The 115,343-nt window shown below is 38.9% G+C and carries 101 protein-coding genes, 2 tRNA genes, 4 pseudogenes and 1 other annotated feature (1 of these 108 running past the window's edge); of the genes and pseudogenes, 51 read left to right on the top strand and 56 right to left on the bottom strand.

Annotated features, from left to right (window positions below; all coding sequences use genetic code 11):
• Positions 1 to 129: 129 nt before the first annotated feature.
• Positions 130 to 690, top strand: a pseudogene (locus FTU64_RS03150) (Fic family protein); the annotation flags it as partial.
• 79 nt (positions 691 to 769) lie between these two features.
• Here FTU64_RS03150 and FTU64_RS03155 read toward each other — a convergent pair.
• From FTU64_RS03155 to FTU64_RS16295, 15 genes and pseudogenes are all read right to left on the bottom strand, one after another.
• A complete protein-coding gene (locus FTU64_RS03155) occupies positions 770 to 3,988 on the bottom strand; it encodes a DEAD/DEAH box helicase (RefSeq protein WP_180059200.1) in 3,219 nt (1,072 codons plus the stop codon).
• Between the two features lie 23 nt (positions 3,989 to 4,011).
• Positions 4,012 to 5,403: an EH signature domain-containing protein gene (locus FTU64_RS03160; protein ID WP_180059201.1), complete on the bottom strand. Its 1,392-nt coding sequence runs from the start codon at positions 5,401 to 5,403 to the stop codon at positions 4,012 to 4,014.
• A 4-nt stretch (positions 5,404 to 5,407) separates the two neighbouring features.
• The gene (gene zorB1, locus FTU64_RS03165) at positions 5,408 to 6,139 is read right to left on the bottom strand and encodes a type I Zorya anti-phage system protein ZorB1 (protein WP_000467885.1); all 732 of its coding nucleotides are present in this window, start codon (positions 6,137 to 6,139) and stop codon (positions 5,408 to 5,410) included.
• An 18-nt stretch (positions 6,140 to 6,157) separates the two neighbouring features.
• Positions 6,158 to 8,221 carry an anti-phage ZorAB system protein ZorA gene (gene zorA, locus FTU64_RS03170; protein WP_373886565.1) on the bottom strand — a complete coding sequence of 688 codons (2,064 nt, stop codon included), beginning with the start codon at positions 8,219 to 8,221 and terminating at the stop codon, positions 6,158 to 6,160.
• A gap of 151 nt (positions 8,222 to 8,372) precedes the next feature.
• Positions 8,373 to 9,620: pseudogene (locus tag FTU64_RS03175) on the bottom strand (IS3 family transposase).
• Positions 9,229 to 9,345, bottom strand: a sequence feature (AL1L pseudoknot). It overlaps the preceding pseudogene by 117 nt.
• Before the next feature lie 163 nt (positions 9,621 to 9,783).
• On the bottom strand, positions 9,784 to 11,904 hold the full coding sequence (locus FTU64_RS03180) for a glycine zipper family protein (protein WP_180059203.1): 2,121 nt from the start codon (positions 11,902 to 11,904) through the stop codon (positions 9,784 to 9,786).
• A 34-nt stretch (positions 11,905 to 11,938) separates the two neighbouring features.
• Positions 11,939 to 12,865, bottom strand: a complete 927-nt coding sequence (locus tag FTU64_RS03185) for a DUF1566 domain-containing protein (protein WP_180059204.1) — start codon at positions 12,863 to 12,865, stop codon at positions 11,939 to 11,941.
• On the bottom strand, positions 12,855 to 13,589 hold the full coding sequence (locus tag FTU64_RS03190; protein WP_180059205.1) for a DUF1566 domain-containing protein: 735 nt from the start codon (positions 13,587 to 13,589) through the stop codon (positions 12,855 to 12,857). Before FTU64_RS03190 ends, FTU64_RS03185 begins: the two co-directional genes overlap by 11 nt.
• Positions 13,590 to 13,597: 8 nt before the next feature.
• Positions 13,598 to 14,251, bottom strand: a complete 654-nt coding sequence (locus FTU64_RS03195; protein ID WP_180059206.1) for a DUF1566 domain-containing protein — start codon at positions 14,249 to 14,251, stop codon at positions 13,598 to 13,600.
• 3 nt (positions 14,252 to 14,254) lie between these two features.
• The gene (locus tag FTU64_RS03200) at positions 14,255 to 15,220 is read right to left on the bottom strand and encodes a DUF1566 domain-containing protein (RefSeq protein ID WP_180059207.1); all 966 of its coding nucleotides are present in this window, start codon (positions 15,218 to 15,220) and stop codon (positions 14,255 to 14,257) included.
• A gap of 4 nt (positions 15,221 to 15,224) precedes the next feature.
• Positions 15,225 to 16,730, bottom strand: coding sequence for a dynamin family protein (locus FTU64_RS03205; protein ID WP_180059208.1), 1,506 nt, complete (start codon positions 16,728 to 16,730; stop codon positions 15,225 to 15,227).
• The gene (locus FTU64_RS03210) at positions 16,730 to 18,937 is read right to left on the bottom strand and encodes a dynamin family protein (protein ID WP_180059209.1); all 2,208 of its coding nucleotides are present in this window, start codon (positions 18,935 to 18,937) and stop codon (positions 16,730 to 16,732) included. Before FTU64_RS03210 ends, FTU64_RS03205 begins: the two co-directional genes overlap by 1 nt.
• A gap of 21 nt (positions 18,938 to 18,958) precedes the next feature.
• The gene (locus FTU64_RS03215) at positions 18,959 to 21,292 is read right to left on the bottom strand and encodes a dynamin family protein (protein ID WP_180059210.1); all 2,334 of its coding nucleotides are present in this window, start codon (positions 21,290 to 21,292) and stop codon (positions 18,959 to 18,961) included.
• A gap of 248 nt (positions 21,293 to 21,540) precedes the next feature.
• Positions 21,541 to 22,854, bottom strand: a complete 1,314-nt coding sequence (locus tag FTU64_RS03220) for an McrC family protein (RefSeq protein WP_180059211.1) — start codon at positions 22,852 to 22,854, stop codon at positions 21,541 to 21,543.
• On the bottom strand, positions 22,854 to 26,051 hold the full coding sequence (locus FTU64_RS16295; protein WP_373886566.1) for an AAA family ATPase: 3,198 nt from the start codon (positions 26,049 to 26,051) through the stop codon (positions 22,854 to 22,856). The genes FTU64_RS03220 and FTU64_RS16295 overlap by 1 nt, the downstream gene beginning before the upstream one ends.
• A 255-nt stretch (positions 26,052 to 26,306) precedes the next feature.
• Here FTU64_RS16295 and FTU64_RS03230 point away from each other — a divergent pair, with 255 nt between their 5' ends.
• From FTU64_RS03230 to FTU64_RS03245, 4 genes are read left to right on the top strand one after another with little or no spacing between them, the layout of a single operon-like run.
• Entirely contained in the window at positions 26,307 to 29,051 is a 2,745-nt protein-coding gene (locus FTU64_RS03230; RefSeq protein ID WP_180059212.1) for a class I SAM-dependent DNA methyltransferase, read from the top strand.
• Entirely contained in the window at positions 29,048 to 30,343 is a 1,296-nt protein-coding gene (locus FTU64_RS03235) for a restriction endonuclease subunit S (protein ID WP_180059213.1), read from the top strand. The genes FTU64_RS03230 and FTU64_RS03235 overlap by 4 nt, the downstream gene beginning before the upstream one ends.
• Positions 30,344 to 30,378: 35 nt before the next feature.
• Positions 30,379 to 33,459, top strand: coding sequence for a type I restriction endonuclease subunit R (locus FTU64_RS03240; protein ID WP_180059214.1), 3,081 nt, complete (start codon positions 30,379 to 30,381; stop codon positions 33,457 to 33,459).
• Positions 33,456 to 34,151, top strand: a complete 696-nt coding sequence (locus tag FTU64_RS03245; protein WP_180059215.1) for a M48 family metallopeptidase — start codon at positions 33,456 to 33,458, stop codon at positions 34,149 to 34,151. Before FTU64_RS03240 ends, FTU64_RS03245 begins: the two co-directional genes overlap by 4 nt.
• Before the next feature lie 26 nt (positions 34,152 to 34,177).
• On the opposite strand, the gene FTU64_RS03250 is transcribed toward FTU64_RS03245, so the two are convergent.
• The 9 genes and pseudogenes from FTU64_RS03250 to FTU64_RS03290 all read right to left on the bottom strand — a co-directional run.
• The gene (locus FTU64_RS03250) at positions 34,178 to 35,185 is read right to left on the bottom strand and encodes an HNH endonuclease domain-containing protein (RefSeq protein WP_180059216.1); all 1,008 of its coding nucleotides are present in this window, start codon (positions 35,183 to 35,185) and stop codon (positions 34,178 to 34,180) included.
• Positions 35,178 to 35,762 carry a bifunctional 2-polyprenyl-6-hydroxyphenol methylase/3-demethylubiquinol 3-O-methyltransferase UbiG gene (locus FTU64_RS03255; RefSeq protein ID WP_180059217.1) on the bottom strand — a complete coding sequence of 195 codons (585 nt, stop codon included), beginning with the start codon at positions 35,760 to 35,762 and terminating at the stop codon, positions 35,178 to 35,180. The genes FTU64_RS03250 and FTU64_RS03255 overlap by 8 nt, the downstream gene beginning before the upstream one ends.
• Before the next feature lie 72 nt (positions 35,763 to 35,834).
• Positions 35,835 to 36,065 (bottom strand): AlpA family transcriptional regulator, encoded by a 231-nt coding sequence (locus FTU64_RS03260; protein WP_045796130.1) that lies wholly within the window; start codon positions 36,063 to 36,065, stop codon positions 35,835 to 35,837.
• Positions 36,066 to 36,160: 95 nt separating this feature from the next.
• Positions 36,161 to 37,060 (bottom strand): hydrolase or metal-binding protein, encoded by a 900-nt coding sequence (locus tag FTU64_RS03265; RefSeq protein WP_180059218.1) that lies wholly within the window; start codon positions 37,058 to 37,060, stop codon positions 36,161 to 36,163.
• A gap of 175 nt (positions 37,061 to 37,235) precedes the next feature.
• Complete coding sequence (locus tag FTU64_RS03270; protein WP_180059219.1) at positions 37,236 to 38,300, bottom strand: YqaJ viral recombinase family protein; 1,065 nt, start codon at positions 38,298 to 38,300, stop codon at positions 37,236 to 37,238.
• A gap of 149 nt (positions 38,301 to 38,449) precedes the next feature.
• Entirely contained in the window at positions 38,450 to 39,484 is a 1,035-nt protein-coding gene (locus tag FTU64_RS03275; RefSeq protein ID WP_180059220.1) for a DUF932 domain-containing protein, read from the bottom strand.
• Between the two features lie 13 nt (positions 39,485 to 39,497).
• Positions 39,498 to 39,806, bottom strand: coding sequence for a hypothetical protein (locus FTU64_RS03280; RefSeq protein WP_125276360.1), 309 nt, complete (start codon positions 39,804 to 39,806; stop codon positions 39,498 to 39,500).
• A gap of 127 nt (positions 39,807 to 39,933) precedes the next feature.
• Complete coding sequence (locus FTU64_RS03285; RefSeq protein WP_180059221.1) at positions 39,934 to 40,821, bottom strand: inovirus-type Gp2 protein; 888 nt, start codon at positions 40,819 to 40,821, stop codon at positions 39,934 to 39,936.
• A gap of 390 nt (positions 40,822 to 41,211) precedes the next feature.
• Positions 41,212 to 42,059 (bottom strand): annotated as a pseudogene (locus FTU64_RS03290) (IS66 family transposase); the annotation flags it as partial.
• 419 nt (positions 42,060 to 42,478) lie between these two features.
• On the opposite strand from FTU64_RS03290, the gene FTU64_RS03295 reads away from it, so the two are divergent.
• Entirely contained in the window at positions 42,479 to 43,279 is an 801-nt protein-coding gene (locus FTU64_RS03295) for a hypothetical protein (protein ID WP_180059222.1), read from the top strand.
• On the opposite strand, the pseudogene FTU64_RS03300 reads toward FTU64_RS03295, so the two are convergent.
• The 3 genes and pseudogenes from FTU64_RS03300 to FTU64_RS03310 all read right to left on the bottom strand — a co-directional run bounded on the left by FTU64_RS03300 (position 43,273) and on the right by FTU64_RS03310 (position 46,118).
• Positions 43,273 to 44,413, bottom strand: a pseudogene (locus FTU64_RS03300) (tyrosine-type recombinase/integrase). The gene FTU64_RS03295 and the pseudogene FTU64_RS03300 overlap by 7 nt on opposite strands.
• A 240-nt stretch (positions 44,414 to 44,653) precedes the next feature.
• Positions 44,654 to 45,880 carry an integrase arm-type DNA-binding domain-containing protein gene (locus FTU64_RS03305; protein ID WP_120401118.1) on the bottom strand — a complete coding sequence of 409 codons (1,227 nt, stop codon included), beginning with the start codon at positions 45,878 to 45,880 and terminating at the stop codon, positions 44,654 to 44,656.
• A gap of 162 nt (positions 45,881 to 46,042) precedes the next feature.
• Positions 46,043 to 46,118 (bottom strand) — tRNA-Arg (locus tag FTU64_RS03310).
• Positions 46,119 to 46,306: 188 nt separating this feature from the next.
• On the opposite strand from FTU64_RS03310, the gene FTU64_RS03315 reads away from it, so the two are divergent.
• The 7 genes from FTU64_RS03315 (at position 46,307) to FTU64_RS03345 (ending at position 52,794) form a co-directional block, all read left to right on the top strand.
• The gene (locus FTU64_RS03315) at positions 46,307 to 47,242 is read left to right on the top strand and encodes an ABC transporter ATP-binding protein (RefSeq protein ID WP_180054998.1); all 936 of its coding nucleotides are present in this window, start codon (positions 46,307 to 46,309) and stop codon (positions 47,240 to 47,242) included.
• The gene (locus FTU64_RS03320) at positions 47,239 to 48,012 is read left to right on the top strand and encodes an ABC transporter permease (protein ID WP_180054995.1); all 774 of its coding nucleotides are present in this window, start codon (positions 47,239 to 47,241) and stop codon (positions 48,010 to 48,012) included. Before FTU64_RS03315 ends, FTU64_RS03320 begins: the two co-directional genes overlap by 4 nt.
• On the top strand, positions 48,012 to 48,830 hold the full coding sequence (gene queF / locus FTU64_RS03325) for an NADPH-dependent 7-cyano-7-deazaguanine reductase QueF (RefSeq protein ID WP_180054993.1): 819 nt from the start codon (positions 48,012 to 48,014) through the stop codon (positions 48,828 to 48,830). Before FTU64_RS03320 ends, queF begins: the two co-directional genes overlap by 1 nt.
• A gap of 17 nt (positions 48,831 to 48,847) precedes the next feature.
• A complete protein-coding gene (locus FTU64_RS03330) occupies positions 48,848 to 49,498 on the top strand; it encodes a hypothetical protein (protein ID WP_180054991.1) in 651 nt (216 codons plus the stop codon).
• A 786-nt stretch (positions 49,499 to 50,284) separates the two neighbouring features.
• Positions 50,285 to 51,286: a lytic murein transglycosylase B gene (gene mltB, locus FTU64_RS03335; protein ID WP_078191987.1), complete on the top strand. Its 1,002-nt coding sequence runs from the start codon at positions 50,285 to 50,287 to the stop codon at positions 51,284 to 51,286.
• Positions 51,287 to 51,571: 285 nt separating this feature from the next.
• A complete protein-coding gene (locus FTU64_RS03340) occupies positions 51,572 to 52,186 on the top strand; it encodes a septal ring lytic transglycosylase RlpA family protein (protein WP_078190310.1) in 615 nt (204 codons plus the stop codon).
• A 152-nt stretch (positions 52,187 to 52,338) separates the two neighbouring features.
• Positions 52,339 to 52,794, top strand: coding sequence for a DUF962 domain-containing protein (locus tag FTU64_RS03345; protein ID WP_180054989.1), 456 nt, complete (start codon positions 52,339 to 52,341; stop codon positions 52,792 to 52,794).
• Between the two features lie 253 nt (positions 52,795 to 53,047).
• Here the strand turns inward: FTU64_RS03345 and FTU64_RS03350 are convergent, their stop codons facing one another.
• The 3 genes from FTU64_RS03350 to rpsB all read right to left on the bottom strand — a co-directional run bounded on the left by FTU64_RS03350 (position 53,048) and on the right by rpsB (position 55,495).
• The gene (locus tag FTU64_RS03350) at positions 53,048 to 53,557 is read right to left on the bottom strand and encodes a DUF3465 domain-containing protein (RefSeq protein ID WP_168378020.1); all 510 of its coding nucleotides are present in this window, start codon (positions 53,555 to 53,557) and stop codon (positions 53,048 to 53,050) included.
• A 174-nt stretch (positions 53,558 to 53,731) separates the two neighbouring features.
• A complete protein-coding gene (tsf, locus tag FTU64_RS03355; protein WP_078190313.1) occupies positions 53,732 to 54,607 on the bottom strand; it encodes a translation elongation factor Ts in 876 nt (291 codons plus the stop codon).
• A gap of 141 nt (positions 54,608 to 54,748) precedes the next feature.
• Positions 54,749 to 55,495: a 30S ribosomal protein S2 gene (gene rpsB, locus FTU64_RS03360; RefSeq protein WP_078190314.1), complete on the bottom strand. Its 747-nt coding sequence runs from the start codon at positions 55,493 to 55,495 to the stop codon at positions 54,749 to 54,751.
• Positions 55,496 to 55,702: 207 nt separating this feature from the next.
• Here rpsB and map point away from each other — a divergent pair, with 207 nt between their 5' ends.
• The 3 genes from map to FTU64_RS03375 all read left to right on the top strand — a co-directional run bounded on the left by map (position 55,703) and on the right by FTU64_RS03375 (position 58,789).
• Entirely contained in the window at positions 55,703 to 56,530 is an 828-nt protein-coding gene (map, locus tag FTU64_RS03365; RefSeq protein ID WP_168378021.1) for a type I methionyl aminopeptidase, read from the top strand.
• A gap of 270 nt (positions 56,531 to 56,800) precedes the next feature.
• Positions 56,801 to 58,027 carry a pyridoxal phosphate-dependent aminotransferase gene (locus FTU64_RS03370; RefSeq protein WP_111883988.1) on the top strand — a complete coding sequence of 409 codons (1,227 nt, stop codon included), beginning with the start codon at positions 56,801 to 56,803 and terminating at the stop codon, positions 58,025 to 58,027.
• A gap of 327 nt (positions 58,028 to 58,354) precedes the next feature.
• Positions 58,355 to 58,789: a PaaI family thioesterase gene (locus FTU64_RS03375; protein ID WP_180059223.1), complete on the top strand. Its 435-nt coding sequence runs from the start codon at positions 58,355 to 58,357 to the stop codon at positions 58,787 to 58,789.
• A gap of 51 nt (positions 58,790 to 58,840) precedes the next feature.
• Here FTU64_RS03375 and FTU64_RS03380 read toward each other — a convergent pair whose 3' ends face one another.
• Entirely contained in the window at positions 58,841 to 59,299 is a 459-nt protein-coding gene (locus FTU64_RS03380) for a hypothetical protein (protein ID WP_180059224.1), read from the bottom strand.
• Positions 59,300 to 59,550: 251 nt separating this feature from the next.
• On the opposite strand from FTU64_RS03380, the gene FTU64_RS03385 reads away from it, so the two are divergent.
• The 3 genes from FTU64_RS03385 to FTU64_RS03395 all read left to right on the top strand — a co-directional run bounded on the left by FTU64_RS03385 (position 59,551) and on the right by FTU64_RS03395 (position 62,107).
• A tRNA-Asn gene (locus tag FTU64_RS03385) sits at positions 59,551 to 59,626 on the top strand.
• Between the two features lie 87 nt (positions 59,627 to 59,713).
• Positions 59,714 to 60,787 (top strand): hypothetical protein, encoded by a 1,074-nt coding sequence (locus tag FTU64_RS03390; protein WP_180009941.1) that lies wholly within the window; start codon positions 59,714 to 59,716, stop codon positions 60,785 to 60,787.
• A gap of 97 nt (positions 60,788 to 60,884) precedes the next feature.
• A protein-coding gene (locus FTU64_RS03395) for an IS3 family transposase (protein WP_180054983.1) occupies positions 60,885 to 62,107 on the top strand; the annotation gives its coding sequence in 2 pieces (ribosomal slippage) (positions 60,885 to 61,221 and positions 61,221 to 62,107; 1,224 coding nt in all).
• 27 nt (positions 62,108 to 62,134) lie between these two features.
• Here the strand turns inward: FTU64_RS03395 and FTU64_RS03400 are convergent.
• The 12 genes from FTU64_RS03400 to FTU64_RS03455 form a co-directional block, all read right to left on the bottom strand.
• Complete coding sequence (locus tag FTU64_RS03400; protein WP_180054980.1) at positions 62,135 to 62,971, bottom strand: DUF4198 domain-containing protein; 837 nt, start codon at positions 62,969 to 62,971, stop codon at positions 62,135 to 62,137.
• A 136-nt stretch (positions 62,972 to 63,107) separates the two neighbouring features.
• Positions 63,108 to 63,761 carry a tRNA-(ms[2]io[6]A)-hydroxylase gene (locus FTU64_RS03405; protein WP_180059225.1) on the bottom strand — a complete coding sequence of 218 codons (654 nt, stop codon included), beginning with the start codon at positions 63,759 to 63,761 and terminating at the stop codon, positions 63,108 to 63,110.
• Positions 63,762 to 63,777: 16 nt separating this feature from the next.
• Complete coding sequence (gene pdxJ / locus FTU64_RS03410; RefSeq protein WP_180059226.1) at positions 63,778 to 64,503, bottom strand: pyridoxine 5'-phosphate synthase; 726 nt, start codon at positions 64,501 to 64,503, stop codon at positions 63,778 to 63,780.
• Positions 64,504 to 64,512: 9 nt separating this feature from the next.
• Positions 64,513 to 65,229: a DNA repair protein RecO gene (gene recO, locus FTU64_RS03415; RefSeq protein WP_180059271.1), complete on the bottom strand. Its 717-nt coding sequence runs from the start codon at positions 65,227 to 65,229 to the stop codon at positions 64,513 to 64,515.
• Positions 65,230 to 65,237: 8 nt separating this feature from the next.
• Positions 65,238 to 65,432, bottom strand: a complete 195-nt coding sequence (locus FTU64_RS03420; RefSeq protein ID WP_078192000.1) for an NF038104 family lipoprotein — start codon at positions 65,430 to 65,432, stop codon at positions 65,238 to 65,240.
• Positions 65,433 to 65,463: 31 nt separating this feature from the next.
• The gene (gene era, locus FTU64_RS03425) at positions 65,464 to 66,492 is read right to left on the bottom strand and encodes a GTPase Era (protein WP_067765139.1); all 1,029 of its coding nucleotides are present in this window, start codon (positions 66,490 to 66,492) and stop codon (positions 65,464 to 65,466) included.
• Positions 66,492 to 67,190, bottom strand: a complete 699-nt coding sequence (rnc, locus tag FTU64_RS03430; RefSeq protein ID WP_111883979.1) for a ribonuclease III — start codon at positions 67,188 to 67,190, stop codon at positions 66,492 to 66,494. The genes era and rnc overlap by 1 nt, the downstream gene beginning before the upstream one ends.
• The gene (locus FTU64_RS03435; RefSeq protein WP_168378031.1) at positions 67,162 to 67,533 is read right to left on the bottom strand and encodes a DUF4845 domain-containing protein; all 372 of its coding nucleotides are present in this window, start codon (positions 67,531 to 67,533) and stop codon (positions 67,162 to 67,164) included. Before FTU64_RS03435 ends, rnc begins: the two co-directional genes overlap by 29 nt.
• Positions 67,534 to 67,553: 20 nt before the next feature.
• Positions 67,554 to 68,381, bottom strand: coding sequence for a signal peptidase I (lepB, locus tag FTU64_RS03440; RefSeq protein WP_168378032.1), 828 nt, complete (start codon positions 68,379 to 68,381; stop codon positions 67,554 to 67,556).
• A gap of 21 nt (positions 68,382 to 68,402) precedes the next feature.
• Positions 68,403 to 70,220 carry a translation elongation factor 4 gene (lepA, locus tag FTU64_RS03445; protein WP_168378033.1) on the bottom strand — a complete coding sequence of 606 codons (1,818 nt, stop codon included), beginning with the start codon at positions 70,218 to 70,220 and terminating at the stop codon, positions 68,403 to 68,405.
• 195 nt (positions 70,221 to 70,415) lie between these two features.
• Positions 70,416 to 70,865 (bottom strand): thioesterase family protein, encoded by a 450-nt coding sequence (locus tag FTU64_RS03450; protein ID WP_078190331.1) that lies wholly within the window; start codon positions 70,863 to 70,865, stop codon positions 70,416 to 70,418.
• Positions 70,866 to 70,984: 119 nt separating this feature from the next.
• The gene (locus FTU64_RS03455) at positions 70,985 to 72,367 is read right to left on the bottom strand and encodes a Do family serine endopeptidase (protein ID WP_180054972.1); all 1,383 of its coding nucleotides are present in this window, start codon (positions 72,365 to 72,367) and stop codon (positions 70,985 to 70,987) included.
• Between the two features lie 228 nt (positions 72,368 to 72,595).
• On the opposite strand from FTU64_RS03455, the gene nadB reads away from it, so the two are divergent.
• Positions 72,596 to 74,242, top strand: coding sequence for an L-aspartate oxidase (nadB, locus tag FTU64_RS03460; protein WP_180054970.1), 1,647 nt, complete (start codon positions 72,596 to 72,598; stop codon positions 74,240 to 74,242).
• Positions 74,243 to 74,322: 80 nt separating this feature from the next.
• Here the strand turns inward: nadB and FTU64_RS03465 are convergent, their stop codons facing one another.
• From FTU64_RS03465 to pabC, 4 genes are all read right to left on the bottom strand, one after another.
• Positions 74,323 to 74,742: a PaaI family thioesterase gene (locus FTU64_RS03465; protein ID WP_180003387.1), complete on the bottom strand. Its 420-nt coding sequence runs from the start codon at positions 74,740 to 74,742 to the stop codon at positions 74,323 to 74,325.
• A 68-nt stretch (positions 74,743 to 74,810) separates the two neighbouring features.
• Entirely contained in the window at positions 74,811 to 75,416 is a 606-nt protein-coding gene (gene tmk / locus FTU64_RS03470; RefSeq protein WP_180040130.1) for a dTMP kinase, read from the bottom strand.
• Positions 75,417 to 75,425: 9 nt separating this feature from the next.
• Positions 75,426 to 76,478: an endolytic transglycosylase MltG gene (mltG, locus tag FTU64_RS03475; RefSeq protein WP_180059227.1), complete on the bottom strand. Its 1,053-nt coding sequence runs from the start codon at positions 76,476 to 76,478 to the stop codon at positions 75,426 to 75,428.
• Position 76,479: 1 nt separating this feature from the next.
• A complete protein-coding gene (gene pabC / locus FTU64_RS03480) occupies positions 76,480 to 77,289 on the bottom strand; it encodes an aminodeoxychorismate lyase (RefSeq protein WP_180040132.1) in 810 nt (269 codons plus the stop codon).
• Between the two features lie 161 nt (positions 77,290 to 77,450).
• Here pabC and FTU64_RS03485 point away from each other — a divergent pair, with 161 nt between their 5' ends.
• From FTU64_RS03485 to FTU64_RS03520, 8 genes are all read left to right on the top strand, one after another.
• Positions 77,451 to 78,458: a sulfate ABC transporter substrate-binding protein gene (locus FTU64_RS03485; protein ID WP_180048714.1), complete on the top strand. Its 1,008-nt coding sequence runs from the start codon at positions 77,451 to 77,453 to the stop codon at positions 78,456 to 78,458.
• A gap of 176 nt (positions 78,459 to 78,634) precedes the next feature.
• Positions 78,635 to 79,648: a sulfate ABC transporter substrate-binding protein gene (locus FTU64_RS03490; RefSeq protein WP_180059228.1), complete on the top strand. Its 1,014-nt coding sequence runs from the start codon at positions 78,635 to 78,637 to the stop codon at positions 79,646 to 79,648.
• A 33-nt stretch (positions 79,649 to 79,681) separates the two neighbouring features.
• Positions 79,682 to 80,287, top strand: coding sequence for an alpha/beta hydrolase (locus FTU64_RS03495; RefSeq protein ID WP_180059229.1), 606 nt, complete (start codon positions 79,682 to 79,684; stop codon positions 80,285 to 80,287).
• An 85-nt stretch (positions 80,288 to 80,372) separates the two neighbouring features.
• On the top strand, positions 80,373 to 81,206 hold the full coding sequence (gene cysT, locus FTU64_RS03500) for a sulfate ABC transporter permease subunit CysT (RefSeq protein ID WP_078190342.1): 834 nt from the start codon (positions 80,373 to 80,375) through the stop codon (positions 81,204 to 81,206).
• Complete coding sequence (gene cysW / locus FTU64_RS03505; RefSeq protein WP_168378041.1) at positions 81,203 to 82,090, top strand: sulfate ABC transporter permease subunit CysW; 888 nt, start codon at positions 81,203 to 81,205, stop codon at positions 82,088 to 82,090. Before cysT ends, cysW begins: the two co-directional genes overlap by 4 nt.
• An 11-nt stretch (positions 82,091 to 82,101) precedes the next feature.
• Entirely contained in the window at positions 82,102 to 83,163 is a 1,062-nt protein-coding gene (locus tag FTU64_RS03510; RefSeq protein WP_078190344.1) for a sulfate/molybdate ABC transporter ATP-binding protein, read from the top strand.
• Between the two features lie 55 nt (positions 83,164 to 83,218).
• Positions 83,219 to 84,142 (top strand): CysB family HTH-type transcriptional regulator, encoded by a 924-nt coding sequence (locus FTU64_RS03515; protein WP_180059230.1) that lies wholly within the window; start codon positions 83,219 to 83,221, stop codon positions 84,140 to 84,142.
• Between the two features lie 153 nt (positions 84,143 to 84,295).
• A complete protein-coding gene (locus FTU64_RS03520; RefSeq protein WP_180059231.1) occupies positions 84,296 to 85,510 on the top strand; it encodes an OmpP1/FadL family transporter in 1,215 nt (404 codons plus the stop codon).
• Between the two features lie 56 nt (positions 85,511 to 85,566).
• Here FTU64_RS03520 and carO read toward each other — a convergent pair whose 3' ends face one another.
• Positions 85,567 to 86,271: an ornithine uptake porin CarO gene (carO, locus tag FTU64_RS03525; RefSeq protein ID WP_180026882.1), complete on the bottom strand. Its 705-nt coding sequence runs from the start codon at positions 86,269 to 86,271 to the stop codon at positions 85,567 to 85,569.
• 374 nt (positions 86,272 to 86,645) lie between these two features.
• Here carO and dapD point away from each other — a divergent pair, with 374 nt between their 5' ends.
• From dapD to FTU64_RS03550, 5 genes are all read left to right on the top strand, one after another.
• On the top strand, positions 86,646 to 87,467 hold the full coding sequence (gene dapD / locus FTU64_RS03530; RefSeq protein WP_078190347.1) for a 2,3,4,5-tetrahydropyridine-2,6-dicarboxylate N-succinyltransferase: 822 nt from the start codon (positions 86,646 to 86,648) through the stop codon (positions 87,465 to 87,467).
• Between the two features lie 113 nt (positions 87,468 to 87,580).
• On the top strand, positions 87,581 to 88,291 hold the full coding sequence (gene queE, locus FTU64_RS03535) for a 7-carboxy-7-deazaguanine synthase QueE (protein WP_180003270.1): 711 nt from the start codon (positions 87,581 to 87,583) through the stop codon (positions 88,289 to 88,291).
• 29 nt (positions 88,292 to 88,320) lie between these two features.
• The gene (gene queC, locus FTU64_RS03540) at positions 88,321 to 88,992 is read left to right on the top strand and encodes a 7-cyano-7-deazaguanine synthase QueC (RefSeq protein WP_078190349.1); all 672 of its coding nucleotides are present in this window, start codon (positions 88,321 to 88,323) and stop codon (positions 88,990 to 88,992) included.
• A gap of 13 nt (positions 88,993 to 89,005) precedes the next feature.
• A complete protein-coding gene (locus FTU64_RS03545; RefSeq protein WP_078192024.1) occupies positions 89,006 to 89,413 on the top strand; it encodes a hypothetical protein in 408 nt (135 codons plus the stop codon).
• 134 nt (positions 89,414 to 89,547) lie between these two features.
• Positions 89,548 to 90,006, top strand: a complete 459-nt coding sequence (locus FTU64_RS03550) for a peroxiredoxin (RefSeq protein WP_111883962.1) — start codon at positions 89,548 to 89,550, stop codon at positions 90,004 to 90,006.
• Positions 90,007 to 90,065: 59 nt separating this feature from the next.
• Here FTU64_RS03550 and FTU64_RS03555 read toward each other — a convergent pair whose 3' ends face one another.
• Entirely contained in the window at positions 90,066 to 90,665 is a 600-nt protein-coding gene (locus FTU64_RS03555; protein WP_180059232.1) for a LysE/ArgO family amino acid transporter, read from the bottom strand.
• A gap of 138 nt (positions 90,666 to 90,803) precedes the next feature.
• Between FTU64_RS03555 and FTU64_RS03560 the strand changes: the two genes are divergently transcribed.
• Positions 90,804 to 91,691, top strand: a complete 888-nt coding sequence (locus FTU64_RS03560; protein WP_180059233.1) for a LysR family transcriptional regulator ArgP — start codon at positions 90,804 to 90,806, stop codon at positions 91,689 to 91,691.
• A 17-nt stretch (positions 91,692 to 91,708) separates the two neighbouring features.
• Here the strand turns inward: FTU64_RS03560 and FTU64_RS03565 are convergent, their stop codons facing one another.
• Both FTU64_RS03565 and FTU64_RS03570 read right to left on the bottom strand, forming a co-directional pair.
• The gene (locus FTU64_RS03565; protein WP_180003275.1) at positions 91,709 to 92,275 is read right to left on the bottom strand and encodes a YceI family protein; all 567 of its coding nucleotides are present in this window, start codon (positions 92,273 to 92,275) and stop codon (positions 91,709 to 91,711) included.
• A gap of 86 nt (positions 92,276 to 92,361) precedes the next feature.
• Complete coding sequence (locus tag FTU64_RS03570) at positions 92,362 to 92,931, bottom strand: nicotinate-nicotinamide nucleotide adenylyltransferase (RefSeq protein WP_180059234.1); 570 nt, start codon at positions 92,929 to 92,931, stop codon at positions 92,362 to 92,364.
• A gap of 106 nt (positions 92,932 to 93,037) precedes the next feature.
• Between FTU64_RS03570 and FTU64_RS03575 the strand changes: the two genes are divergently transcribed.
• Both FTU64_RS03575 and FTU64_RS03580 read left to right on the top strand, forming a co-directional pair.
• Positions 93,038 to 93,838 carry an enoyl-CoA hydratase-related protein gene (locus FTU64_RS03575; protein ID WP_078190356.1) on the top strand — a complete coding sequence of 267 codons (801 nt, stop codon included), beginning with the start codon at positions 93,038 to 93,040 and terminating at the stop codon, positions 93,836 to 93,838.
• Between the two features lie 94 nt (positions 93,839 to 93,932).
• On the top strand, positions 93,933 to 94,706 hold the full coding sequence (locus tag FTU64_RS03580) for a nitroreductase family protein (protein ID WP_180009959.1): 774 nt from the start codon (positions 93,933 to 93,935) through the stop codon (positions 94,704 to 94,706).
• A 174-nt stretch (positions 94,707 to 94,880) separates the two neighbouring features.
• On the opposite strand, the gene FTU64_RS03585 is transcribed toward FTU64_RS03580, so the two are convergent.
• Both FTU64_RS03585 and FTU64_RS03590 read right to left on the bottom strand, forming a co-directional pair.
• Complete coding sequence (locus FTU64_RS03585) at positions 94,881 to 95,198, bottom strand: YqfO family protein (protein ID WP_180059235.1); 318 nt, start codon at positions 95,196 to 95,198, stop codon at positions 94,881 to 94,883.
• 15 nt (positions 95,199 to 95,213) lie between these two features.
• On the bottom strand, positions 95,214 to 96,095 hold the full coding sequence (locus FTU64_RS03590) for a LysR family transcriptional regulator (protein ID WP_180054948.1): 882 nt from the start codon (positions 96,093 to 96,095) through the stop codon (positions 95,214 to 95,216).
• A gap of 156 nt (positions 96,096 to 96,251) precedes the next feature.
• Between FTU64_RS03590 and FTU64_RS03595 the strand changes: the two genes are divergently transcribed.
• Together FTU64_RS03595 and FTU64_RS03600 are read left to right on the top strand one after the other, a co-directional pair.
• Complete coding sequence (locus FTU64_RS03595) at positions 96,252 to 97,994, top strand: FAD-dependent monooxygenase (protein WP_180059236.1); 1,743 nt, start codon at positions 96,252 to 96,254, stop codon at positions 97,992 to 97,994.
• 302 nt (positions 97,995 to 98,296) lie between these two features.
• Positions 98,297 to 98,914, top strand: coding sequence for a hypothetical protein (locus tag FTU64_RS03600; protein WP_180040158.1), 618 nt, complete (start codon positions 98,297 to 98,299; stop codon positions 98,912 to 98,914).
• Between the two features lie 34 nt (positions 98,915 to 98,948).
• Here the strand turns inward: FTU64_RS03600 and FTU64_RS16300 are convergent, their stop codons facing one another.
• Positions 98,949 to 99,077 carry a KGW motif small protein gene (locus FTU64_RS16300; protein WP_257220672.1) on the bottom strand — a complete coding sequence of 43 codons (129 nt, stop codon included), beginning with the start codon at positions 99,075 to 99,077 and terminating at the stop codon, positions 98,949 to 98,951.
• Between the two features lie 327 nt (positions 99,078 to 99,404).
• Positions 99,405 to 103,241, bottom strand: a complete 3,837-nt coding sequence (gene purL, locus FTU64_RS03605; RefSeq protein WP_180059237.1) for a phosphoribosylformylglycinamidine synthase — start codon at positions 103,239 to 103,241, stop codon at positions 99,405 to 99,407.
• A gap of 460 nt (positions 103,242 to 103,701) precedes the next feature.
• Here purL and FTU64_RS03610 point away from each other — a divergent pair, with 460 nt between their 5' ends.
• The 12 genes from FTU64_RS03610 to pal all read left to right on the top strand — a co-directional run bounded on the left by FTU64_RS03610 (position 103,702) and on the right by pal (position 114,186).
• Positions 103,702 to 105,042 carry a deoxyguanosinetriphosphate triphosphohydrolase gene (locus FTU64_RS03610; protein ID WP_180059238.1) on the top strand — a complete coding sequence of 447 codons (1,341 nt, stop codon included), beginning with the start codon at positions 103,702 to 103,704 and terminating at the stop codon, positions 105,040 to 105,042.
• Between the two features lie 110 nt (positions 105,043 to 105,152).
• The gene (gene ruvA, locus FTU64_RS03615) at positions 105,153 to 105,755 is read left to right on the top strand and encodes a Holliday junction branch migration protein RuvA (protein ID WP_180059239.1); all 603 of its coding nucleotides are present in this window, start codon (positions 105,153 to 105,155) and stop codon (positions 105,753 to 105,755) included.
• Positions 105,756 to 105,974: 219 nt separating this feature from the next.
• Positions 105,975 to 106,982 (top strand): Holliday junction branch migration DNA helicase RuvB, encoded by a 1,008-nt coding sequence (ruvB, locus tag FTU64_RS03620; protein ID WP_168378058.1) that lies wholly within the window; start codon positions 105,975 to 105,977, stop codon positions 106,980 to 106,982.
• Between the two features lie 97 nt (positions 106,983 to 107,079).
• A complete protein-coding gene (locus FTU64_RS03625) occupies positions 107,080 to 107,727 on the top strand; it encodes a hypothetical protein (RefSeq protein ID WP_180059240.1) in 648 nt (215 codons plus the stop codon).
• A gap of 216 nt (positions 107,728 to 107,943) precedes the next feature.
• Positions 107,944 to 108,351 carry a tol-pal system-associated acyl-CoA thioesterase gene (gene ybgC / locus FTU64_RS03630; RefSeq protein WP_078190367.1) on the top strand — a complete coding sequence of 136 codons (408 nt, stop codon included), beginning with the start codon at positions 107,944 to 107,946 and terminating at the stop codon, positions 108,349 to 108,351.
• 27 nt (positions 108,352 to 108,378) lie between these two features.
• Entirely contained in the window at positions 108,379 to 109,077 is a 699-nt protein-coding gene (gene tolQ / locus FTU64_RS03635; RefSeq protein WP_078192037.1) for a protein TolQ, read from the top strand.
• Positions 109,077 to 109,526, top strand: coding sequence for a protein TolR (gene tolR, locus FTU64_RS03640; protein WP_180059241.1), 450 nt, complete (start codon positions 109,077 to 109,079; stop codon positions 109,524 to 109,526). Before tolQ ends, tolR begins: the two co-directional genes overlap by 1 nt.
• Positions 109,527 to 109,529: 3 nt before the next feature.
• Positions 109,530 to 110,924 carry a cell envelope integrity protein TolA gene (gene tolA, locus FTU64_RS03645; RefSeq protein ID WP_180059242.1) on the top strand — a complete coding sequence of 465 codons (1,395 nt, stop codon included), beginning with the start codon at positions 109,530 to 109,532 and terminating at the stop codon, positions 110,922 to 110,924.
• A 62-nt stretch (positions 110,925 to 110,986) separates the two neighbouring features.
• A complete protein-coding gene (locus FTU64_RS16470) occupies positions 110,987 to 111,505 on the top strand; it encodes a cell envelope integrity protein TolA (protein WP_180054933.1) in 519 nt (172 codons plus the stop codon).
• Between the two features lie 48 nt (positions 111,506 to 111,553).
• Positions 111,554 to 112,072, top strand: a complete 519-nt coding sequence (locus FTU64_RS03655; protein ID WP_257222184.1) for a TonB C-terminal domain-containing protein — start codon at positions 111,554 to 111,556, stop codon at positions 112,070 to 112,072.
• Positions 112,073 to 112,264: 192 nt separating this feature from the next.
• Positions 112,265 to 113,548, top strand: coding sequence for a Tol-Pal system beta propeller repeat protein TolB (tolB, locus tag FTU64_RS03660; protein ID WP_180055186.1), 1,284 nt, complete (start codon positions 112,265 to 112,267; stop codon positions 113,546 to 113,548).
• Between the two features lie 68 nt (positions 113,549 to 113,616).
• Entirely contained in the window at positions 113,617 to 114,186 is a 570-nt protein-coding gene (gene pal / locus FTU64_RS03665) for a peptidoglycan-associated lipoprotein Pal (protein WP_168378062.1), read from the top strand.
• Positions 114,187 to 114,449: 263 nt separating this feature from the next.
• On the opposite strand, the gene FTU64_RS03670 is transcribed toward pal, so the two are convergent.
• Positions 114,450 to 114,647 (bottom strand): NF038105 family protein, encoded by a 198-nt coding sequence (locus tag FTU64_RS03670; RefSeq protein WP_078190373.1) that lies wholly within the window; start codon positions 114,645 to 114,647, stop codon positions 114,450 to 114,452.
• 184 nt (positions 114,648 to 114,831) lie between these two features.
• Between FTU64_RS03670 and FTU64_RS03675 the strand changes: the two genes are divergently transcribed.
• Positions 114,832 to 115,343, top strand: partial view of a class 1 fructose-bisphosphatase gene (locus FTU64_RS03675; RefSeq protein ID WP_078192041.1) — the 5' portion only. Its footprint extends 463 nt past the window's final position; the window shows 512 of its 975 coding nt (coding positions 1–512); it begins with the start codon at positions 114,832 to 114,834; the stop codon falls past the right edge of the window.

The following is a 115,343-nucleotide window of genomic DNA, read 5'->3' on the forward strand; positions in this document are numbered from 1 at the left end:
AAAGTCGTTTGAATGATTTCTTCTTGGTCTACGTGCCATAAAATACTCCATATATTGATGTTTATAACATCATTTGAGGAGCAGAGTATCACTTATAGGAGTTGTTCAAATTTCCGGATCCATCTCTGCATAACTGTTGGCGGAAAAGCATTACGAGAACATTTCGAGGCAATCAACCATAGAAATGCTATCTACTATGTTGAAGACATTATTCGCAAAGAAGAGCCTTTTTCTGAATGGCAGATTCGAAATATCCACCAACTCATTCTAAAAAATATTGATGAAGAGAAAGCGGGACGCTATCGCCAGCAAAATGTATTGATTTCAGGTGCAACGACTACTCCACCCGACTATACATTATTGAATGACAAGATGGCTCAGCTCGTGGATTGGTATAATTCGGAAGCACATACGCTACATCCTATTGAACGTGCTGCTAAAGTACATGCGGATTTTGTAGGTATTCATCCATTTATTGATGGCAATGGGCGTACATCGCGTCTTTTGATGAACCTTGAGTTACTCAAAGCTGGATATCCGCCTTGCGTTATTACAGTCGAAAATCGCCTAGCCTACTATGAAGCTCTAGATCAGTGGATGGCTTATGGAAAAACCGAGCCTTTCATTCAGTTGGTTGCTGAAGCTGTGCTAGAGGGGTTTAAACCATATCAATTAATTTTAGGAATCTAAAAATTCCCTATTATTTTTTCAGAATGATGATAGGGAAAATATTAGGTTATTAGCAACTCTGATATTTTAAACAATCATACTAGTCTATTAATTGCATTAACTCTTTACTCACATCCGTTTTCGGTTGAAGCATATCTGTTGCAAGTACGCGTTTACTCCCTAAAAGTCTATCCAATTTCACTTCAAAAGTTTCTAATTCCTCCCAATCAGGTGCAGAGATCGTTGGATAATACACATAAACTTCTTTCTGCTGACCGATACGATAAGCGCGGTCAGTTGCTTGATCTTCTTTAGCAGGATTCCAGCTACGTGTATAATGAATAACATGATTTGCCGCTTGGATATTTACCCCGAACCCTACTGCTGTAGTAGAAAGAAGAATTACATTAAATCCTGGCTTTTCTTGAAACTTATCAATTAAATTTTGTCTAGTTAACCCACTTTTACTGCTTGTATTAGTATCCCCATTTACAGTCGTTACATTTAAGCCAAAACGTTCCATTAAAACGCGCTTCAGAAATACTTGGATTTCTCTAAACTCCGTAAAAATAATGGCCTTTTCATTCCTTTGCTGAATCATCTGCAGGGTATTGAACAACCAATCTACTTTTGGTGAATCTTTGAGTGTTGCCATTGGATCTTCTGCTAAAGGATGTGCACAAATCATTCTCAATTTGTGTAAGCTACTTAGCATGGCACCACGATTTCCCTCGGCCGACAACTTATGAAAATGTTGAGCCACATCGGCATATAATTTTCTTTGTAAGTTAGAAATATGAATTTTTTTACAACTATTTACTTCAGTTTTAGGTGGTAAATCAGCCACCTCATTTTTCATTCGTCTTAGGACTTGAGGATCAATCAATGCTCTCAGCTCATTTAAGACTTTCTCATCACTGACTTCAGCATCTTCTATCGGTCTACGATATTTTTTCCCAAACTCATTTAACGGACCAAGTAAGTTTTCCTGAATAAAATCGAATAAACACCATAAATCTGTCAAAGAGTTTTCCACGGGTGTACCGGTACAAGCAATTTTAAAATCCGCTTTTTGTGCTTTAGCCGCTTTAGTCACCATTGAGGTTGGGACTTTAATTTTTTGTGCTTCATCACACACCATGATTCCCCAGTCTTCCCGTGCCAAAGAGAATTCTAAATCACGTAAGGTTTCATAAGTGGTTAACACAATCTCTGCATCACCACGCCAGTCTTCTTCTAACAGATGCGTAATACCATGATTTTCACGCAACTGGGCGGATATCAAATGTTTAGGAATTTTTCTTGTTTTGAGGTGATCGCCATATAAGCTTAAAATTTTAGGGAATTGGCGACTAAAAAAACGATTCGCTTCTGCTTCCCAGTTTTCAAGTAATGAAACAGGTGCAACCACGAGTACAGGCTTTTTATTTTTGGCATTTTCCAAATATTCGCCAATAAAACATAACAGCTGTAAGGTTTTACCTAAACCCATATCATCCGCCAATAGACATCCACTGACCTCTTCAGGCGCATATTGATGCAGATGCTGTAGCCACGCAACACCATAACGTTGATGCTGTTTTAAACTAAATTCGCTTTGCCTAAAACTTGTTGGCAATCTTGGTGCAGGAAAATTGTTTCGATCAAATGCAAGTTGTGCTGCACGTTGTTTACTATACTCAGCCTCATCAATGTTGTTAGCAATTAAGAGCGTATCTCTCTTTTTTTTCTGAGCAGAATTTTCTTCTTGCCTCACTTCTTTGTTATTCAGTGCATGATGTTTTTGACGTAGTTCTTCTAAAAGTTGTTTGCTTTGCTCAATTGACAACTTTTGATCCGCATGTGGCAACGCCACTTCTGTTAAACCATCCTGTTCTGCAACTTGAATACATTTTTCAAGTGCAGTAACCATGTCATCTAGTTGAGCATCAGTATCAGTCTGATCATATAGCTCAATTAAATGCTGTGGTAACCAACCTGATTCTCCACTGTTTCTCTGAATAAATTCTGAATTAAGCTTTGGTGCTTCACCAATGCCAATGACTCGATCACTATAGTTCGATAAATCCAAAACTTGCTGTGCTTGTGCTGCATCCTGATATTTTTGGATAGTCTCTAAGTCTTGCTTGAGTGTTCTTATCTCTTGGTCTAAAACACTTGTACGTTCAATTTCATAGCCCGCCCATACAAAAAATGGCGTATTTCGTTCATATGCTTGAATGAAATATGCGCTTTGTTCTAGATTACTCAGCGCTAAGACAATTGGGTTTGTCTCTCTTTCAGAATTTTCTAGTAAGTTGAGCGTTGCCGAGGTATAGAGATTTAATTCATTGTAATTTTTGTGAACACTTAAAGTGTAGCTATAAATTTCAGCTTGTTGTTTGGCTGCTTCAAAACTTTCAGGTGTCACCACATCTAGGGCATCTTCACCCAATTGTGCAAATGGATTATGTAAAAATGCCTGAGCTTGCTCACCTGCCACACGCCGATTGGGCATTTTTTTAATTTCTTGCAGTACATGTTTTACCTCGGGCTCAATCACCACATGAGCAATGCCACCATCTGGTAAACTAATACTGTACTGATCCTGAACTTGCTGATATTGATCAAACGTTGTTAACCAATCATTTGGGGCTTCATCAAATACCGGCTGTACTTCGACTACCGCTTCTTGGCTAATCAGATTTTTTCTTAAATTTAACTGTAACTTTTCAGGTGCCAATACAATGGTTTTTCTTAAAAAATCATCTAAATTGGCATTGGCTTTATGTGCCAAATTTCTAATTTTGGCCCAATATTTTTGATTTAATGCTTTATGTTTGTTTTGTATTCTGGAAAATTCTTTTAATTGCTCTACAACTTTAAAATTTTGTTCATTCAACAAGTATTCTTGACCATCTATTATTAAGATGGCACCAATACGCTCAGGCTGATTTTTGAGTTTAATATTTTGTTCATTCAGCCAACCATCCAAGATAATTTTAAAAGTTGAATCACTTAAACCACCTTCACTTTTAATGATCGGACGTACATTGGCTTGTCTAGGTAAATATAATAAATGAATCACACTTGCATGATCTTCATCATTCAAGATCTGGTATAGTTCTTCCCAAGGTAAGACATAGCCCTCATCCGTCAAATATGCTAAAGCTTCTTCTTCAAGACTTTGCCAATAGAAATCTGCGTCCGTCATAGCATTTTGTAAAGACGGATACGTAATACCTAAGTCATTGTAGGTTAAGCACTGTGTTGGTGCTTGTGGCACGTGCTCTTCAACAACCTCAGCTGACTTCTTTCTTTTCCAAAATGCTAATTTCATAAAATATCCCTTATGAACGTTTCTTATCTTGAAGAATAGTAATTGTTTTGAGGCTTACGATGATAAATCCCAATTTCAGCTAGTTTTTCATCAAACCGACGTTCCCAACCAGATATATGATTTAATTTTAATAAATTAGGCCAAGGCTTTATTTCATCGACATGAATTCGTCTATTTCCTTCTCTATAAGGTAATTTATTAACAACATAACAAGCATTACCAGTATCTGAAAAATCAATTACATATACATTATCAATTTTTAATAAAAAAGCATTGTTTGTCTGCGTTGAGCCAATTAATTCTTTCAACCGCCCACGATTCATTTCTCTGAATTTTCTATGTGAGGCTTGCTGTGAATTTAGTGCACCAGGTCCAAGAAAAATCTGTGAGAAACTAATCTTATCAATAAACTTCATCCAATAATTAAATCGGTTTACATCCGCAGTTCGACTAAATAATTTAAAGAACGCTTCTAAGTCGGCTTTGACAAACCATTGAACCACCATACGTTTCGTATCAGGATTGACATTATTCCAACCCGCAGAAGAATCATATTGTGGATTCCCCCATTGATCTAATGCCATCTGCTTGAGTGTTTCATGTACCTTGTCACGTTCAGATGTTTTTGCATAACGCTCTAACAACGCCGCCAGAATATCTCGACTATATAAGCTATTCTGCTCTGATAACTTAATGAAAGGTGCAATAAATTTAAAATAGTCTTTTTCATTCATCTGTCGAATGGACTGAATAGAAGATTTTATTAAATCATCCCAAAACCAACTATTTGGTGCAATTCTTAGACTTTCGAGTTCATCCTGAATCCCACTCTTATCATCGTCTTGCAAGAATTGTTTCACAAATGCTTTGGTTGGTGTATCAGATAAAATGTCAGCATGATCAATTAAAGTTGTCATCCATTGTTTTGGACGTTGCGTACTTTTATAAACATTCGACTTATGACGATTCAATATATCTCGCAATGTCAACCAAACCGCTGGCTTCGCTGCAATATCGTCTTTGGCTAAAGCAAAATAACTATACAATAATGGAAAATAAACCAAGTTAATGATGCTCTGTTCTGCCTGATTAAAATGCTGAACTATACGTTTGCCAATATCATTAAAAATAAGTTTTTCTTGGGTATCCGGCAAAACCTTACTTAATGCCCAAGCTAAATTCTTCCAATCTCTTCGAGTAAATTGTTCAAATCCTGAATGCTCAAGTTTCGAAATCGTTTTGAATATTTTGACATCTAATGGAATTGAATTTTCAAGATCATCAAATTTTCGTTCCAATACCTGTAAGGTTTTCGTTAAACGTACAGGTTGAACAAACTTACTATATGTGGTTTCTTTTGGAAAAAGCAGGCTTAAACTTTGTTCTAACCGACGTTGCAAACGTTCTATTGTCATCGCATCACCTCGCCAACTGACAAGTTTCAACAGGAGATGAGACGAAATGTGGTTGTGGTTCAGCGTTTTCCTTTTCTTTTAAGCCATAAAACTGCATTCTTAATTCCACACGCCGCGAGGCTTCTTTACTGTCCTTTGCTGAGTTAAATGAAACACCACCTGCTAAAAAAAGCTGTTTCACTTGCTGTTTTTCCTGTTCAGTTAAAGACAAACCTGAACTAAACTTTGGATCAAGTAAGCTACACATCACCCATTCTGAACGTCTTAAACTTAAATTAAGATTGTATAAATAAGAACCATCCGTATCAGTAAAACCCTCGATCACAATTTGTTTGAACCATTTCTCACCTAAAGGATTATTCGCTTCCTCAAGGATAATGGGCACGATGGTATTGAGACGATTGCGCCCCACCTCATTTAAACGATAGTCATTATGTGCAAAACGTCCTGCTTCCCCAAAATTGATACGGTTGTTTTTACAGTCCACTTCAATGCCAGCATCTTTTAAACGTGCACTGTTCTGAATATTTTGACAAATATTTAAAATATCCGCATTACGCTGATCTTCTGCTTGCGTCGCTTCATTAATTTTCTTGGTCACAATCATTAAAGACACAGCCATAACCACAAGAAACAAGGTCATTAAAGCCGTCATCAGATCGGCAAAAGAAATCCAAAATGGCTTTTCACCTTCATCTTTAGATCGTGAGGTATTAGAGTACCGATTACCAAACATGACTTAAGTACTCCAATATTAATGTTTCTTCTGAGTAACAAGTTCTTCAAGATCTTCAACGAAACCACTTAAACCTTCTATACCTGTTGATAAACGTTTAACGGCTTGATCAAGAGCATTGTCATATACGCCCAAGGTGTGATTAAGGCTTGTTTCGACGGAGTTACCAAAGCTTTGAAAACTTTTCTCCATCACGTCGCCAATTTGATCAAGATAATCCTGCATTTCTTTCTTCACTTGATTTAATGCAGAAGTCATGTGATTCATATCTTCAAGCATTTTGCTACTCATACCAACTTCTGTCTGTGCTTGTTGAATAAGCCCTTCAAGTGTCGCGATTGCCTTATTCACACTGTCTTGTGAGTTTTTATAATCACCGAGCAAGGAAATCAGATTGCTACTTGCGCTTGTCAAATGGGTGGATGTTGTTGTGACATCTGAAATCAACTGTGATGTTTTATCTGTAACCGTGGTTAACGATGAACCTGCCGTATTAAATTGATCTGCAGCAAGACGCATTTTTTCAGCACCAGTATTCATTCCTGAAATACTTTCTGTGGTCACTTGTGTCAGTTTATCCATATTATCTTTATATGCATTTACAGCCTGTTGGCTATGCACAATCAATTCTTTAATTTCTGTGCCTAAGTGATCAATCAACGCTGAGGATTGCTCATGCAATTTTTGTTGGTTATTGGCAGCCAATTGGTCTTGTTCCATACGTTGTCTTGCAATATCTGCCATTACATTCGACATGGTGCCCCCCATATCACCAAGTAACTCAGATACCTTGCCATTTAACTGCTCAATTGCATATTGTCCCTGCTCACCAATTTTTTCAGCACCTTGCGATAAATGTTCCACCATTTGATTCATTTGCTCAGACATCGCGTTTTGCTTCGCCTGAATATCTTCAATCATTTTGGTGATCTGCATTTGCAAATTTTCCGATGCACTTTCACTATTGAGTTTCATATCTGTAATAAGCTGACTAAACCCCAATTGCATTTCTTTCATCGCAGATACAGATTGAGTCATCATCTCGCCCATGCCCTGCATCTGTGCACCAAAAGTAGATTCCAGTTTGGACATAAACCCTGTTAAAACATCGGTAATTAACTCTTGTACCCGACTACCCTGATCTCCACTGACCTGTTGTACACTTGATGCAATCTTATCCAATGGTGCTTGCAAAGTATCTGTAATGGATTGACCAATTTGCGTCGCCATATCCTGACTTGTTTTGGCATAACTCTCGGTGAGTTGACTCGCAAATGCGAGTTGATTCTTTTTATTTTCCTCGACTAAGTTTGTCATCATGACTTTTAAATCATTGACCAAACTGTCTTTTAATTGACGTGCATTGGTTTCATTCGCTTGACTAGATTTTAAAAGTTGTGCGAGATACTCTTCACCTGTTTCATCAGGTTCAAATTTCAAATCAATGACGCTAGTCAGTTTCTCGAGCTTTGCATAGCATTCTCTTAGCCAATACTTTTCTTTCCAAGTAATAAACATTGCAATACAGATCGCAAGCCCAGATGCCATAAATGCCTCACCAACACCCCCTAAAAGTAAGGCAAGACTGTTTTGGACTTTGGATGGATCACCAGCTGGATCAAAAGCTAGCAAACCAAATAGCAATCCAACAAAGGTAGCAATAATACCAACACCGGTAATAATGCCCGGAATGTGTTTATAGAAATCAACTTTCAGTGGTGTATCAATAATCGCGATTTGAGAAAAAAAAGCATCGCTTGAAACAGTTGATCGGGAGGCAATAATTTTTGACTCACCATCGACTTCTTCACGAATATCATGCAGAGAGTTCTTATAATTCTCCCAAGCATGTTTCAGTTCGCCATCTTCTGAAAAAATTTCGTCAAGCACATGTTTAGCTGTATGTGACTGCTGATCTTCTTTCAATTTTTGAATAATTTCATCAAAATTCTGCGCTAATCTCTTGGCAGGAAACCAATATTGTTTGACAAAAAAATACATTACAAAGGTGACAAAAATCACCATTGCAACCGGTATGACATAATAACTTTGTAAAAATTCTGCTATTGTCAAAAAACTCACTGCATACCCCATAGTATTTTTATAAATTACAATTAGAAAATTATATCAAATAACTTAATATGAATATCTCTTCTTTACTATGTCTAGGATAAAGAAGGGATATTTTAGAAAATGAACCGTACCGGGTTTGTCGGAGACTTTTTTATTTAAGTTAGGCCACCTGACCTAACGGGTTAATCTTATCATAGTACATTGCTTCAAACTCAAAAGGTGATACATAACCCAGTGCACTGTGTACACGCTTTTTATTGAACCAATCTACCCAGTTTAGTGTCGCAAGTTGTACATCCGCTAAACCTTGCCAATCCGCTTTTAAATATTCAATCACCTCTGTTTTGTATAAGCCATTCACCGTTTCAGCCAAAGCATTATCGTATGAATCACCGGTCGTACCGACTGATGCTCGTAAATTTGCTGCTTCTAAACGATTGGTATAACGAATGGAAAGATATTGCACGCCTCTTGCGGAGCAGTGCTCCTTATATGATGAATCACGTTCTTTGGCATGCCTCGATCATGCAATGCTTGCTCCAGTGCATCGAGCACCATATCTGTATTCATCCGTGTTGATACTTTCCATCCAACAATTGCTCGCGAGAACACATCAATAATAAAGGCGGTATAGACCCAGCCTGAATGAGTTTGAATATACGTGAAGTCAGCGACCTGAGAAGCATTGCTTCGCAAGGGTCAGGATGAGCAGCACTAAAATTGCGTTTCACCAAGTCATCTGCTCGTTTTTGATCCTCTCGGCTACGGGTAGTTTGTTTATTCTTACCACGCCAAACACCTTGTATACCTAGTTTTTGCATCAATCGAGCAACTGTACAGCGAGCAATAACATAGCCTTCACGTTTCAATTTTTGCCAAACTTTACGCACACCATATCGACCTGAACTTTCCTTCCAAATTCGTTTAATTTGTTCAGCATGATGCAAATCATGTAGATCTCGCTTTGCTCGATGTTCTGGGTTTTCAACGAAATCTAGTGTTCGATAATAGGTAGAAGCCGCGATCGGTAAAATCCTGCAAATCGCCTCAACACCATATAACGCCTTATTGTTATGGATGAAATCTACCATTATTTGTGTGGGCGGTCGAGCTCCGCCTGGGCGAAAAAAGCGGCTGCTTTACGTAGAATTTCGTTAGCACGTTGCAGTTCTTTATTTTCACGTTCGAGTTGTTTAATACGTTCTTGATCTGAAAGTTGCTGTACTTTAATTGGGTTTTGTTTATCTAAATATTTTTGATACCAAACACGTAGAGTTTCAGGAGTACAACCTATCTTGAGAGCAATAGCGGTGATCGCAGCCCAATTCGATGGATAATCTTTTTCAGATTCAATCAATAATTGAACCGCTCTTTCTCTGATTTCAGGGGTATATTTTACTTTTTTCATCGGGACATTCTCTCAGAAAGCTTGATCTCCGACAAACCCGGTACGGTTCACTTTCTCTTTTTCAAGAAGAATGTACGATCAAGTCTGAACTAGTACAATTGAATTCTACTTTCTCGCTATTTTTTTGAACAGCAAATGTCAACAGACCCTAATTTCCTATTTGTTATCTAGTATTTTCTATTTCATTTAGGTTCTCAGAATTTAAAATCTGTTTGTATTTTTCCAACTCACAATTAATTTCAGCAATTTTTTGCCTTAACTCAATTGATAAGAAATACTCCGCTTGTTGTAAAGCCACCCAACCCGCTTGCACCTGATCATTTTCGCTACCATTTAACTTAGTATTGATCCACTGATGCAAATAATATGCATGAAGGTACACTTCATATTGGTAAGCTATAAATGTTATCGACAAACTTAAACTTTGTTTATTATCTCTTAACTTTTGTTTAAATATTTGAAAATTCGATGAGTTTATATTAACTCTATAACTCAATAATTTTGCATTAAACCATCTCGCAAAATCTATCAATAAAAATACAACATGATCTCTTTGGTCACATAATTTTTCACGAGTAATTTTATTTGCTACTGTTGAACCTGCAACCCCACCAATATATGCACCTAATCCACCTACTAATGCGATACCTACAGGCCCGGCTACCATTCCACCAATTGTGCCAAATATCATTTTCCCAGCAAAAGCACCACCAGTAATTGCTACCGTTTCCTTGCCAATATTTTCAAGGTATTTTTTTGAATTAATTTGCTTTGAATCAAAATCATTGTAATTACGATAAGCAGCGAGAGCTAAAGCAACAAATGGTATGGGTAAAAAATCTGAAATGCTATCAAATTGATGAATATATTCTAAGCTTTCTAACATAGATTGATTCACATTTTCATGACTTAACGCTTGATCTACAAATACATTGGGATGATCATTCAATGTTTCAGCTAACTCTTGATTGACTATGACCGGTATGTCTGGATTTTTTTCAAGATGTTGTAACACATAGTCACTACTTAGTGTATTTTTAACTTGCATAACCTGACCATCAACAACTAGATCAAAACCTTCTTGATTGGCTGTCGTTGGAAATTCTACTGTATGACCTTCTTGTACCAAGTTATAGGCAACTTGCTGTTCAGCAATATAGCCACTTAATCGAGTTATTGCTCCTGTACTGTCTAAAGTTTTTTCTGCTATATCCTGTAAAGTCGAAAAACTTTCAGGCTGGCCTTTGGATGTAAAAGTCAGTGCGTTTAGAACACTTTTATCTATTTGAGAGTAATTCCACAGTAAACCGACTGAATAAGAAGCTACAGCTGCTCCTATGGGGGCATGCACACCTATATTTGAAAAAATCTTATCTAATGAATATTGTAATATCCTATCATTATCTAGATTTTGAGCAATTTCACCATTTTTTAGTAATTTAGGTGCACTATCAATAGTATGCGCAATGTAAGGAATCTCGGACTCTCTTCCTCCAAAGGTACTACCTAATGAATGTCCAAAGTTATTTAAACCTCTACCTATTTCAAAAAAAAGATGAATGTCTTCACCACGTTTTTCAATGATCTCTTTTGGCAAGATCAGTGTAACTGATTGATTTATAAGTGACTCAAGACGTTGCTGACTTGAAGATATATTTATTAAAATTGATAACGCCATTTGAGCATCAGTACATTCACCATCATATTGAGAATTTCTAGAGAGAAGGCATTCACTAAAATCAAAAAGATCGTCTGAAGTACACTTATAATCTTGCAACAAAAGCCACTGATACTCCTGAATTGCGTCTGACCATAACTGATTATTTTGAAGATCTTTTACCAACGATAATGAATTAAAAACACAAGGATTTAATATCTGAAATTTTCTTAATAATTCTGTTTTTAAAGAATTATTTTTACATTGTTTTAACTTTTCTATGTATCGTACTATATGATCTTGAGTTATATCTTGTTCAGAGTATTTCAACAAGAATCTTAAACACTGCTCATACCAATAATAGTTCTTAGCATAATCTATATATGCAGGAGTTAAATCATCAATAATGATGCCAATCAGTCGTTTACTATACTCAATTTCAACTTGATCTCTACTAGGGAAATCCCAATCTTTAGGTGGAATTAAGCTAGATTTAGTCGTTAAAAATCCTTTTGTACTCTTTGAAGTGTGTTGAGTCAGCAAACTTAATTTATCCTCAATTGTGAGTGTTTTGCGCTGCTGCTCAACTTTAGCTATATGTTCAAACAGAACTACTTTGTCTAACATATTTTTTCTTCAATTAGTCCAAATAATATTTACGTTAGGCTAAGCGGACTGCTCTCACATAACAACATTTACTTTTAAAACTATCATATGACGTTCCAGATTGAAAATTGACATCTTTCGCATAGCTATTTCCACTACTTCCAGAACTAGAAGACCAATATAATCCGAAATCATTTTCTACAGGTTTCAATAAAAAATCCTCAGGACAGTTATAACCTGTTTTTTGATTCATCATCAAAGTTTGTAATTCCGCAGCCTTTGGCAGCCTCCAACCACTATATCCTCCAAGTCTAAATTTCTTACATTCTGCTTCAGCGTCAAACCAACTTAATTTTTTTGCATCTCCAATACATCTTCCATTTTGCCATATCTGACCAATGCTAATTCTTGCCCACATCAGACCAGTATCTGGATCGGTCCATACTCCATAAGATAACTCCTTAGGGGAGCTAAGCAATTTTTTTCTTTCTTGCATTTCATCATCATGATGAATGATTTTTTTCCTTACCACTTCTTCATATTCAACAGGCTGAAGTTGAATCTTTTGTTTTAGATTTTCTATCACTTGATTATTTTTATTTTTTATAAGTTCCAACTCAGCAATTTTCTTACAAAGTAATTCGTTCTGCTGAGCTGATTGTTTTTGCAGCTGCTGAGCTTCTTGCAGTTCATTATTTAAAAGTGGAAGTTTAGCTGCTTGTTCCTGAAGTTGTTTTTTTAAGGTTTTTATTTCTATTTGATAGTTATCCTGCAACTGTTGCAAATCAACAATGTTGTCATTAAGCTCCTTATTTTGTTGAATTACTTTCAATTGAAGTTTTTCAGATTGTTGTAACTGCTGTTGTAATATTTGCAATCTGTTGTCAAATGTATTTGTTTTTACCATGAGTTGCATAAAATGATCAACTGCACTGAGTTCTGTATGTGAAACGAAAAAATCAGATAATAAATTATTTTGCATGATCTACACTTTTTATATTACGAACCGCACGTACATAGCCATCTTGCTGAAGACGATTATAGTTCACTAAGCAACCTTTATTAAAATCAATACCATTTACTATAGTAGTAGTGATTGTTGAAGATGACCAAAAACATCCCCAATTTTCATTTTTGGGAACAAGAAGCATACCTGGAGGAGAATTATATCCTGGCTGATTTATCTTCATTAAAGTTTTCAATTCATCAATAGAGGGTAATCTCCAATCATCAAAACCACCGAGTCTTAACTTTTTACAGAGACTTTCTGCGCTATTCCAATGGATCCATTTTGCTTCTCCACGTCCTGTTCCATTTGCCCACCCTTGTCCAATACTTATTCTTGCCCACATTAATCCTGTTGTAGAATCACTCCACACCCCTATTTTCAATTCGTCGACTTCTGAAGCGTTAGAAACACTAACTGGATGAGTTTTTAGTACCTCTTTTCCAAATGGAGTATTATTTTCTTTCAACTCTAATTGCCTTTTTAACTCAAGTACCTCTTCTAAATGTCGTTTATTTAGTTGCTCAAGTTGTTCTAAATGACCATTCTTTAATTGCTCTATCATTTTCAAACTATTTTTTTCTAGAAACAGTGCTTGTTTTTCAATAGAAGTATTTTTTGCCAATAATGCGAAATAATGATCTATAGCACTAAGTTCAGTTTTAGATTGAAAAAAATCAAATAAAGTATTATTCGGCATAATAAACACTATTTTACATTTCGAACTGGTCTAACATACCAGTTATTACCAAACTCATCGTCATATATCTCAATACCACCTTTATCAAAACATACCCCAAAGTAAGTTACTGAAAAATACTTTCCCCATGAGTTTCCAGCAGGCTTAAATAACGTACTCTTTGGACAGTTGTAACCAGTATTGCTATAGACCATTAGCGTTTTAAGTTCTTCAATAGTTGGTAACCGCCAATTGGAAAAATTTCCTAAATTAAATTCTTTGCAGGCTTGTTTTGCATTATTCCATTGCATTTCATGAGCCTCTCCAATGCAATTACCATCTTTCCACTCTTGACCAATGCTAATTCTTGCCCACATCAAGCCTGTATGTGAATCAGTCCAAATACCATATAAAAGTTCATCATTTTTGGTCTTTTGATTCTCTGCTTTTTTAACCTTTTTATTTAAAACCTCAATCTCTAATTTGTATCTCTGATTTAACTCTTGAGTAATTTGGTTTTCATATAGCAATTTAGAAATTTGCGACTCAGAATCTTGTACCCTTTTTTCTAAAGTCTCTACTTGTTGATTGAAACTATTAGTTTTCACCATAAGTTGCATAAAGTGATCAATTGCATTTAGCTCTGTTTCGCCAGTAAAAAAATCATTTAATAGATTTTTCATGTATTAATTCCTTACTGGACCTCGAACAGCTCGTACATGACGATAATTGCCAGAAAAATCTCCTCCAGAGTGAAAATTAAATAAATTTAAATATGCATATTTATCATTACCAACATACGTTGATGACCAATACCATCCTGATGTTGATAGAAGTGGATTAAATAAGATGTTTTGGTCATATCGATATTTTTTGCTACCTTCATCTATTAGCGATTTAAGTTCATTAATATTGGGTAACCGCCAATCATCAAAACCTGCCAATTTAAAACCTTGACAGGCTGTTTTTGCAGCACCTAGCGTTAATTCTTTTGCATTACCAGAACATTCTCCATTTTCCCATTCTTGACCTATACTGATTCTTGCCCACATCAGTTTAGTTTCTGGATCTACCCATACACCTTTAGATAATTCATTATTTAAATCAACCGCCATTTTGGGATCTTGTGTGGAAACAAATTCTGCAATCCCTTCACCAGAAGAAACGATATCACCTTCATTTTTAATGATTCTTTTTATAAAACCATTGTCTGGCGCAACAAGCTCTAAAATCACTGTATCTGTTTCAATTTCACAAATAACATCCATTTTTGACACAAATTTCCCAGCATCAGTATGCCAAATATTCAACATACCATCAGTAATATCATCTGGATATATAGGAGCTTGGATAAGACATATCTGAAAATCATCATTTAAATCTTCATCTTTGCTTAAAAGTTTTCTATCTATACTTTTATCTGCATGTTTTTTTTCTTGAGAATTAAACTTTTGTTTTAATTTATCAATCTCTTGTTGATACTGTTTTTTTTCTTGACTAAATAAAATTTCTGTCTGAATTAATCTTTCCTTTAATATTTCCACTCTTTGCTCAACACAATAGTTTTTTGAGAGCAGTCGCAAATAGTGATCAACCAAACTGAACTCACTTTGACCCAATAAATCTGCTAATAATTTTGTTTGGTTATCCATTGTTTTACCCTAAATTAGCCATTTGATGTTGATAATGATCTTCATAACGACTCTGTAATACAGACAGTTTTAATAGTGTTGCAATAAATTTTTCTAGACTTAATGAATACATCTGTTGCTCTATCACTTGTGTCACTAAATCAAATGATGTGTTAAAAACACAACCTACAATTTTAAAATATTCTGGGGAAATATTTTTTGATAAATATGACTGTAAATCATCAATGTCTGGAGTGACCAAACGAATGGTATTTTCTACGATTTCAATATATTTATTAAAATTTTCAGATATAATAGATAAGTTGGCTAACCAATACTTATTCCACCATTCATACAAAGGATGCTCCTCGAATAATGGAGCATACATTTGCAACTCTTTGAGTACCTCTATATTAGGTACTTCAATCTGCCTTAACCATCTTTCAGTTAGACGTTCAGCTATTTTCTCTTGAGATAGGCCCAGTAAACGTGTCATGTTCATATTTTGAATAAACTGACCATCTATACAAGCTAAATTCAAAATCTTTTCCATCCTACGTATGTTTTCAATTTGCTTAAAGATAGTTTTGCGAATATCCCAACTATCAGACCAGTTTAAAATTTGTTCTGCATAACTTTGAGCAAACTCAAACTTTTCTATACCTATCGGATTTAATAATTCTTGCCAAAAAGAAGTTCTAAAATCTTCAATATCCTTTTCAGACATTTCGGCAAAGTCTAAAGCTTTGATTTTTAGCTCTAATTGTTGAGGTTCAAAATATAGTGCTTGCCACTGTTGCAATACACGCTCTTTCATACGCTGAGATAGTCGCTGTTGGCTATCTTTCTGACAATGTGTAATCACAATATGCAAGTGTGCTTTGCCTGTAAGAAACATCGCATCACCTAGTGCTTCTAAAAAATTGTCCAGCTTAGCTTTATTAATTTCACCATCCAAACGATTCGCATGACAAACATAGATAATTGCAAGATTATACTCACCCACAAAATATTGATGTGCATCTTTTTCAGCAAGCGCATCATCCCCTGAATTCCATCCAGGCGTATCAATTAAGAATAGTTTTTTCGGTTGATTATCTTCTGTATAACCATCGCCTTTTGCTAGGATAAATTTAGGTTCATCAATTAATAACCGCAAACGGTAATCTTCTGGTGAATAGTTTATAACTTCTGCGCGAGATGGAAATTGTACTAATTGTTTAATGATGGTTGCTTCATCATAATCTTCACTTTTTTCAATCAAATACAACTCATCAGTTTGACCATAACTAATTTCGAGTTGGAGTCTAGTTTGTGCTTCTAATGAACTAATAGGCAGATATTTTTCAGGAATTTTATTGGCTAATATTTCACGAATGACGCGTGTTTTTCCTGCTGAATACTCGCCAACTACACGTGCTGTTAATACTCCATCCTCAATCTGTGCATGACCATTTCCCATTTTTTCAGAGAAATGCAACATACTATCTATGACTAACTGAGTTTTTGTGAAAATGATCGTATTGTCCATTAACAGCTTCCTTTATGTAATTGAGACAATGCGGATTGAAGCTGCATTTCTTCTTGCAATAATGTATCAAGGACTCGTTTTTTATCTATTGGCAATTGATTAATCTGTTGTTCAATTTGTTGCATCTCTTCCATTCTGACATCTACTTGTGCACCAATAATATTTTGCCAATAATTTTTTAGGTATTGTTCAATGTACTTTTCAATACCCTGTATTTGACTATCAAATTGCGTTAGCCATTGTCGTAATGCACGTTCACAATATGTTTGCAAAATTTTAATTTGTTGCTGCTCACGCTGTTGTTGAGCCTTTTTCTGTTGATCTATCAACTCATTTTCTGCCTCAACAATTCGCTGTTCGATACGCTGTATTTCCTTTTTTTTCTGATCTAAGGCCAAACCTTCTAATGTATGCAAAGAAAGGAGTTCCTGCTTACGTTGTAAATCATCATTTAACTGTTGGATATCAGCTGTTATTTTCTGTGCTTGTGCATCCACCTTTGCTTGAATATCAGGATCAGGCATCAAAATAATCTGAGAAGAATCATTGAATAATCCTCCTATTTTTTCAGTCCATGTCGCCACTGAAAGTAAGTTAAGAAGATTACCCGCAGCGGATGGTGGTATTTTCTCAACTGTTTCCTTTGCAATTTTTGCATTTTTCTGAACTGTAAGTACTGTTTTTACAGTCTTTTCGCTCAGCTTAGCCAACTTCCCTGCTTTTGATAAAGCAGTGGCAGGCAGGAAAAATAAAGCCCAATCAATTGTTTCTCCAATCGTACGCCCTATTTCTGAGCCCGATGTATCATAAATTCGATGTTCTACTTTCGGTATATGCTGTTCTAAAATTCCCTGTCTATACCGTTGTAAATCTGAAAGCTGTTCTTCTAGTTGTTTTAATTCTGCTTCTGATATTGTTTCTTCAGTTAATGCTGACTGATCTATAGCTTGTTTTTGTACCTCTAACTGCTGTTTTAACTGTTCTAGAGTCATAGCTAGAAACATATCTTGCTCATCGACAGGTGCTAATTCTGGTAGCCTTAAATTTAGATCAACCAAGGTACTTTCAGGCAACTCTACTTTTCCAATTTCCTGCATGAATTCTCGAACAGTTTTGATGACTTCTGCAACGAATAAACGTACAAACTGCGAACCTTGATTAATAAATTCATCCCATTGTGGTTTATTATTTTGAAGTGTTCTCAATTCAATTTTTAATTTATTTCTATGAACGTTGACCATATCTGTAAATTGCTTTTGCAGATTAGTTTGTGAATCATTTTGCTGTTGATATAAATCCTTTTTTAGTTCTATAAGTTTATTTTTCTTATCTAAAAGATTTTCATGCAATGTTTGAGCCTGTTGCTCATCTAGAATTTGATTAGCTTGTTGCTGTTCTTTGTTGTATCCCAAAAAATTTTCTAATTGTGGATGTAACTCAGCGATAAACCGTTTGGTTCGAATGGTGAAACTTTGTTCTTTTGCTTCTTTGATAAAGTCTAATATTAAATGGTGATTGAGCCCTTTATGATGCGTGCAAATTAAAGGACCGTTATAACCAGTTCTATCCTTGATTTGTCTCAACCACTTATCCAGATCGGGTGTTTTCTCCCCCAAACTTAATGCATGTTGCACTTCATCCCAACGATTCACCACTACAAGCAAATGTTTACCGTATGATTGAATTAACTTAAGAGTCTCTATATCTGATACTGTAACACCGCGTGGTGCGACAACATATAAAATAACATCCGCCTGTTGAATTTGTGCAACTGTATGTGAATAATGCCGTTCAGAGACTGAGCCTAAACCTGGTAAATCAACGATAATTAAGTCTTTCAACCAATTTTGAGGTAAATTTAGTATTACATACTGCGCATCATGAGGGGCATTCACAGTTACATGACTGAATGTTTCAAAATCAATTTCTACACTACTTTTATCAGTGTTTATAAGCGATATTTCTTTCTCTTCCGCATATTGAATTAATGTAGGTAAAGCTGTTGCTTCTTCTTGTGCTGTGTAAAGCCAACGATCACCTAACAGAGCATTTAATAAACTACTTTTACCCACTGAAAATGCACCTACTAGTGCCATCTTTAATCTCTTTTCTTGTGGATTTAATTGTTGCCATACATCTTCTACAGTATTTTTATATTGTTCTGGAAGCGCGTCTATAACATTTCTGACAATTTCACATTCTGTCATCTTCATTTCCTTTACCCTTACTTATGCGCTTTCCAAGGCATCTTGTGTCATAACGACCAAAGTCTGTGTTTCAGATAGACCTTTTGACAGCTCCTGTTTACGAGCATCTATTTTAGATTGCCCCTGTTCAATCAGTTCTTGAATCTGCTTACGCTGTTTCAATTTGGCATTTAATGGCTCTTCTAGCTGTTCTTTTACTTGCATTTTCAGCAACTTTAACTGTTCATCAAATATTTGTTGTATATGTGGTTGTACCTGCTCTTGTAACTGACGTATGAACCGATTCAATACACCCGATGTATTTTGAATTAAGCGCTGATGAGTATCTTCAATTAACTGCTGTCGGCTCGCTTTTACTTGGTCTTCAATACGTTTCCTTTGGCGTTCCACTTTTGCAACTTCTTGCTCATAGCGTTGTTGAATGCGTTCTGAGCTCATACGTTTACGACCCTTTTCTTCTTCTTCCCGCTGTATTTTTTCCAGGAAACTCTCCCTATTTGCGATTGCTTTTTGGGCCTCGCTATATTCTCTTTCCCACCTCAAAACATTTGTATCATCATAATCAACATAATTAACTTGCTTGGTAAAGCCCAACCAGCCAAAAATACCCCAACTTGGCTCCTCTCTAGTACGTGTAATTTGTTGTGCTTGTGGACGTCCACCTAAACTTGCGCGACCTCTTTCCGCACGCAATAAAGCATTTTTTGCATTTTCCAAAGCCATAGGGCTCGCTTGATTATTTAGAATGTCGTTTTCCAATTTTTCAATATCTTGTCTTTTCTTTAAAATTTCTTGCTCTAATCTTGTTTGTTCTGAAAAATAATCATTTATTGCACTAAAATCGACATCAAAGCTTAAGTCTAGACTTGGAAGGCTAAAATTAATTCCAGATATACTATTTTTTAATTGTGCAGCATGACTTTCTAATTCTTTTGCATAATCAACACGCAAGTCTGACAATTGCGTATCTATATTCTTACCTTGCTGTTGCATTGCATTGTTTACGTCTTCAACAGCATTTTCATATTGCTGCTGAAGCTGGCTTGGTAATTGAATATTACTATTGCCTTGGTTAATTTGGCTTTCGATATATTTAATACTAACTTGGACTTCAATATCATTTTTTAAATCTGTCAAAGGAAGAATTAGCTGTTCCTTCAAATCAGAAATCAAGTATTGGGCAACCCGATCATGCTCTATTTTTGCATTATCATTGGTCATTTTAAGTTCTTGTTGAAGATTTTTAATCTCTAAATCTAACTTCTCGCTTTCTCGCTGCCTTTCTGTAATAGTTTGATTTGATTCAAGTTGCTCAAGCTCATCTTTAATAGCAATGATTAAATCATTTTGGACGGTCACAAGTGTATGCAATGGTTTTTTATATATTTCGTCTAAAGCTTCACCAGTTGATAGCATTTCACTGATGCGTTGCGACAATTTATCAATATTTGATTGGCTTTTTTTATTTTCATCCTGAGACAGTGCCCATGCAGCACTCACCCCAATCAAATGATCACTATTGGTCATGATCTCAAGATCATTCTCAGAAACATCCTCTAAATTTTTTTTAAAATTGTTTTTTACATGCTGATACTTTTGAGTTTCTCGTTCCTCCAATGTTTTTTGTTGATCAAAAGGATCCTGAGGCTCTAATACACTATCCCACATATTTACAACTGTTAAGAATTTATTGAAATTCTTACGAATAGTCTTAGATAAAAAATTCCACTCAGTTGCATTACCACCCAATTGCTGCGTACTCTGCACCCATATAGCAATGTGTGCCTCATCAATCGCTCTACGTGTGATACCTTCATGATATTCAATAACAGACTGTAATCCTGGTGTATCAATGAGTACTAAACCTTGATCAAGCAATGGATGTGATGTAAAAATCTCAATACGGTCAAGCTGTTGTCTAGCACTAGCATGTGTAGTATCTAATTCCGTACTCCATTTTTCCAGGATTTCTTTATCGTTTTCTAGCCATTGAATATCTTGAGAATTACCGTCTTGAAAATGAATACGAATAAATCGTTGATTAACTCCTTCAGGCAACTTTCGTACAAAAGTATTTATTGCTGTTGTTGCTTCTTGAGCTGAACGCAATAATAAAATGTTTAATAATGCATTTACTAATGTAGATTTTCCTCGTGAAAATTCACCTATAACAACTAATTTCACCTCTTCACCAGAGTCTAGTGACTTGTGAATATCATCAAATTTATTAATTACATGTGTAAGTTCTTGCTGGCCAAACTTTTGAAATAGTTCTTTTGTTTGATTTAAATAATTTACAGCATCCTGAATTTTGTCTTTTCGATCCTGTAAACCTTTATTTAAGTAATTAACCACCCAACAACCCTCAATACAAAATTATTTTTAATAAATATGAGAATACCACACCATTTGATTTATTTTTACAATTTAAGACACTGTTTTATATACAAAATAATTATAATTTAAAATAAGTTTTAGACAGTAGTTATGAAGGTTGAGATGGTGGCAGCTTAATCCATCATTTAAACAACTAATTTTTAAGTATTTTATATATTAAATGTTACCCAAATTAACCCACTCCTAGAGATACAAAACCATAAACGCTAAATAGTCTGACCAATTAAATTCCCAATAAATAACGAATGTTTCCCTTCAAGACTTTCATCCAAATCAAAAGGAATCACCCTTAACATAGAGTTACCATGTTTAAACCTCATGATTGGCAATGCTTGATCAAACTCACCCTTGCGTGTCGGATAAACCATCACAATTTCATGTTCAAGACCTAAATAATAAGCACTGTAAGCAAACATTTGCTGCACATCGCCATCTTTAATCCCAAATTTAGCTTTAATATCTACTTGATCAAGTAACTTCCATTTGGTATCTAAAACCTTAATGTCATGACCTGATTTATGTTGCATGTAAATATCAGGTTTCAACTTAAACATTAATCGTCCATTTTGCTCACACATATAACGATCTTGTTTTTGTAATGAGACATTCCATTCAGGCAATAATCTTTGGATTTTACGGCCTACATAAACCTCGAATAGCCTTTCCATAGGGAATAACAAACTCATTCCCCTTGCCACACCATGAGTAGAGACAGGTATATACTCGCCTAGAATGAGCTCAGTCCAAGGTTTAATCTGTTCATACAACGCTAACAAACGTCCTGACTGCCACTGCCTAAAATCATGTTTGATATTCTGGCTTCTCGGAATTTCACCTGTCATTAAACGCAGTTCTTGAGCTAACTTCCAATTCGATGCATCTTTGGTTTTTTTACACACCACTTCAAGTGCTGTTCGTATTAAGCGATTCTCTGCTCGATTAATTTCATAAACATCATGCTCGACTGGAAAGATATGTCGTCTTGATGGTGGCTGACGCATATATTGAACGTGCTTTAATTGCCCCCTTAAAAACTTTTGTTGCTCTTGCACACGGTTATAATCAAATCGTAAACCGCGTTGTACCAAGTTTTCAAAACATTTAAGAAATTGCTTGATGATCCATTCATGCAAAGGTTTCACAAATTTATTTAATGACGCTTCACCCGCTTCTCTATAATTGATATCTAGTGCAGTACGAAGCATACACTGTAAAAGAAGGCGTTCCTTTTCAACAACCTCTTCTACACTTTGCTCCTCACCAACCACAATATGCTTTGGCAAAATCTCAATGCGAGTTCCACATTGAGTTTCGATAATACCTACATATTGATCAAGCTTAATTTTCTTACGTCCAGCCAATTCAAATATTTTCGCACCGTGCTTTGAAAATGACGCAGACAAATCACAAATGGCATCAAAAGCACTTTGACTGATATAAGCACAATCTAAATTATTAGAGGGATGGTTAGCAAACTCAACACACAGATATGCGTATTCTCGAACCGTAATGTCCTTCATCACGAGGCCACCTGAGTTCCTAGAATTTTTTGATAACTCGCTATCGCATCAAAAGCATCTTTTTCAATTTTCCAAACTGCTTTTTGATCTAGGTATCCGAACTCTTCTAATACATCTGCAGGAAATAATGCCGAAATTGAAGAATCACGATCTTTACTCAGCATACCATTTCGATTTAGCACCAAATCAATTTTTCCCCAATCATCAAAGAAATACTCTTGAAGTTGCGGAATGATCTTTTGCTTAAATATTTCTGCCAAATGAGACAATGAAGGTGTTTTATTCAATGACATAAAGTTTGCATGCCCTATAACATGATCTCGGTCTAATAACACTTCAATACGTTGATTGATAACTTTCAATAATTCACCAATGTTCAAACTATCAATTGAGATATCTTTTAATAGCTCTGGCTTAGGTGGCATTTCAATGAAAGTAAAACGACGACGTAAAGCGATATCTAAACCAGTAAGGGACCGGTCGGATGAGTTCATCGTACCGATAACATAAACATTTTTTGGCACACCAAATTCTTTTTTAGAATATGGCAAAGTAACCCTTAGCTCCTCATCAGCATCTAATCGCTTTGAGTCCTCAATTAAGGTAATCAGTTCACCAAAAATACGAGAGATGTTGCCTCGGTTAATTTCATCAATAATTAAAATATACGGATCTTGATTTTGTTCTTCTTGATCCAAAAGATAACCAGCCTGATTAAGTGCTTCTAACAAGTCATTCCAAGTAAAACGCCACAAACGATACATTGTCTTTAATGTCAGACCAACTCCATCATTGAGCTCACGAATATTGAATGCAATATCCTTCAATATCCAATTTACCTCTCTACAATGCAGATAGTCCTCTCGAACTGCATCTGGTCGCTGTTCATCAAAGAAATAATCACCCGTTATTATAGCTATACCACAAATTTCACTTGTACTTTTAAGACAAAGTACGACATCACCTACTTCTACACCACTTACAAACTGTTCAAGTGTATGATGATCTGTAACACTGAATTGCTGATAGTCTTCACTATATTTGGTCTGTTCATCCAATAAGCTACCTGTTTCCCCCCAACCCACGCGTATTTGACTATTTTCAAAACAATATTGTCGCGTAGATTGATCGCCTATAGAGAGTTTCCAAACACTTGCATTGGATCGCACTCCAAAATCTTTCATCACCTTTTTATTTTCTTTAGCACGATCACATATTTTTTTGAACACGCCTGATTTCACATCATAACTTAACTGACCTTGTTCAGTTTCTGCACGAATTCCCTCAACAAAATCTTCATAACTAAAGCTCTGATGAAAAGTCACAAACTCGATCCGCCCCTCTTTTTTGAATCGGTCAAAGCGATCTTTTAACCTTTTTCTTCCATCAGGTTGTTTTTCTTCTAATTCAATTTCATCTAGTGTCTTGTTTTGTAAAATAGCTAAGGCATGGTTAATGCTCTGATAAGTTTTACCGGTTCCTGCTGCACCGAATAAAATACGGTTTAAAGCGTGTTCTGATTCTTTCATATTTGCTGTTTCCAAATTTTCATTTAATTTTTTAGATTTCTTTTTGCCAATTTCAGTCGCTCTTTGCTCAAAAATCTGCTCACTTAACTGCTTCACATAATCAAAATAGGAATGCTGAGCTCTATCAGCCTCAACTTCTTGGTAGGTGGCTAAGTAACTAAATGCTGAGGATTTTACCAAGCGCTCATATCCTGCTCTTTTGAAGTCTTCTTTGGTAAAAATCGGATAAATATTCGGCTGGGTAAAATCCTGATATACAAATGCAATTTTCCACTTTAATGCACTATTAAGCTCTATTGTTTCAATTTCAGCAAAATCTCCCTGTCTTGCTAATTCAGCAATGCGCAGCACTCGGTCTTTAACTGTCTCAAATGCTTCATCAAAGGTCTGACCAAATTTCTTGTCCCAAGCAAGTTTATTTTCATATCGATAAACTTCATGCTCTCTCGCTTCTTTTTTTTCATCCGCAGGTTTCCATACATGAAAATTATTTCCATAGGTCTCGCCCATACTGATGTCAAATAAATCTAAGTAACGCGCAAAGCTGTCATATTGTTTTGCATGGTAATAATCTTTAAATTTTAGTTTTTGAATACTTTCTAAAGGCCATAATGATAAAAACTGCTCAATGCGCTCTTCAGTACTGCCGGACTCAGGAAGCTCATACCAATCACAAAGACTTGCTAAATCCTCCTCATTTGAAATTTTGATCAGCACACTTGGGCGTGCTATACCTAAGCGATCACTATAATTTTCTAAATGATGATTACGTTTTTCAGCTATTCCATAGATACGGTCAATTTGGTTAAAAAAATCAATTTGTGGCAAACATTCTATAAATAACTTAGCACTGTATAAGTTTGGATCTAGAGCGATTTCACGGTTTTGGTTATTTTTAAAAACCTGAATGTGTGTGGACCCCCTAGCAATGCCATAGCGTTTTTCTAAATATTGAATTGCTTGTATTGCTGAATATTTCTTACCATTTTTAACCCAAGCATCAAATGATAGCTTGGCAAAAGAATAACTATACTTTTGTTTTATTTCAGCTAAACATTTTTGATATTCCTGCCATGCTAGACTATAAGTCTTGGTATTTTTAACTTTATTTGCTTGTGGCAATTGTACATTTTCTAAATAAAGTGCTGTTTGACCATCAATAGGCAAATATAATTCTGGTGCATACCAAAACAGGCCTTGCGTAAGCTTTGAAAAACCAACGGAATGTATAGACAAAATGTCTTGGAACATTTGTGATGTAATTTTAGATGGATCATCTATACATTCAAATAGATTCCACAACAGATCAACATCATCAGCTTTACGATGATATTTATAGGGAAAAAAGAGTGCTGCCGTTCCATGTGCAGTCGGTACACCTGAAAAATTTTCTATCTCGACATTTAACAGGTCTTTGCCCAAAATTTTATTTACGAATTCAGCACGTCGGCTCACATTTGGGAATTTATTAATAAGCGACAAAAATGAAAATGGGTCCATTTGCTCTAATGGAATTTTGGTGTCTTTAGGATTTTCATCTGCAGGCACAGCAATGCCAGCATCTTTAAGCATGGTTATAAGTTCTTTTTGATTATAACGATAACCTTTTACCAACTCTTTTATTTCTTTAAATGCTTTGATCCAATCGTAGTTTTCTTGGTGTGCCACATGACCCTCTTGGTAAAAAACCTAATTTATTAAAATACATGAACGTAGTAACCAGTCTAACTGATTTCTTATATTTAAAAAGCCACGTTATATAGATATATCTCTACCAAGTCACCTCAACGCGACACATATTGATGCAACTTCACACAACGTTCTCACTTTTGATCTACTAATCCAGTTTTAGAAATTTCTTTCAACTCTTTTTTTGCTAATATTCAGTTCAACTTCCGCTTAAGCTTTTATATTGCAGTTACTATGGCTATTAAAAAATCAGAACTCTATTCTTCTCTCTGGGAAAGCTGTGACAACCTTCGTGGAGGCATGGATTCAAGCCAATATAAAGATTACATTTTAGTTTTACTTTTTATTAAATATGTCAGTGATAAAAAAGAACAATTAGATTTTATTGAGATTCCAGAATCGGCAACTTTTAATGCCATGATTGAGCTCAAGGGTAATGCTGAGATTGGCGACCTGATTAATAAACAAATTGTTGCCCCACTTGCCGAAGCCTGTGCGCTGAATGTTAAGGCAATGCCTGACTTTAACGATTCAACCAAACTTGGTGATGGTCAAGAAAAAGTAGATCGTTTAACTGACCTTATTGCGATTTTCCAACGTCCAGAACTTGATTTCTCCAATCATCTTGCCAATGGCGATGACTTACTTGGCGATGCGTTTGAATATCTCATGGGTCATTTTGCTTCTGAAAGTGGTAAGAGTAAAGGTCAATTCTATACACCAACAGAAGTCAGCCGCATTGTTGCCTCTATTGTGGGAATTGATGAATTTGAAGCACGTGGTGACACCACAGTTTATGACCCAACCTGTGGTTCAGGCTCACTCCTGCTTCGTGTCGCTGCTAAATCTAACCGTGATGATATTTCTTTATACGGCCAAGAAAAAGATGCTTCGACAAGCATTTTGGCACAAATGAACATGTTCTTACATGGTTCGCCAACGGCAGAAATCCGCCAAGGCAATACCCTTGCAACGCCTAAATTTCTTGTTGATGGTGAATTACAACGCTTTGACTTCATTGTTGCCAATCCTCCATTTTCAGATAAAAAATGGTCGATGGGCTTAGATATTTCGACCGCTGATGCAGATATCTATGGTCGCTTTGAAGATTTTGGTGTTCCTCCATCAAAACAAGGTGACTACGCTTACCTGCTTCACATCATCAAATCATTAAAATCGACTGGTAAAGCGGCATGTATTCTGCCTCACGGTGTTTTATTCCGTGGTAATGCCGAAGCAGATATTCGCCAAAAATTAGTCGATTATGGTTTTATTAAAGCCATTATTGGTTTACCTGCAAACTTGTTCTACGGTACAGGTATCCCTGCTTGTATTATCGTCATTGATCGTGAACATGCCGCGGCACGTAAAGGCATTTTAATGATTGATGCAAGCCAAGGCTTTATTAAAGATGGTGCAAAAAACCGTCTGCGTGAACGAGATCTGCATAAAATCATTGATGCGTTTAAACATCCTGTAGCGCATGATGAGCGTTATGCTCGTATAGTCGGTTTAGATGAAATCATTAAAAACGGCTATAACCTGAATTTGCCACGCTATATCGACAATAGTGAAGCTGAAGATATTCAAGATATTGAAGCGCATTTACAAGGTGGTATTCCAAATGCAGATATTGAAGATTTAGCTGACTACTGGAAAGTTTGTCCTCAGCTTAAAACTAAACTGTTTAGTCCTCTACGTGCGGGTTATGCTGCGCTTAACTGTGCGACGCATGAAGTAAAAAGCTTTATTAACCAAGATGCTGAGTTCATTGCATTTAAAGAAAAAATGCAAGCGCATTTCCAAATCTGGGCAGATCAAGCAGAAGTCAAACTTAAATCACTCAAAGCCAATGAATTTGAGCCTAAAGAATTAATTACTGAACTATCAGAATCTTTACTTGCTCACTATAAAGGGCAAGATCTTGTTGATCATTACAGTATCTACCAAATTTTGATGGATTACTGGGAAGGCATTATGCAAGATGATGCTTATATCATTGCTGCCGATGATTGGAAAGTCAATGCTGAACGTATTATTGAAACTGTTAAAGCTAAAAAACAAGGCGGTAAAGATCAAGTTAAAGATAAAGGTTGGAAAGCTGATCTCGTTACAAAAGAAAGCGTAATCAATCGTTATTTCAAAGACCGTCGTGATGAGCTGTCACGTGAACAAAATAAGTTAGATGAATACATGCAAGCGCTCACTGAGCATGAAGAAAATCATTCAGGTGATGAAGATATCCTTGAGCAAGGGATTAAAGAAAAAGATGTAAAAGAACTTTGGCAGGCTGAAATTTTAGACGCTGCACCAAAAGCATATGCGGCTGATTTCCGTCAGTATGAAAAAGCGCTACAACAAGAAGAAATGGCGAAAACTGAGTTAGCACAGCTTGAGCTTGCTCACCCTATTGTGCGACAGATGGTCAAAGATAAAATTAATACGACGAATAAAATTAAAGCATTTGCTGAAAATCAAGCTCAAGAGTTGGTCGATATTATTTTTAACTACGATGAAACGTTAAAGTCTTTAAAAACAGCTCAACGAACCATAAAGACCAAGTATGAGATCTTTGATTCAGGTATTTCGGCAACGTTAAGTAAAAATGAAGGTGCTGACTTATTTGATAATTTTGATAACTTGTCTGTTCTTTACCGTTGGTTAGACTTAAGCAATAAAATCAAAACTGCTAAGAGTAAAGTTAAAGAGCTGTTTACAAAGCTCGATGACGATACCTATGAATATTTCTTTACTTTAACCAAGTCTGAAATTAAGGAATTGGTGACTGACGATAAATGGCTTGCCGATTTAGCCAAACAAATTAATGCCGATGTTGAGCGTGTGGCACAGCGTTTAACCGTGCGTGTACGTGAATTGGCGGAGCGTTATGAGTTTACTTTAGGGCAACTAACCCAAAGTGTTGAAGATTTAGAAAAGCAAGTTGAAGCTCATTTAGTTGCGATGGGGTTTGAGCTATGAGTTCGATATCAACTAAAAATCTACCAGTTGGTTGGTCAGTAGCTTATGTTGAAGAAATAGCGGACATTAAAAGTGGGAAACGATTACCTAAAGGAATTGGTCTTACCGAATCTGATAATGGTTACCCTTATATCCGTGTAGCAGATATGGCTAACGGAACTGTGGATTTAAACAATATTATGTTTGTTCCAAGAGAGGTTGTAAAGTTTATTAAAAAATACATTATTACAACCAATGATATTTACATCTCTGTCGCTGGCACATTAGGGCTAGTGGGTATAATCCCTGATGAGCTTAATAATGCTAATCTTACTGAAAATGCAAATAGATTAACCAATTTAAAATGCAATAAACTTTTTCTACTTTATAGTTTACAAACTGAAAATATTAAGCGCACCATTCAATCTGTTCAAACTCTTGGGGCACAACCTAAACTCGCGATTGAACGTATTAAAAAGTTTGAAATTATACTCCCCCCTACAGTAGAGCAACAAAAAATCGCTCAAGCCTTAACTGATGCAGACAATTATATTTCTGCATTAGAAAAACTCATCGAAAAGAAAAAGATGATCAAAGAAGGTTTAATGGTCAATCTTTTAACAGGTAAACAGCGTTTAAAAGAGTTTTTTTTTAATGAGGATGGTACGGCAAAAGGCTATAAAGACTCTGAGTTAGGAAAAATTCCTGAAGATTGGGAAATTGGAAATTTAGGCAACTTAACCACACTTAAAGCTCGTATTGGTTGGCAAGGTCTAACCGTTGCAGAATATTTAGATCAAGGTGACTATTATTTAGTAACAGGTACTGATTTCAATGAAGGCTTTATTGATTTTGAACATTGCCCTTATGTAGATAAATCAAGATATTCACAAGATCCTAATATTCAACTTAAAAATAACGATGTTCTTGTCACAAAAGATGGCACCATTGGGAAAGTTGCTTTTATCGAAAATCTCGACTTACCTGCTACTTTAAATAGTGGAGTATTTGTAATTAGACCAATCGGTTCAGGTATCAATAGTAAATTTCTTTATTATATTTTGATGTCTAAATATTTTGATGATTTTTTAAAAAAAATTACTGCTGGATCAACGATCACTCATCTTTACCAAAAAGATTTTGTTCATTTTGATTTTGTTTTACCAACTTTAGAAGAGCAGAACTCAATTGTCAGCTGTTTATCTAACGTGGATCACGATCTTATGATTCTAGAGAGAAAGCTAAAGAAAGCTAACAATCTTAAACAAGGCATGATGCAAAAACTACTCACTGGCGAAATTCGTTTGGCCTAGAGCATTTATAAAATTTAGGGGGAGTAATACACAACATGACTTTAGACACAATTAATATGGACTATACCGTAAACAATGAAGTACATACCCAACAACAAGTCATTGCTGTATTACAAACCCTAGGATTTAGCTATTTAGGTAACTGGCGGTACCGTGAAAACAATAGCAATATTGAACCTGAATATTTAACCGAATTCTTAAAATCTCAAGGTCATTCAGACCATGAAATCAGTAAGGTTTATGACGAGTTAAATAAAGTCTTATCAAATAAATACGATGGCTTATATGAAGTCAATAAAGCCTTCTATGGCAAATTGCGTATGGGCATCGGCGTTAAAATGAGCGCCGAAGAAAATGAAAAAACTATTTTTCTCATCGACTGGAAAAACCGAGCCAATAACCGCTTTTATGTGGCTGAAGAAGTCACGCTTAAAGGCGTTGAAGCAGAACGTCGTCCTGACCTCGTGTTATACATTAATGGTATTGCCATTGGTATGATAGAGCTAAAACGTGGCAGTGTGTCACTCGGTGAAGGTATTGCTCAACTGGTCTCCAATCAACAAGCTGAGTTTAACCCTTGGTTCTTTAATACCACACAACTTTTAATTGCAGGGAACACTTCACAAGGCTTGCAATACGGAACGACCCTCACCCCATCTAAATTTTATTTAAACTGGAAAGAAGATACAGACGTCGAAGAAGATAATATTCTGTTTAAATATTTACGTCGCTTATGTAACAAAGACCGCCTATTAGAAATCATCTACGACTGCATTATTTTCGATGCTGGCGTCAAAAAACTGCCTCGCTCACATCAGTATTTTGGTCTTAAAGCGGCACAACAATACGTCAATAAAAAACAAGGTGGGATTATTTGGCATACCCAAGGTGCAGGTAAAAGTATCTTGATGGTGATGCTTGCTAAATGGATTTTACAAAATAAACCCCATGCCCGTGTTGTCGTCATTACTGACCGTGACGAACTCGATAAACAAATTGAAAAAGTATTTACGCAATCAGGTCGCAAAGTCACTCGTGCAAGCAGTGGTGCAAACTTAATGAGTGCGTTACAAAATCCTGAGGAACGTTTACTCTGTACCCTCATCCATAAGTTCGGACAGCGTGATGTTGAAGATATCGATGCCTTCATTGCTGATCTTGCCAAACAAAAATCTAAAGTATTTGGTGAGGTGATAGTCTTTATTGATGAATGTCACCGTACCCAAAGTGGTGATTTACACCGCTATATGAAAGCCATCATTCCACAAGCCGTAATGATTGGTTTTACAGGCACACCGCTCCTGAAAAAAGATGCTAAAAATAGTTTAGAAGTCTTTGGTGGCTATATTCACACCTACTTATTTAAAGAAGCAGTAGAAGATGGCGTGATTCTAGACTTGGCATATGAATCACGTGATGTAGACCAATATATTTCTGATCAAGATGCCATTGACGATTGGTTTAAAGAAACCGTGCGCAACCGTAATTTAAATGAATGGCAAGAAGTCGAACTCAAAAAAGAATGGGGTACACGCCAAAAACTGAATAGCTCAGAGCAACGCATGCGTAAAATCATGCTTGATATTAATAATGACTTTATGCGCAGAATTCCACGCCTTAAAGAGCGTGGTACAGCCATTTTAGTCGCTTCGAGCATTTATGAAGCATGTAAATACTACAATTTAATTCAAGACAGTAACTCGCCTATTCTACGAAAGCGTTGTGCGCTGATCACCTCTTACGAGCCAAGTCCTGCAAAAGTCAGCAAGTCTATCGTAGATAGCCATACTGAAACTGAAGACCAATACATTTATGCAACCTATGAACAAATTTTGCAAAATGTAAAAGCTGAACCGCAAAAGACCAAGGCAGAAACCTATACCGATAACGCCAAGAAAAAATTTGTCGATCATCCAACAGAAATGAAACTGCTAATTGTTGTCGATAAACTTTTGACAGGTTTTGATGCGCCCTCTTGCTCGGTTTTGTACTTAGATAAATCGATGCAAGATCATGGACTGTTCCAAGCCATTTGTCGTACTAACCGTTTAGACAGTGTCGATAAAGAATATGGTTTAATCATTGACTACAAAAACCTATTTCAGAAAATGGCAAAAGCCATTGCCGTCTATAACTCAGAACTTGACACTTCAACAACTGAAGAAGCACAAATTGAGATTAAAAATCGAAAGATTATGGCAAAAGAGCATTTAGACAATGCGATGGAGCAACTCAATTTGTTAATGCAAATGGTGCAGCCAAATAAGTGTGAAGAAGATCGCTTAAAATTCTTCTGTGGTAACTCAGAAAACCCTAACGACCTTAAAGCGACCTATCAAAGACGTATTACGCTGTATAAGTCTGTTGCTACTTTCTTTCGTGCCTTTGCTAATACCAAAGATGAATTTGCTGAACTTGGCTATACGCCAGAAGAAATCAAAGAGATTAAAGCCAAAGAAGTCTTTTATTTAGATTTAAGAGAAAAGGTTCGATTACGTTCGGGGGAATATCTAGATCTGAAAACTTTTGAAGCAGATATGCGTTATCTCATAGACAACTACATCGATGCTAAAAATTCGGTAAAAGTCAGTTCGTTTGAAGATAAAACCCTCATTCAATTGATTGTGGAAACAGGTATTGCAGAAACCATTACCAAAAAATTAAACAATATGAAGGATCGAAACTCAGTCGCAGAAACGATTGAAAACAACATCCGAAGTACCTTAATTAAAGATCATCTCGCTGACCCTGCTTTCCATGCCAAAATGTCAGGACTCTTAGAAGAAGTGATCAAAATCCGTAAGGACAGCGCAGACCGTTATGCGGAATATTTAAAGAAAATTGAACAACTTGCCAAAGATGTACATTCAGGTACAGTAGTGAAAACCAGTGCCAAAATCGATACTACAGGTAAAAAGGCACTCTTTAATTTATTTAAACATGAAGAACAAGCTCTCGAACTACATGAATTTGTGCTAAATAATAAACCTGCAGGCTGGCAAACACATCCACTTAAAACATCAAAATTACGGAATATGATTAAGAAACAAATCCAAGATGAAAATTTATTAGATAAACTAATGGATGTATTCGCAGGACACGACGAGTTTAGATGATTATCCGCATTGGTGATATTACGATTGACTTAACGCTTAAAGATATTGAAAACATTCATTTAAGTGTTTATCCACCTGAAGGTGCTGTCAAAATGACGGCGCCTTCTTATGTGCCTGAAGAATCGTTAAAACTCTATGCAATCTCTAAACTATCTTGGATCAAAAAAGAACAAAAAAAGTTTAAGGAACAATCCAGAGAAACCAAACGTATTTATGTCGAACGCGAGAGTATTTACATTTGGGGACAACGTTACCTACTTAGCGTTGCAAGAGCCGAACGCCCATCTATTAAATATGACTCATTTAACATGGTCTTCTTTTGTCCAGAAGATTACGCCTTTGAGCAACGTCAAAGTTACGTAAATCGTTGGTATCGCAAAGAGTTACGTAAATTTGCTGAACCATTAATTATGCAATGGGCTGAAAAGCTTCAGGTTCAACCTAACAAACTACTTGTAAGTACAATGAAAACCAAATGGGGAAGTTGCAATCCCAAAGACAAAAATATTCGTTTAAATACTGAGCTTGCAAAAAAACCTAAAGCGAGCGTTGAATATATTATTCTGCATGAACTATTGCATTTACTTGAAGCAAATCATGGTGACCGATTTGTCAGCCTTTTAGATGAGCATATGCCCGATTGGCAACAACGAAAGCAAATGCTGAGCGAAATGCCGTTACATTTTGGTTAAATAATCAGTCAGTCTTGACTAATTATTTAACCATTCCATATAGCATAATTATTTTCTTTCCCCTGAGCATAAGCCCACTCAGCCACCTTATGTGAACGTTCTTTATCTGTTAAAAAACCGAGCACTGATATCCGATCCACAATAATCAAATTCTGCTCTTCATTTCGCTCCTGCCATTTATGCAAAAACTCATCAGATGCAAGTAGATTACTTTTCTTAGAATTACAGCTTGAATCTGCCAATACAAAATTATGCCCTGTGTCCGATGGATACATAGACCAAGGGATAAAATGATCAACAGCATAATTGCCTTTTCTCATCGGCTTGTTGCAGTAGAAGCATTTACAGTCCTGTAGCTCGACCAACACATTAGCCACAGCATTTAATTGGTTCCGACTCGGCTCAAACATGAATTGTTCAAGATTCGGCAACTGATTCAAAATAGGTGCATTGCTGCTGTTCTTACGGATATAGTCAATCCAACGTTTCTGACAAAGTTCTTCAATGATCTCACTGAATTGCCTTAAGCAAAACATGACTTGCGGTAGAAGAATAAGTTGCTTTCCACACCGATCAAGCTGATATAAAAACTCAAAATTTTGACCATTGATGTTTTGCAAGTAGCGGACTGGCATGTCTTTTACAGTGCGAGCGACATCTTTAACTAGCTTCAACCACACCAATGAATCTCGTCTTAACAATCCAAGGGATGAGTAACTCTGACGAAGCCCAATGATTCGATTTACAATCGCTGCTTGCTTACCATTATTCTGATTTAAGATGAGTTGGCCTTCATCATTAAAGGTATATGGCACTGCTTGCTTCCAATATAGCTCGATAAACTTCTCAGCAATATCCGTATATTCGAGTGATAGACTTTCACCTGAATCTTCACCTTTTTCAATAGCTAATCGGCTTAGGCTAATCAGCAATGCAAATTTATAGGTGCTACTAAAACTACCCGACTGCAAAATCAGCTGAATATTTTTAAGAAACTTGAGCTGTTCCTGCGCCGTAGGAATAAAATCAGCCATATTTTTTCCAAATCAGATTGAGCCATTTTTCTTGTCTATCAGGTCGCTGATCTACCGTGATCCATTGCTGGATCTGTTGAACATTATCAAACTGCTCAAGTAAAGCCTTCGCTTGTTCTTCATTCAAATCTGTAAATTGCCGACCATCCTTTTCTCGATCACTATCCCCATATTTGAAAGACATATAAAGCACACCATTTGGCTTGAGCGCACTCAGCAGTTTTCCAATCACTTCTTTTAAATGAGTACGCTCACAATGCAACAACGATGCGCACGCCCAAATTCCATCATAAGTTTCATAGTCATCAACCTCATAAAAGCTCTTCAACTTAATAGGAATACCTGTAAGTAGAGATGCTTTTTTAACGAGTTCTTCGGAATAGTCTATTGCATCGACCTGATAGCCTTTATTTTTAAAAGCCAGAGTATCTCGTCCTGAGCCACAGCCAACGTCAAGAATCCGAGCACCTTCGAGCAACTCAGCTAAAAATGGCTGATATAGGCTTTCCATATCAACTTCAAACGTTGAAGCTGTAAATTCTTCTGCATGCTTATTGTAGTAGTCTATTGTTTTCATTACGGACACTTAGGCTAAAAGACATTTTCAGTCTACAAGAAAACAAAAAAATAAGGGAGCTAAGAGCATCCCTTATTCTCGACTCGCCAACTTACTTTCAATCCATTGATGGATCTCATAAGCTGACCAGCCGATACGATTTTGAGTAATTTTAACTTTCTTTGGAAAAGTTGGATCGTAATAAGGTGAGTTTTCATCCATCATCTCGTAGATGGTAGAACGCCCCACACCGACAAATTCTACGACCTGCTTAATACTGATGAGTTGATTCATTTGAAATGTTTGACCGATAAACGCATTCATGAGGCTAGCTCCTAATCATTGATGCGAGCGGCTATTCGCTCAAATAATAGAGCTGGTCTGTAAAATTTAACGTTAGATATCTTCTCTCCTCTCGCTTAATTCACAGCTCTTACACTCTGCTGCAGCCCCTGCTGAATATCCTGTACAAATCCGTCAGGTGAAGTCTGTTGCTCCACAGTCCGGTTCTGTTCTTGTTCAGGGTAGTATTCCTCCAGTACGTCTAAACCTTCCTCCATATCTGTCTCAAACCGTGCATTGGCAAAACCTCGTCTGGCGATATGGTCTACCGCCTCTTGATAAAACCCTGTCTGCTTGCTCTGTTCATCAATTTGTTTGGCTTGAGTAATGGCATCATTTAGACTAATGCCCTCCCGTAAAGTCAGATCCACGTAATACACCGGCTGACGATAGCTTTGTGTGGTGCTTTTCCCTCTTAAAGTCAGTTGCAATGGTAGGCACGATAGTAAGCCTCCTGAAGCTGCATGGTAATAACTCAGTCGTGCAGCCAAAGTCCGAATACTGTTAAAGCCTGTGGTTCTAAAGATAAAGGTACCAAACTCATCCGAGTCATCCAAATTCACATGCAGGCGACCGTAGGGCTTGCAGTTGCCGCCTTGGGCCAATGGACAAAGATCAGGCGAAGGACATTGATGTTGCTCGACCCCTTGATTGGTTAAACGCTGGCATGTTTCACCGTTGCCGACACATACTGGACGGCCAGTCTGTCGATCAAACAAGCTATATTCTGCACGTAGGTTTAAATCTGGATCATTAAAGATCATTCTGACGGGGATTGTGCGTAGCTTTTGATTCGGCGTACTGGCTCGAAGCTGTTCATCCAGTGGATGTTTCACCCATCCTTCTTTGCTTTGAATCTGGGAAGTAATGGTGAACTGATCATCCTTTTCAGGTAGGCGTTTGCCATTCTTTTCTACTACCCGACCAATACTGATACGCCCCAGCGTAGGCGGTGTAATCGCTAAACCTTTAATCATTTTATTTTCCTCAATTTAATTTTTTACAGATCATCCAGCTTTATGTAGATCACCTGATTCAAGAAATATCTATATAGCTCGCTACAAAAGCCGCGACCGTTTAACACTCTATTCCTAGCGAATGGAGGGCGGGGAGCGGTTTTTGCGCCTCGCTATTTGAATGGGCTGAAACAGGCTAGTCGGTATAGATGTTGAATCGACGACCGCCTTGCTTCTGAAGTGGATAAAGCTCAATGAGTTCAGGCTGGTGCTGAAGCAATGCCTTGGTATTCAGACTGATGGAGTCCTTGGCTTTCTTCCACACCACAGAACCATGAGCAAAGGTGGCTCGTTCAGCATCTTTCATCAGCATTTGGATGTGATGCTTCAGCTGGTCAAAGCGTTCCTGCTTATGCTGAATCTCTTCTTTCATTTTGATGAGCTGATCGAACATCAAATTGGCATTTTCATTTTGCGAGAGATCTTCAACAGTCAAGGGTACATGCGCTGGATAGAGTTGAAGAATGGCTTTGGCTGCGGATTCACTGGCATCGACTGATGGCGGAGTATCCGTTTCTACACATTCCCAGAAATAACGCTCTGCCTGAATGATGTGTTGAATCACTGATTCAGACCGTGTCACTTTGAAGATTTTGGTTTCATGCCCACAGATCAGAACACAGACATGTGCAGCCTGTTTGCCTGTTACCGCAAGTTGGTGTTGCACCTGACACAGCACGTATAAAGGCACACCATCTCGCCACAATTTTGCTCCATGCTCACCTGCGGTTTTGCATTCCAGGATCTGAACGTCCTCACTACCGACCACCGTGTAATCCAGATTGGCTAACATGAAGTGTTTATCAGGATCAGGATGCTGAAGCACGGCATTGACTCGTCTCACTTTATTATTGGTACGCAGGCTGTAGTATTCCGCTACCAGTGGCTCTAGCTGTTTACCCCAGTACAACGGTGCAACGCCTGAGCTGTCATCATCAACGTTCTGCTGAGTTCGACCAGTTTTAATCATCCACAGTTCCAGCATTGACATGTAGGGATTCAATCCACATGCGGTTGCGGCATCACTACTGCCAATGCCTTGCTTACGCACTTCTAGCCATTCTTGGTAATCCATATTTTTAGTGTTGGCTAAACGTTTGGCTGTCGCTGTTCGTTTAGCTACGGTATTTGATTCATTCATCTCATTCGTAATTGGAAAATGAGGGAGTTGAGAGGTATTTATCGGTGCAATCTGATTCATGCTCTGATCCTTATAAATAGTGAGGTCTGTAAAATTTTCGGCATAAAAAAAGCCACATCTGGAGATGTGGCAAAAGGGGGTTTTCACTGGAGAAGGATCATCTGCATGCCCCTTAACCATTATTGTAATAGCACTGGCTTAAATGAAACTTAAACCACTAAGCGAAGCGCCTGTTCTAGTCCACGCTGCTTTAGCGCAGCACCTGCACCAAACCAGGCAGAGTCCAGACGGTGATCGGTACTCATAGCACGACGTTCATGGTCAGCAAACTCGGTGATTGAACACAGCAAACCATAGGCAGTATCTTTGGCTGAGCTGAGTTCTGCACCACGCCCCTGACCATTGAACATATCCATGACCTTATTCATGGCACGTCCATTCGGTTCAGACTTTTCTTTGGCTGGATTTGGAGTAGCGATATTGCGATAGAACTGAATGATGTTCTCCTCCTGGTCGATAACACTCATGTTGGTATTGTTAAAAACCGCATCAAAATAAGCAACAGCTTCGCCTTGGGTGACTTTACGCTGACTCAGCTGCTTCATCTCATACATGTGTTCATCCCATGCACGAACTGAGATGCCCAATTGTTGTTTGACTTTGTCCGCATCGAACTTAGTACTGTGTGGCACTTTCACCACACCAGCATTGCTACTTTGTCCACGTAAGGCTATCGCTAAGGTGTTATTACACACCACACGGATATTGGTGAACTGTGCTGTGGTGGCAAGTGTACCGTCACAGGCAGTTGCCAATAAGATATAACCATTACTGACATCCTTGCCCTTGAGTGCTGTGCTCTGTCCAGTTCGTGCCAAAGCCCAAAATTTCTTACCTCCTTTCAGTACACCAGCGGTTTCCAGCTCAAAGCCAGATTGCTCAGTCAGATCCCGGTAGAACTCCAGAATCTCCATCGGCTGAACTTCTTGATAACGCTGACTGACCACTGACAAGGGGGCATGAGTATCGGAACGATACAGTACCCGCTGTTCTTCATACGGCATGATGATGCTTTGCCCACGTTCATTCTGTGCCATGTAACTGACATTCGAGGATTCGATGCGCCAATCCATACCTGCTTGCTGGGCCCAGATTTCAATCGGCTGATTTTGAGTGAGTTGATTACCTAAGCCATGCCAAGGGGTATCACCGACATAAGCCATTTGTTCAAGTTGATGTGCCATAGTTAGTCTCCTTTTAATATCCGTTATAGACTTGAGGGGATTGACGTAAATTGGCATCAAAATGGTTTTTACATGAATGGCAATAGTACATAGGTTGATTAGTTTCATCATTCATTAACACCATAAACATCCCACTAATAACGATCCCTGCAATTGCCCCAATAACTGGGGGTAGATTGGTTGAACGAATTAGGTTTACCCCTAATGCTGACATTGTGGTAGGAGAAGTCAGTAAAGTTGAAACATCTGATACTGCTGGCACTCGTGACTTGATCCCAATCAAGCTGATCTGACTAGAATTACAAGATGGGCATTGTTTCATAATATATAGCTCCAAATAACGAAAAAGCCTGCTTTTGAAAACAGGCTTAAAATTCATTGATTTAATAGCTCAAAGTAAAAGAGCCATGACATTCATAGTGATGTTATATATTTGAAATAATTTAGCTTTAGATTCCTCTTCTCCAGCCAACATTAAATTGACCTGTCCCAAATGTTTTCATTTTAGGTAATTTGACTTTTAAAAATTGATTGGTTTTCTCAGGATTCACGAGATACATTGCCGCATTGATTGCATTAGCTACTTCACTGGCATTATTACGATAAATCATTCCCACTCCCAAAGAACCAAGATCTCTAAATTTGGCTTTATAATCCGGATAGTTGGATGTAAAAAAAGTCCCTTTTCCATTGAGAAGCTTCTGCCAATACTTACCCACTTCTAAACCTAAGTAGCAGTCATTTTGATGCTTGTGACCATCGTAGATCAGTAGTAAATGGCTGTGGTATCCTCGCTGCTCGCCTTGCTCTACTGCCCAGGCATATCCCTGTAAATCAGAAAAACAACCATCCTTATTGGATATTCTATTTCTCAAGGTTTTCATATATTGAGCATATTCAACCATTGATACGTCTATTGCTCCCTCCTCATCAAAATAAAGATCAACTCTCACAAAAAGTAATTTTGCATAATGCTGTGTGAGTTGATTTACATATTCTTTTAAAGACTCACGGTTCAAGACTTCCTGTCTTTTTAACTTTTCTGTATCTGCCTTCAGCGCAGATCCTTGGTCCTTTATAATCCCAATAAGAGCTTTAGTTAAATTATCATCTAAGTATATAATTATATTATAATTTATACCAAACCCATCTGCTTCTAACCTCCTATCAATTAAAGCAACTATATCAGAAAATATTCGAATAGATAGGCAATAAGATAGTCCTGGCTTATGATGAAATTTAAAGGGTACAATTAATTCAGATAGAGTTTTCCTGAACTCTTTTGACAAAATCCCTTGATAAGGGATTTTTCTTATAAAAAGATCAATTTGAGTCATCACATAGGACTCATTGTAAAATAGTGAAGTATCAAACATGCTCATCACGCTTAGGTTATTAATCATACCTAAGCATGCTATGTATTTTTTTATGAGCTTCTTATCTATCACTACTAGCCATAAGCAGTGTGACCAGTTCAATGGTAAAGCTCTATGTAAGGAAATAAATAGATTAGATATTTTTAAATTCTTATTAGATATATTAAATAAATATTAAATATAATTATAAAAACCCATTAAGAGAATAGCTTAAGAACACGGAGTGGCCAACGATCATAAGAAAGGCAACCCAGCCCACCCTTATCATTCATAATTTTTTTGAAGCTAAAGTTAACTTTTTAAGACAAGCGTGTGGTTAGCGTAAGCGTCCGCAGAACCACATGCCTATTTTTAATTTTGGTCAGATTTCCAGCGGTGTGGCAGTAATTCTATTTGGGTCACTTTATGTGTTGGCAGCCTTTTCAGTACATCACTTAAACAGGCATACGGGTGCAAGCCATTCAGCTTTGCTGATTGGATTAAAGTCATGATATTGGCAGCTCGTTGACCACTGCGCAGCGAACCTGCAAATAGTCAGTTCTTACGTCCCAGGAGCTGCGGTTAAAGCAGCGCAAGAAGGTCAAATCAAACTTCCAACCATTGAGAAGCAATGCTTCATATCATGCGGTAGATTGCCATCATCCAGATAGCGACTTAAAGCTTACCGATGGTTTAGGCTGTAATTGATTACCCTAGCAGTGGCCGAATTCGGTGGCACCGTCAGATGATGTTGGTTGAGTCATTCATATAGTTGTTGCATGATCGGTTGCCTGTACTGTTGCCAGTATTTTCGGCGGTTACCCTGTAGCGTTGGTCTTTTTTATTAATTCTACTTCATATCGCATACAGTTTCTGAATCAGTCGTAATATCTGTGCCTCAATCTGCCTTTTCCTAGTCACATGTAGTTCATGAAATTTAAGACGTGAATGCACCATGCAGCCCACCTCAATGACCTGGCCTGATTTAAAGCGTGCTTTATAACCATTGGAATCATCACAGACCAGATGACCCTGCCAGCCATTTAGGAACTCTTCAGCATGCTGGCCAGAACGGCTATCTTGAAAGTCATAGATCACCACATAAAACTGGATTGTACTGTGTGCCGGCATAGACCCAGACATAACTTTTGTGGGCTTTTCTCATCATCCACCATCTGCATGATGGTGACCAGCGTTTCATCTGCATGGATTACCTGCTGTTACAACAGCAACAGCTTAAAGCATTAGTTGATGACTCCAGTCCTGTATAGCATGCATTCATTTAACATTTCAGAAATTAATTTATTTAAGAGTAGAAAACAACTTGAGGCGGTTTGGAGAGGCTTTTAACTTAAATTTTAATTCGTTAATCTAAAATTAAGTAATTTTTATTTATGATAAGTATAACACCAACTTTTAAATTAAAGTTTAAAAAACCCTAAAAATAGCAACAACTTAAACTCAAATCATTGTTTTATATTACTATAACCAAATCTTTAAAATAAAATTATCACGAAAATATCACGAAAATATCACTTGAATAATTTTAAAAATATCTTTTAAATACAACAATAATTTTATAGAGATATCTAAATTGATTATTAAAAATGGAGTGATTATCAATAATATTGATGATTTAATGAAAAAATTATTAGACAGAGAATGTGATTTTTTATTGGATCACTTTAAGATTTTTAATGAATATGAACTTATTTGTAATACGAATAAAAGTCGTAAGATTGAATTAATTAAAAGCTACTGTATATCACGTTCGATTTCTCATGAGACTATCTGCAACATTCTAAATTCTTATCTTATCAATCAATCTAATTTTGACATGATTGAAAAAAATGATTTTAGAAAAATTTTATTTTTGTTGAATAAGCTACTTCTTCCGCCTTCTAGTTTGCCGATGACAAAGTCGCTTTATAATTATCTGGTTTATGTAGTAGATATTAACTCCTATCCTCAAGATGAAAAAATTAGAGTAATCTCTAATTTTTTAAAACAATATGAAATCTGTAGAACTCGAGAATCCCAGCTAAAATGGCTTAATTTGAAAGATAAGGAACAAATGAAATGGGCAGTAAAATATTTACACTCCAAATATAAGCTAATGAGATTTTTTACATCAGAAAATAATCATAATTATGAGTATTTTACCTTAATAACCACTTCATTGGACTGTCATAATTTTATTACCGAAAGTGAAAAACACCAATTTATTCAAAGAATGTCGCAATCCTGGAGCCAAAAAAAATTTAGAGATGCGGGTAAAACCAAGACAAAACACCACTTACCTCTCACAAAACAAGCGAAAAGAAATCTAAAAAAACTTGCGCTCTTTAAAAACAAGAGTGAGAGCGAAATACTTGAAGACTTAATTAATGAATCGTATTTACTTGAAATGTGTGATGATGAAGGGAGGGCTCTTTACTGAGCCATCCATCCTTCTACCTGCTCCCCATACCACTGCATCAATCTCACCCGCTCATCCCAATATTGCGCTCGGTTATATGCCGAACGAATTCTATTTTGAGGCACATGAGCAAGCTGGCGTTCAATGGCATCTGGATTAAACAGATTCGATTCGTTTACGACTGTACTAAATAGCGATCTAAAACCATGTGTGGTCATCCGACCTGCATAGCCCGAACGCTTGATCACAGCCAAAATAGACTCGCTACGCATAGGCTCTTTGTTATTTAAACGATGGGGAAATAGCAGTTCCTGATTATGGGTAAGTCTCAAAGCCTGAAGCTCGGCAATCATCATGTCCGTCAACGGCACACGATGTGAAAGTCGGTTCTTCATCCGCTCTTCAGGGATATCCCACTTACGCCCCTCCAGATCAAATTCTTCCCAGCGTGCTTGTAGTAACTCACTGACCCGAACGCCTGTCAGCATAATCAGGACAATGGCATGATGTGTTTGAGCATCGGCAGGATAAGCCTTAATACGTCTAAGAAATTCAGGCATCTCAGAGGCAGAAAGCGAAGCCAGGTTCTTGACTCTTTTGTTCTTGAGAGCATAAACCAGATCACCTGCCGGATTATCATAACGATAGCCATGCGCAATGGCGTACTTCATGACCATGTCGCAACGAGATAAGGTACGTTTTGCAATTTCAAGCGAGCCTCTAGCTTTAATCTTTTTAATGATCTGCAGAATCTCAGGTGCCTGAATATGATTAATACCCTTATTAGCAAGAGCAATATAAAGCTCATCCAATGAAGCTCGTACATTACTGATATGTTTGGATGACCAGGTTTCTTTTTGATTATTGAACCAATCTTCTGCAACTTCTTTGAAATATGGCTTTAAGTCTTCATGCAATACTGAACGTGAGTATCGATGCTCAAGCTCGTATGCAAGTTCCCTTGCCTTTTTTTAAACTTAAATCTGGATATGGGCCAAGCGATTCAGACTTACGCTCACCATGGACAGTGACGCGTACATTCCAATATTTTTGACCTTTGGTGGTAATGATGAGAGATAAACCATGAGAATCTGAAAGACGATATTGTTTGTCTTTCGGCTGTGCTTTTCTGCATTCAGTATCTGTAAGTGGCATGTCGATTACCCATAATTGATGTATTAATTTCTGGGTAAATTTTCCCAACATTCACCCACAAAGAGCTAATATGGGGTCAAATGAGATCAGACAATATCGGATAAACAGGCATAAAAAAAAGCCTTTAAACTCAACGTTTAGAGGCTTTTTTAGATTCCGATGGATTACTTCGGAAAGAATTTTGGTAGAGGTGGCGTCAACTTAACTGAAACTATAACTTACTAATATTTATTAAATTAATTACTCTACATTTTTATGCGTTAATTGATCCAAATAATCAGACCATGCTTGCATCATCACTGAACGCTCCTCCAAATACTTAGTACGGTTGTACGCTCGACCATGCATATCGCGAACCTGATGTGCAAGTTGTTGTTCTATACGTTCAATAGGAAATTTTAGAACTTCATCTAATAAAGTTCTTGCCGTAGCTCTAAAGCCATGCCCTGTTGTCTCACCATTTTCAAAACCATATTGTTTCAATCGTTTATTAATAGTTGATTCACTGATGGTTTTCGTTTTATCTCGCATAGACACAAAACAATATTCGGTATATCCAGTAATGCAATACAATTCTTGGAACAGCTTCAAGACTTGATCAGACAAAGGAACAATATGTTGTAGGGCTGTCTGATTTTTGGTCTTAGGCGGTGTATAACTCCATGTTCTATTTTTAAAATCGATATCTGCCCATTTTGCTGCACGTAATTCTCCAGGACGCACAAATACATGGGGTAAGATTTTGACTGCATAATCAATAGCAATATCCCCACGACCTGCATGTGTATTAATATTCTTTAATAGTTGTCCTAGCTTTTGCTCATCAGTAATAGCCGCTCGATGCTTAGTTTTACCCACCTTCAAAATACCGCTAATTTGGTCAGCAACATTAAATTGACATAAACCCAAAGCAATCGCATACCGAAACACCTGAGATGCTTTACTTCTCATTCGCTTTGCTGAGTCAGTCTTACCTTGTCTTTCATAAAGACGGCATACTTCCAAAATTTGAGTGGCTGTTATCGAATCAATGGGGAACTCACCAATAGCAACATAAAGCTTATCCCAGATAAACTGATTCCGACGTTGTGTACTTGATTCCAGCTCTTCAGTCTTACGGTATTCATCTGCTACTGATCTAAAACTATTATTTCGACATTGGGACTGTTTATCTTGCTTTTGAATTGCTGGGTCAATATTCTGCGCAAGCAGTTCTCTAAACTCACTTCGTTTTGCACGAGCTCTGGCCAATGTACAACTTGGATAAATACCGATAGCTATAGTGGCTCTTTTCTTAGAGATTGGGCGAATATAATCAAAACGCCAATATGCCCCACCTTTTCTATCTAACAATAAATAAAGGCCACCACCATCTGAAAGCTTAATATTCTTTTCAAATGATTTCTTTTGCATTGATATTGCAGACTTAATTTTTGAGTCAGTCAGACTGATAACTAATTTAGGCATTTTTACGGTATATTTTTGTCAGAAATGGAATGTACCGTAAAAAATACCGTAAAAGATTACGGTATCCTAAAACGCCCTCGGACATTATCGGACAATAAGTAGATATAAGTTATTAATTTTTAATAATATTAGGATTAATTCGGATATGATCAAACAAGGAAATGGTGCGCTCAGCGGGACTCGAACCCACGCCACAGGCTTCGGAGACCTGTACTCTATCCAGTTGAGCTATGAGCGCTTATTTTGGATTGCGCACATCATAACAAAAAAAACTGTAAGGTAAAGCAACTATATAGATGTTAGGCTTTTTTCTGCTTAAGCTTTATACAACGTTCTATTTTTAAAATGCAGAATTCCATACGATTTACTTGGTTTATTTGCCCCGATATCGCACAATACTCACACTATTTATAGAGTGAATTATTTATGACTGATGCACTAACGTTAAAGCAGCTGTCAAAAACCTATAAAAATGGGTTTCAGGCGCTTAAAGGTATTGATTTAACAGTACCCAAAGGTGAGTTTTATGCACTTTTAGGTCCCAATGGTGCAGGAAAATCTACCACGATTAGTATTATCAGTTCACTTACCCGTAAAACTTCTGGTTCTGTTGAAATCTTTGGTCATAATTTAGATACCCATCCCTCACATGCAAAGCAGTGTTTGGGTGTTGTCCCTCAAGAATTTAACTTTGGTCAATTTGAAAAAACATTTGATATTTTAGTGACTCAAGCTGGCTATTACGGTATTCCCAAAAAGATTGCAGAGAAACGTGCCGAGGAATATTTAGAAAAACTTGGCCTTTGGGAGAAACGCAGTACCCAAGCACGTATGCTATCGGGCGGTATGAAACGTCGTTTAATGATCGCTCGTGCCATGATGCATGAACCTAAACTGCTGATTTTAGATGAGCCAACTGCTGGTGTTGATATTGAGCTACGTCGTTCGATGTGGGATTTCCTCACTGAAATGAACGAAAAAGGCACGTCTATTATTTTAACGACACACTATTTAGAAGAAGCAGAAATGTTGTGCCGTCGAATCGCAATTATTGACCGTGGTGTGATTAAAGAAGATACCAGCATGAAAGGTTTCCTCAGTCAATTGAATGAAGAAACCTTTATTTTCGATTTAGCCGAACCCATTGAACCGGTCCATATTGAAATTATTGGTGTTCGTTTCAACTTAGTTGACCCCGTCACTTTAGAGGTCACTATGGATAAAGCCCATACCTTAAATGATCTATTCCAACTCATGGAATCTCAAGGTATTCAGGTTCGTAGTATGCGTAATAAATCTAACCGACTAGAAGAACTGTTTGTCCGTATGGTCGAAAAAAATCTTGAAGGTGCAGCACAATGAATTTTAACCAACTGTGTATTGCCCTCTACACCTTAGTGTATAAAGAAATTCGCCGTTTCATGCGTATTTGGCCGCAAACCCTTCTCCCACCGGCGATCACCATGAGTTTGTACTTTGTGATTTTCGGTAATTTAGTCGGTTCACGCATTGGGCAAATGGGCGGTTTTAGCTACATGCAGTTCATCGTACCCGGCTTAATTATGATGGCAGTCATTACCAACAGCTATGCCAATGTGGCATCAAGTTTCTTTAGTGCAAAATTTCAAAAAAGCATCGAAGAATTAATCATGAGCCCGGTGCCATTACACATGGTGCTTTGGGGTTATGTGATCGGTGGTGTATGCCGTGGTGTTTTAGTGGGCTTTATTGTCACTGCGATGAGCCTATTTTTTACTGAATTACACCTAACCAATATCTTCGTAACTATATATACAGTTCTCATTACTTCTCTGCTGTTTTCTCTTGGCGGATTTATTAATGCTGTTTATGCAAAATCTTTTGACGACATTTCGATTATCCCGACTTTCGTCCTGACTCCGCTGACTTATTTAGGCGGTGTTTTCTATGCCATCTCATCACTGAGTCCTTTTTGGCAAAATCTCTCTTTAATCAACCCTGTCGTGTATATGGTCAATGCTTTCCGCTACGGTATTTTGGGCCATAGCGATGTGAATGTCGGCATTTCACTGACAGTTATTACTGCATGTTGCGTTGTACTTTATGGCGTGGCGTATCATTTACTTTCTCGTGGTTCAGGAATGCGTGAATAATGAGTGTAGAACAATCCCTTTTAGGTAAAGACACCAACTACCCAACAGAATATCAACCCGATATTCTGTTTCCGATTGCACGTGCCACTGCACGTGAACAATATGCCCATGTGGAAGGCATCCGCCAAGGTAAAGACTGGTGGCATGTTTTTGAAATTTCTTGGTTAAATGCTTCAGGTGTGCCTCAAGTCGCTATTGGCCGTTTAACTTTGCCTGCAAGTACAGACAATCTGATCGAATCGAAATCTTTAAAGCTCTACTTTAATAGTATGAACTTTACCAAATTTGATTCTCAGGCAGCGTTTAAAGCAACCGTTGAAAAAGACTTATCGGCAGCAGCCAATGCTGCTGTGACTATTGATCTTTTTCATGTTGATGATGTTGAAATTTCAAAACCACAAGGCATCTGTATTGATGACTTAGAACCCTCCCAGTTAGAAAATCATCCAAATGCAGATTTACTCTCGTTAGATGAAGATGCAGCGCAAGATGAAGTTGAAATTCAACTTTATTCACATTTATTAAGAAGTAACTGTCCAGTCACGGGTCAACCTGATTGGGGAACGGTATTTATACGGTATAAAGGCACTAAGCCTTGTTATCGTAGTATTCTGGCTTATATTATTTCTTACCGTCAGCATAATGGTTTCCACGAACAATGTGTGGAGCAAATGTTTGCCGATATTTGGCAACATTTAAAACCAAGTCAGCTGATGGTATATGCTGCCTATACACGCCGTGGTGGATTGGATATCAACCCTTGTCGTGTATCGGATTTAACATGGATGCCTCGCCCCATTCGATTGGCGCGACAATAAAAAAATTGAGGTTAGTGATGCCATTTTTTGGTTTTATTCCTTCTGAGGAACTTCTAAGCAGTATCCAAACTGGTCACGCGAAAAAAAATTCGAGTGAACCACTTTATCCTTTACGTGATAAAACAGCTTTGCTGATTAATGAAGAAATCATTGGTGCAACTATATTAGCTCCTGTTCATCTGTTTCCTGCAAGCGACAAGCGCGACACAGCAGAAAAACTGGCTGGCTATGTCAAATCAACAGTCGCTGTATTGTTAAAGCAGCTACTGGGTAAATCTCCGAATGATGTGGTGAAACAATCCATTGAATTTTCAGAACGAAGTTTATTTCAGGACACAGTCGGCGCTCATCGTGTAGGTCTAAGCTTAGATGCAGGACTAGTCACTAACCTTAAAAATAGTTATGCGGAAATTAAATCGGGCGCAGATATCAATAAAGCTGCTTTTGGTGAACTGTATAAACAGTTTGCTGAAGCTGCAGTGCGTCATTTTATGAATGATTTTAATAAAACTCTCGATTTAGGCATGATTAAACGTAAAGCAGCCGATATCGGTTCTTCTGCTGTGATTAAAGCTATTCATATTGCAATTGATAAGATTTTCCCAAATCTGACTAAAGAAGAGCTAGGTGCCCTTGCAGAAGCACATGATGCGATGTTTAACAAATAAATCTCGCTTTTCGTCAAAACCTAGCTTCAGCTAGGTTTTTTTATGGTTAAATGCATAAAATCGAATCCCGATACAATGACTATATAGTCATGCAAACACAGTTCTAGAATTGAACAGATTTTTATTAAAAGAAAGACAGTACATTGATATCCACAATTTTTAAAAATCTACAAAGAACAGGAAGAACCTGAATATAGATCATATTTTAATGTGAGCCGTCATTTTGGCTTAAATTTCAATGCGTCCATTTTAAGATTCAATCTCTTTCTTTTTTATCATTCAGTCTATATTTCTACTATATAGCGACGTTTTCAACAGCATTGAAGCGCTGGCGAACAAAAACTATGTAATGAATAAAACACTGCTTGCATATGGGTGTTTTAGACCGGTACCTTTTTAATCCTGTCCCTTTATTTTTAGATATAACATTGCAACTTTTGTAGCTTCTAAACAGTATTTCGCAACGCGATAAAGTTTACTCGTTCTGCGTTTTTATGACGCATGGGTTTTAGAGTCATCTTTATTTCAAATGATTTGTGAATATTTGCAAGTTATGTAAATGAATATGTCACTTTTCAATATGTTAACTGCTAAAAAACCCTTTGCTTTGTCTTTTTTTGTATATCTATTTATGAAAGCATGCGCTGTCAGTGGTATCTTAGTTGCTATTGGTAACGTTTACCTTTAATGAGCTATGAAACCAGAAGGTCATCACAATTTTCAGGATCTTTTCCCCTCGAAATTTTGTTCATACTCATCGCTAAAGCAACTGGAAATTTTTTATTTATGCTAAATCGAAATTTTTATAAAAAACTATCACATATTGCCATTATGGCCGGTTCAATTTCACTGACCAGTTTTTGTCAGGCTAACGACTTCCAATCTCATCCGGCATATGCAAGCTTTAAACAAAATGCAATGCAAACCTATGGTCTGAGTGAAAATCAAATTGATTGGGCAATGCAAGGCAGTAAAAACCTACCCAACATTATTAGCATTATGAATAGACCTGGCGAATCAAAGCCTTGGTACCAATACAAAACCAACTTTTTAGCTGAAAGTACAATTCAACGCGGCGTTCGCTTCAAAAATCAATATGCCGACACTTTAAATCGTGCAGAACAACAATTTGGTGTGCCTCAATCCGTGATTTTAGGCATTTTGGGTGTTGAAACAGGCTATGGCAGCAATAAAGGTAATTTTATCACCCGTGATGCTTTGGCGACCCTTGGTTTTGGCTATGAACGTCGTGCGCAATATTTCCAAGATGAACTCGCTGCACTGATTGCTTGGTCATATAAAGACGGTGTTCCAACCAACTCTGTCGTCGGTTCATATGCAGGTGCTGTGGGTTATCCTCAATTTATGCCAAGTAACATTCCAAAATTTGGTGTGGACTACGATGGCAATGGTCATGTTGACCTGCGTAATTCGGCTGTCGATGCCATTGGTTCAATTGCAAATTATCTAGCAAATTATGGTTGGCAGCGTAATCAACCAATTGCTTTTGCTGCTCGGTACAGTGGAAACAACCCAGATGCTATTATTGCAAAGGATTTAAACCAGCCAACACCATATGGTGTACTCAAGGCTCAAGGTGTAACCCCTATGAATCCATTAGTAAAAATCGATGATCTCGATTTGGTCAATGTCATCCAATTGCAAGATAGTTATGGACCAATTTATTACATCACTTATCCAAATTTTCAGGTCATTACAACCTATAACAAAAGCCGTATGTATGCGACTGCGCTATGGCTTTTAGGCACTGAAGTTACCAGTCGATAAGACTGGTTATTTCCTATATAGAAAAAAGTCAACAAATATTTTCATTAAAATGAGCATTTAATCGTCATTTCACACACCTTGTTACATTATTGATTATTTTTTAACCAACTATTGTTAATTTTTTAGACATTTTCAAAGTATTTTAATTAAACACTAGACAGCCTATTGATGGCATGAATATTATCCATCTCGTTAAATGTAGTTGCAAAAGTGAAATATCAGACGTGTTTACATGGATATCAGCGACTTAGTTGAACCAGTAAATATGCCATTGGGAGATAAACAATGCAGTCATCAATTATTAAATATGCCTTAGCGGTTGCCACGGCAGTTGCGCTAAGTCAGTCACAAGCTGAGATGGTTCAGTCGTCATCATTCAATCATGATAATGACAACTCTCGTCTTGCAGCTCGTGTATTGAATAAAGAAGCTCAAAGCTTCAATTCAAACTTTACGAATTTAAGTAGCCTTTCAATCACTGAGCGTTCTGGCGATAAAATTCGTCGTCAAACAATCGCTGCTAAAATCGAAATTCCTGAAGATGAGCCTTCAGTGATTGAAAAGTTAAATACTGTTGCATCGAATACTGTTCGTAAGTTCACTCAAACAGGTACTGCTTCTTGGTACGGTCGTCAATTCCACGGTCGTAAAACAGCAAGCGGTGAAACGTTTGACATGAACGCACTTACAGCAGCACATCGTAGCCTGCCACTTAATTGCTTTATTCGTGTTACGAATCGCAATAATGGTAAAAGCGTCGTGGTGAAAGTAAATGACCGTGGTCCATTCCATGGTAACCGTGTTCTTGATTTATCTTATGGTGCTGCTAAGCAATTGGGTATTACCAGTGCAGGTACTGCAAATGTGAGCATTGAACGCGTAGACGGTCCAAATTCTTAATTCTCCAATGAAGTGACTGCAGTTAACAGACCACGCCTAGCGTGGTTTTTTATTTGAAGCCTCTTAGCCTTTCAAATCATCAGTAATCCTGATTTTGACCCTTCCCGCATTCTTGTTTATATTGAAGTCCTTCCCCATGATTAAGGACTATCATGAAAACAATCAACGAATGGTTTGATGAATACAGCGAAAGTCATCAAAATAAAACCAATAAAATGATTCACTGGATTTGCGTACCCACGATTTATTTTTCAATCATTGGCATATTGGCGCATTTTAGCGCGCTACTTACTGCTGTCTTACTTGCTTTAGCATTTATCTTTTACGCACGTTTAGACATTGTCCTTGCTGTTGCAATGGCCGCGTTAACGTTAATCATGGCATGGCTAATTTGGGTGTTACCAGTTGGATATGGCTTTTATATCACGCTCTTTGTATTCGCATGGATTGGTCAATTTTATGGCCATAAAATTGAAGGTAAAAAGCCCTCTTTTTTCAAAGATCTCCAATTCCTCCTCATTGGCCCTATTTGGTGTTTAGATACATTTTCAGGCAAAGTACTTGGTAATTGGAAAGCACGCCATAAATCGCAAATAAAGAGCATTTAAAGCATGATTAATTTCATAGATCTCTTTTTCACTTCTTCCACATCGGTTTTCTTCATATTCGATGCTTAAAACCCTATTGTTTATAGGTGTATTTATCTCTGGTATTTCCAATCATTTTTTCTATTTATACATCCAAAAAGCCAGTGTTTAAACACTGGCTTTTACTCAATATGGTTAATCCAATTTTATGTTGATAGCTTCATCTGAATCATGATCATTTAAATGACTAAAGTTAAAAATGACTACGTGATTTTTATTGATAGGTTTTACCTTGATGCTTTAACCAACCATCCTGATGACGTCCATTCGGATCGTGATGTGTCCAGTGCATCACACCTCCCTTATCTGAATATTCGTATTCACCGTAAAATTGAACTGTATCGCCTTTTTGCAAGTCGTCAATTCGTGGAGCAAGATCGATATTATGCGCGACCAAAAGCGTTTGACCATTATTTAAGGTCAAAATGAACTTTTGATGGCGACTACCTTCATTATCATCTCGTAGTACCGCTTTCACTTGACCTGCACCTTCAACCTGAACATTACTGAGTTTACTTTTAAATGCATGCGCAATGATATCTTCAGCACTCTGCCCTTTTTGTTGAGCATCTGCGGGTTGTACTGGTTCTATTTGTGGCTGTGAGTTTTGTTCAGCTGTCGTCTGAACTGGTGCAGTTTTTTGTTGTTGTAAATCGATTCCGAAATAAGCTGCTGCAAGCGCAACAATAATTCCGCCGATGGTTAAGTTTGTTTTGTTTGCCATAAGATAGTTTAAATCTAAATTTTCAACTCATTATAGTCATTAAAATTGATAAAAATAGAATCTGTGAACAACAATGTACACAATATAAAGTTTAAATAGCTTTGAAATCAGTAAAGCGACAGCCATAAAAAAAGCCCTCTAAAACGAGGGCTTTTTTCTACAAATAATCAGAGATTATTTTGCAGCAGCTTGAGCAGCAGCAACTTCTTCAGCGAAAGAAAGTTCAGCTTTTTTCTCAATACCTTCACCAACTTCGAAACGTACGAAGTTAGCAACAGTAGTACCAGTTGCTTTAAGAACTTCTGCAACTTTCTTATCGTTGTCGATAACGTACATTTGGTTCTCAAGAACAACTTCGTTCAAGTATTTCTGAACTGAACCAGTTACCATTTTTTCAACGATGTTTGCTGGTTTACCAGATTCAATTGCTTTCGCTTCAGCAATTTCTTTTTCTTTAGCGATAAGTTCAGCAGAAACGCCAGCTTCGTTTACAGCAACTGGGTTGAATGCAGCGATGTGCATAGCCAAACCTTTACCAGTTTCAGCATCACCAGCGTATGCAACTACAACACCGATTTTTAAACCGTGTTTGTAAACTGCAAGGTTGTCGCCTTCAACGATTTGAGCACGACGCACTTGGATGTTTTCACCGATTTTTTGAACAAGCGCGATACGAGCTTCTTCTACAGTAGCACCATCTTCAAGTTTCAATTCAGCAATTTGAGCAACGTCAGTTACACCAGCAGCAAGCGCAGCAGCAGCAACTTTAGCAGAGAAACCAGCAAAGTTTTCGTCTTTAGCAACGAAGTCAGTTTGACAGTTAACTTCTACAAGGATTGCTTTGTTGCCTTCTTGAGCGATAGTGATCGCGCCGTCAGCAGCAATGTTACCCGCTTTTTTAGCAGCTTTAGCTTGACCAGATTTACGAAGGTTGTCGATCGCTAATTCGATGTCACCGCCCGCTTCTGTTAATGCTTTTTTACATTCCATCATTGCAAGACCAGTACGATCGCGCAATTCTTTAACCATGCTTGCTGTAACTGCAGTCATGTTAATCTCCTAAATACGGTAGAAAATGAATTCTTTTTAGAACAGAAACGGCCCAGAGCTGTCTCTTGGGCCGTCTGCATACATGACGCTTACTTTGCCACCATCACGTGTCGCAAAAATGACAAGCTTACGTCAAACGCATTAAGCCTCAGAAGCAGGAGCTTCTTCGCCTTTAGCTTGTGCATTTGCTTGTGATTGAGCATATTCTTTACCAGCAAGAATCGCATCAGCCATAGCAGAAGCGTAAAGAGTAACTGCACGGATCGCATCGTCGTTACCAGGGATAACGTAGTCTACGTTGTCTGGGTTAGAGTTTGTATCAACGATACCGATAACAGGAATACCAAGGTTTTTAGCTTCTTTAATTGCAATTGCTTCGTGATCAACATCGATTACGAATAATGCGTCAGGTAAACCACCCATGTTTTTAACGCCGCCAAGAGCGCGTTCAAGTTTTTCCATCTCACGAGTACGTTCTAAAGCTTCACGTTTAGTAAGTTTAGCGAAAGTACCGTCAGTAGATTGAGTTTGAAGGTCTTTTAGACGGTTGATTGACTGGCGAAGAGTTTTCCAGTTAGTCAACATACCACCCAACCAGCGGTGATCAACATATGGTTGACCTGCACGTTGAGCTTGTTCACGGATGATTGCAGAAGCTGCACGTTTTGTACCAACGAACAAAACTTTGTTCTTTTTGCTAGCCAAGTTGTTAGCAAAGTTCAAAGCATCATTTAACGCAGGAACAGTGTGCTCAAGGTTGATGATGTGAATTTTGTTGCGCGCGCCGAAGATGTATTCGCGCATTTTTGGATTCCAAAAACGTGTTTGGTGACCGAAGTGTGCGCCTGCTTGAAGAAGGTCGCGCATGCTTACGTTGTAATCTGCCATTTTCTTTACCTTAAAGTTTGGGTTAGGCCTCCATATACCCGCATTCTCCACCTAAAAAGGCACCCAGAGAAATGTGTCGATATATGTGCGGATTTTATTGCCCCATCGCACAAAGCTCGTGAAAGATATTCACGAAAAAGCATTTGATAAAATGGGCGGCTATTTATACCATAGTCACATACAAATTTCCAAAAGTTTTTAGAGATCATGAACAGTACTTACGAAGCTCCACGTCGATTAATTAAAACGCCTGACGAAATTGAAAAAATGCGCGTCGCGGGTCGACTGGCGGCAGAAGTTTTGGATATGATCAAACCGCATATTGTTCCAGGTGTGACTACCCTAGAACTTGATACGATTTGTCATGACTATATTGTCAACAAACAAGAAGCTATTCCTGCTTGTTTAGGTTATGGTGCTGCGCCGGGTCGTCCAGCGTTCCAGCACGTGATCTGTACTTCAGTGAACCATGTGGTGTGTCACGGTATTCCATCTGAAAGCAAAAAGTTAAAAAAAGGTGACATCTTAAACATCGATGTCACTGTGATTAAAGATGGTTACCACGGTGATACCAACATGATGTATATCGTAGGCGGTGAAACATCTATTTTAGCGAACCGTTTATGTAAAGTTGCTCAAGAAGCCATGTACCGTGGTATGGCGGTGGTAAAACCAGGCGCAACCATGGGTGATATTGGTAATGCTATTCAACAATATGTGGAATCAGAACGTTTTGGCGTTGTACGTGAATATTGTGGTCATGGTATTGGTACCGTTTTCCATGACGAACCACAAGTTTTACACTACGGTCAACCCAATACAGGCATGATCTTAGAAGAAGGCATGACCTTTACCATCGAACCAATGGTGAACGGTGGTGACTGGAAAACCAAACTTCTTGGCGACAAATGGACTGTCGTTACTAAAGATCATAGCTTGTCTGCACAGTACGAACATACGCTACTTGTAACAAAAAATGGTGTAGAAGTGCTAACTGCTCGTCCTGAAGAAGATTTATCGCGTTTTGTTCAATAAGCAAAGTATTTGAAGCACAAAATTTTATTAAAAATGGTCACACATGTTGTGGCCTTTTTTAGGCCTTATTTTTGTCCGTGACTTTAAGAATTTGCCATAAAATTTGATTAAAAATTTAAGTAACTCAATGTAAATTTTCTCAATTATAGGGTTAGGATGGAATATCACACTTTTTTGCACATTGTTGATTTTGCCACTCCCCATTACTGTGCATTTAAGCTAAGATAGTGTGCTTTTTATTTTTTAATCCCTATAAGAAGGAATACTGCCGTGGACGTACGTCTGTCTGATCGTGTAAATAGCATCAAACCGTCCCCTACACTTGCTGTTACTAACAAAGCTGCTGAATTAAAAGCTGCTGGTAAAAACGTAATTGGTTTAGGCGCAGGTGAACCGGATTTCGATACCCCACAACACATCAAAGATGCTGCAATTGCTGCTATCAACAATGGCTTCACTAAATATACAGCTGTTGACGGTACTCCAGGTCTTAAAAAAGCAATTATTGCTAAATTAAAACGCGACAATAACCTTGATTACGCTGCAAACCAAATCTTGGTTTCTTGTGGTGGTAAACAATCTTTCTTTAACTTGGCACTTGCTTTGTTAAACAAAGGTGACGAAGTAATTATCCCTGCTCCTTACTGGGTAAGCTACCCAGACATGGTGATCATTGCTGAAGGTACTCCTGTAATCGTGAAATGTGGTGAAGACCAACGTTTCAAAATTACGCCTGCTCAATTAGAAGCTGCAATCACTGACAAAACTCGTTTAGTGGTTCTAAACAGCCCTTCTAACCCAACAGGTATGATCTACACTAAAGAAGAATTACTTGCTTTAGCTGACGTTCTACGTAAATACCCAGAAGTTTTAGTTGCTTCTGATGATATGTACGAACCAATCCGTTGGGACGACGAATTCTACAACATCGCAACAGTTGCACCAGACCTTTACGATCGCGTAATCGTTCTTAACGGTGTATCTAAAGCTTATGCAATGACTGGCTGGCGTATTGGCTACGCAGCGGGCCCTGCTAAACTTATTGGTGCGATGAAAAAAATCCAATCTCAATCAACTTCAAACCCAACTTCTATTTCACAAGTTGCTGCTGAAGCTGCATTGAATGGCCCTCAAGACGTTCTTGAGCCAATGATTGAAGCATTCAAACGCCGTCACGACCTAGTTGTGAAAGGCTTGAACGACATCAACGGTATTACTTGCCTTCCTGCTGATGGTGCATTCTATGCATACGCAAACATCCGTCCATTGATTCGTGCAAAAGGTTTAAAATCTTGCACAGAATTCTCTGCATGGTTATTGGAAGAAACTGGTGTTGCAGTAGTTCCTGGTGATGCGTTCGGTCTAGGTGGTTATATGCGTATTTCTTATGCAACTGCAGACGAAGTTCTTGTAGATGCGCTTGCACGTATCAAGAAAGCTGCTGACTCAATCGAAGGCGTAGACGCTGCGATTGCTTCAATTGCTGCTGAAAAATAATTTGATCTAAAGATCAAATCAAAAAAAAACCCGCGAATATCGCGGGTTTTTTATACTCATCAAAAGAATAAATTAATACTCTTCACTTCAACACGCTTTTGATCAATTTTTTTCGCGGTTCAAACTAAATAACAAAGCTCATCCAGCCCATTTGACTTCCTTCAAATCGACTTAAATATTAAAAAACCAAACGATAAAACCTAAAACTAACCTTCATATTCAAATCCTTGGTTTGCATTCTTTTTACATTTTCAGCTATGTTATTTAAATAAGTTTCATTTTAGAACCCAGAACAACCACAAAACTAACCTATCCAGAGATCTACCAATGAACATCAAAGAAATGACTGGACTAGAAATTTTAAAGGCAATGATGCAAGGCCAAATTCCTCCAGCAAGTATTAGCGAAACTATTCCTATGCAGCCTTATGAAGTATCTGAGGGCAGTATTAGCTTTAAGGCTAAAGCAGATGCACGACACATAAATCCGCTAGGCGGCGTGCATGGTGGCTTTGCTGCTACGGTACTCGACTCGGTGACAGGTTGTGCCATTCACACGCTATTAGAGGCAGGTGTAGGTTATGGCACCATCGACTTAAATATAAAAATGTGTCGCCCAATCCCAAAGGATGTTGAACTTACAGCGATAGGAACAGTCATTAATATCAGTAAAAATTTAGGGATTTCTGAAGGGAAAATTATTGATGACAATGGCAAACTTTATGCACATGCAACTGCAACCTGCATGATTATACGTCCTTAATATTTTTATTGTTCTGCTCGCAATTTAATGCGAGCAGATGAAGATTTAAACTTAAATTGCTGAATGTAAGGCACGAATTAATTGGCCTTCGCTTAGATCAATGCGATTACTGCCCTTTTGAAAGCAGTAATATTTTAAAGCACTATCTAATTCAACACGAAGTTCTTGTTGTTCTGAAATAGACCATACTTTAGAACGATTTGAGCCTGATAACGCATTACCTGCCAATTGGTATAAATACAAATCTTGCTTGCGTTGCAAAGGCACACGACGACCATCATCTTGATGTTCAAAACGTAAATGACATGGTGCATTGATCAACCATTTTTCACTAAACCACAGTTGTAATAAATCTCCCAATGCCAAGTCACGTCGACCCAAAGGCCAAACGTCAACGTACGCACCTTCGACAGGTGTTTGATATTGCTCTTGATTGCTAATAATGGAAAGATAGTTTTCTTGGTAAAAAGAAAAATTTGAAAAAATCTGAGAAATAGTCAGCGTATTCATTCGCTTTCTCCTGTTTAGCCATTTTAGTGCTGGCAAGTTGGGTTTAAATCCACACTGTTTAAACATATGTTTAAACGCTCTGTTGTTGCATTCAGACTATCAATTGAATTTTTTCTTTGCAAGCCTAAGATTCATTTTTTCTAAAAAATCCTTCTTTTTGTTCAAATAAAAAACATCTATCACGCATTTCTCCTCATATTGGTATTTTTAGCTTGACCCTCTTCAAAATCTGCTTATAATCGCATTCAGATTCTCCAATAGCTCAGTCGGTAGAGCGACGGACTGTTAATCCGCAGGTCCCTGGTTCGAGCCCAGGTTGGAGAGCCAAATTCTAAAGCCCATTTATTTAAATGGGCTTTTTTAATGCCTATGATTTACATATAATCTATAAGTCATTGTCATTAAAATAAAAAAATGTTCATTCAAGTTGATGCTGAATCAAATAAAACTGCCTTAAAACACTATCTCACTGCATTCATTTTTCTTTTAATTTTTATCAGCCCATTTGCAATTTATTTGGTGAGCTGCACACCCGAAAGTGAAATTGAGCAACATTTCAAAACACCACCCAATTTATATAATAGTGAATCGAACACCCTTCTTGACAGCAAGCTACAATGGTTGATTCCACCTCAGCAGTTTCAAAATCACAATACTATTCCCGAAATATCTGAATCTGTATTGAACGAGATGACAGAAGGACTATATTGGTCAAGCACACCGATTACGCTGCAAAACCAATCTGATCAGTTATATGTTCATATCGATTTTGCAGGTCAGCAACAAACTCGAAAAGATCTTGAAATTTCGGTACTGCCGTTATGTATTGTTCACGAGAAAGAAACACCATGTATGAAAGCTGGGTTAAATGCAACTGGACAACTTTTTAACATCTCAACTCAAAAAAATACGCAATATCACACACTAGAGACCAATAAGTCATGGATGTTTTATGGCCATGAATTCCAAGAAAATTATATTATTCCACCACAAGCCACTCTCAAATTTTTAGTTAAAGCCAACATCCCTGAACACTTAACCCTGCAATGGCTTAGGCTAAGCATCAGTACTAGCCCCATTGTTGAGAAACAGCAAAATTTTATGCTCATGACGCAAAACAGTATAAGAATAAAATATGCACTTGCTCTATTGCCATTCTTCATATTAGCTTTGATGCACATTTTTCAAGGGTTTGAAAGCCTGCGTAATTTATCTATCGGCGCACTTTCAGCACTTTTATTTGCAATCAACACCATCATTTGGGATATCCATTATATGGTGATTGGCTGCCTGATTTTATGTTTTGCAAGTGTCTGTTATTGTTTTGAGAGCCGATATTATCGATTGCTTTATTTAACGGGTTGTTTACTGATTGCAGGCTATTCGCAGCAATATTATGGTGGTTTTAATAAACACTTTTTCACTCAAACCAGTTTAATTTTATTGATAGGTTTATCGATGTTTTATCTTGAACCTAAAGATAGCTAAATCATTTTCATAAAAAAGCTCCGCAAATCGCAGAGCTTTTTCTCTTTAAATCACTGTCCCGTCCTGAAATAAGTTTACACCTTAAGAGACTTATTTTATGGAACATGCACAAGAACAACGAGTTAAACGCACACAACGTGATTATAGCTTCGCCTTTAAAATGATGGTTGTACATGAAGTAGAAAAAGGGCAAATTACTTATAAACAAGCTCAGGCAAAATATGGTATTCAAGGAAGATCAACTGTGCTGGTATGGTTACGCAAGCACGGACAACAGGACTGGACTTCGAATATGCCGACTTCTTCTAAACGCCAATTAACCCCCCAACAACGAATCCGCCAATTAGAAAAGCAGTTAGCCGCAGAAAAGCTTAAAACTGAATTTATTCAGGATGTGATTTATCACATTGATAAAGAATGTGGGACTGATCTTGGAAAAAAGTATACCGAGCACGTTTCAAAGATTGGCAAAGCCAAAGAAGACTAAGCGTTTCACGTTATTGTCAGTGGTTGGGAATCACCCGACAAGCTTATTATCAAGCAGAAAAACGTGCTCAAATGACTGCACAAGCAACTGAACAAATACTTGAGTTGGTTATGGAATATTGTTGTCTCATGCCAAGTATCGGAACACGTAAGCTGTATTGGCTTATTAAAGGCAAATTGTTGCAGCGTGGTTTAAAGTGTGGACGGGATCAGTTATTTAAAATATTGAAAGAGCATAATTTATTGATTCGCCCCAAGCGTCGCTATACAAAAACTACGGATAGCAAGCATTGGATGAAGAAGCATCCAAATTTATTAAAGGATTATTCAGCAGTGCAAGCCAACGAAGTCTTTGTTAGTGATATTACTTATGTTGAGAGTGCTGAAGGCGTACATTATTTATCCTTAGTGACAGATGCTTATACCCGTCAGATTAAAGGTTATAAGTTATCGAATGATATGCGTGCGGAGAATGTTGTGCAGGCTCTACATATGGCTATGCAGCATGTGACGGATCGAGCGACAAGGATGATTCATCATTCAGACAGAGGCTCTCAGTATTGCTCTGAACTATATCAATCGGCATTACGCCATTATGGGGTATGTCCTTCTATGACAGATGGAGGAGACTGTTACCAGAATGCATTAGCAGAGCGGATTAATGGAATATTAAAGCAGGAGTTTTTAATTACACGATGTCAAACCATGAAGGAGTTAGATCACTTAATTGCGGAATCTATTATGATTTATAATTGCTATAGACCACATTTAAGTTTAAATATGAACACCCCGAATCAGACGTATGAGCAAACTAAAACCGAGCTAATTGCTTAACTCGGTTTGAAGTGGAATACTGTCAATCTATTTCAGGACAAGACACACATTAAAACTCAAAGTATATTTATATCGTTTTAATGCGTGTTCCTTCATTTCAAAAGGCTGTTGATAATCCATTTTCAGCAAATACTGACCACGATCTGATAGGTTAAAATTCAAATTTCCATCTTGATCAGTTTTAAGCGTTTTATAAACTTTTCCTTCACGGCTGTAATCCGTGGTTTGCTGCAAAATTTCAACCTGTAAACCCGGAACCGCTTTTTTCTGATCTAGCACTTTCAGTTGTACTGGCTCATTTTGCATAATGGCATTCGGATGGGTTCTAAATTGCACATCAAAACCATCATGCAAATGATTCACTACATTTGTAGACGTTACACGGCGCGATACAAAAGTTTCAATGATTTCTTGGGTTTGAATACTTTTGATTTGCGACTTTTGAGTCAACTCGGCTGTATAAATGACATTTGCATTCGCAGTTTTTTGAGGATCACGTACACCATTGATTAACGCTTTCCACTGCTTTTGATCATAAGCAAAACGCGCTGTACTTCCCTGCTTTTCACCACGAATACGATACGTGCCATCCTGCTTATTTTCTAAACTATAACTGCTGACTGTTTGAGTTTTTGCCCAATCGGCATCTGTTAGATGCAGCTTTTCACCTGACGGTGTATGTACATGGAAATTAAAATTTTTAATGGCTATTTCAGAAACAAACGGATTGTCATAAAAACCAGAAAGAATGGCACTATGATTATTAAATGTTTGATAGTTTAATGGCGCCACATAAGGATAATGCGCTTCAGCCTGACCAACCGCACACAAAGCGATACAGAGTAAAGTGAATTGTAATTTCATATTAAATAAGTGAGCTTAAATTGTTTGATTCATAGAGATCGTTTCATTTTAGATTCACCCAAGATAATTGTAAATAATTCTTATTATCATTTATTTTAAGTGCATAAAAAATCCCCCATTCTGGAGGATTATTTTATCAAGCTGCTTTGACTGGCACACCACTATGAAAGCGGAATAAATCATCTGGGCTGCTAATCAAATTTTTTTCAACTTCACGAATATGCTCAATACGCATCTGAATATCTTCTTTCGGATTCTTTAGCTTATTGGTCGTCGCCACATCCATGGCCAATGCTAAATAGTCCTCATAATGGCGTGATTCAGACTTTAGCAAATAGCGGTAGTAACGCCCCAACTCTTCATCCACATGTGGTGCAAGCGCATAGAAACGCTCACATGACCGTGCTTCAACAAATGCGCCAATCACCAAGATATCAATTAACGCTTCTGGCTCGTAAGTCCGCACTTCTTTACGTAGACCACCTGCATACCGACCAGCACTGATTGCAGTCCATTTCTGACCACGTTTTGCCATCAGTTCCAGCACTTGCTCATAGTGCAGCATTTCTTCGCGTACTAGCTGTGCCAGTTTGATTTGTAAATCCGAGAAAAAACTATAACGAAACATCAAATTCATTGCTGTACTTGCTGCTTTCTTTTCACAATTGGCATGATCCTGCATCAGGATATCCAAATTATTTAAAGCTTCATCTAGCCATGCTTTTGGTGTTTCACACCCCAAGAAGCCAATGACTGGCTTCATTAGGGTATCATAATCAATATTTGACATATACTTTACTTAAAAATTAACGTGCGGCTTTAATCGCAGCTTTCATTTGTTTTACAGACTGTGCCAATCCAATAAACACTGCATCAGCAATAATCGAGTGACCAATATTTAGTTCATGAATTTGCGCAATGCGCGCAATCGGAGTGACATTGTCAAGATTTAAGCCATGGCCAGCATTCACAATCAAACCTTTAGATGCGGCATATTCAGCACCTTGAATAATACGTTCCAGCTCTACCTTCTGCGCTTCAGGTGTTTCAGCATCTGCATATGCACCTGTATGCAACTCAATCGTAGGCGCACCACAGGCAATCGCTGCATCAATTTGAGCAAAGTCAGCATCAATAAATAATGAAACTTCGCAACCAATCGCCGCGAGTGCTTGAGTCGCGTTTTTCACATCTTCAAAATGCCCAACCACATCTAGACCGCCTTCAGTCGTGACTTCTTCACGCTTTTCAGGAACAAAGCATACATGATGCGGCTGAATCTCTTTGGCAAATTCAACCATTTCATTGGTCACTGCCATTTCAAGGTTCATATGGGTTTTTAATACAGAACGCATACGACGTACATCATCATCTTTAATATGGCGACGATCTTCACGTAAATGCAGCGTAATCCCTTCCGCCCCCGCTTGCTCACAAATAATTGCGGTATTCACAGGATCTGGATAAGTTGTCCCACGTGCATTTCGTAGTGTTGCCACATGGTCAATATTTACACCAAGCAAAGCTGCCATAATTCTTTCCTAATGACGTTGAGTTTGAGAATTCTGTATCCACAATTGACGACTTTTTAATGGACGATCGCCAAGCAAGGAAGTAATCATTTGTCGGTACAACTTAGACAGTAATTGTAACTGTTCAGGATTAAATTCCCCACCTTTTTCATAATCACACATACTTAAAATATGTTGACCTGACAATGTAGCACGTGAGGCTTTAATGACAGGTTGAAAACCTTCGTTTAAATGAAATTGATAATTTTCATGAGGCTGAATTTGCTGTTGATTTGCATCAGTTGAAAAATCCAACGCAAAACCCAACTCTTCAAGCAGTACATACTCAAATTGTCTAAGGATTTGCCGTAAGAATAGATCAGGGTGGGCCTGGACAGACATGCATTGAAGTTTTTCCAAGGTGTGTGCATATTGAGCAAATGTCTCAGGCATCTCAACCTCTAACGGACATAGCCTCAATAAAACTTCATTTAGATAAAATCCTGAAAAAAAAGCATCACCAAAAAAGAAAATCGGTTGATTTACAATTTCGAGTTTACTAAAGTTTTTAAGTTCGGACTTACCAGATGCTTGCAAGCAAATTGGTTGATACTGGGGAGGTGGCGTTTGCCTGAGAATACCATCAATTCGACCATGCTCCTGAGTAAACAAGTGCACAATATGACTTTTTTCACGATATTTACGATGGTGAATTAAATAACCATGCAGTATCTCATTACGCATGATTTGAAATATTAATCCTTGTCTTTCTTTTTCTTGTCGTCTTCATCTTCATCCCCATCTGGAATGACTGCACCCACAACTGCAGCAGTACCTTTAACCACGCCTTTTGTGGTTTTATAAGCCACTTTGACAGGAACAGTAACGATTTTATGAATACACCCTTGTAGAAACAAAACACATGCCACTACAGCTAATACTTTCATCATTACTCTTCCCTCAAAGTTTGTTATTTAACGATTAGATATCGCTATAACCCAAGCTTTTCAACGCACGTTCATCATCAGACCAACCACCTTTGACTTTCACCCAAAGTGTCAGCATGATTTTTTGCTCGAACATTTTTTCCATATCCACACGTGCATCCATACCGATTTTCTTCAGTTTGGCACCCTTCTCACCAATCACAATAGCCTTCTGACCAGAGCGATCGACAAAAATCGTCGCATCAATATAGGTACACGCCGCTTTAGGACGACCAGTTTTTGGATTAACTGTTGCTTCTTCTGTTTTAAACGACTCAATTTGAACGGTTAGATCATAAGGAAGCTCTTCCCCCAATTGACGCATGATTTTTTCACGAATAATTTCAGAGGCAAGGAAGCGCTCTGAACGATCCGTTAATTGCTCAAGTGAATACAGTGGTGGTTGGAATGGTAAATATTTCTCAATCGTGCTGCGCAAATGATCTAAATTTGCACCACGTAATGCTGATACAGGAACAATTTCTGCAAAATTCATTAATTTTGCACGCTCTTGTATCAATGGTAATGCATGGTTTTTATTCTCTAGTGTATCAATTTTATTGATCACAAGAATCACTGGCATATCGGCATTTTTTAGCTTTTCTAACACTAAATCATCATTCTGTGTCCATTTGTCTGCATCAATCACAAACAAAACTAAGTTCACATCACGAAGTGCAGAATGTGCCGCACGGTTCATCATTTTATTAATGGCACGGACTTCTTTTTTGTGCATCCCCGGGGTATCTACAAATACCGCTTGAGATTTTTCGCGTGAGTCAATACCCACAATTTTATGACGTGTGGTCTGTGGTTTACGAGAGGTAATGGAAAGTTTTTGACCCAAAATATGGTTCATCAACGTTGATTTACCCACGTTTGGACGACCAACAATCGCCACAAACCCACTTTTAAAATCGGCTGGAATTTCAGTGCCTTGTGCACTAAAGAACTGACTAATTAAATCGTTACTGTCGCCTTGCGACTCGTGATCAGCATCTACGTGATCGGAATGAGTAGTCATTAAGACTTTTTCTCCAAAATTTCTAAGATTTCTGCCGCTACAGCTTGTTCAGCAAAGCGACGGCTTGAACCTTCACCGTATTTAACAGGGAGCCCTTCGACTGTACATTCAACTTTAAAATGTTGGTTTGGAGCATCACCCTGAATATCTACAACCTCGTAAACCGGGAGAGGTTTTTTACGTGCTTGTAAATACTCTTGCAAACGTGATTTAGGATCTTTCAGTTGATCAGTTGGTTCAATATGATCTAAATATGGCACATACCATTTAAGAACAATCGGTTCCAGAATTTTTAAATCCTGACAATCGACATAGATTGCACCAATGATCGATTCAACGGTATCCGCAAGTATAGACTCACGATGATGACCGCCAGATTTCAACTCACCTGTACTCAAGATTAATTCTTGACTGAGTTTTAAGTCATTGGCAATTTTACCTAACGCTTCCTGACGAACCAGTGTCGCACGCATACGCGTTAGACGCCCTTCATTTTCATGCGGGTAGGCATGGTACAGATAATTGGCAATTATCATACCCAATAATGAATCGCCCAGATATTCTAGGCGTTCATAATTGTATTTATGGCTCACCGATCGGTGGGTCAAGGCCAGTTGTAACAATTCAGGTTGTTTAAACTGATAACCGATACGACTTGCTAAACGAGCTTCATTTAGCTTGGACTGAGCTTTGATCAAAACTTTTCTCGAACTTCAACACAATATCAATATTCAATAAGAAAGGTTTTCTTATTTCATAATCTGTTTTCACTTGTAGACCATCTACATTAGTGACTTGAGCAATATCTTTAAAATTTAAATCACGTACACCATTCATATCTAAACGCTGTGACATTTGTGACTCAAACTTACTCGGAGCAATATTTTTAGGACTGCTCTTCATCAATTCTTCAATTTCATTGTTGACGAGACGATCGTCAACATACGGTCCCCAAACCGCAATTAATGCTTTTGCTAAAAAAGCAAAACCAATAATAGCAATTAAAATTGCTATATAAGACGTTCCCCGCTGATGTCTCATTTTATTTTCCTGATGTAAGACTAATCAATACTGCCATTACGACTAAATGAAGGCAGTTTTAAACCAGGTTCCTTATGCATCCACTTGTAAAAAGCACGTCCAGTCAGGTTTTCTTCAGGCACAAAGCCCCAAAAACGACTGTCCGCACTTTGATCGCGATTATCCCCCATCGCGAAATAGTGACCTTCAGGAACCTTAACTTCCCAATATAAACCATTTTCTGTTGAATATTTACCATTTTCAACATAGTTGATAAATGGCGCTTGGCGCGCAACATTGACACCTTCAAGCTCACGCATGGTAAACGTATGCTTACCCATGGTTTCTTTATGATAAATCGATGTAGGTGTGTCGAGTTGATCTTTTTCACGGCTAAATTCCACAGGAACTTTTGCCACTTTCTGACCATTCACACTCAGTTGACCATGATCATAAATAATATGATCCCCTGGTAAACCAACCACACGTTTAATATAGCTAATGGTTGGTTGTGGTGGATAACGGAATACAATGACATCTCCACGTTCAGGCTCACCAACATCAATAATTTTTTTATTAATAATAGGTAATCGTACGCCATACTGATATTTATTCACCACAATAAAATCACCTGTCTCTAAAGTTGGAACCATAGAGTCTGATGGAATATTAAATGGCTCATATAAGAATGAACGCATCACCAAAACTATCGCTAGAATCGGCCAGAAGTCATAAGCCCACGCGATAACGACGTTTTCATTCCCTTTACCTTTGGTCTGCCGTTGTTTCCAGACAAACTTATCCAACAGCCAAATTAGGAAAAAAATGACTGTGGCAGGAACAAGGATCAAATTAAAGTCAAAATCCATGAGCTCATAAACCTCTATTTATTATCTTTCTACTTTCAATACCGCAAGGAACGCTTCTTGTGGGATTTCAACACTACCCACTTGCTTCATACGTTTCTTACCTTCTTTTTGTTTCGCAAGAAGTTTCTTCTTACGTGACACGTCACCACCATAACATTTTGCCAATACGTTTTTACGCATCGCTTTTACAGTTGAACGTGCAATGATTTGCGCACCAATTGCTGCTTGAATAGCCACATCAAACATTTGACGTGGAATCAAATCTTTCATTTTTTCAACTAGAGCAATACCACGATGACGAGCATCTTGGCGGTGACAAATCATGGCCAAGGCATCAACCTTCTCACCATTAATTAGCACATCTACCTTAACCAAAGATGAACTCTCAAAACGGACAAAGCTATAGTCAAGCGATGCAAAGCCACGTGAACATGATTTCAACTTATCAAAGAAATCCATTACCACTTCAGCCATTGGAATTTCAAACGTAATGGCCACTTGGTTCGCCATGAACTTCATATTCTTTTGAACGCCGCGACGTTCAACACATAAAGTCATCACATTACCCAAGTATTCTTGCGGTACTAAAATGTGACATTCAGCAATTGGCTCACGTAAGTCTTCAACTGTTGAACCATCCGGCATTTTAGAAGGACTATCGATATAAATGGTTTGACCATTTTTCATCACCGCTTCATAAATTACGGTTGGTGCTGAAGAAATCAGGTCCAGATCATACTCACGTTCTAAACGTTCTTGTACAATTTCCATGTGCAGCATACCCAAGAAGCCACAACGGAAGCCAAAACCAAGTGCATCTGAACTTTCAGGTTCAAAGAACAACGCTGAGTCATTAATTTGCAGTTTGTGCAGCGCCTCACGGAACGGTTCAAATTCACTTGAATCGATTGGGAATAAACCTGCATAGACCTGTGGTTTCACTTTTTTGAAACCCGGTAAGCTTTCAACTTCTGGTGTAGTTGCCAAGGTAATCGTATCACCAACTGGAGCACCAAAAATATCTTTAATACCCGCGATCACGAAACCAACTTCACCTGCTTCGAGCATGTCCGTTTCTGTGTGTTTCGGATTAAAAATACCTACTGAAGTAATGATGTGCGTTTGACCTGTTGATTTCATCAACATTTTATCGCCTTTACGCACACGACCTTCTTTAATACGAACTAAAGAAACCACGCCCAAATAGTTGTCGAACCAAGAGTCAACAATTAAGGCTTGTAATGGTGCATTACGATCGCCTTCGGGTGCAGGAATAACATTTACCAGTGTTTCAAGCACCCCTTCAATGCCTAGACCGGTTTTAGCTGAACATGTAGGTGCTTCAGTCGCTTCGATACCAATAATGTCTTCAATTTCTTGAATAACACGCTCTGGCTCTGCTTGCGGCAAATCAATTTTATTTAAAACAGGTAGGACTTCTAAACCTTGTTCAATTGCGGTATAGCAATTCGCTACAGATTGTGCTTCTACCCCTTGTGCAGCATCGACAACCAATAGTGCACCTTCACACGCAGCCAATGAACGTGAAACTTCATAAGAAAAGTCAACGTGCCCCGGTGTGTCAATGAAGTTGAGTTGGTATTCTTCACCATTAGGATGGGTGTAATACAAAGTCACTGACGCAGCTTTAATCGTAATACCACGCTCACGTTCCAATTCCATAGAATCTAGAACCTGCGCCTGCATTTCACGATCTTGCAAACCACCACAAGTTTGAATAAATCGGTCGGCAAGGGTCGACTTACCATGGTCGATATGCGCAATGATCGAGAAGTTACGAATGTTTTTTATATCAACAGATTTTTTAGCTTGCGCCATGGGCTACCTTGGAAAAATAAAAGCGCTATACATGCAATTCTTTATGCATAGCAAAAGCCGAATAGAAATTGCCGAGGATTATAGCAGATGGATTTTTCAAAGTATCGAAAATAATGCATTGCTTTTATGCAAGTCATTCATCCTACATGGAGAACTTGGCTAGTCTTGGTTTGAAATTTTGCGATAAAATCAAACTCAAAGATCATAAGCACTAAAATCCAGCGGATTTAGGCTATCCGCAATAGGTTGATACGCTTGGGTAAAGGTTGGCGACATGCGTTTTGGACGACCTGTGGCAATTTCAATGCATGCCCACTGCGTATTGCCTGTAAATAATATCGCTTTGTCTTTAGGTCGATAAAATACATACTGACGAAATGAATACAACGCATTGATATCATTGAGCCACGTTCGCAGAATAATCTCTTCACCTTCAACTGCTGCTTTGCGATATTGCACATGATGCTCAACAGCAACCATGGCATGCTTCAATTCAATATATTCTTTTAAACCTAAACCCAAGGCTTCAATATGTGCTGTCGCGACATCTTGCATCCAACTGACGTACACCACGTTATTCACATGATTTAATGTGTCGATATGTTCAGCTTGAACTGTAATTTTTAAATCAAAGATATCGCTCATAGCGTCCTGCAAATTTTAAAATATGCTCCACAGTCTACCCATTTTTATCTAAGGGTGAATTGCAAAAACGCTAAAGTTAAAAAACCACTCGCTTGGAGTGGTTTTCATTTAGTAAATCATTATTGAATGCGCATGCCCACAATCGCACGTTGCCCCTGACGAATCAAAGAAACACGTGCAATGCTGCCATTTTTCAATTCTGAAATAACTTTCACAAAATCTTCTGCATTATTCACAGCTTTATTATTAACTTGAGTCACAACGTCACCCGGCTGAATTCGCGCCTGTGAAGCTATACCTCCTGCACGTACATCTTGAATTAAGACACCGCCTTTTAGACTCAGTTGTTTTAATTCATCTGCAGTTAAATTACGAATTGACACCCCAATCACCGGGCCTTTTTTCACAGGTGCAATTTCAGCTTTTGCAGGCGTATCATCTGGTGCAGTGATCAAGGTTGCTGAAATGTTTTGGCGTTTATCATCACGTAATACTTCAAGCTGAATACTTTGATTAGGACCTGTACGATTGAGATAATTCAGCAGTTCGCCTGTACGTGAAATTGGTGTGCCATTAAATTTCAAAATGACATCACCCACTTTAAAGCCAGCTTTTGCAGCAGGTGAATTTGGTGCAACTTGAGTAATCAAAGAGCCTTCTGGTTTTGAAAGGTTATAAGACTCTGCAAGATTACGATCGATATCTTGTAGCATGACGCCTAAATAAGCACGTGTTACCTTGCCGTTTTTCTTTAATTGGTCTGCAACATCCATTGCAACATCAATGGGAATCGAGAACGATAACCCCATATAACCGCCTGTACCACTAAAGATACGAGAATTTACCCCGACTACTTCACCAGACTGATTAAATAATGGACCACCAGAATTACCCGGGTTCAATGCCACGTCGGTTTGAATGAATGGAACCGAGGTTTCTCCCATCATATTACGCATTTTAGCACTAACGATTCCTGCCGAAGCTGAATAGTCAAAGCCAAATGGTGAACCAATGGCCAACACTGGCTCACCTACACGTAAACGGTCAACATTGCCTGTGCGTAGCTCAGGAAAATTTGAACCTTTGACCTTTAACAAAGCCACGTCAGTCCGCTCATCACTACCCACAACTGTGGCATCAATTTCACGGCGGTCATTCAGCACGATGGTGACTTTCGAGGCATCTTCTACCACATGGTGATTGGTTAACAGATAACCATCTTTACTAATAAAGAATGCGCTTCCATAACCGGTCTTTTCTTGCGGCATTTTTTGCTGCGGAATAACCACCTGATTACCGAAAAAGCGTCGTAATATTTCTGGGACTTGTTGCTGCAAAAGCTCTTCTTGACTAAGCTTTTTAACCACATTCACGCTTACGACAGCTGGGCTGACTTGTTCAACCAAATTGGAAAAATCAACAGGACCCGCTGCCTGAGTCTGCACGCTAGCAACCGTAAACACAGCTGCATAGAGTCCCTTTTGTAAATACGATTTATTCATTGTTAGCATTCACTCAATTGTGCTTATCATTTGAAATACGTTAGTTTTTATCACAATGCAAGTCTAAGCTTCGTAATAAAATGTTTGATGATTATTTATGATAAACAATCTTAAACATTCCTTAAATATTACAGATCTATGAATATTTTTCATTATTTAGTTAATTTATAGTCATTGCGTTTTTAGGCAAAAACAGTTGTGATGATCGGACATTTTTAAAATTAGCTGATGGACATGTCTAATTTAAACACGACACATCAATTTGATGTGATTATTGTGGGAAGTGGCGGTGCAGGCCTAAGTTTAGCCCTATCGTTACCAGATCATTTTAATATTGCTGTTTTAGCTAAATCGACGCTGACGGATGCCAGTACATATTATGCCCAAGGTGGTGTTGCTGCCGTCCTCGATAAAACAGATTCTATTGAACAACATATCAATGACACCATGATTGCCGGTGCGCATTTATGTGAAATGGCAGCGGTAAAACAAACCGTTGAAGGTGGTAAATCTTCTGTCGATTTTCTACTGAATCAGGGTGTGCAATTTACTTTAGACGACCAAGAACAGTTACATCTGACACGTGAAGGTGGTCACTCTCACCGGCGGATTATCCATGCAGCAGATGCCACAGGTCGTGCTATTTCCACAACATTGGTTGAACGTGCGCAAGAAAAAGCCAATATTCATATTTTTGAAAATTTTATTGCAATCGATTTAATCACCGCACAAAAATTAAATCCTGAAGCTGAAAACCGTGCTCTCGGTCTATATGCTTTAGATGAAAAAACCGAAAAAGTACATACCTTTTTAGCACCGTTCACTGCCCTTGCCTGTGGTGGTGCCATGAAGGCATATTTATATACATCAAATCCCGACATTGCGACGGGTGATGGTATTGCCATGGCGTATCGTGCAGGCTGCCGTGTTGCCAATATGGAGTTTAACCAATTCCATCCAACCTGTTTATATCATCCTCAAGCTCGCTCTTTCTTAATTACCGAAGCGATGCGTGGCGAAGGTGCCTATTTACGTCTTCCAGATGGTGAACGCTTTATGCTGCGCTTTGATGAGCGTGCCGAATTAGCACCACGCGATATCGTAGCGCGCGCTATTGATTATGAAATCAAACGTCTAGGAATCCGTCATGTTTGGCTTGATATCACCCATAAACCTGCAGAATTTGTCAAAGAACATTTCCCAACATTGTATGAACGCTTAATGGAACTCGGTATTGATATTACCAAAGAAATGATTCCGGTGGTTCCGGCAGCACACTACACCTGTGGTGGCGTTGTGGTTGATGAAAACAGTCAGACCGATATTCCAGGCCTATATGCCATTGGAGAAACCTCTTATACCGGCCTACATGGTGCAAACCGTATGGCCAGTAACTCCTTACTTGAATGTTTCGTCTATGGTATGAGTGCTTCAACACATATCACAGCACAACATCAAGGGACTTATCAGGCGCCTCATGTCCCAGAATGGGATGACTCGCAAGTGACTAACCCTGATGAAGATGTAGTGATTTTGCAAAATTGGGACGAGCTTCGCCAAACCATGTGGAACTACGTGGGCATTGTCAGAACGACCAAGCGGCTTCAACGAGCGCTCCATCGTATTGAAATGCTTAATCGTGAAATTACCGAGTATTACCAAGACTACCAAGTCAGTAAAAATCTGATTGAACTACGTAACTTGGTACTGGTATCAGAAATGATTGTGCGCTGTGCAATGGAACGTAAAGAATCTCGTGGTCTGCATTTCACTTTAGACTATCCTGAACAAGCAGCAGAATTACGAAAAACAGTCCTAACTCCACCCAATTTCCAAGTGGAATGTCCATTGGTGAATACAGAACTGGTTTCTTAAACATCTAAAATGTCTAAAAACCATAAAAAGCCGAATATAAATTCGGCTTTTTATTTGAATCAGCAAATGCAATTGAGCCTTTATATTCGTTTTGGTGGAATAGAATAACTCCCTGTTATATGTGCAACAGGCTCATCCACACCTGCTGAATACACCAACACCTCACCATAAATTATACTTTTGCCCACTTTCAGCAATCGACACTCGCCTATTAAATCTTGATTGGCTTCGGGTTTTCTTAAAAAATTAATATTCATATTGGTCGTGACCGCCAGTCCTACAATTCCGATCTCCCCCAATATAGCCACATATAGCGCAAAGTCCGCCAAAGTCATCATAGTCGGGCCTGAAACAGTATTGCCAGGCCGCAAATCTTTTTCAGTCACATGCCAAATTAAAGTGGCAGCCTTTTCACCAACTTCAACGATAGTGCAATGCTTTAAGCTTGGCGCAAATTCAGTCTTAAGGAAATTGATAATCTCCTGTTTTGTAGCATGCATAAAAAATCATCCATAACTTTTGCTATGGATGATTTTTAAATCAATTGCCTAACAAATACTATGGCATTTTAGATCTGCTGTAGATGCGATAATGCCTGTTGGAAAACATGCTCAGGTGTTTGGGTTGCGTCAAGGCGTTTCATTCGTTCAGGGTGCGTTTGATGAATCTCAGCAAAACCTGATCTTACTTTCTCAAAGAAAGTTGCTTTCTCTTGTTCAAAACGGTCTAAAGCACCACGCTCTCTTGCTCTTAACATTCCTGTTTCAATCGGTGCATCAAGCCAAAAAGTAATATCAGGTATACGCGCAACAAAACTTGCATTTAAGACATTGAGCTTGTCACGATCTAAACCACGTCCTGCACATTGATAAGCAAAACTCGAATCGGCAAAACGATCACATAAAACGATTTTACCTTCTGCCAATGCAGGTAAAATCACGCGCGCCAAATGCTGTGCGCGTGCAGCATACATAAGTAACAACTCTGTATCATCACTCATTGCTTCATCATGATTGACGGCCAAAAGTAATGCACGAATTTGTTCAGCCATAGGTGTACCACCCGGCTCACGTGTAAGTACGACATTTTTACCCAAATTTTGGAAATGATCATGTAATTTACGAATGAGTGTAGTTTTACCCACACCTTCCGTGCCTTCAAAGCTAATAAACATGCTCACTCCTTAGTTTTTCGCACGAATTACAGATAAATATTCTTGTACCGCGCGGTTATGGTCTTGCAAATTACTGCTAAATTTATGGCCGCCATTTCCTGTTGCAACAAAATATATATTGTTAGATGAATCAGGATGCATCGCGGCTTCAATTGCTTTTTGACTCGGCAAAGCAATCGGTGTTGGTGGTAAACCATTAATCGTGTAAGTGTTATAGGCTGTTGGTGTACGTAAGTCCTGACGCGTAATATTACCGTTGTACTTATCGCCCATACCGTAAATCACAGTTGGATCTGTTTGCAAACGCATCCCTTGTTTGAGACGACGCACAAATACACCAGACACTTGTTCAAGCTCACTATCAATACTGGTTTCTTTTTCAATAATCGACGCCATAATCAGGGCTTCATATTTATCTTTATACGGTAAATTTTGAGCTCGATTAGTCCAAGCCTGATCTAAGGCTTTGATTTGTCGGTTATACAAATCCTTCAAAATTTTTCGATCAGATTCGCCTTTTGCAAAGAAATACGTATTTGGTGCAAATAATCCTTCTGGGTGTGAATACGGAATACCGAGTTCTTTTAAGATTTGTGCATACGGTAAATGACTGATGTCATGCGTCACCAAAGGATCATTTTTTAACGCGTCTATCAGTTGCTTAAATGTCGTCCCTTCGATCACTAAAATTCGATTCATTTGCGCATTTTCAGAGTTAGAAATCAGTTTCATGACTTCACGTACGCTCATGCCTTCATGGATTTCATACACACCAGCTTTCAGGGTGTCATTGATCATGAACTTTTGGTACAACTTTAAAATAATAGGAAAATGAACTTGTTTCTCTTTGGAAAGTCGGTCAATAAAACCTGAATAGGTATCCCCTGCACCAATCGCCAACATTTGCTTTTTGCCTTCCACGGGATAGGCTTTAAATAAACTCGACCACAGTAAAATCGCCACAAGTACAACGATGCCAAGTAGCACAACCAAACATGCTTTAAATGGAAAACCTGCTTTGGCAGATTTTTTCTTATTTGTTTTTTTAGACGCGGTGGACATATTAACGAATCTGACTTAATTGAAGTGTTCGGAAAAGTTCAATACAAGCTTGAACATCTAACTCAACTCCATTCAGAGTTGATGCAATTTTCATGGGACTTAAAGCATTGCAGAAAAAAACACTCTGAAAATGCGTAATTTCATCCATATTGACGTGACGTTGAGTACATGCAATCTGATGCTGCTGCATCCGTTTTAAAATTTCTGCACGCATGACACCATGCACGCCATTATAACGAAGTTCGGGCGTAATCCATCCTTCATTTGTACGAATAAAACAATTACTGCTCACACCTTCGACAACTGTACCTTGCACATCCGTCACCAAAGCTTCCCCCCATGGGGTTTGATCCAACTCTGCTTTGAGCATGACTTGTTCTAATCGATTTAAGGACTTCAAGCCCACCAAACTTGGCATGGTTAACCCAATGGCTTGATGTAATACACCACTTTCGACATTTTCGTACTCAAAATCTGCAACAGCTTTGGGGTAATAAAACACCCAAACATCTGCTGGATGCTCAGGTAAACTATAGCCACGCTGACCGATACCACGACTCAACACGATTTTCAAAGTGCCATTGACGACATCTTGTTTACGTAACAATTTTAGAGTGTCTTCAATGAGGCTTAAATCTGCATTTAGCTTTAATCGCTCATTACTCAGTTTTAATCGTGCAATATGCAAAGCTAAAAGTTCTATTTGTCCTTGGCGAATACGTGCCGTGCTAAAACAGCCATCGCCATAGTGAAAGGCTCGATCAAGTAAATCAACTTGTTCTATTTGCTGCGCATTTTTAAAACACTGCATACATCGTCATCCCAATTACATCACTTTATTTTAAAAAATAATCGTTCAGCATATATTTCTTTTTTGTTCATATTAAATTCTTTTTTAATTATTTTTTCTGCATAAAAACTACAGATATTCTTGCCTCATCCAACAAAACATGTATAAAAATTGAGGACAACATGAATCTATCTAAATTAAAACTTGGGGTTTTGGCTGCATTCATTTCTGCCACAGCATTCAGTGCATCTGCCAAAGATTTCTTAAATGTGTCATATGATCCAACCCGTGAATTGTATGACAACTTCAATAAAGACTTTAGCGTTTACTGGAAAAAAACCACAGGCCAAGACATTAACTTTAAACAATCTCATGGTGGCTCAGGCAAACAGGCTCGTGCTGTTATTGATGGTCTAGATGCCGATGTCGTCACTTTGGCCTTGGCTGCAGATATTGATGAAATTGCTGCACGTGGTTTAGTTGCAAAAGACTGGCAAAAGAAATTTCCGCAAAACTCAACGCCCTATACATCGACCATTGTGTTCCTAGTGCATAAAGGCAACCCGAAAGGCATTAAAGACTGGGGCGATTTAATTAAACCGGGTGTCGACATTATTACCCCGAACCCAAAAACATCCGGTGGTGCGCGTTGGAACTATTTAGCTGCGTGGGCTTGGGCCAAACACCAAGCAGGTGGTAATGATACAAAAGCCCAAGAATTTGTCCGCCAAATCTATAAGCAAACCAAAGTCCTCGACTCAGGTGCTCGTGGTGCAACAACTACATTCGCTGAACGTGGTATTGGTGACGTGTTATTGGCTTGGGAAAATGAAGCACATCTGGCAGTTCGTGAACAGCCGGGTAAGTTTGAGATTGTGACCCCTTCACTTTCTATCTTGGCCGAGCCACCTGTTGCGATTGTAGAAAAAAATGCCAAGAAGGATGGCAATGAAAATTTAGCCAAAGCATATTTAAATTATCTGTACTCACCTGCAGGTCAAACCATTGCAGCACAGAACTATTATCGCCCACGTAATGCTGCGGTACTGGCAAAATATAAAAATGTTTTTAAACCTTTAAAATTAGTGACTATTGATAAAGAGTTTGGTGGTTGGAGCAAAGTACAGAAAAAACATTTTGAAAATGGTGGCGTCTTTGATCAAATCGTGAAGACCAATAATTCCAAATAATGCTTTAAATACAGAAAAGCATCTTCCTTTCGCATAAGGTCGATGCTTTTTTTTCGTAGACACACTTGTTATCTTTTTTATTCATATAAAATTCGTTTTTAATTATTTTTTATGCATAAAGATTGGCGCTATTCTTCCCCCATGTTACAGATAAAGTAAAAATTATTGAGGTTCACATGAGTATTTCCGCAAAATTAAAATTGGGTGTTCTTGCTGCCGTCATCTCGACGATTTCTTTTGGTGCAGCTGCAAAAGACTTTTTAAACGTATCTTACGACCCAACGCGTGAACTCTATGAAAGTGTGAATAAAGACTTCAGTAAATATTGGGAAAGCCGTACAGGTCAAAAAATTAATTTTAAACAATCTCACGGTGGTTCGGGCAAACAAGCACGTGCAGTCATTGATGGCTTAGATGCCGATGTGGTGACTTTAGCACTTGCAGCAGATATTGATGTGATTGCAGAAAAAGCCAAACTTTTACCTGCAGATTGGCAAAAGAAACTTCCGCAAAACTCAACGCCATATACCTCAACAATTGTGTTCTTAGTACGTAAAGGCAACCCAAAAGCAATTAAAGATTGGGGCGATCTGGTTAAACCAGGCGTAGGTATTATTACCCCAAACCCGAAAACTTCAGGCGGTGCGCGTTGGAACTATTTAGCTGCGTGGGCTTGGGCAAAACATCAAGCGGGTGGTAATGATACAACGGCTCAAGAATTCGTCCGTAAGATTTATAAAAACACCAAAGTGCTCGATTCAGGCGCACGTGGTTCGACTACGACCTTTGCTGAACGTGGTATTGATGATGTATTGCTGGCTTGGGAAAATGAAGCACATTTAGCGATTCGTGAACAACCGGGTAAATTTGAAATTGTGACCCCTTCACTTTCAATTTTAGCTGAGCCCCCTGTTGCTGTTTTAGAAAAAAACGCAGAGAAAAAAGGTAATCTTTATTTAGCCAAAGGTTATTTAAACTTCCTTTATTCACCACGTGGTCAGCAAATCGCGGCTCAAAATTTTTACCGTCCACGTAACGCTACAACACTTGCACAATACGCGTCAGTCTTTAAGCCACTTAAACTCGTAACCATTGATAAAGAATTTGGTGGTTGGGATAAAGTCCAAAAAGCACACTTTGAAAATGGCGGCGTGTTTGACCAAATCGTTAAAGCCAACAACGGAAAATAAGACCAGTCATTGACTGAATCAGGAGAACTTGACATGACACATACAGTAATTGTCCCAGGAGTAGGCGGTAGTGAACACGCGCATTGGCAATCTTGGTTACAACGTCAGCTCATGTCTAGCTCTCGTGTTCAGCAAAAAGATTGGAATCATCCTGTACTAAAAGACTGGATTAAACAATTCGTTCAAACCTTACGACCATTACAGGGTGAAATTCAAATTGTGGCGCATAGCTTTGGTTGTTTAACCACGGTGGCAGCATTGGCCTTGCATCCAGAACTCAATAAAAAAATCAAAAATTTAGTTTTGGTTGCGCCAGCCAATCCAGCTCGCTTTGGAGAAAACGGCTTTGCACGCGACAGTACAACGGATTACAAAGCATTTTTTCATCAGCTAAGTATTCGTGTGCCAACAACGATGTTGATTAGTGAAAATGATCCTTGGCTTAGCTTTGAAGATGCAAAACAACTTGCAGATGCTTGGAAGCTCTACCCTGTAAATATGGGCGCTGTGGGTCACATTAATGTTGCATCAGGTTTTGGACCATTTCCTGAAATTTTCAATTACTTAATTTCAGAAAACCACATGAAACATATCAGCTTTACTGATGAAAACAAGTATTTATTTCAATTTGCTTTTTAACTACTGAGCATTAAGCTTGTCGCAAAATCATTTATTCAATTTTGCTGACCTTTTAAGTCAGCTTTTCTCATTTTGAGGAGTCATCATGTCGCAGCGATCCCGAGTGCTGCCAGGATTTGGTCTTTCTCTAGGCTTTACCCTAGCGTATTTATCCTTAATTGTGCTCATTCCCCTTTCGGCCGTATTTATTAAATCTTTAGGTATCGGTTGGGATGGACTATGGGAAATTTTAAGCTCAGAACGTATTTTAAAATCGTTACAACTGAGTTTTAGTGCCGCCATTATTGCTGCGTTAGTCAATGTGGTTTTTGGTTTGCTCTTAGCATGGTGTTTGGTTCGTTATACCTTCCCGGGTAAACGTATTGTCGATGCTTTGGTTGATTTACCTTTTGCATTGCCAACTGCCGTTGCTGGTATTGCACTGACTTCGTTATATGCACCGACTGGTTGGATCGGTCAGTACCTTGAACCCATTGGCATTAAAGTCGCATATACCCCGATCGGTATTACCTTGGCCCTCATCTTTATTGGTATTCCTTTTGTGGTTCGTACTGTACAGCCTGTACTGAGCGACCTAGAAACTGAACTTGAAGAAGCAGCTTCAGCATTGGGTGCAAATCGCTTTCAGATCGTGACCAAAGTGATCTTACCTATTCTATTTCCTGCGCTGTTAACAGGTTTTGCTTTGGCCTTTGCACGCGGTGTGGGTGAGTATGGATCGGTGATTTTTATCGCAGGTAACCAACCCTTCAAAACTGAAATTGCCCCATTGATGATCATCTCTCGCCTTGAGGAATACGATTATGCAGGCGCGACCACGATTGCAGTCGTGATGCTGGTGATTTCTTTTGCCATTTTATTCTTAATTAACTTGGTTCAAGCATGGGCAAGCCGCCGTACAGGGAGAACTGCACGATGAATACGAATAGTAATGCGCTTGCGGAAAAATTACAGTCGCGTGATGCTACGCGTGAACCAACATGGGTACGCTATACACTGATAGTGATTGCATTGATTTTCTTTGCGAGCTGCCTGATTTTGCCCTTGGTTTTGGTTTTCGTTGAAGCCTTTAAACAAGGTGTTGGCGTTTACTTCCAAGCACTGGTTCATCCAGACACATTATCAGCAGTGAAACTGACCTTACTGACCGCTGTGATTGCCGTACCGCTAAACGTAGTGTTTGGTGTAGCTGCGGCATGGTGTGTTGCCAAGTTTAATTTCCGTGGTAAATCTATTTTAACCACGATTATTGATATGCCATTTTCAGTCTCTCCAGTTATTGCTGGCTTAATGTTGGTATTGATTTTTGGTACTCAAGGTTGGTTAGGCGGCTGGCTGATGGATAACGACATCAAAATTTTATATGCCGTTCCAGCCATTGTCCTTGCTACTGTGTTTATTACCGTTCCTTTTGTGGCACGTGAGTTGATTCCATTAATGGAAGCTCAAGGGACAGAGGAAGAAGAAGCGGCAATCGTCTTGGGTGCTTCAGGTTGGCAGACATTCTGGAAAGTGACACTTCCAAATATCAAATGGGGCTTAATCTACGGCGTGATTCTATGTAATGCACGTGCAATGGGTGAGTTTGGTGCTGTTTCTGTGGTTTCAGGTCACATTCGTGGCGAAACCAACACCTTACCGCTACACGTAGAAATCCTTTATAACGAATATACCTTTAGTGCTGCTTTTGCTGTGTCTTCACTATTAGCGCTCTTGGCGATTGTCACCCTGATTTTAAAAACATGGGTTGAACTACGTCAGGAACGACAAGACAAGCGTAAAGAAGATTCACAAGTTTCTTAAGGAATGACCTCATGAGTATTCAAGTAAAAAATATTGAAAAACACTTTGGTGCATTCCATGCACTTAAAAATATCTCTTTAGATTTCCCAGATGGTCAGCTCGTTGCGCTGCTTGGCCCATCAGGCTGTGGTAAAACCACCCTGCTCCGTATCATTGCTGGTCTTGAATCTGCCGATGGCGGCCAAGTGATTTTAGAAGGTGAAGATGCCACTAAAGTTCATGTCCGTGAACGCGAAGTTGGTTTTGTATTCCAGCATTATGCACTGTTCCGCCACATGACCGTATTTGACAACATTGCTTTTGGTTTACGCGTACGCCCACGTGCAACACGTCCATCAGAAGCGGAAATCAAAAAACGGGTTACTCGTTTGCTTGATCTTGTTCAACTTGGTTTCTTGGCTGACCGTTACCCTGCACAACTTTCAGGTGGTCAACGCCAACGTATTGCCCTAGCACGTGCATTAGCGGTTGAACCGCGTGTGTTATTACTGGATGAGCCTTTTGGTGCATTGGATGCCAAAGTTCGTAAAGAATTACGCCGCTGGTTACGTACCTTGCATGACGAACTCCACATCACCTCTATTTTCGTGACCCATGACCAAGAAGAAGCGCTTGAAGTGGCCGATCAAATCATTGTGATGAATAAAGGCAACGTAGAACAGATTGGCTCGCCACGTGAAGTTTATGAAAAACCTGCAACACCGTTTGTATTTGACTTTTTAGGTCAAGCCAACCGTTTTGAAGGTCAAAATAGCAATGGCCTTATTCAAATTGGTGAAGACCGAATTTTGTTGCCACAAAATGCCAATGCACCGCAAGGCAATGTCATTGCCTTCGCTCGTCCGGATGAACTGCGTATTCATGCACAGCCGCAAGAAAATGCCATCCAAGCGACTTTTGTACGTGAGCTTTGGATTGCAGGTAAAGTCATTGCTGAACTGCATGACCGCCAAGGCAATCTGATCGAAATTTCATTAACGGCTGATGAAGCGAAAGCGCATCAATTCCGCCCAAATCAAACGGTATGGTTAAGTGCAACAAACTTGCATTTATTTGAAAACCAAGTTGCATAAAACAAAAAGTTGGGGCCGTCACAAGCCCCACTTGCTTTTAAGGTAAAATAAAATTATGAATTTCCAACAATTAAGAATTATTCGAGAAACAGTACGTCAGAATTTTAATTTAACAGAAGCATCTGCTGCACTTTACACTTCGCAGTCAGGCGTGAGTAAACACATCAAAGATCTAGAAGATGAACTTGGTGTACAGCTGTTCATCCGTAAAGGTAAACGTTTACTCGGTTTAACCGAACCAGGCCAGTCATTATTGGGTATCGTTGAACGCATGCTTGTAGATGCAGACAATATTAAACGTCTAGCAGATGACTTTAACAAAGTGGATGAAGGGACATTAACGATTGCGACTACACATACGCAAGCGCGTTATGTCTTGCCGCCGATTGTGAACCAATTTAAAAAAGAATTTCCAAAAGTTCATCTAATTTTGCAACAAGCAAGCCCTGTTGAAATTACAGAAATGCTCCTTCAAGGTGAAGCGGATATTGGGATCGCAACCGAATCATTAACCAATGAAGATAACCTGGCAAGCGTGCCTTACTACAACTGGCAACACAGCATCATTACGCCTAAAGAGCACCCACTGACCCAAAAATCAAATATCTCCATTGAAGATTTATCGAACTATCCAATTATTACCTATCACGGTGGTTTTACAGGTCGTTCAAAAATTGATAAAGCCTTTGAAGATTCAGGCTTTGATGTTGATATCGTGATGTCCGCACTTGATGCAGACGTTATTAAAACCTATGTTGAACTTAATATGGGCGTGGGTATTGTCAACGATGTGGCATATGACCCAGAACGAGATTACCGTTTAAAACAAATTCCTACCGATATTTTTGGTGTTAATACCACTTGGATTGCTGTTCGCAAAGGACATTTACTACGCGGTTATGGCTATGAGTTTATTTCTTTATGTTCACCAGATGCTGACATCAAAGCGTTGAAAAAAGTCGCTTACCCAGAAGACTGATAGACCAATTAATGAATTAAAGAGGACACCTGCTGTCCTCTTTTTTTGGTAAACACATATTTTATCTAAGTTTTCTTGGCTTTATTTTTAATTGTGATTAAAATACATCCAACACAATAAAAATTAAAACCTTATTACTTCCGACCCATATTTATGAAAAATCAATTCGTCGCAGTGGCAGTCGGTATCGTCTGTCCCATACAAATCATGTATGCAGCAGGGATAGAAAACTCAGATCAATCGATCTCGGCCTTTCTTGAACCCGGAAATTATACTGAAGTCAGTTTCGCTTACGTCGATGCTCAAGTGGACGGCAAAGTTCAAAACCAAGGTTTAATCAGTGAGTTGGGCATCACTGATTTTTCTACAGGGAATCTCGCCCATCAACAATTTTCTGGGAAATTTGCACTTAAAATTCAACCGCATGAAAATATTTCTGCGGGGGTGATTTATGAACAACCCTTTCATACCGATATCAGTTATCAATATAGTCCACGCTTACCCGATGGCTCAAATATCGATATTGAAAGCGCCGATATTAACTTTAGAACGCATAACTTAACTGGGCTGGTAGGCTATCAACCTAATAAAAATTGGAATATTTATAGCGGTTTAAGCCTACAAACATTTAAGGGTGATTTAAAAATATCTGGGCAACAATATGCAGCTCTCAATGGATACCATGCCGACTTTAAACAAGATGAAGCGCTCGGATGGCTGCTCGGTTTCAGTTATCAAATCCCTGAATACGCTATTAAAACCAGCCTAACCTATCGTTCAAAAATCAAACATGACACCAAGACCTCTGAATCGACTTTGTATTCAAATGGTCCTTTTCAGTTAGTCCCTGACATCCATACATCCATTCAAACGCCACAAAGCGTCAATTTTGAATTTCAAACAGCTGTTAGCTCACATAATGTTGTATATGGCACAATTCGTTGGATTAATTGGAAAGATTTTAGCATTCAACCACCGCAGTTTAATGCTGTACTTCAATATGCAGCACTCGATCCGCAATACCGTGATTTAGCTGATATCCAATTGGTGGAATATCAGAAAGATCAATGGTCAGGAAAATTGGGGATTGCACATCAATTTAATCCGAGTTGGCTCGCTGCTGCAGAATTTATTTGGGATAACGGGACAGGAAATGCGGCGTCTACCTTAAACCCAAGTGATGGCTATCGAGGTTTAGGTTTAGGTATGATGCATAAATTTAACCCGAACAATTTTCTAGCAACTGGCTTGTATTATTTGAAACTCTCAAAACCATCGAATACTGAAACATCTCATATTTCAGGTCTTGCAAGTGTCTCAGACAATGATGCCATGATCTATGGTCTGAAATTTGGTCACAGATTTTAAACGCTTTCTAATAAAAAAAAACGAGCCGAAGCTCGTTTTTTTATTTCAGTAATAACTTACCAATGGTAGCTCACACCTACTTTACCTACTGGAAGCCATTCGTATTTGTCATCTTGCTCAACGTTACGTTCATGATCAGCAAGAATTGCAGGGTCATCACCTACACCTGTCAATTTAGCCGATGGATTACCAGTGTAATAAGCACCTACTTCACCGAATACGCCCCAGTTTTTATTCAATTTTGGCGCAAAACCTAAACCTAGGTATGGAGCGATATCATTATCATAAGACACTGTACCGTTTACTCGTGTAAAGTTTGTCTCTTCACCATCAATTTTAATTGGTGTATCACCTTTACGACGCTTATCTAACGTATATTCAGTGTCGATATAACCTACACCCGCAGCAACATAAAGACCTTGAGCCCATGGATTAGCACTTGCACCCCAAGGACGAACTTCTGCATTTAAGTAACCAACTTTGTTATCCATATCCATGTCGTATTTTACGCCATCGACAGATAAGTCATCAGACCATGAAATATCACCACCGTTATAACCTAATGCAAGGCCAACGTATGGGTTCGCAGTCCAAAGTAACGCACCACCATAACCAGTCGTACCCACTTCTAGACGAGCGCCAGTTGGGATAAGTTGGTTTTGATCAAATGCATAGCCATCATGAACTACAGAGGTATCTGCCATTGCAGTACCTGCAGCAGTAAGTAGAGCAGCTACTGTTAATAAACGTAATGATTTCATGTGTTTCTCCTCAAAATAAACTGTTATTCAGATTTTACAGACTTGTTATATGGCACATGTTAAAAGGAAACACAGCTCAACATTTATGCAAATTTACTGATTTTTTGTTAACTTTTGATACATTTAGATTTTAATATTGATTAATAAAGAGTTTTTGTTTCATTTTTTTAAATATAATAATGATGTTAAGGAACAATTCTGTATATTTTGCGTATTTTTTATACATACCTTATGAAAATGCTAAATTCATCACTCTTAATTTCTTGGTTTTAGTGCTTGCTTAATAATTAATTCCGATCCTAGGCCGATTTACCATCTATTTTTAACTCGATTTAGTGTAAAATCTTGGAAAATTTTTTTCTGGATGGAAGAACATGTCTCAGCTTTCAACAATCATTGAACAAGCGTTTGAAGACCGTGCTAATTTCACTGCAGCTGACTGTCCTGCTGAAGTACGTGCAGCAGTAGAAGAAGTGATCGCTGGCCTAGATAACGGTACATTACGTGTTGCTGAAAAAATTGATGGTGAATGGATTGTTCATCAATGGGTGAAAAAAGCCGTTTTGCTTTCATTCAAATTGAACGACAACAAACCAATGGAAGCTTGTGACTTACGCTTCTATGACAAAGTTGACACTAAGTTCTCTGACTGGACTGAAGAACAATTTAAAGCTGCTGGTGTACGTGTAGTACCACCTGCTGTAGCACGTAAAGGTTCTTTCCAAGCAAAAAATGTTGTATTGATGCCTTCATATGTCAATATTGGTGCATATGTTGACGAAGGTACGATGGTTGATACATGGGCAACTGTTGGTTCATGTGCTCAAATTGGTAAAAACGTACATTTGTCTGGTGGCGTTGGTATTGGTGGCGTTCTTGAACCACTTCAAGCGAACCCAACAATCATTGAAGACAACTGCTTTATCGGCGCACGTTCTGAAATCGTTGAAGGTGTGATCGTAGAAGAAGGTTCTGTGATTTCAATGGGCGTATTCATTGGTCAATCGACTAAGATTTATGACCGTGAAACTGGCGAAATCCATTACGGCCGTGTTCCTGCGGGTTCTGTTGTAGTTTCTGGTAGCTTGCCGTCTAAATGCGGTAAATACAGCCTCTACGCTGCAGTAATCGTGAAAAAAGTTGATGCGAAAACTCGTGCGAAAACAAGCTTGAACGAATTATTACGCGAAGACTAAGTCTTTATTTCAGCGGAGCATTCGTGTTCCGTGGAGCCTCTATCGCTCCTCGTCTCTACGGTTAGCAATGATCGTAGAGATTTTTTGTTTTTTTATATCTGGTTAATTTTGTTATGAGTACCCTTCGATCTTCCGCTATTCCTGTTTCTGATCCGTCTGCGGGTTTACGTATTACGGAGATTTTTTATTCATTGCAAGGTGAAGCCAATACCGCAGGTTTGCCTACGGTCTTTATCCGTTTAACTGGCTGTCCGTTACGTTGCACTTATTGTGATACAACCTATTCGTTTGAAGGCGGTGAACGCCAATCATTAGAAGAAATTATTCAAACTACTTTAGATTTTAAAACCCCTTATATTTGCGTGACAGGTGGTGAGCCGCTTGCTCAACCGAACGCCCTTCCCCTCATGACTCGTCTGGCCGATTTAGGCTGCGAAGTCTCTTTAGAAACCAGCGGTGCTTTAGATGTGTCTAAAGTTGACCCACGTGTTTCAAAGGTTATGGATTTAAAAACCCCGACATCGGGTGAAGTTGCACGCAACTTGCTTAGCAACTTCGACCATTTAACAGCGCATGATCAAATCAAATTTGTGATTTGTAATCGTGAAGACTATGAATGGTCAAAACAGCAAGTTGAGCGCTATAAGCTAAACGAAAAAGTCAACACCATTTGGTTCTCTCCGGCCTTTGCCGTTGAAAAAGGCGCTGTTCGTTTACCTCAGCTTGCACGTGATTTAGCACAATGGATTTTAGAAGACCATCTCCCTGTTCGCTTCCAATTGCAATTACATAAATTGCTTTGGAACGATGAAACTGGTCGTTAAGTTTTAAAGAATTATTTGGAGTAATGCATATGCGCCCTCGTGCCATAGTTTTATTGTCTGGCGGCTTAGACTCAACCACTTGTTTAGCTTGGGCTCAAGCGCGTTATGAATGTATCGCCTTGAGTTTTATGTATGGTCAACGTTCTACGACAGAACTAGATGCTGCTCGTGAGTTAACTAAGCAGGCTGGTGTAGAACATCGTGTCATTAATATCGATTTAGGTAACTTAGGTGGCTCTGCTTTAACTGACCATAGCATTGAAGTTCCTGATCATGAACAAGCCGGTATTCCTGTAACTTATGTACCAGCGCGTAACACGATTTTCTTGTCATATGCTTTAGCTGCGGCGGAAGTTTTTGGTGCAGAAGCAATTGTCATTGGTATTAATGCAGTTGATTACTCAGGCTATCCAGACTGTCGTCCAGAGTTTATCGAAGCATTTGCCAACATGGCTCGCCTTGCAACAAAGGTTGGCGTTGAAGGAAAACCACTTAAATTTGAAACACCTCTGTTACATTTATCCAAAGCAAATATCATTCGCTTAGGTATAGAACATGGCGTAGACTACAGTCAAACGGTGTCTTGCTATCAAGCAGATGACCAAGGTCGTGCTTGCGGTAAATGCGATAGCTGCCGTCTTCGTAAACAAGGTTTCGTTGACGCAGGTGTTGAAGATCCGACACGTTACATACCGAAATAACAAGGTAGGGTTTATGAAAAATTTAAAATCAAACATTATTCTTTCTGCTGCTTTCTCTGCAGCTGCATTGTTTGCTTCAGTTGCACACGCTGACAACGACAAGCTTCAACAAGCATATAAGAGCACTAACGTAAAATCTTCGTTAATTAATGTTTGTAAAGAAGAAACTGGCAAAGGTAAAAAACTAACTGCCGCTGAAGTTAGCAAATACTGTACTTGTGCTGTTGAAGCAGATGGTCGTTTAACCAATGCTCAAAAATGGGAAATCCAAAGCACAATCAACCAGAAGAAAAGCCCTGCAACACTCGCTTTTGTTCAAAAACAAAATAAAGACCTTCAAGCATGTTTCGGTCCTCAGTTAACAGGTAAATTAAAAAATTTAACTGAAGAAGCAATGAAATCTGCTCAAGCGAAAAAATAATTTTCGTTTTAAAAAAGCCTGCAAATGCAGGCTTTTTTATTGCTTTAAGTTCAAAGTAAATTCTGTATGATGGTCATATTTCACATACTTTGTTTAAGCCCCTTTAGGGATAAGACACGAAAAAGGAAATCTTCATGACTGAAATTAGCTTACCAAATCAAACCTTTCCAACTACCTCAGGTGAAGTTAACCTTGCGGAACTTAACAATGACTGGCTGATTGTTTACTTCTACCCTAAAGATTCAACACCGGGATGCACAACGCAAGCTATAGGGTTTTCATGCTTAAAAGATCAGTTTGATGCGCTTAATACCCCAATCTACGGCATTTCTCGTGACTCGGTTAAAGCCCATCAAAACTTCACTGAAAAGCAAAATCTAAGCATTGATTTAATCAGTGATAAAGAAGAAGTGCTATGTCAGCATTTTGACGTGATTAAAGAAAAAAATATGTATGGCAAAAAGGTTATGGGCATCGAACGTTCAACCTTTATTTTCCATCATGGCAAGCTGGTAAAAGAATATCGCAAGGTCAAAGCTGCAGGCCATGCAGAACAAGTCTTAGAAGATTTAAAAGCACTACAAGCAGCATAACAGTAATGATTTGAGCCTGCTCCTATAGGAATGGGCTCAAATTTAATGAGGTCATCTAACTAGAGCAATAATGAAATTGCAATTCCGCACATCACAACGCCAATAATAAAGTCTAAAATTTTCCATGCCTTTGCACTCTGGAAGAGCGGTAATAAATAGCGCGCACCAAATCCGAGGACAAAGAAAAATACCCATGAAGCTGTAATTGCCCCAACCGCAAAATATACAGCAGTCGACTCAAACTTCGTTGAAATAGACCCAATCAGCACAACCGTATCGAGATATACATGTGGATTTAACCACGTTAAAGCCAAGCAAATCAGCACCAACTTCAATAGTTTGGTTTCATTCTTCTCACTGGGCGCTAAACTGCTCGAAGTTTTAAAGGCTTGCAGAAAATGCTGTGCCCCATAAACTGCTAAAAACGTTGCGCCCAAATATTTCGCAACACTCACAATTTCCGGATGACTTTCAACCAATTGGGAGAATCCGAGCACCCCCAATAAGATGAGTATCGAATCAGAAGCAGCACAAATAGCGCAGAGCCAAAAGACATACTGCTTTTTTAACCCTTGCTTAAGAATAAACGCATTTTGCGCACCAATCGCGATAATTAGGCTAAATCCAATTGCGAGCCCTTGCATATAACTGTGCAACATTTTTAACTACACTTTCAAAGCTTTAAATGAATCTTGCTATTATCTAAGCTTATTGCTAAAAATAAGTATTTATAAATAAATATCAATATAACTAAGTTTTTCTTAGTTTATGTAATTTCTAATACTCGTAGGTGACTCATGTTACAAAGCAAACATAGTGAAGCATTTCTTGCGGTTGCAGAAACAGGAAGCTTTGAACAAGCGGCACTGCGTTTAAATATTACGGCATCTGCGGTCACGCTCAGGCTACAAACCTTAGAAAAGAAATTAGGTCATGTGCTCATTGTGCGTGAACGGCCCTGCCGCCCAACACTCGCAGGCCAATCTTTATTGCATTATTTACAACACAGCAAATTACTAGAACATAATTTTCTGCAAAATCTAACAGGACAAACGGCGAATGCTTTCTATCAAGTCAATATTGCAACCAATGCTGACTCACTTGCGACATGGCTGCTTCCGCTACTCAAAGATCTCTTAATTGAAGAAAAAATCGTGATTCATTTTCAGGTCGATGATCAGTCACAAACACATCATTTATTAGAAGCAGGACTGGTCAATGCCTGTGTTACAACAGAATCAGAAGCCATGAAAGGCTGCGTTGCAGAATATCTGGGTGAAATGCATTATCGCTTTGTAGCAACCCCTGATTTTATCCAAAGATGGTTCGGTCAAGGTGTGACGCGAAATGCGTTAAAGGCTGCGCCTGCACTGATTTTTAATGAGAAAGATGACCTGCATACGCAATCGATTCAGAAAAATTTCGGACTCAATCCTTCACAATATCCACATCATTTCATTCCCTCTTCAACGGCATTTTTTGATGCCATTACGATGGGCTTGGGCTATGGATGGTTACCCGACTATCAAAGCAAAGACTTATTGGCAGAGGGAAAATTGATAGAGCTTTCAACAGAACTCAGTATTGATTTAGCCTTGTATTGGCATCACTGGAACCAACAATCTGTTCAATTACAAAAATTGACTGCTGTTGTGCTGCAACATGCCAAAGATCATATGTGTTAAACCCTGTAAGACTGCGGTTATTCAAGCCGCCATTGGCCTTTGAGCTGTATCAATACTTGCTCACCAACACCACCCAGTGCTTTACGCATACCAAAATCACTACGCTTAATGGTTGCTAAAGATTGAACATCCAACACTTTTGGATTTTGCGGATTTGGGGTGAGTGTGGTATCGAAGATCACAGGTTTAGTGATACCACGAATGGTGAGATCCCCTCGAATCATATACTTCGCATATGCCACTGGTTCGATTTGTTTACTGACAAACTTCACTTGCTTAAATTCAGCGGCATCAAAATATTCACTTCCCAAGATTAATCCCTTTAAGCTTGGGTTACTAAAACTAATGCTATCTACATCTAACAGTAAATGCGCTGAACCTTTATGTGGAATTTCAGGATCAAACTTAAGGTTCGACTGAACCTTATTAAAGCGCCCTTCTACAATAGACAGCCCCACAGATTTAATGCCAAAAGTGACCTGACTATTAGGCGTTAGCGTCCACTCAGCAGCATGTAGGGGCAATACGCAGCATAAAGCGAAGGCTCCCATATATTTTGCTAAGGTTCCGTGACGCAAATTCATGTTTTTCTCCTGAATAAAACACAACCTAAAATCACTACAATGTTTATTTTTTGCTCCATTGTAGTGCTAGAAATTTTAGCGTTTTTTTATAGCAGATTTGTTTTATCCTGAGTCATAAATTTGTGTTGAAGTTGTTTATAAATGTCTGTCTGTTGAAATTTTTGCAAAAATTCGACGGTACCTTGAGGAAAAGCATTATGCTGAATTTCACCACGATAATACGCTTCACGTACCGGTGTCGCTGAAATGGCTCCTTCTAGACTATCCAACTCAACCATTTCCCATTCGGGGAAGAATTTTAAATAATAAGAAGAATCATCTTTAAAATGCCCGATCAAACCGACTTTTGCATTCGTTTCAACCACGTCACTTACTAAAGATTTGACTAACTTTTGCCATTTTTCATCGTTATATACATCAATCACATGCACAAACTTAATTCGCTTCTGATCTTGCTCTGAAAAATTCGACAGGATCATCTGCTCACGTTCTGACGCTAAAAATGGATTTTTGATATTACGTTCATTTTGCGCCGAACCCAGTGCTAAAAGCACATATTGACTTTGTTGCAAGGCAATTTTAATGGTTTGCAAATGCGCTAAATGGAACGGCTGAAAACGCCCAATGAAAACCAAATAATCAAATGTATATTTCATATCAAATCAAACTTTTTATGAACTGAGCAGTTGTGCCACAGGCTGAAATATGCGACATAATGTTGAGCATAAAATCAAAACGAAACTTTTACGCAAGGATAGTACGATGACACTGAGCTGTATTCAACAACCCCATGAACATTTGAATGCGAATTTGGACAATGGCGTACTGACCTTAGCCATTAACCGACCTCAGGCGAAGAACGCGCTGTATACAGAATTATATCTGTGGATTGCAAAAGCATTAGATGAAGCTGATCAGGATACTTCAGTGCGTGTAATTGTACTCCGTGGTCAAGATGCGGACTTCAGTGCGGGCAATGACATGCAAGATTTTATGAAATCTGCTGCTCAAAAAGGACAAGCTCCAGCTTCAGAAGGCGCACCGTTCATTTTATTAAAATCTGCTGCTCAATTTTCTAAGCCGCTGATTGCTGCGGTTCGCGGTGTTGCCATTGGGATTGGTGTTACGATTCTGCTTCATTGCGATCTAGTCTACAGCGACAATACTGCGCTATTCCAAATTCCGTTTGTGAGCCTTGGTCTATCGCCTGAAGGTGCATCGAGCAAGCTATTGGTTCAACAAGCCGGCTACCATAAAGCGGCGGAATTACTGTTAACTGCTCAGAAGTTTGATAGTGCGACAGCGCTTTCAGCAAATTTGGTCAATAGCATTGAAGAAGATGCTTATGCGACAGCTGCGAAAAAAGCAGCACAGTTATCTGCACTTCCACTAGCGTCTTTGGTTCAATCAAAAGCATTAATGAAACATAATGTAGATGAAATCGTGGCATGGATTGACCATGAAGCTGAGATTTTCATGGATCGAGTAGGCTCTCCAGAAATGATGGAAGCTGTTGCCGCCTTTATGCAAAAACGTAAACCTGACTTCTCTCAGTTCAATTAATTTGTAATGGAACTAAAAAACCACTCATATTTGGGTGGTTTTTTTCATCTCAGCCCCAATCTATTTTCTAAATTAAAAAACTGGATGTTTCCACATGACTGCAGTATCACAAACTGAAACTAAACCTGAAAAGAAACGCTACTACGAACCTGCACCTGAAGGCATCGATATCGAAAATTTTAAAAAAGTTGTACAAAGCCGTCGTTCTGTACGTAAGTTTACCGACAAGGCCATTCCAAACGATGTTTTAGATGAATGCTTAGACCTTGCCCTGCTTGCGCCAAATTCATCAAATTTACAGCCTTGGACATTCTATGTCGTTCAGAACCCTGCAAAGAAAAAACAGTTGGTGAAAGCTTGCTTAGGGCAACTTGCGGCAAAAACTGCTGCTGAATTGATTGTCTGTGTCGCGCGTACCGACCGTGTAGATGAAATGGCTAAACGTAATATTTCGGAATTTCCATTTCCTGAAGCACCTGCAGCTGTGCAAAAGTATTACAAGTTTATTCCCTATAACTATAAAACAGGTTACTTCAACGCACTAGGTAACTTTAAGAAAGTAGCTTTCAAAGTTGCACGTACACTGGATAAACAATTGCCTGTAACAGCATTTAATGAAGCAGATGCGAAACTTTGGGCGAGCAAAACTACAGCATTGGCTTGTGAAAACTTAGTTTTGGCATTACGTGCCTATGGTTTTGACAGTTGTATGATGGAAGGTTTTGATGAACCTTTGGTGAAGAAGATTTTAGGATTAAATGCTCAGCAATACCCAGTGATGGTGATTGGTGCAGGTGAACGTGCTAAAGATGGTGTGTTCTTCCCGCAGTATCGTTTTGACCGTGAGCTGTTTATTCAAAAGATATAATTTGCTTTCAAAAGAATAGTCACAACCGCAATTGACTGCATAACTTTAAATATTAGGTAAGTCCCGTCTCCCTTCGGGAATAGGAGCATTCTTCGTAAGAGGATGAGGGGCATAATCTGATAAATCCTCTCCCTAACCCTCTCCTTTAAAAGGAGAGGGAACTTTCATTATGAATTAAAAACTTACATCCACCATTTGAATAAACTCAAATGCCGGCTCTTCATAAGGATGACTTGCTTTTAAAGACCTTGCGACCTCACTCGCCTTCTCTTCAGGCACGATGGTTTCCACTCGCCATTCAGGGATAGACTCCAGCTGATCCAACTCACCAATAAAAGGATTTGCGCCTTTTACAGGTTTAAATTGCCCTGTACCTAACACCTGCCAAGCGCAGTGTTCATAGTTGCCTATACCGCCTGCTCCAGCTTCAAAAACAGCCAGTTTAGTCGACTCTAGGTGAGACTCAGGTACATAATAAATCAGTTTTAACATTGGTTATTCCAGACGCTATTGTGCAGTTACATTATTTAAAGCACTGTAAATCATTTTCAATGCAACATTATTCGATGCATTCGGATAGGTTGCATATAAACCTAGTTTCGGTAATTCCACATCTGTTTGAATGACTTTGACCGAATCATTTAAAAATTTGAGTAAATATTCGGGCACAAAACTCAGGCCCATGCCCATATTAATCAAATTTAAATGCTGCATGACATTTGTTACCCACAGCATATGATCATGTTGATGCTGATCAAAAGGAATCAAGGCATTTAAGGTATCGTAAAACACGGGAGAAGCATTTTGTTCACACATAATAATGGTGTGATTTTTTAACTCTTGAAGTTTTAAGATGCGATCTGATGGATGCAGATGCGCTGCGCCAACCAAATAAATTTGCTCACTTAAAACCTGAATATTGGTAAAGTCATCATGGCTTAAGTGGTAACGAGTAAAGCTAATATCCAGTTCGGTATTTTTTAGTTTTTGAATTTGCTCTGTACACGTCAAGCTATGTAAATGAATTTTCAAATCAGGAATATGCTGTTTTAATTGCGCCAAAATACTCGGCATAATTTTCAATTCTGCGACATTTAAAAAGCCAATATGTATTTGATTATTTTTGGCTTGCGCCACGTGGCGAGCTGCGGCTACAGCTTGTTTGGCATTTTCTAGTGCTTGCTCTGCATATTTCAGAAAAGCCTGCCCTTCATCGGTCAGTAAGACTTTGCGAGCAGAACGTTCAAATAATTGCACCCCAACTTCCTGCTCTAAGTCTTTAATTTGCTGACTGAGCGATGGTTGTGCTGTAAATAGTTTTTCCGCTGCCTTGGTAAAGCTCTGTTCTTTCGCCACCGTCACAAAATAACGTAAATGTCGTAATTCCATTCGCTTCACTCCACACACTCACTACATCACCCGTGTCATGCAGTCAAAATACTAATAGATCTATAGTTTATATGAATATCCATTCTACTCGGAAAATCATTTGCCTAGCCTGCGGACTATTCCAAGTTTTCGCTTCACATACACATGGAGTTTTGTATGACACAGCAATTCGATACCGAAGTTCTCATTATTGGCACAGGGCCTGCGGGTTCTACTTTAGGTTTGGCCTTGGCAAATTACGGCATTCAGGTTCAGCTTTTTACCCAATTTAATTGGTTAGCCAATAGTCCGCGTGCCCATATTACCAACCAACGTGCGATGGAAGTGTTGCGTGACTTAGGCATCGAAGAACAGGTCAAAGAAATTGCAACGCCATGGGAACAGATGGGTGAAAGCCTCATCACCACAAGTCTTGTCGGTGAAGAAATTGCCCGTATGAGTGCTTGGGGCACGGGCGTCGAACGTCGTGGCTATTATATTAAAGGCAGTCCCTGTCCGCTGGTTGATTTAATTCAGCCGAAAATGGAAGCATTGTTAGTTAAAAATGCAGCAGAGCGTGGTGCAATTTATAATTTTAATACTGAATATTTGTCTCATGTGCAAGATGAGCATGGTGTAACAGCAACCTTTTTAAATCGTATTACCCAAACTGAATTTAGCTTACGTGCCAAATATTTAATTGGTATGGATGGTGCGCATTCTAAAGTGCTTGAAGAGCTTGATTTACCCCTCGAAGGGATCATGGCTCGTGCAGGTACGGTATACGTGACTTTCAAAGCGGATCTTTCACAATATGTGAAAAACCGCCCTGCTATTTTGCAATGGATTGTTAACCCTGAAGCGAGCTTTGGTGATTTGGGCATGGGCTTACTCCGTGCCATTACACCTTGGAATGAATGGATTATGGGTTGGGGCTTTGATATTTCTAAAGGCGAACCACAAGTCACCGAAGAACAAGTTCGTGCGCGTTTAAATGCCTTTGTCGGTGCTGAAGTTGAAAATGTCGAAATTCAAAAGCTGTCTTATTGGTATGTGAACCAAACATGGGCAACTGAATATTCAAAAGGTCGTGTATTCTGCGGTGGTGATGCGGTGCATCGTCATCCACCATCAAGTGGCTTAGGCTCAAATACCTGTATGCAAGATGCTTTTAACCTCGGTTGGAAATTGGCATATGCCATTAAAGGTTGGGCTGCTCCTACTCTACTTGATTCTTATACATTAGAGCGTGCGCCTGTCGGCAAGCAAATCGTGGCGCGTGCCAACCAATCTCGCTTTGACTATAAGCATCTCAAAGAGGTATTTGGTTTTGACCAAGGCATCACAACTCAAGCTCAAATGATGCAACGTATTTTTGCAGAAGATGAACAAGCTGCAGAAATCCGTCAAAAGCTTTATCAAGCCTTAGAAATTAAAAACTTTGAGTTTAATGCCCAAGGTGTAGAGTTGAATCAGCGCTATACATCCAATGCCATGATTGCTGAATCTGAACCTGAGATCTTTGCCAAAGATCAACAGCTTTACTTGCAAGCAACCACGCGTCCGGGGGCTAAAGTTCCACATACTTGGATTATTGATGCCAAAGGCGATAAGCAATCAACGTTAGATATTACAGGGCATGGTCGTTTCACCCTACTGACAGGTCTTTCAGGCAAAGGTTGGAAATCTGCTGCTGAATCATTGAATCTACCTTATTTAGATGTGATTCAAATTGGTTCTCGTGAATACCGTGATGTGTATGGCACATGGAATGCGAAATCTGAAATCCATGAATCAGGTGCAGTATTAGTCCGTCCAGATGGTTATGTCGCTTGGCGATACCAAGACAGTACTAATGCTGCTTTTGATTATGAAAATACGTTGAAGGCTGTCTTAAAGCAGATTCAGTTAATGATTTAAATAGAATCATTAACAGTCAATCATCAAATCAAATTTTAATATTTGATCACGGAACCTGCGACATGGATGTCGCCCGTTAGACTCTGTCGGACTAAATGTTGAGTTGGTATTGTCTCTAAATTTACCACGTACAGTGCTCAAAATTGCCTACCTCTGACACCTGCTTCAAATACGGCAAGTTTGGTAGATTCAAGATGCTATTCAGGTATGAAGTAGATAAGCTTGAGCATTGCATTTGATATATGAAAATTTACCTAATGCTAAGTTATATTAAACCCATTAAGAATATATAAAGATTAACAATGACTAAAACCTTTGAACAACAATGGAATGATCACTTTCCAAATAAAGTACCTATTCCTTACGTATTAAAATTTTATTTTTCGGAATATTGGTTTCGTATGCATAGCTTGCCCGAGTCTAAACAATATGCAGACACAACAGAAGAAGTGCTACTTTTATTAGATCGTCAAAATCAGATCATCACAGATTGTTTAGGCTTAGATACCTCGGTTTACCTTGTGACAGGTAATTATGTTACGCCACATTATTCTCAGCCAGAGCCAAATTATTTCCACCCTGAGTATGATAGAAGAAAAATCATTTCCTACAATTTAATAGAATCACCTTCTATGAATCTACATCAGATAGATCCTGAATACTTTGATGATGGTGATGAAAATGATGTCTGTTTTATACCCTTATACACTCAAATAATATGGGAACCTAAAAAACATGATGATTTATTATTAAAAATTGCAAATGAAGAAATTCATGCATTTCTCGTTTCATTTGAAAAAAAAATTATTGTTGCACCTTATGATGGTGGTATTGATTTTATTATTTGGGATAAGAAGTTTAAAAAGCAATTGAAAGAAAAATATAGTGCTTTGTTACCATCTAACGCGGAAGGCTTATAAAAACCGCCTCACGGCGGTTTCAATTGTTCAAATATTACATCTGCAACGCATAACCCAAAAATAAAAACACCAACTGCAAACACACCACTGCACCAAAAAGCTTCCAACCCTTTTTACGCAGCGCAGACTTATCCACTGCCGAATATTCTACTATTTTAATCATGTCATCACCTCATCATGAGTGTTGATACTGAACTCGTTTACTTATCCATCTTTCTTTTATCTTGCTGTCTTTTATCTTGCATAGTTATTGTGCATAAATTACACACTAGCATGTTTCCACAAATATAAAAGCAAAATCTAAACCAAGTTCAGTGGGAGAAATAAAAATTTAAAACCAACAAAAAACCACCCGCAGGTGGTTCAAAAAACGAAAGCGATTATATGTGTAAAAACAAGCATTCACAATAATTAATATATCTTTTGGTAAATTTTAACCATAAAAAAGCCACCCGAAGGCGGCTCTTTTCTATGATTCATCTATCTAAGATTAACCAATAAATTTACGTGCATTACGGAACATACGTAACCAAGCACCGTCTTGATCCCAATCTTCTGGTTTCCAAGAATGCTGAATCGCACGGAAGTTACGTTCAGGGTGCGGCATCATAATCGTTGCACGACCATCTTTAGACGTTACACCTGAAATCGCTTCTGGCGAACCATTTGGGTTCATTGGGTAATGCTGCGTTGGGTTGCCTTGACTATCTACATAACGCAAGATCACTTGATCGCCAGCATTCAATGCTGCAATGTTTTCTGCGCTTGTAACCACACGACCTTCACCATGTGCTACAGCGATAGGAAGAATCGAACCTTCCATACCTTCTAACAATACAGAATTTGATTTTTCAACGCGTACGTTTACAGCACGAGCTTCAAACATCTCTGAAGTATTGCGGTGGAAACGAGGCCAAGCGTCTGCACCTGGAATTAATGGTGCAAGCTGAGACAGCATTTGACAGCCGTTACAAATACCTAGAGAGAAAGTTTCATCACGGTTAAAGAATTTCTCAAATTGGTCACGAAGTTTAGGATTGAACAATACAGATTTAGCCCAACCGCCGCCTGCGCCCAATACGTCACCGTAAGAGAAACCGCCACATGCCACTAAGCCTTCAAAGTCATCAAGACTGATACGGCCAGCAAGCAAGTCGCTCATGTGTACGTCTACAGTGTTGAAGCCGACTTTATCGAATGCAGCAGCCATTTCTACATGACCGTTTACACCTTGTTCACGCAGAATCACCATGTTTGGACGGCGTTCATTGATGTACGGTGCTTCGATAGGCTCGTTCAAATCAAATGTTGGTTTTGCAATTAAACCTGCATGTGATTTGTCAGCGATTAACGCATATTCTTGATCCGCAGTTTCTACGTTGTCACGTAAACGTTGGATTTGATAAGACACTTCAGTCCATGCTTGTTGCAAGTCTGCACGTTCAAATACAAGACCATTTACAGACAATTGATCTGTACTGTTCACTGTACCAACCACTGCAATCGCATCTTTTAAGCTAGATGCTGCAACTTCAGCTTCAAGTGTTGCCCAATCTGCTTTCGAAATTTGCAATACTGCACCAATTTCTTCTGCAAATAATGATTCAACAGATTGATCTTCAAGTGCTACACCTAGGCGTGAAGCGAACATCATTTCTGCAACAGTTGCCAATAGACCGCCATCACCGATGTCATGGTAAGCCTTGATTAGACCACGGTTGTTCCAATCTTGAACCAATGCAAAGAATGCTTTGAAGTCATCGAAGCTGTCTACGTCAGGTGTTACAGAACCAATTGCTTTATAAACCTGAGCAAGGATCGAACCGCCAAGACGGAATTGACCTTTAGACAAATCAATACGTACCAGTACAGACTCGATATTTTTCAATTCAGGTGTAAGTGTTTTGCGAACATCAATCACAGGTGCAAATGCAGTGATCACGCCTGTCATTGGAGAAGTGACAGATTTATCGATGCCTTCGTCATTCCACGTTGTCCGCATAGACAATGAGTCTTTACCTACTGGAATTGCGATACCTAAAGCAGGACACATTTCCATACCGATGGCTTTAACACCTTCGAATAGCGCTTGGTCTTCACCTTGTTGACCTGCAGCAGCCATCCAGTTTGCAGACAATTTAATGTCGCTGATCTGGTCGATTTTTGCAGACATGATGTTCGAAATTGATTCTGCTACAGATAAACGTGCAGACGCCGCAGGATTTAACAACGCAACTGGTGGACGTTCACCCATTGCCATTGCTTCACCTGTATAACCGACAAGGCTCGTCGTTGTAACCGCTGCATCCGCTACAGGCACTTGCCACTTACCTACGAACTGATCACGTGCAACCATACCTGTAATCGAACGGTCACCAATGGTGATTAAGAACGATTTAGATGCAACTGTAGGGTTCTTAAGCACGCGGTAAATCGCATCTTTTAAATCTGTTACTGTTTCAGCAGTGAAGTCATCGCCTTTACGTTCAATCGTTTCGTATGAACGGCTCATACGCGGTGTACCGCCAAGCATTACTTGCATTGGCATATCCACAGCTTTATTTTCAAACAGTGGATCGTTCACAGTCAATTGGCGCGCTTCAGTTGCTTCACCCAATACGGCGAATGGGCAGCGTTCACGTGCACACAGTGATTCAAATAACTCTAAAGAAGATGGACGAATCGCCAATACATAACGCTCTTGCGCTTCGTTCGACCAGATCTCCATTGGAGACATGCCTTTTTCCAATGATGGAATTTTACGAAGATCAAGGATTGCACCTAACTCGTGATCGTTCACAAGTTCAGGCATGGCATTTGAGATACCGCCCGCACCCACGTCATGTACAGACACGATTGGGTTATGGTCTTCCATGCGCCAGCAAGCATCAATCACTTCTTGGCAACGACGTTCCATTTCTGGGTTTTCACGCTGTACAGATGCGAAGTCTAGGTTTTCACCTAACTTACCGCTGTCTACAGAAGACGCAGCACCGCCGCCTAGACCGATCAGCATGGCAGGACCGCCAAGTACGATTAAAAGATCACCCGGTTGGATTGCATCTTTTTCTACATGGTCAGGACGGATGTTACCGTAACCGCCAGCAATCATAATTGGCTTATGGAAACCTTTTACGTCGCCATTTACATTTTGTTCAAAGGTACGGAAGTAACCATTTAAAGCAGGACGACCGAATTCGTTGTTAAACGCAGCGCCACCCAATGGGCCTTCAATCATAATTTGAAGCGGAGATGCCATACGAGACGGCTTGCCGTAGTTTTCTTCCCAAGGCTGTTCAAAGCCCGGAATGTTCAAGTTAGAAACAGTGAAACCTGTTAAACCTGCTTTTGGCTTACCGCCACGGCCTGTTGCACCTTCATCACGGATTTCACCGCCTGAACCTGTCGCAGCACCCGCAAATGGCGCAATTGCTGTCGGATGGTTATGCGTTTCCACCTTCATTAAGATGTGAGCAGCTTGGCTCTTATATTTATAAACGTGCTGACCTGTTTCTTCGTCTTTTTTCGGATAGAAACGTTGAGTGTCAAAGCCCACGATGACTGATGCGTTGTCTTTATATGCTGACAAAACGTCATCTGGAGATTCTTTATAGGTGTTCTTAATCATTTGAAACAATGACAATGGCTGAACTTCGCCATCAATTGTCCATTCTGAACCAAAGATTTTATGACGGCAGTGTTCAGAGTTTGCTTGAGCAAACATCATCAATTCGATGTCATGCGGGTTGCGACCCATTTTTGTGAATGCATCGGTTAAATAATCGATTTCTTCATCAGAAAGCGCAAAACCAAATTCAGAGTTAGCTTTCACCAACGCTTCTTTACCTTGACCCAAAATATCAATTGAGTTTAAAGGCTTTGGTTCAGTTTCAGAGAAAAGTGCCGCAGCATCTTCAATAGCATTGAAAACGCTTTCAGTCATGCGATCATGTAATGCTAGTTTTACTTCATCAGAAACAGCATTTACACCCTTCAAAGTAAACAAAACACCGCGTTCAAGGCGATGAACCGGTGTATTACAGTTGGCGAAAATGTCTGTTGCCTTCGACGACCACGGAGAGATTGTCCCAACGCGTGGCGTCACTAATATTTGGACTTCATCACTTGCTGGCTGGCGCAATTCAAAAGATTGACCGTCATTAAGCAGCTGTAAAGCAGATTGCTGTTGCTGTTCGCTGAGCGTTTGGTCAAATAGATAGACCAATTGGCTTTCAATTTCTTGAACAGAACTAATCGAAGATAGACGTGTTAATAGTTGCGTTTTCTTAAAAGAAGAGTGTGCTGGTGCACCGGCCACGATAAACATGCTGATTTTGGCTCCACGGGCTGGTCTTTTGAACCAAGCCGCAATGTGACTTGAAGAGAGCGCATATTCTACTGTGTATTGGTGAAATCAGCTAGATGGGAAAAGCATTTTCTGTTCGAGAATGGCACAAGATTTTTTAAATTTTGTTTTTATTTTCAGTCAAAAAGATTGAATACAGCAGCGCAGCTTAGCACAAAATAAATTGTAAAAAACATTAATCGAAAATTAATATCAATTTTAGAATTTTGAGGTTTTCAAGGCGACATTCCCAATCGGTTTGAATCAGCGAATAGTCTGGCCAATGAATAATATTTATCTTAAAAACACCCTACCTTAATACGAATAACTCTATACCTCCACCGATACCCTTAAATAAAGTGTCAAGCTATGACGCGACCCACTATTACTTTAGTCACAAGTTTGGCATCATAGTTTTTAGTAAATAACTGAATAATGATAAATGACTCAAATGCGTTGGCTTGAACTGCTTTCTACAGTTCGTATTGGTAGTAATAAACATAGCTCTGAACAGGCACGTAGCCCTTTCCACAAAGACTACGACCGCATTATTTTTTCGCAAAGCTTTCGACAATTAAACCGCAAGACCCAAGTCCATCCCCTCACCCAACATGATGGCATTCATACTCGCCTGACTCACTCTTTAGAAGTGTCTTGTATTGGACGTTCATTGGGGATGCTCGCGGCTGAAAAAATTAAAGATGAACTCCCGATGTGGATTTCACCTGCCGATGTCGGTGCAATTATTCAAGCTGCGTGCTTGGCACACGATATTGGTAATCCACCTTTTGGCCATGCAGGTGAATATGCTATTCGAGAATGGTTTGATGATGCATCACATACCAACTTTTTACAGGACTTAAGCCCTGAAGAAGAAGCCGATGTGAGACAGTTTGAAGGCAATGCCCAAGGTTTACGCCTACTGACTAAAATTGATTATCATCCAAATGATGGGGGTATGCGTTTAACCTATGCAACTTTAGGTGCGTATTTAAAATACCCGTGGCTTTCAAAAACCATTGCATCGCAAGGCAATAAACCCGCGAGCCAACGGGCTAAATTTGGCTGCTATCAGGCAGAAAAGGAAATCTTACAGCAAATTGCAGAACAACTCGGTTTAATTCAACTGGGCGAATATCACTACTGTCGTCATCCGTTGACCTATTTGCTTGAAGCCGCAGATGACATTTGTTATGCCTTAATTGACCTTGAAGATGGCATTATCCTCAACATGTTGAACTATAACGAAGTTGAGCCAATTTTCCTTGATCTGGTCGGTGACTATGGCATACCTGCCGAATTGGCGATGACTGATACCACTTGGCAACAAAAAATAGCTGCATTACGTGGTCGTGTGATGAAACGTCTAGTCGAAGAAGTCACGACAGCCTTCGCCCGCCATCATCATGAAATTTTGTCAGGTCAACTTAAAGGCAGTTTATTGCAGTATTGCAGTGAAGATATCGAGTGTGGAATTAACCGAGCAAAAGAATTAGCCCGCGATAAAATTTTTGAACATCCACAAAAAGCCGGCTTAGAGATTATTGCGCATCAAAGTTTGCAAAATATTTTGGATGCCTTTATTCCACTGACCACGCCCAATAAAACTTTGAGCTTTAAAGAGCAACGATTGATGTCTATTTTACATCGTTCAGGAGCACATTTTGGTATGTCGCATTATGACAATATTATGCAAGTACTCGATATCATCTCTAAATTTTCAGATCATCAGGCTTATAACCTTGCACAAGAACTTCAAGGTAATAAAGTTGGTTTCTTTTAAAGCTGAAAAAATGTGAAGGCTAGTAATTCGCTGGCCTTCACGCTAATCTCACAACAAATTGAAATTGAGCAAATAGCTCAGACTAAACTGAAATAAAGTGAATAAATGACATGATCGGATGTTTAATTGGCGAAGTGCTGGCATTGGAAGCACCAACAGTATTACTCAATGTAAATGGTGTGGGCTATGAAATTGACACCCCACTTTCAACATTTTGCCAACTACAGAAAGGTCAAAAAGTTACCCTGTGGACACATTTGGCTGTTCGTGAAGATGCACAACTGCTGTATGGATTTAGCAATGCTCAAGAAAAACTGATTTTTCGCACACTGTTAAAAGTCAACGGCGTAGGCCCTAAAATGGCACTGGGCATTTTATCAACATTAAGTGTTGAAATGCTGATTCACACGGTTGAACATGAAGATGTAAACACTTTAGTCAAAGTTCCGGGTGTAGGTAAAAAAACCGCTGAACGCCTCATGATTGAGTTACGTGATCGCTTTAAAGCCATGGCTTCAGGTACGGCACCAACCAATTCAACTGTTGAACAAATTCAATTTACGGGCAACTCTGCCGTAGCCGAAGCTGAGGCGGCCTTACAGTCTTTAGGTTACAAACCAATTGAAGCACAAAAATTAGTGAATGCTGCCAAAGGTGACTTTACTGAAGCCAGCGACATTATCCGTGCAGCACTTAAGTCGATGAATAAATAATTCAAATAGACATACCAATACACCTAAATTGGATACACGAAGGCGACATGGATGTCGCCATGTTGGATTGGGATATAAGGATATATCCTCAATCCAACACAAGATTTTTGTTACTTTTGATCTTTCAAAAGTAAAGCAATGCCTACACAATGGCACCTTAACACAAATCACAACTTGAGGCTGTGCCTCGAAAGTTCAGCCAGAGATTGATTTAATTATATGCAAGACCGTCTTATCAGTGGTTCAGAAAAACCCGAAGACCACTTCGACCGCGCCATTCGCCCAACATCCCTCGATGACTACATCGGGCAGCCTGTCGTCCGTGAACAAATGGAAATCTTTATCGGTGCTGCACGTGGCCGTGAAGAAGCACTCGATCACACCTTAATTTTTGGCCCACCGGGTTTAGGTAAAACCACACTGGCCAATATTATTGCGCGTGAAATGGGCGGCAACTTAAAATCTACATCAGGCCCTGTCCTTGAGCGTGCAGGCGATTTGGCTGCGATGCTAACCAACCTCGAAGAAGGTGATGTTTTATTTATTGATGAGATCCATCGTCTTTCACCTGTCATTGAGGAAATTCTCTATCCAGCGATGGAGGATTACCAACTCGACATCATGATTGGTGAAGGCCCTGCTGCCCGTTCGATCAAACTGGATTTACCACCCTTCACTCTTGTTGCAGCGACGACTCGTGCAGGCCTACTGACCTCTCCTTTACGTGACCGTTTCGGTATCGTACAACGTTTAGAGTTCTATTCTGTCAAAGACTTAACGCATATTGTGACTCGATCTGCAAACTTGATGGATGTACCCATGACTGCCGAAGGTGCTCAAGAAGTTGCACGCCGTGCTCGTGGGACACCTCGTATTGCAAACCGTTTATTACGCCGGGTCCGTGATTATGCGCAAGTTAAAGGTACGGGTGAAGTAACCCAAGAGATGGCTCAACGTGCTTTGGACATGCTAAATGTCGATAAAGATGGTTTAGATACGCTAGACCGCCGTTATTTATCAATGCTACTAGAGCGTTTTGATGGTGGCCCTGCAGGTGTAGAAGCTTTAGCTGCTGCTATGGCAGAAGACTCAGGGACCCTAGAAGATGTGATCGAACCCTACCTCATTCAGCAAGGCTATGTCATGCGTACTGCACGTGGACGTATTGCCACCAATATGGCTTATTTACAGTTTGGGATGACACCACCAGAGCCGAAAGATAAATAGACGATTATTCACTGAACGACTTCAGGGAGTTAAATGCTCCCTGAATGTTTATTTAAATTTTAAAATAAATTCAATCCACTACAAACAGCAAACTAAAATGATAAATCTTGAGAATAGAATAATTAACAAAATTAATAGCGAATACATTCAAAACCTTCCATTAGACAGTGCCATTGAAAACATTCCCAGAGAACAACCCATCAGTTCATTTAGCCCTAAACAAATGAGTGATTTTGAAAGCTTATTTCACGCCGAATACAATTATTTTATCACTGTCGAATGTGAAAAAATTCTCAGCAAAGAAACCATAGAAGTAAGTGAAGATAATATCTTAACTATTAAACAATCGCCTTCTGCATATCGTATAAAAAACCTGAGCTTCAACTATACTTCTGCCCTCATTTTTATTGGGACGTACTATCACGACGACGTACAAGTTTTGGTCAAGGAAAACTTTAAACCAGCAAAAATTAATACGTTGTATTTCAGCTTCTCATTCTTTGCTTTAGTCATACTCGTTTATGTGTTTTTCTGGATAGATCTAGCTAATAAACTTTTACTCATGTTAGTTATTGGCCTTGGCTTTTGCTGCTTAACGTATATGTATGAATCTTTGAAGGCATTACTCCCCAAGCAACAGAAAAAGAAAATGGAAGAAACTCATTTTCATATTGCGGGATATTTAGCAGCTCATCTACAGGATTTTGTCGATGCAAAATTTAAATTAGATGAACAAACAAATTAAAAGCAGTCTCTTTTTTAATCAATAATAACATCTACGAAAGTTAAAGATTTACGTGAGTTGAAACCTTGTGCCATTGGACTGATGACTCACGGTGCTAAACTGCCCGTCATTGAAGCACTTGACGAATCATTGAATTATCGCCATTTTTAAATGCTCTAATTCTTTGCTGAAGTGCAGAACAATATTTTTCAGATTTTATAAAGACGGAACACTCTCATGGCGAATAAATTCGAATTCAACATTCGTGTATATATTGAAGATACAGATGCAGGTGGCATTGTTTACCACGCAAATCATATTCGCTTTATGGAACGTACCCGCACAGAATGGCTGCGCGCTTCAGGTGTAGACCATTATTGGCATCAAAAAGATTACAACTTTGTCGTTCATAAAATTAATGTGAAATATTCACGCCCTATATTAATGGATGACCTAATTACTGTTACAGCAAGTGTAGTTTCGTGTAAGGCTACGTCATTTGTGTTGCAACAAAATATTTATCGTGGTGATATTATGCTGGCATCAGGTGAGGTAGAATTGGCATGTATCAGTGCAGAGATGAAACCCCGTCGCCTTCCTGATGAAATACGTGAACTGATTCTGAAAGAATTGGAACAAGATTAAAAAAATTATTTGGCACATGTAGTAACTATGGCAACTCAACTCGAATCAACACTCAAAGTTTCAGACCTCATCTTACAAGCAAGTCCTGTCGTACAACTGGTAATGCTCCTGCTGCTCTTAGCTTCGTTATTCAGTTGGTATCTGATTGCCAAGTTACACATGAGTTATAAAAAAGCGCAGGCTGATGATGAACATTTCCAAAAAATCTTTTGGTCTGGCGCCGAACTCAACACTTTATACAACAATGCTCAACTCAACTCGAAACGTGTTGGCCTTGAAGATGTTTTCTATCAAGGTTTAGGCGAGTTTTTCAAACTTAAAAAGCGTAATGCCAGTGCAGAACAATCAATTGAAGGTACAGAACGTATTCTTCGTGTGGGTTTAAGTCGCGACCAAGGACATTTAGAAAATGGTTTAGGTGCGCTTGCGAGTATTGGTTCGGTTGCACCCTATGTCGGTTTATTTGGTACCGTTTGGGGCATTATGAACGCCTTTATTGGTTTGGCAGATGTTGACCAAGTCACCCTTGCTACGGTTGCTCCTGGTATTGCAGAGGCATTGATTGCAACGGCAATTGGTCTTTTTGCAGCGATTCCTGCTGTACTTGCATTTAACCATTTCACAGCCAAAGGTGAAGCCGTTTATAACGATCGTGCGCTTTTTGCCGAAGAAATGGTTGCGTTATTACAACGCCAGTCTGTAGGTTCAACTCAGGACAATGACTAATGGCTATTCAACGTTCTGGACGCTTTGAGCGCATCAAAAAACCATTAAAAAGTGACATGAACGTCGTACCTTATATTGATGTCATGTTAGTTCTTTTGGTGATTTTCATGGTCACTGCACCTATGATCACCACAGGCGTCAAAGTCGACTTACCACAGGCAAATGGCACGCCTATGCAAGCGGAAGATAGTAGAGCGATTGTTACACTGAAAGCAGATGGCACGATCACTCTCAAAGATAAAAATCATCAAGATGATGTACTCACACTCGATGAACTTAAATCTGTTTTAACGACCTCGCAAAATGAAGCGAGCGAACAGAAAAAGCAAATGAGTGTCCTGATTAACGGCAGTGAATCTCGTCCTTATGGTGAAGTCATGAAACTCATGTCTGCCCTTCAAGATGCAGGTTTAACACAAGTAGGTTTACTGACTGAGCCATTAAAATAATTTATGAAAGATTTCAACAAGCCGCCTTTTAAACAAAAAGCCGTTGCGATTGGTTTCACACTAGGTGTGCATATCGTCGCTGTGGTTGGCTTACTTTATCTTGGCATGAGTAAACCACCTGAGCCCCCTAAAAAAATAACCACTGTTTTGGTAAAACCGGAAGATTTGAAACCTGTAACTCGTGAAGTCACAGAGTTTGATGAAACCGCGCATGAAAATGTAGCTGAACAAATCACGCAAACAGCAGAACCTAGCGTTGAACCAGCACCCGAGATTCCAACGGCTGCACCACCTAAACCAGCAGAACCACCTAAGGCAGATCCACAGGTTGCTGCTCAACAGGCACTCGCTGCGGCAAAAGCACAGCAGCTTGCTGAACAAAAAGCTGCGGACAATGCAAAGCGTGCTCAAGAACAAGCTAAAGCGGCTGAAGCTGCAAAACTAAAAGCACAACAAGAAGCTAAAGCGGATGCGGCTAAGGCAAAAGCAGATGCTACGGCGAAAGCCAATGCTGAAGCAGCAAAACGTAAAGCAGATGCTGATGCCAAAGCCAAGGCCGAAAAAATCCGTGCCGATGCTTTAAGAAAAGCAGAAGCTGACAAAGCCAAAGCTGCAGCAACGGCAAAAGCCAATGCAGATGCAAAAGCCAAGGCCAATGCGGATGCTGCAAAACGTAAAGCAGATGCAGACGCGAAAGCTAAAGCCAATGCGGAAGCTGCAAAACGTAAAGCAGATGCTGATGCGAAAGCCAAGGCCAATGCAGAAGCTGCAAAACGTAAAGCAGATGCTGATGCCAAAGCTAAGGCCAATGCAGAAGCTGCAAAACGTAAAGCAGATGCCGATGCAAAAGCTAAAGCCAATGCGGAAGCTGCAAAACGTAAAGCAGATGCTGATGCCAAAGCTAAGGCCAATGCGGAAGCTGCAAAACGTAAAGCAGATGCTGATGCGAAAGCCAAGGCCAATGCAGAAGTTGCAAAACGTAAAGCAGATGCCGATGCAAAAGCCAAGGCAGATGCAAAGGCTAAAGCCGATGCCGAAGCACGCGAACGTGCAGCCGAAGAAGCCAAAGCTTCATCAGCTAAAAAAGCAGCTGAAGAAGCCGCACAGAAAAAGGCTGAAGCGAAGAAAATTGCCTCAACTGCTAAACGTGATTTTGAAAACAAAATCCGCCGTGCATGGGATACACCTTTTGACTCTGCTGGTAAATCGGCAACTGCTCGCGTTACCCTTACGGAAAGTGGTTCAGTTCAGTCAGTGATTGTGAACTCTAGTGACCCTGATATGAAAGCCAGTATTGAGGCTGCTGTTCGAGCTGCTGCACCATACCCAATGCCGAGTGACCCAGATGCAAAACGTGAAGCTCAAAGGTTTACGTCCACCTTCAAGTCATCACGTTAATTTTTAAATCCCTGCAAACCTTGTGGGGATTTTTCATTTACTTCTATAAAGAATCATAAAAGATGAAACCACTTTTTTTATTTTCTACACTCTTACTTATTTGCAGCCAAACAATTGCTCAAAGTCGGTCAATTTATATCCCCTCTTCGGCAACGCCTGAAAATATATCATCCGAACAATTTAAAGCTTTGCTGAAGGATAATGCTAAAACAAATCAACCTGAGCAAGCTTTACAAGAAGTACAATTTCCGCCTACAGCCATGGCAAAAAATTCAAATGATGAGGCTGCAAAGAAAAAAGCTGAAGCCAAAAAAATTGCTCTCACAGCAAAAAAAGATTTTGCAGATAAAATTCGCCGTGCTTGGCAAGTTCCCAAAGGTTCTACAGGAAAATCGGCATCTGTACGTGTTAATCTCGCAGACAATGGACGTGTACATTCTATTATTATCAATTCTAGCGATCCAGATTTGAAAGCCAGTATTGAAACTGCCGTTCGCGATGCTGCACCTTATCCCATGCCATCTGATCCAGAGGCACGTAAACAAGCGCGCATTTTTATAACAAAATTTATAGCGAAATAACGATACCCATTTAAATTTTTAAATTGATCATTGGACTAATTACAACTTATGGCACATTTGAAATTTTTGTTTCTATTTTCTGTAATGGCAGGCTCATCATCAACCTTAGCCAGCCCTACTGACAATCCAGCATCGACTCAGATTCAACCTGAAAAGGTCGCGGTGAGTTCCGCGAATGTACCTATGACTACCGCAAAGGCAAAGTCTGAGCAATACAAGCGCGAACGTGAACAAACTGCTGCGACAGCTAAACGAACAGCAAGCGCTGAGGCTTCTCGTAAATCACAAGCCAAAAAGCTTGCATCTGGGACCAAAACCGAAATTAAACATTTAATCTTGAGCCGTTGGCAAGCTCCAGCAGATTCAACTGGGCAAAAAGCCAATGCTCGAATTACACTGACATCATTTGGTTCAATTCAATCGATAGTGATTCTTGATGCGCCAAATCGTGCATTTAAAAAGAGTATTGAAAAAGCCATCCTTAGCTCAGCCCCTTTTGATTTACCAGAAAATCCAGATGCTCGCCGTGAATCTCGGTTGATTTATATGTCTTTCCACTCTAAATAAGGACATCAGTTCAGCAGAACCTTATATTTTTATAATTAAGCATCATCAAAATAGGCAAACATTTAGACACGAATTCACAGACGAATAACAGATTAATCATAATGTTGTGCTTTTAATAATTCAAAATCATGCCATTATGTGACACAACCTAATACAGACAATAACTCACATTTTTAGAGTAGTTAGCGAATGATGGAAATGACGCGTAAACATCTTCTTTGCTTAGCCGTATTCACTGCTTTGAGCCCAGTTTTAGTGACTCAAACGCATGCGCAGCTTCACCTCGAAATCACTAAAGCTCCTGAAGAAGCACCTAAAATTGCGATCGTGCCTTTTAGTAATGACTCAAATATTTATCCAGTGGTTGAAAATGACTTGAACCGCTCAGGTAAATTTACCAGTGCCTCTAAAAACTTACCTGCAACTGCAACAATAAATTCACCTAATGCAGAAGCATGGAAAGCTGCGGGCGTACCCTATGTCGTGACAGGCACATCAAAAACAACGGCTGATGGCTCTTATGAAATTCACTACCAACTGTATGATGTTGAAAAAAAACAATACCTGTTAAATGAACTACTCACTGTACCTGCTTCACGTTATCGTCAAGCAGCGCATATGATCAGTGATGCAATCTATCAAGCTTTAACGGGTATTCCAGGTGACTTCAGCGGCCGTATTGCCTATGTATTGCGTAATGCAGCAACACCAGATCAGCGCTATACCCTACAAATTGCCGACACAGATGGGGAGCAGCCACGCACCATTTTGACTTCACGTGATCCAATCCTGTCCCCTGCGTGGACACCTGATGCGAAAAAGCTAGCTTATGTTTCTTTTGAAACCAAGCGCCCTGCGATTTACATCCAAGACTTAGCAAGTGGTAACCGTGAAAAAGTAGCAAGTTTCCGTGGCCTGAATGGTGCACCAAGCTTCTCGCCAGATGGTAAAAGCATGTTGTTTACCGCTTCAATGCATGGCAATCCTGAAATCTATCAAATGGATTTACAGACTCGCCAATTAAAACGCATGACCAATGACACAGCGATTGATACAGAAGCACGTTATGCCCCTGACGGTAAATCATTTATTTTTACCTCTGACCGTGGTGGCTCTCCACAAATTTATACCTACAACTTAAATACTGAAAGTGTAAAACGTTTGACTTTCCGTGGTGCATTTAATGCCCGTGGCACTTTAAGTGCTGATGGTAAAAAATTAGCTTTGGTGCATCGTCCTAGCGGTAGTAACTATAAAGTTGCGGTTCAAGACATTGGTTCTGGTGTAACCAATATTTTAACACCAACAAGTTTAGATGAATCCCCAAGCTTCTCTCCAAATGGTCAAATGGTGGTGTATGCAACACGTGAAGCAAACCGTGGTTTGCTCTCGATCATGTCTTTAGATGGTCGTTTCCGCATGAACTTACCAAGTGAACAAGGTGAAGTTCGTGAGCCAGCTTGGGCACCGAAATAAACACTGCATGATTTATTCAACAATAACTTTTTAATGAAACATCATAAATAACCGTCATGGAGATCAATATGAAAGCAATGAAACTGATTGCGCTACCTGTTTTAGCTACAGCATTAGTAATGACTGGTTGTGCCAGCCGTAAACCTGCAGCAGACGTACAAGCAGGACAAAACCCAAATGGCTCAACCACTGTAAACACTTCTGGTTTAAGTGAAGATGCAGCACTCAATGCACAAAACCTAGCGGGTGCATCATCTAAAGGTGTTACTGAAGCGAATAAAGCATTTTTAGCGAAGCGCGTAGTACACTTTGACTACGACAGTACCGAGCTAAGCAATGAAGACTTACAAACCCTTCAAGCTCATGCACAGTTCCTTGTTGCTAATGCAAACTCACGCGTGGCTTTAACAGGTCACACCGATGAACGTGGTACTCGTGAATACAACATGGCACTTGGTGAACGTCGTGCCAAAGCTGTTGAAAGCTTTCTGATTACAACGGGTGTAAGTCCAAATCAGCTTGAAGCAGTTAGCTATGGTAAAGAAATGCCAATCAATGCGGGTCATGATGAAAATGCATGGAAAGAAAACCGCCGCGTAGAAATTAACTACGAAGCTGTTCCTCCGCTACTTAAATAAGACTTGAATAAGTCTGAGCTAAAAAAAGCACTCATTAATGAGTGCTTTTTTATTTAACCCGTATCATTTAATTTATATCGTTTCATTTGCATCATTCTATAGCAACGTTCTGTGCTTTAACGCAATTTAGCCCTTTAACTCAGGATAAATTCGATTAGCGGCTTTAGAACATAAAAAATAATAAATTAAAATGCAAATGAACGACTTTTAAAATGAGATCCTTAGCTTTACCAACTAGAAAATTAGCTTAACAATCCAAATTATTAAGCTTCTGCTTCTGGATGTTCAGCATTTTCTTTTTCTGTTTGCATCGACTCAATGAGGTCATGTTTATTGAACTTTTTATACTCTGCTTTTGCTTCGTAACTGCTCCATGCAGCTTTTACGGTATCCGCAGAAATATCGTCTAAATTCAATCCCTCAGTTGCAGTCGGAGTCGCATCAAATTTTTGTGTGGTCATTGTTGTGCTCCCTGTCTTTCGATTTATACATTAGATTCAACATAGCATGTTATTCAGGACTTGCAAGGGTAAAATCACGACAAATAGTCTAGTTTAATTTTTCTTTTCCTTCGTTCTCATCTAAAATGTTGCACAATCACATTTTTATCATTTTTGATAAATTAATATTTGGAGTTTTCCGGTTATGTCAAATCTCACCCTTTCCCAATTTCTACAACAACAAAGTGGTAATCTTACTCCTGCATTAGCACAAGTTATTGAAACAATTGGTAATACATGCAAAGACATTGACCTTCTATTACAAAAAGGTGCTTTGGCTGGTGTATTGGGTAGCGCGCAACACGAAAACGTTCAAGGTGAAGAACAAAAGAAACTTGATGTCATTTCAAATGATTACCTCATCGATGCATTGAAAGTTCATCCACATGTCGGTGGTTTGGCTTCTGAAGAATTAGATGAATTCACTCCAGCTCAAGAAAATGGCGATTATCTTGTCTTGTTTGACCCATTAGATGGTTCAAGCAACATCGATATCAATATGTGTGTAGGCACAATTTTCTCAATTCTTCCTGCAAAAAATGCGGTAACGCAAGCTGAAGATTTCATGCAAGCGGGTGTTAACCAAGCGGCTGCAGGTTATGTACTGTATGGCCCATCAACAATGATGGCTCTAACTGTGGGTGCTGGCGTAGTCTT

Source organism: Acinetobacter sp. YH12128 (assembly GCF_013418655.1).
Taxonomy (GTDB): Bacteria; Pseudomonadota; Gammaproteobacteria; order Pseudomonadales; family Moraxellaceae; genus Acinetobacter; species Acinetobacter amyesii.

What these genes read in the sequence shown, in the direction of transcription:
- FTU64_RS03260 (WP_045796130.1), bottom strand. Translation starts at nt 36,065, where the DNA reads ATGAATGCGTTTATCGGTCAAACATTTCAAATGAATCAACTCATCAGT.
- FTU64_RS03485 (WP_180048714.1), top strand. Translation starts at nt 77,451, where the DNA reads ATGAATCTATCTAAATTAAAACTTGGGGTTTTGGCTGCATTCATTTCT.
- FTU64_RS03565 (WP_180003275.1), bottom strand. Translation starts at nt 92,275, where the DNA reads ATGAATTTGCGTCACGGAACCTTAGCAAAATATATGGGAGCCTTCGCT.
- FTU64_RS03625 (WP_180059240.1), top strand. Translation starts at nt 107,080, where the DNA reads ATGATAAATCTTGAGAATAGAATAATTAACAAAATTAATAGCGAATAC.
- tolQ (WP_078192037.1), top strand. Translation starts at nt 108,379, where the DNA reads ATGGCAACTCAACTCGAATCAACACTCAAAGTTTCAGACCTCATCTTA.
- zorB1 (WP_000467885.1), bottom strand. Translation starts at nt 6,139, where the DNA reads ATGTTTGGTAATCGGTACTCTAATACCTCACGATCTAAAGATGAAGGT.
- FTU64_RS03265 (WP_180059218.1), bottom strand. Translation starts at nt 37,060, where the DNA reads ATGATTAAAGGTTTAGCGATTACACCGCCTACGCTGGGGCGTATCAGT.
- FTU64_RS03280 (WP_125276360.1), bottom strand. Translation starts at nt 39,806, where the DNA reads ATGAAACAATGCCCATCTTGTAATTCTAGTCAGATCAGCTTGATTGGG.
- FTU64_RS03255 (WP_180059217.1), bottom strand. Translation starts at nt 35,762, where the DNA reads ATGAAAACAATAGACTACTACAATAAGCATGCAGAAGAATTTACAGCT.
- FTU64_RS03465 (WP_180003387.1), bottom strand. Translation starts at nt 74,742, where the DNA reads ATGCATGCTACAAAACAGGAGATTATCAATTTCCTTAAGACTGAATTT.
- FTU64_RS03435 (WP_168378031.1), bottom strand. Translation starts at nt 67,533, where the DNA reads ATGAGACATCAGCGGGGAACGTCTTATATAGCAATTTTAATTGCTATT.
- FTU64_RS03250 (WP_180059216.1), bottom strand. Translation starts at nt 35,185, where the DNA reads ATGGCTGATTTTATTCCTACGGCGCAGGAACAGCTCAAGTTTCTTAAA.
- tsf (WP_078190313.1), bottom strand. Translation starts at nt 54,607, where the DNA reads ATGACTGCAGTTACAGCAAGCATGGTTAAAGAATTGCGCGATCGTACT.
- era (WP_067765139.1), bottom strand. Translation starts at nt 66,492, where the DNA reads ATGACTACTCATTCCGATCACGTAGATGCTGATCACGAGTCGCAAGGC.
- FTU64_RS03315 (WP_180054998.1), top strand. Translation starts at nt 46,307, where the DNA reads ATGACTGATGCACTAACGTTAAAGCAGCTGTCAAAAACCTATAAAAAT.
- ruvA (WP_180059239.1), top strand. Translation starts at nt 105,153, where the DNA reads ATGATCGGATGTTTAATTGGCGAAGTGCTGGCATTGGAAGCACCAACA.
- FTU64_RS03515 (WP_180059230.1), top strand. Translation starts at nt 83,219, where the DNA reads ATGAATTTCCAACAATTAAGAATTATTCGAGAAACAGTACGTCAGAAT.
- tolB (WP_180055186.1), top strand. Translation starts at nt 112,265, where the DNA reads ATGGAAATGACGCGTAAACATCTTCTTTGCTTAGCCGTATTCACTGCT.
- FTU64_RS03570 (WP_180059234.1), bottom strand. Translation starts at nt 92,931, where the DNA reads ATGAAATATACATTTGATTATTTGGTTTTCATTGGGCGTTTTCAGCCG.
- tmk (WP_180040130.1), bottom strand. Translation starts at nt 75,416, where the DNA reads ATGTTTATTAGCTTTGAAGGCACGGAAGGTGTGGGTAAAACTACACTC.
- FTU64_RS03520 (WP_180059231.1), top strand. Translation starts at nt 84,296, where the DNA reads ATGAAAAATCAATTCGTCGCAGTGGCAGTCGGTATCGTCTGTCCCATA.
- FTU64_RS03375 (WP_180059223.1), top strand. Translation starts at nt 58,355, where the DNA reads ATGAACATCAAAGAAATGACTGGACTAGAAATTTTAAAGGCAATGATG.
- FTU64_RS03575 (WP_078190356.1), top strand. Translation starts at nt 93,038, where the DNA reads ATGACACTGAGCTGTATTCAACAACCCCATGAACATTTGAATGCGAAT.
- lepA (WP_168378033.1), bottom strand. Translation starts at nt 70,220, where the DNA reads ATGGCGCAAGCTAAAAAATCTGTTGATATAAAAAACATTCGTAACTTC.
- map (WP_168378021.1), top strand. Translation starts at nt 55,703, where the DNA reads ATGAACAGTACTTACGAAGCTCCACGTCGATTAATTAAAACGCCTGAC.
- FTU64_RS03585 (WP_180059235.1), bottom strand. Translation starts at nt 95,198, where the DNA reads ATGTTAAAACTGATTTATTATGTACCTGAGTCTCACCTAGAGTCGACT.
- queC (WP_078190349.1), top strand. Translation starts at nt 88,321, where the DNA reads ATGCGCCCTCGTGCCATAGTTTTATTGTCTGGCGGCTTAGACTCAACC.
- FTU64_RS03610 (WP_180059238.1), top strand. Translation starts at nt 103,702, where the DNA reads ATGACTCAAATGCGTTGGCTTGAACTGCTTTCTACAGTTCGTATTGGT.
- FTU64_RS03200 (WP_180059207.1), bottom strand. Translation starts at nt 15,220, where the DNA reads ATGGATAACCAAACAAAATTATTAGCAGATTTATTGGGTCAAAGTGAG.
- FTU64_RS03220 (WP_180059211.1), bottom strand. Translation starts at nt 22,854, where the DNA reads ATGAAGGACATTACGGTTCGAGAATACGCATATCTGTGTGTTGAGTTT.
- FTU64_RS03270 (WP_180059219.1), bottom strand. Translation starts at nt 38,300, where the DNA reads ATGAATCAGATTGCACCGATAAATACCTCTCAACTCCCTCATTTTCCA.
- lepB (WP_168378032.1), bottom strand. Translation starts at nt 68,381, where the DNA reads ATGGATTTTGACTTTAATTTGATCCTTGTTCCTGCCACAGTCATTTTT.
- dapD (WP_078190347.1), top strand. Translation starts at nt 86,646, where the DNA reads ATGTCTCAGCTTTCAACAATCATTGAACAAGCGTTTGAAGACCGTGCT.
- FTU64_RS03400 (WP_180054980.1), bottom strand. Translation starts at nt 62,971, where the DNA reads ATGAAATTACAATTCACTTTACTCTGTATCGCTTTGTGTGCGGTTGGT.
- FTU64_RS03275 (WP_180059220.1), bottom strand. Translation starts at nt 39,484, where the DNA reads ATGGCACATCAACTTGAACAAATGGCTTATGTCGGTGATACCCCTTGG.
- FTU64_RS03180 (WP_180059203.1), bottom strand. Translation starts at nt 11,904, where the DNA reads ATGTTAGACAAAGTAGTTCTGTTTGAACATATAGCTAAAGTTGAGCAG.
- FTU64_RS03560 (WP_180059233.1), top strand. Translation starts at nt 90,804, where the DNA reads ATGTTACAAAGCAAACATAGTGAAGCATTTCTTGCGGTTGCAGAAACA.
- FTU64_RS03655 (WP_257222184.1), top strand. Translation starts at nt 111,554, where the DNA reads ATGGCACATTTGAAATTTTTGTTTCTATTTTCTGTAATGGCAGGCTCA.
- pabC (WP_180040132.1), bottom strand. Translation starts at nt 77,289, where the DNA reads ATGCAGTGTTTTAAAAATGCGCAGCAAATAGAACAAGTTGATTTACTT.
- ybgC (WP_078190367.1), top strand. Translation starts at nt 107,944, where the DNA reads ATGGCGAATAAATTCGAATTCAACATTCGTGTATATATTGAAGATACA.
- cysW (WP_168378041.1), top strand. Translation starts at nt 81,203, where the DNA reads ATGAATACGAATAGTAATGCGCTTGCGGAAAAATTACAGTCGCGTGAT.
- FTU64_RS03590 (WP_180054948.1), bottom strand. Translation starts at nt 96,095, where the DNA reads ATGGAATTACGACATTTACGTTATTTTGTGACGGTGGCGAAAGAACAG.
- FTU64_RS03510 (WP_078190344.1), top strand. Translation starts at nt 82,102, where the DNA reads ATGAGTATTCAAGTAAAAAATATTGAAAAACACTTTGGTGCATTCCAT.
- FTU64_RS03345 (WP_180054989.1), top strand. Translation starts at nt 52,339, where the DNA reads ATGAAAACAATCAACGAATGGTTTGATGAATACAGCGAAAGTCATCAA.
- tolA (WP_180059242.1), top strand. Translation starts at nt 109,530, where the DNA reads ATGAAAGATTTCAACAAGCCGCCTTTTAAACAAAAAGCCGTTGCGATT.
- FTU64_RS03380 (WP_180059224.1), bottom strand. Translation starts at nt 59,299, where the DNA reads ATGAATACGCTGACTATTTCTCAGATTTTTTCAAATTTTTCTTTTTAC.
- FTU64_RS03550 (WP_111883962.1), top strand. Translation starts at nt 89,548, where the DNA reads ATGACTGAAATTAGCTTACCAAATCAAACCTTTCCAACTACCTCAGGT.
- FTU64_RS03160 (WP_180059201.1), bottom strand. Translation starts at nt 5,403, where the DNA reads ATGACAATAGAACGTTTGCAACGTCGGTTAGAACAAAGTTTAAGCCTG.
- FTU64_RS03600 (WP_180040158.1), top strand. Translation starts at nt 98,297, where the DNA reads ATGACTAAAACCTTTGAACAACAATGGAATGATCACTTTCCAAATAAA.
- FTU64_RS03350 (WP_168378020.1), bottom strand. Translation starts at nt 53,557, where the DNA reads ATGGCAAACAAAACAAACTTAACCATCGGCGGAATTATTGTTGCGCTT.
- FTU64_RS03230 (WP_180059212.1), top strand. Translation starts at nt 26,307, where the DNA reads ATGGCTATTAAAAAATCAGAACTCTATTCTTCTCTCTGGGAAAGCTGT.
- FTU64_RS03295 (WP_180059222.1), top strand. Translation starts at nt 42,479, where the DNA reads ATGAAAAAATTATTAGACAGAGAATGTGATTTTTTATTGGATCACTTT.
- ruvB (WP_168378058.1), top strand. Translation starts at nt 105,975, where the DNA reads ATGCAAGACCGTCTTATCAGTGGTTCAGAAAAACCCGAAGACCACTTC.
- FTU64_RS03305 (WP_120401118.1), bottom strand. Translation starts at nt 45,880, where the DNA reads ATGCCTAAATTAGTTATCAGTCTGACTGACTCAAAAATTAAGTCTGCA.
- FTU64_RS03580 (WP_180009959.1), top strand. Translation starts at nt 93,933, where the DNA reads ATGACTGCAGTATCACAAACTGAAACTAAACCTGAAAAGAAACGCTAC.
- FTU64_RS03155 (WP_180059200.1), bottom strand. Translation starts at nt 3,988, where the DNA reads ATGAAATTAGCATTTTGGAAAAGAAAGAAGTCAGCTGAGGTTGTTGAA.
- mltB (WP_078191987.1), top strand. Translation starts at nt 50,285, where the DNA reads ATGCTAAATCGAAATTTTTATAAAAAACTATCACATATTGCCATTATG.
- cysT (WP_078190342.1), top strand. Translation starts at nt 80,373, where the DNA reads ATGTCGCAGCGATCCCGAGTGCTGCCAGGATTTGGTCTTTCTCTAGGC.
- FTU64_RS03390 (WP_180009941.1), top strand. Translation starts at nt 59,714, where the DNA reads ATGTTCATTCAAGTTGATGCTGAATCAAATAAAACTGCCTTAAAACAC.
- pal (WP_168378062.1), top strand. Translation starts at nt 113,617, where the DNA reads ATGAAAGCAATGAAACTGATTGCGCTACCTGTTTTAGCTACAGCATTA.
- purL (WP_180059237.1), bottom strand. Translation starts at nt 103,241, where the DNA reads ATGTTTATCGTGGCCGGTGCACCAGCACACTCTTCTTTTAAGAAAACG.
- tolR (WP_180059241.1), top strand. Translation starts at nt 109,077, where the DNA reads ATGGCTATTCAACGTTCTGGACGCTTTGAGCGCATCAAAAAACCATTA.
- FTU64_RS03450 (WP_078190331.1), bottom strand. Translation starts at nt 70,865, where the DNA reads ATGAGCGATATCTTTGATTTAAAAATTACAGTTCAAGCTGAACATATC.
- FTU64_RS03205 (WP_180059208.1), bottom strand. Translation starts at nt 16,730, where the DNA reads ATGGACAATACGATCATTTTCACAAAAACTCAGTTAGTCATAGATAGT.
- FTU64_RS03240 (WP_180059214.1), top strand. Translation starts at nt 30,379, where the DNA reads ATGACTTTAGACACAATTAATATGGACTATACCGTAAACAATGAAGTA.
- FTU64_RS03405 (WP_180059225.1), bottom strand. Translation starts at nt 63,761, where the DNA reads ATGTCAAATATTGATTATGATACCCTAATGAAGCCAGTCATTGGCTTC.
- carO (WP_180026882.1), bottom strand. Translation starts at nt 86,271, where the DNA reads ATGAAATCATTACGTTTATTAACAGTAGCTGCTCTACTTACTGCTGCA.
- queE (WP_180003270.1), top strand. Translation starts at nt 87,581, where the DNA reads ATGAGTACCCTTCGATCTTCCGCTATTCCTGTTTCTGATCCGTCTGCG.
- FTU64_RS03190 (WP_180059205.1), bottom strand. Translation starts at nt 13,589, where the DNA reads ATGCCGAATAATACTTTATTTGATTTTTTTCAATCTAAAACTGAACTT.
- pdxJ (WP_180059226.1), bottom strand. Translation starts at nt 64,503, where the DNA reads ATGGCAGCTTTGCTTGGTGTAAATATTGACCATGTGGCAACACTACGA.
- FTU64_RS03340 (WP_078190310.1), top strand. Translation starts at nt 51,572, where the DNA reads ATGCAGTCATCAATTATTAAATATGCCTTAGCGGTTGCCACGGCAGTT.
- FTU64_RS03285 (WP_180059221.1), bottom strand. Translation starts at nt 40,821, where the DNA reads ATGACTCAAATTGATCTTTTTATAAGAAAAATCCCTTATCAAGGGATT.
- FTU64_RS03545 (WP_078192024.1), top strand. Translation starts at nt 89,006, where the DNA reads ATGAAAAATTTAAAATCAAACATTATTCTTTCTGCTGCTTTCTCTGCA.
- FTU64_RS03185 (WP_180059204.1), bottom strand. Translation starts at nt 12,865, where the DNA reads ATGCAAAATAATTTATTATCTGATTTTTTCGTTTCACATACAGAACTC.
- FTU64_RS03490 (WP_180059228.1), top strand. Translation starts at nt 78,635, where the DNA reads ATGAGTATTTCCGCAAAATTAAAATTGGGTGTTCTTGCTGCCGTCATC.
- FTU64_RS16300 (WP_257220672.1), bottom strand. Translation starts at nt 99,077, where the DNA reads ATGATTAAAATAGTAGAATATTCGGCAGTGGATAAGTCTGCGCTGCGT.
- FTU64_RS03420 (WP_078192000.1), bottom strand. Translation starts at nt 65,432, where the DNA reads ATGATGAAAGTATTAGCTGTAGTGGCATGTGTTTTGTTTCTACAAGGG.
- FTU64_RS03195 (WP_180059206.1), bottom strand. Translation starts at nt 14,251, where the DNA reads ATGAAAAATCTATTAAATGATTTTTTTACTGGCGAAACAGAGCTAAAT.
- FTU64_RS03455 (WP_180054972.1), bottom strand. Translation starts at nt 72,367, where the DNA reads ATGAATAAATCGTATTTACAAAAGGGACTCTATGCAGCTGTGTTTACG.
- FTU64_RS03595 (WP_180059236.1), top strand. Translation starts at nt 96,252, where the DNA reads ATGACACAGCAATTCGATACCGAAGTTCTCATTATTGGCACAGGGCCT.
- FTU64_RS03235 (WP_180059213.1), top strand. Translation starts at nt 29,048, where the DNA reads ATGAGTTCGATATCAACTAAAAATCTACCAGTTGGTTGGTCAGTAGCT.
- rpsB (WP_078190314.1), bottom strand. Translation starts at nt 55,495, where the DNA reads ATGGCAGATTACAACGTAAGCATGCGCGACCTTCTTCAAGCAGGCGCA.
- FTU64_RS03555 (WP_180059232.1), bottom strand. Translation starts at nt 90,665, where the DNA reads ATGTTGCACAGTTATATGCAAGGGCTCGCAATTGGATTTAGCCTAATT.
- mltG (WP_180059227.1), bottom strand. Translation starts at nt 76,478, where the DNA reads ATGTCCACCGCGTCTAAAAAAACAAATAAGAAAAAATCTGCCAAAGCA.
- nadB (WP_180054970.1), top strand. Translation starts at nt 72,596, where the DNA reads ATGGACATGTCTAATTTAAACACGACACATCAATTTGATGTGATTATT.
- FTU64_RS03330 (WP_180054991.1), top strand. Translation starts at nt 48,848, where the DNA reads ATGCCATTTTTTGGTTTTATTCCTTCTGAGGAACTTCTAAGCAGTATC.
- FTU64_RS03495 (WP_180059229.1), top strand. Translation starts at nt 79,682, where the DNA reads ATGACACATACAGTAATTGTCCCAGGAGTAGGCGGTAGTGAACACGCG.
- FTU64_RS03670 (WP_078190373.1), bottom strand. Translation starts at nt 114,647, where the DNA reads ATGACCACACAAAAATTTGATGCGACTCCGACTGCAACTGAGGGATTG.
- queF (WP_180054993.1), top strand. Translation starts at nt 48,012, where the DNA reads ATGAGTGTAGAACAATCCCTTTTAGGTAAAGACACCAACTACCCAACA.
- FTU64_RS03245 (WP_180059215.1), top strand. Translation starts at nt 33,456, where the DNA reads ATGATTATCCGCATTGGTGATATTACGATTGACTTAACGCTTAAAGAT.
- FTU64_RS03210 (WP_180059209.1), bottom strand. Translation starts at nt 18,937, where the DNA reads ATGACAGAATGTGAAATTGTCAGAAATGTTATAGACGCGCTTCCAGAA.
- FTU64_RS03320 (WP_180054995.1), top strand. Translation starts at nt 47,239, where the DNA reads ATGAATTTTAACCAACTGTGTATTGCCCTCTACACCTTAGTGTATAAA.
- FTU64_RS16470 (WP_180054933.1), top strand. Translation starts at nt 110,987, where the DNA reads ATGAAACCACTTTTTTTATTTTCTACACTCTTACTTATTTGCAGCCAA.